Below are 115,343 nucleotides of genomic sequence, written 5' to 3'. Positions count from 1 at the left end.
GCGGTACCTATATGGGTCGGCGCAAGTGACGTTTCAACGACATGTGGTGGGCCACATCAACCACTCCATAGAGCCACACGCGCCAATTCCAACGTCATGGCCCTCGTTTCAGTTTTAGCGTGACAGCCATAATGGTTGGCAACTTTTTGCGCGATATGGCAGTTATCCGCCAGCCTCTGGACATGGCCGTGAAGGCTGAAGGCGTGATTGGTGTTTCGCCATTGGAAGGCTTGATGGGGTTCGGCGAGGGTGGCGCTAGACTTGGAATACATCGCCGGCCGTCCGGCATTGCATCGCTTTGTCCGAGCTCAATCGCAGGCACTGCTTCAGGCCTATGAATTGAACCCGCGGCTGGCTTCCGTATTCGCCACGCAGCAGCGCTGGCTGATGGCCCACATCGGTCTTGCTTTGCACTTCAGGCTGCACGCAAATGACCACCGTACGGGGCTGACGGCCGCCCGTTTCATCGACATGATAGGACGGCATTCGGTGGCCAGCCGCAACACCGCCGATGCCTTCATCAAGGAGATGTTGCACTATAAATTCGTCCAGCATCTGCCGAGCAGGGACGGGCGTAGCCGCCCCTTGTTGCCGACAGTGGCCACGCAGGAAGCCGTGGCTGGTTGGGTCATGGCCCATCTTGCGACGCTGGACAGTCTCGACGGCAGAAGTCGACTGACTACATTCGCCGCGAGGCCGGACGGGCTTGCCCAATTGCAGCCATTGGTGGCGGATGGCCTGCTTTCGTCCCACGCCGTGCGCGAGCCGAAACATACCTTTTCCTTGTTCACCTGGCTTAACAATGGTGGCGTCGTCATGGATTGGCTCATATCCGGCGTCGATCCCGACCATGCCGGCCTCGATCGAATTCCGACCGGCATCGTCTCGATCGGAGACTTCGCAAACTGGCTCAAGCTTTCCCGGACCCATCTTTCACGCAAATTGCGCGACGCCGAAAATCTCTGCAGCATCGGCTGGCTGGGTCAGCGAGGCCATTCGGTCATGTGGGTGTCGAACCATTTCTATCAGGAATACATGACCGCCCAGGCCGTGAAGCTCGCGATCATCGATGCGGCCTTCCAGAATTGCTTTCGCACTCCAGAAGCCCCTGAATAGAGAGCAGCATGGCGATCGTGGCGGCCATTGCGACCACCACGATCGGCGTTCTCAGTCGATGTCGAAGGACACGCCTTGGGCGAGCGGCAGCGCCTTCGAATAGTTCACCGTGTTTGTGGCGCGCCGCATGTAAGCCTTCCAGGCATCGGAGCCCGACTCACGGCCGCCGCCGGTTTCCTTCTCGCCACCAAAGGCGCCGCCGATCTCGGCCCCCGAGGTGCCGATGTTGACGTTGGCGATACCGCAGTCGGACCCGTCGACGCCGAGGAAGCGCTCGGATTCCTGCAGGTCACGGGTGAAGATCGACGACGACAGGCCCGCTCCGACCGCGTTGTGCTCGTCGAGCACGGCGTCGAAATCCGAGTACTTCATCACATAGAGGATCGGCGCGAAAGTCTCTTCCGTCACCGGCGAGACTTGGCTTTGCATTTCGACCAATGCAGGACGCACATAATAGGCGTCGGGATGGCCGTTCTCGACTCGCGTGCCGCCGGTCACCGTGCCGCCGTGCGAGGTCGCCTCTTGCAACGCCTTCTGCATATTGTCGAAGGCAGCCTTGTCGATCAACGGTCCGACCAGCGCTGATGTCTCGAGCGGATTGCCGACCGAGACGCTTTCATAGGCCTTCTTCAGGCGCGGAACCAAGGCATCATAGATGCTCTCATGCACGAACAGGCGCCGCAGCGTCGTGCAGCGCTGGCCGGCCGTGCCCATGGCACCGAAGGCGATGGCGCGCAAGGCCATGTCGAGATCTGCCGTCGGGCAGACGATGCCGGCATTGTTGCCGCCGAGTTCCAGCACGGCGCGGGCAAATCGCTTCGCCAGCCGCGGACCGACATCCCTGCCCATGCGGGTCGAGCCGGTGGCCGAAACCAGCGGCACCTTCGGATGGTCGACGAGGACCTCGCCGACGGCGCGGTCGCCGATCAACACCGACGTCAACCCTTCCGGAGCATCGCCGAAACGCTTTGCCGCGCGCCTGAAGATTGCCTCGCAGGCGAGCGCCGTCAGCGGCGTCTTTTCCGATGGCTTCCACACCACCGCGTCGCCGCAGACCAGCGCCAGTGCTACGTTCCACGACCACACCGCCACCGGGAAATTGAAGGCCGAGATGACGCCGACGACGCCCAGCGGATGCCAGGTTTCCATCATGCGGTGACCGGGACGCTCGGTGGCGATGGTCAGGCCGTACAATTGCCGGGAGAGGCCGACGGCGAAATCGCAGATGTCGATCATCTCCTGCACTTCGCCGAGCCCTTCGGACGGGATTTTGCCGACTTCGATCGACACCAGCCGGCCAAGTTCGGCCTTGTGTGCGCGCAATTCCTCGCCGAGCAGCCGTACCAGTTCGCCGCGTTTCGGCCCCGGCACCAGACGCCACGTCTGGAAGGCTGTGTGGGCCTTGTCGATGGTCTTCGCCGCATCGGTCGGCGAGATCGTCTTCAGCGCCGCGATCTGTTCGCCGGTCACCGGGCTGCGCACGATAAGATCGCCGCCCGAAAGCGCGTCCCCGGCGACGCCCAGTTTCTCCAGAAGCCCGGCCGTTTCCTTCGCAATCGTCATTTTTGTCCCTTTCAGATCCCGTCACCATGATATGGCGTCGGTCAAACCATGCGCCACGTCTGCCCGCGCCTACGGCACCTCAGGCATTGTCATGGCGTGGCATTACTCGTTTCGGGAAAAAATCGCCACCCCGGCATGGTCTAAGCCGAAGTCGGACCGTTGAACCAGTCGTTTAGTGCGCTGTCTGCGCGGTTCCCCGCGCGGCGCCTTCTTTCATCAACCGGTCGATATGCATGCGGATATGGGCGGCCTCGGCGGCCGTGTTGGCGAGAGCGATGGCGCGGTCGAAGGCGATGCGCGCCTCCTCGCTGCGACCAAGTTGCATCAGCAGGCCGCCCTTGAGGCCGAAAAAGTGGAAATAGCCGGAAAGCCTTTGCTCCAGCGGCTCGATCATGGCAAGCGCCGCTTCCGGACCGCGCACCTTGGCGACCGCAACCGCGCGATTGAGCGTTACCACCGGTGACGGCTGCATCTGCTCGAGCAGGCTGTAGAGCAGGTCGATCTCGTTCCAGTCCGTATCCTCGGGCTTTGCCGCCCGCGCATGCAGGGCGGCGATCGCCGCCTGCACCTGATAGGGACCGGGCTTCTGGTGGCGCAGCGCCTTATCGACCAGCGCCAGCCCCTCGTCGATCATCTTGCGGCTCCACAGGCTGCGATCCTGGTCTTCGAGCAGCACGATCTCGCCGTTCTCGTCGAAACGCGCCGGCGCACGCGCATGCTGGAGAAGCAAGAGCGCCGTCAGACCCATGATCTCCGGCTCGGTCTGGAACAGCCTGAGCAGCAGCCGGGCCAGCCGGATCGCCTCTTCGCAGAGCGGCGCGCGGGCCGGCGCCTCGCCACTGTTGGTCGAATAGCCTTCGTTGAAGATCAGATAGACTATGGCGGCGACCGCGGCGAGCCGTTCGGAGCGCTCGACCGCACCGGGCGTCTCGAATGGCACGCCGGCGTCGGCGATGCGCGCCTTGGCACGGGTGATGCGCTGCTCCATGGCGCTTTCGCCGACGAGAAAGGCGCGAGCGATCTGCTTGACGCTCAGGCCCGAGACAATGCGCAATGCGACCGCGATCTGCTGCGTCGCCGGCAGATCGGGATGGCAGCAGATGAACAGCAGCCGCAATATGTCGTCGCGGTAATGCGCGCCGTCCAGCCGCTCGGCGATATCGGTCTCGGCATCTTCAAGATCGGAGATCTGGTCCTCTTCCGGCAGCGGCGCCTGCTTGGCACGCTTGCGCACCGCGTCGATGCCGCTGTTGCGGCCGACGAAGATCAGCCAGGCTGCCGGATCGCGCGGCGGGCCGTTTGTCGGCCAGTTCTTCAGGGCTCGCAGGCAAGCGTCCTGGAAGGCTTCCTCCGCCGCATCGAGATCGCGGAAGTAGCGCAGCAGCGCGCCCATCGCCTGGGGGCGGGCGGTGCTGATCGCCGTGCTGATCCAGGTAAGGTCGGTCATGCGGAAGCCTTGGCGGGATTGAAGAGCGAAACCGGCCGTATTTCGTATGAGCCGCCGCTCGGATTGACGTCGGAAAGTTCGCGCGCAAAGTCGACGGCCTCGTCGAGATCGGCGCATTCAAGCGTATAGAACCCGAGGAACTGTTCCTTGGTTTCGGCAAATGGTCCGTCGATGACGACCGCTTCGCCTTTGACCTTCCTCAGCGTTGTCGCAGCGGTTGTCGGCAGCAGCCGCGCCACCGGGCCGAGCCGGCCCGCCTGAGCGTATTTTTCCTGCACACCCAGGAGTTTTTCCATAACAGCGTCATCTTGCTCCTTGCTCCAGGAGCAGACGACGTCTTCGGAGGCATAGCATAGGATCGCGTAGAGCATGGGTCGTCCTTTTTCTCTGTCAAAGGACGAAACACTAGGACCTATCCCGACATCGCGTCGACAAAAAATTACGTCCTGCACGGATGCCGCGGCTGCTCCGTTCGGTTCAGCTCTCCTGCGCCTTCAGCCATCTCAGTACGAGGGCCTCTTCGTCATCAAGGCCGGGTATCGATCGTTTCCGCCTGTTCGCATCCGTTATTTCGCTGAGCAGCCGTCCTTCGGACCAGGCATCGAAAACTTGCGGATGGATGTAGCATTTGCGGCAGATGGCGCGGGTGTTGCCCAGCCGCTCGGCGACCTTGTCAATGACGCCGTTCATCACCCGCTTCCGTTGTGCCCGGCTTTCGGGTCGTTCGGTTTGCGCAAACAATGACGCAGCATGGATGGTGCCGCCCCAGGTTCGGAAATGCTTGGAACTGAAATCGATCCCTGCCGTCTCCCTGATATAGCGGTTGACGTCGTCGGAGCGGATCGGCCGCCTGCTTCCGTCCTCGTCGAGATATTGGAACAGCTTCTGGCCCGGCAGGTCCTGCGCCCCGCGCACGATCCCGGCGATCCGGCGATCGACGAGCTTCAGCTTCCATTCCTTGCCGGACTTACCCTTGAAAGCGAAACGCAGGCTCGAGCCATTGATGTCGACATGGCGGTCGCGCAGCGTGGTCAGCCCAAAGCTGTTATTGTCGCGAGCGTAGGCGGCATTGCCGACGCGGATCATCGTGTTGTCGAGCAGCCAGACCACAGCGGCGACGACCCGCTCCAGCGGCAGGCCGTGACGGCGAAGATCGGCATCGATTTGGCGTCGCAGCTCAGGCAGGCTTTCTGCAAAGGCAACCAGGCTCGAATATTTGACGCCGTCACGCTCCTCCGCCCACAGTGGATGATACCGATATTGCTTGCGTCCGCGCTGGTCACGGCCTGTCGCCTGGATGTGACCGTCAGCATTCGGCGAGATCCACACATCCGTCCACGCCGGCGGAATGGCGAGCCCCTTGATGCGGGCCATGGTGTCCTCGTCGACGCCCTGCCCGCCAGGTCCTTTGTATGAAAATCCCCTGCCAGCCCTCAGACGACGAATACCGGGCTCGGTATCAGTGATGTAGGTAAGCGAGGCTCGATCGGCAGAGGCCTGCGACCCGTTTTTCGGCGCCCCGTTCTTTGGTAAGACCTTCCCGGCAGCCAATCGGCCGGACGGCGACCCGGATTTGTCCAGCATGTTCTCTCCACGAGGAAATTTTCCCGTAGATAAGCGCCGGACCCGCCGCTGGTTCCGCGAAGGCTTTCAGAATGATGCCGGGCTCACCGCGTGCGCGTTCGACGAGCCGTCTTCTGCCTACATTCGGCGCCTATAAATCGATTGCTGGCCGTCATGCCTTTTCCAGCGCGACCGGAATGACGTCGACTGCCTGCTCGCCGACCTGCCCGCCGGTCGTCTTCAGCACGCCGACGATCGGTGCTACATCGGAATAGTCACGACCGTGGCCGACGGTGATGTGGTCGTTGCTTGCCCGCATGCCGTTGGTCGGATCGAATTCCTGCCATCCGGTATCGCGCCCGCACCACACCTTGACCCAGGCATGCATGGCATCGGCCCCTTCCAGCCGCGGTTTTCCGCGCGGCGGAATGGTACGCAGGAACCCGCTGACATAGCCGGCGGGGATGCCTAGGCCGCGCAGGCCGGCGATCATGATGTGCGAAAAATCCTGGCAGACGCCCCGCCTCAGGCTGAAAGCGTCGCTCGCTCTGGTCCGAACAGTGGTCGCCTTGCCGTCATAGGTGAAATCGCGATGAATGCGGTTGCACAAGTCCATGGCCGTGCCGACTGTCGAACTGCCGGCACTGCCGCGCGCATAGGCGGAGATAGCGGCGTCAACACCTGCATGGTCGCTGTCGGACAGAAAGTGATGCGGTGTATCAGGCGACAACGACCGCACCGCGTCGAGCTCCTTCCTCAGCCGGTGAATGTCGGGCGATACGTCAAGCCCAGGCTCCGGCCGCGAGACCGCGACGCGCGCGCTCATCCTGATGTCGAGCCCATCATGGGCATCGCGAAAGGCAATCGACGTGACGCTGTTGCCAAAGAAATCGGAAAAATCCGAACGTTCGCCCGGCGCCGGCGCGAAGGACAGCGAAGCGGCGATCACGCGCTGCACGCCTGGTAGCGTCGGCGGCAGCACGCGCACCTGATGGCGGCCGCCGCCGGCTGCCGCATCGTAGTCGTAACTGAGATGAAGCCTGATGTCGTAGAGCATGCTCACCCGAAATAGGCCTTGGCGAGGCTGTTGTAGAGGCCGCCGATCTCGTTGGCGAGATCGTCGAGCGCCTTCGCCGTCATGTCGGAGGGTTCCTTGATGGCGATCGCAGTGTTGAGCTGCAGGATTTCCTTTGCCGCGGGCGACATATGTCCCTCGCCGCCAACCAAAGGCAACAGTGCGATTTCGGCCTTCAGCCTTTCGAGCTGGAACAGGATTGAGCGCGGATTGAGCGGATCGAGCACCAGGAGATCGATCACAGTGCGCCGGCCGGCCTGCACCGAATACTGCCGCCGGTGGGTCATGACGCTGTCGCCGATCTCCAGCATCATGTCGAGCGCGCCGTCCGGCGCCGCAGCCCCGGTCAACCGGGCGAGCGTGCGGGCGATCTGGATGCCACGTTCCAGCCGCCGACCGATCTCCAGGAAGCGCCAGCCGGTGAAGCGGTACATATTCTCATGCAGCAGGCCGGAAAACCCGGCGAGCTTGCGCAGGATGACCGTCATCGCCCGCGTCGCGTCATCGCCGGGCGCCACTGTCGTCGCGAATTGATGAACGGTCTTCGACAGATCCTTCAGCGCCAGCCAGCCATCGGGCGAGAAGCGGTCTCGGATCTGTCCGGCGCTGTAGACGGCGCTGTCCAGCGTGCCGATCAGCCCCGGCGGCATCGCCGCCGCGACGTCGATACCGAAGGGTTCGAGATAGTCCCTGACATCGGCAAGCAAGGGCATGTCCGGATCGGAAGTTTCCGCCAGCCGGACGTGATAGGCGCGCAGGATGCGCACGGTGTCTTCGGATCGCTCGATATAGCGGCCGAGCCATGTCAGGTTTTCGGCCGCGCGGCTAGGCAGGCTGCCCGGCAAGGTGCGGGTGAAGCTGTCATGCTCCTGCGGCAGCAGCGTCTCGCGCTCCACCGGTCTGTCGCTGACCACCCACACATCCGCTGCCTGGCCGCCGCGCTGCATGGCGATTGCCGTCGGGTCGAGTGAAAAGCCGACACGGGCAAAACCACCAGGCATCACCGTCCAGCCTTCCGGCGTTCGCGCCAGATAGACGCGCAGGCTTGCCGGCCGCGGCTCCAGCCAGCCGCCGACATAGACCGGCGTGGTCGAAAGCGTCACCGCTTCCTGTCCGACGAAGTCGCCGCCGTCTCGTTCGATCCGGGCTGTCAGTTCGGCCCGCTCCCCGGCCGCCAGCGCCGAGCCCAGCCTGGTGCAATCGTCATCCTCAAACGCAAGCCGCGTCGACAGCGCCGGACCGATCACCATGCGGTCGAGGTTAGCCAGCACATGGTCACGGTCCGTGCCCCGCCCGCACCACCATGTCGCGACGCTCGGCAGCAGAAGTTCCTCGTTGCGCAATTCGCGCGAAATCTTCGGCAAGAAGGCGGACATCGCCCGCGTTTCCATTAGCCCCGAGCCAAGTGCATTGACGGCCGAAACGGCTCCCTGGCGGATCGCTTCGACCAGCCCTGGTGTGCCGATCTGCGACTCCGGCCTGAGCTCGAGCGGGTCGGCGAAGGCGGCGTCGAGCCGTCGCCAGAGCACGCTGACGGGCATCAGCCCCGAAACGGTGCGCACCATGAGCCGGCCGCCGGAGACGGTCAGGTCCTCGCCTTCAAGCAGCATGATGCCGAGATAGCGCGCGATATAGGCGTGTTCGTAGTAGGTTTCGTTGAGCGGTCCAGGCGTCAGGATGGCGACGCGGCCGTCATTCTCCTTCGCCATGCCGATCAGCGCGTCGCGAAAGCGACGGAAGAAGCCGGCCAGACGATGGACGTGCATCTCACCATAGATGTCGGACAGCGCACGCGTGGTGGCGACACGGTTTTCCAGCGCGAAGCCGGCGCCCGACGGCGCCTGCGTGCGGTCGCCCAGCACCCACCAGCGGCCGTCCGGTCCACGGCCAAGCTCGAAAGCGCAGAAATGCAGGAAATGGCCGCTGGCCGGTCTGGTGCCGACGACCGGCCGCAAATATTCCGGGCTGGCCGCGATCAGCCCGGCCGGCAGGATGCCTTTCTCGACCAGACGGTTCGGCCCGTAGATATCGGCGATCGTCTCCTCGAACAGCTCGGCCCGCTGAACCAGGCCGGCACTGATCGCGGCCCATTCCTGCTCCTCGATCAGCAGCGGCACATGCGCCAGCGGCCATTCGCGCTCGTTGGCGCCGGCCTTGTCGTAGACGCGGTAGTAGACGCCGGCATCGCGCAGATACTGGTCGGCGCGGGCGAAGCGCTGGGCGAGCTTTTCAGGCCCAAGTTCTTCCAGTGCCTCGATGAAGTCCTTCCAGACTGGACGGGGATTGCCCGAGGCATCGACCATCTCGTCGACGATGCCGTCGATCGGCTGGTAGTGCTCCAGCAGACTATGAGTTTGCGGCTTGCCGCGAACTTGTTTTTGATTCCCCTTTGCCATAACTGATCAGAATCTTGCGGGCCGCCTGAGGTCAAGGGTCATAGGGAAATCTTCAGAGGGTTGTTCGTCGCGCAGCACGTAGCCGGCCGGCGTATGCCCGCGCGGCTCGAAACGCGCAAGCCGCCGCGCCTCCGCTTCGTTGCCGTTGACTGGGAAGGTGTCATAACTGCGCCCGCCGGGATGCGCGACATGGTAGACGCAGCCGCCGAGCGCCCGGCCCGACCAGCGATCGTAGATGTCGAAGACCAGCGGCGTGTTGACGGGCAGCGCCGGATGCAGGCCCGATGCCGGCTGCCAGGCCTTGAAGCGGACGCCGGCCACCGCGATCTCTCTGACGTCGGTCACTTTCATCGGCACGATACGGCCGTTGCAGACGATGGCATGACGCTCCGGATTGAGGGCTTGAGTCTTCACTTGCAGCCGCTCGACCGATGAATCGACAAAGCGCACGGTCCCGCCGATCGCGCCCTGCTCGCCCATGACATGCCACGGTTCCAGCGCTTGCCGCAGCTCCAGCTTGATGCCGGCATGCTGGACCTCGCCGCAGAACGGAAAGCGGAATTCGAGCTGGGCGTCGAACCATTCGGGGCGGAACTCGAAGCCGTTCAGTTTGAGATCGTCCAGCACGTCGAGAAAGTCGGCCCAGACATAATGCGGCAGCATGAAACGGTCATGCAGCGACGTACCCCAGCGCACGGAGCGGCCGTCGAGCGGGTTCTTCCAGGCGCGGGCGATGATGGCGCGCACCAGCAATTGCTGCGCCAGGCTCATGCGCGCATTGGGCGGCATCTCGAATCCGCGGAATTCGACCAGCCCCAGCCGGCCGGTCGGCCCGTCCGGCGAAAACAGCTTGTCGATGCAGATTTCCGAGCGGTGCGTGTTCCCTGTCACGTCGGTCAAAAGGTTGCGAAACAGCCGGTCGACCAGCCACGGCAACGGCGCGCTGCCGCTGTCCGGATGCGGCACCTGCGCCATCGCGATCTCGAGCTCGTAGAGCGAATCGTGGCGCGCCTCGTCGAAACGCGGCGCCTGGCTGGTCGGGCCGATGAACAGGCCCGAGAACAGATAGGACAGCGACGGACGGCGCTGCCATTGCAGCACAAGGCTCTTCAGCAGATCCGGGCGGCGCAGGAACGGGCTGTCGTTGGGCGTCGCGCCGCCAACGACGACATGGTTGCCGCCGCCGGTGCCGGTATGACGTCCGTCGATCATGAACTTGTCAGCGCCAAGCCGTGTCTGCCGCGCCTCTTCATAGATCGCAATGGTCGTCGCCACGCAGTCCTGCCAGTTCGCAGCCGGATGGATGTTCACCTCAATGACGCCGGGATCCGGAGCCACCCTGATGACGTTGAGGCGGGGATCGTGCGGCGGCCCGTAGCCTTCGATATGCACCGGCAGGCCGATAGCCTTTGCCGCGTTCTCCGCCGCTGCGACCAGTTCGAGATAGTCTTCCAGCGCCTCGACTGGCGGCATGAACACGCACAGTCGTCCGTCGCGCGGCTCGACCGACAGCGCGGTGCGCACCGCGCCGCCGATCTCGGTTATTTTCTGTTCGACACGATCCTGCTGGCCGGTCACGGCGGTGAAGGCCGCCGCCTGCTGCCGGCGTGCCATTTCGTCGGCGCCTTCCAATTCGGCCGGAGCAGGCTCCGGAGCGGCCTCAGGCAAAATAGCCTGGCGTACCGGCAGCGGACCGCGCGGCAGCGACGGGTCGACCGGCACGATGTAGGGGAACTGTGCCGGCGGCACATAGGGAAGCGTGCCGAGCGGCAGGCGGTAGCCGACCGGTGAATCGCCCGGCACCAGGAACAGCTTGCCGCGCCGCGTCTTCCATTTCTCCGAACGCCAGCGCTGCCCCGCGGCCTGGCTGTTCCAGCGCTGCACAGGCAGCACATAGCCCGACGGCTTGGTCAGGCCGCGCTCGAACACCCGCGCCATGCGGCTGCGCTCCTCGGCGTCCTCCAGCTTCGAATTCGACGGATCGACATTCTCCGGCAGCTTGCCTTCCTTGAGCAGCCACTCGGCCGGGTCCTCATAGGCTTCGCTGACCATGGTCTGGTCGATGCCGAGTTCATCGGCAATTGCCGCGAGCAGGCTTTCAGCCTGCTTCGGACCGACATCTGCTTCACTGTTTTCCCGTGCGATCAGCGATGGGTCGCTCCACACCGGCTCGCCGTCGGTGCGCCAGTAGAGCGAGAACGTCCAGCGCGGCAGGCTCTCGCCCGGATACCACTTGCCCTGACCATAATGCAGGAAGCCGCCCGGCGCGAAACGCTCACGCAACCGACGGATCAGCGCATCGGCCTTTTCGCGCTTTGTCGGTCCGACGGCTGCGGTATTCCATTCCTCCGCCTCGAAATCGTCGATCGACACGAAGGTCGGCTCGCCACCCATGGTCAGCCTGACATCGCCGGCTTCGAGCGCGGCATCGACCTGATTGCCCAGCGCATCGAGCGCCTGCCAGCTTTCGTCGGAGAATGGCTTGGTGATGCGCGGATGCTCGGCGATGCGGTCGACCCGCATGTCGAAGCCGAACTCGACATTGGCGAAGCTCGCCATGCCGGAAATGGGCGCTGCATTGCGAAAATGCGGCGTCGCCGCCAGCGGCACATGGCTTTCGCCGGTGAGCAGGCCGGAGGTCGGGTCGAAACCGATCCAGCCGGCCCCCGGCAGATAGACCTCGCACCAGGCATGCAGATCGGTGAAGTCGGTCGCCGTGCCGGGCGGTCCGTCAAGCGCGACAAGATCGGGCTTCAGCTGGATCAGGTAGCCAGAAACGAAGCGCGCGGCGATGCCAAGATTCCTCAGGATCTGCACCAGCAGCCAGCTCGTATCGCGGCATGAACCTTTCTTGGCAGCAAGCGTCTCCTCCGGCGAAAAGACGCCGGTTTCCATGCGCACGATATAGGCGATCTCGCGCTGCAGGCGCGCATTGAGATTGACGACGAAATTGACGGTATTGGTTGGGTGGCGATCGATGGTTTGCAGGAACGTCGCCAGCAGCGGTCCAGCCGGTTCCGGCGTCCGGTAGATGGCAAGATCGGCGCTGATCTCTTCCGGATATTCGAAGGGAAACGTTTCGGCCGACGGCTCGACGAAGAAATCGAACGGATTATAGACCGTCATGTCGGCGACGAGGTCGACCTCGATCTTCAGTTCCGTCACCGGCTCCGGAAAGACGAAGCGGGCGAGGAAATTGCCATAGGGATCCTGCTGCAGATTGACGAAATGGTTCGCCGGCTCGACCTTCAGCGAATGGCTCAAAACTTTGGTGCGGGAATGCGGCGCCGGCTGCAGCCTGATGACCTGAGGGCCAAGGACGACCGGCCGGTCGTATTTGTAATGGGTCAGGTGGTAGACGGCTGCCAGAATTGCCATGGGGCCCCGAAAGTCGGCGTTTCAAACGAATTCGCCGAACCCTGACACATCTGGCGGGCATTCTCCAAGCAGATGTTGCGGTGCACCTAATTTAAGCGACGGTCGCCGGCTCAGAAAAACGCCTGCAAGCCGGTCTGCGCCCGCCCGAGGATAAGTGCATGCACGTCATGCGTACCCTCGTAGGTATTCACAGTCTCCAGGTTCTGCGCGTGGCGCATCACGTGGTAGCCGATCTGGATGCCGTTGCCGCCATGCATGTCGCGGGCCTGGCGGGCAATGTCGAGCGCCTTGCCGCAATTGTTGCGCTTGACGATCGAGATCATCTCCGGCGCCATCTTGCCTTCATCCATCAGCCGCCCGACGCGTAAGCTGCCCTGTAGGCCAAGCGCGATCTCGGTCTGCATGTCGGCTAGCTTCTTCTGGAACAGCTGCGTGCCGGCCAGCGGCTTGCCGAACTGCTTGCGATCGAGGCCATATTGGCGAGCTCGGTGCCAGCAATCTTCCGCCGCGCCCATCGCGCCCCAGGAGATGCCGTAGCGGGCCCGGTTGAGGCAGCCGAACGGGCCCTTCAGGCCCGAGACATTGGGCAGAAGCGCTTCTTCGCCGACCTCGACGCCTTCCATCACCACTTCTCCGGTGATCGATGCTCGCAGCGACAGCTTGCCGCCGATCTTCGGCGCCGACAGCCCCTTCATGCCTTTTTCCAGCACGAAGCCGCGGATCTCATTGTCATGTGCAACCGATTTCGCCCAGACGACGAACACGTCTGCGATCGGCGCGTTGGAAATCCACATCTTCGAGCCGGAAATCTTATAGCCGTTTGCGGTCTTCTCCGCGCGCGTCTTCATGCCGCCCGGGTCGGAACCGGCATCCGGCTCGGTCAGGCCGAAGCAGCCGATCCATTCGCCGCTGGCGAGCTTCGGCAGATATTTCTTGCGCTGAGCTTCCGAGCCATAGGCATGGATCGGATACATCACCAGCGACGACTGCACGCTCATCATCGAGCGATACCCGGAATCAATGCGCTCGACTTCGCGCGCCACCAGCCCGTAGGTGACGTAGTTGGCGCCGAGCCCGCCATATTCCTCCGGAATGGTGATGCCGAGCAGCCCGGCCTCGCCCATCTCGCGAAAGATCCCGGCGTCGGTCTTTTCCTCGAGATAGGCTTCCTCGATCCTGGGAGCGAGCTTGTCGGCGGCAAACGCCGCCGCAGCATCGCGCACCATGCGCTCGTCCTCGGAAAGCTGGTCCTCGATCAGGAAAGGATCGTTCCAGACGAAAGCGTTCTTCTCGGCGGCCATGTCTCTCGGTCCTTACAAATCTTGAAGTGCCCGGCTTATCGGCCGCCGTCTCAAAAAAATCAAACGAAATTGCGTCGCCAATCAATGAGCGTTAGTAATGGATCATGAGTGTCCAGCGCCGCCTCTTACCTGGTATCAGCGCCCTTGCCGCCTTCGAGGCCGTGGCCCGGCTGGGCAGCTTTACCGCCGCCGCGCAGGAGCTCGATCTGACCCAAGGCGCCGTCAGCCGGCAGATCAGGCTTTTGGAAGACCAATTCGGGAGGCGGCTGCTCGACCGCGACAGCCGCAATGTCCGGCTGTCGACGGCTGGCGAAATCTATGCCGAAGCAGTGCGCGCCGCCCTTGGCCAGTTGCGTGACGCAGCACTCGGATTGATGAGTAATCGGCATATTGGCATCTTGAACCTGGCCATACTGCCAACCTTCGGCACGCGCTGGCTGATGCCGCTGATCCCAGATTTCGTCGAAAACAACCCTGATATCACGATCAACTTCGTCACTCGCATCGGCCGCTTCGACTTCACCCGCGAGAGGCTCGACGCGGCGATCCATTACGGCCTGCCAGACTGGCCGGATGCCGACTCGACACTGCTGGTCCGCGAGACGGTCGCGCCGGTGGTCTCGCCCGAATTCCTGGCCGGCCGCGCGATTGCCACGCCGGCCGATATCGGCCGCTTGCCGCTGCTGCATATGGCGACCCGCCCCGGCGCCTGGACCGAATGGTTCGAGCATCAGGGCCTGAGCGCGCCGACCGGGCCGGGCATGCAGTTCGAACAATTCGGCACCGCCGCCCAGGCCTGCATGGCCGGGCTCGGCGTGGCGCTATTGCCGCAGATCCTGATCGCAGGCGAGCTACAGCGCGGCCAGCTCGTGCCGGCTCCGGGTCGGCCGATGCAGAGCCGCAGCGCCTACTATCTCGTCGTGCCGCACGACAAGCGCGGCCATCCGCCGGTCGCCAGTTTTCGCGACTGGCTGCTGGGCCATGTACTGCCGGAGAAGTAGTTATTTCCGCTTCAACGCATCCGCCAACGCGGCGCCGAATGCACCCTGCCCTGCCGGGCGCTCCGGCTGACGCTGCGGCGCCGGCGCGCGCGGCACCGGTCTGCTGCCATTGTCGCGCGGTTTCGGTGTACCGCCGTCACCATCCCTACGCATCGACAGGCCGATGCGCTTGCGCTTGATGTCGACCTCGACGACACGCACCTTGACCACGTCGCCGGCTTTCACCACCTCATGCGCGTCCTTGACGAAACGGTCGGCCAGTTGAGAGACATGCACCAATCCGTCCTGGTGTACGCCGATGTCGACGAAGGCGCCGAACGCGGCGACATTGGTGACGGTGCCTTCCAGCAGCATGCCCGGCTTCAAATCCTTGATGTCGTCGACGCCATCGGCAAAGGTCGCTGTCTTGAAACCGGGCCGCGGATCGCGGCCGGGCTTTTCCAGCTCCGCCAGGATATCGCGCACCGTCGGCAGGCCGAACCGCTCATCGACGAAGACACGCGGATCGAGCGCCTTCAGCGCCGCACTGTCGCCCATCAGCGAGCGGAGGTCCCGCCCACAGGCGGCGACGATCTTCTTGGCCACACCATAGGCTTCCGGATGCACGGCCGAGGCATCGAGCGGTTCGCTGCCGTTCGGGATGCGCAGGAAGCCGGCGCATTGCTCGAACGCGCGGGGTCCGAGCCGAGCCACCTTCAGCAGGTCTCGACGGCTGGAGAAGGGACCGGTCGCATCGCGATGCGCAATGATCGCTTCGGCCAACGATGCGCCAAGGCCCGAAACCCGCGCCAGCAGCGGCGCCGAGGCGGTGTTGAGGTCAACGCCGACGGCATTGACCGCGTCCTCGACCACCGCTTCCAGCGAACGGCCGAGCCGGTATTGATCGACGTCATGCTGATACTGGCCGACGCCGATCGACTTCGGTTCGATCTTGACCAGTTCGGCCAGCGGATCCTGCAGCCGCCGCGCGATCGACACCGCACCTCGCAGCGACACGTCGAGGCCGGGAAATTCGGCCGCCGCGGTCGCTGAAGCCGAATAGACCGAGGCGCCCGCCTCGCTGACGATCACCTTGAGCGGCTTCGGCCCGGACTCGGCAGGCATGTCGGCCAGCATGTCGGCGACCAGCCTTTCGGTCTCGCGGCTGCCGGTACCGTTGCCGATCGAAATCAGCTCGACCTTGTGCAAGCGGATGAGCTTCGCCAGTTCGGCCTGCGTGCCACGCACATCGTTCCTCGGCGGAAACGGATAGACCGTCGTCGTCGCCAATAGCTTGCCGGTGCCGTCCACCACCGCCACCTTGACCCCGGTGCGGATGCCGGGATCGAGCCCCATGGTAGCCCGCGAGCCGGCCGGTGCTGCCAGCAGCAAATCCTTCAGATTACGGGCAAAGACATGAATCGCCTCTTCCTCGGCCCGCTCGCGTAGATCGCGCATCAAATCGAGTGTCAGATGCAGCGACAGCTTTATGCGCCAGGTCCAGCCCGCCACCTCCATCAACCAGCGGTCTCCCGGCAACTGGCGGCCGATTGCGTAGGCGTCGGCAATCATCCGTTCGACCGGCTTCACCGGCGACGCATCGTCGGCATCGACTTCGATGTCGAGCGACAGCACCTCTTCGTTGCGGCCGCGCAGCATCGCCAGCGCGCGATGGCTCGGCACGTTGGCCCAGCGCTCGACATGGTCGAAATAGTCCGAGAATTTCGCGCCTGCCTCCTGCTTGCCGTCGACGACGCGTGACCGCATGAAAGCACGTTCCTTCATGTAGGTCCGCAGTCTGCCGACCAGGTCAGCATTCTCGGCGAACTGTTCGGACAGAATGTCGCGCGCGCCTTCAAGCGCTGCCTTGGCATCGGCCACCTCTGCGCCGACATAGGCCAACGCTAGCTCGCCGGGCACCGCCGCCCGGTCGGCGAGGATGGCCTCGGCCAGCGATCCCAAGCCACGCTCCCGCGCGATCTCCGCCTTGGTCCGGCGCTTCGGCTTATAGGGCAGATAGATGTCTTCGAGTTCCGCCTTGGTGGCGGCCACCGCGATCTTGGTTTCGAGCTCTTCGGTCAGCTTACCCTGTTCACGGATCGAACCGAGGATGGTGTCGCGGCGTGCATCGAGTTCACGCAGATAGGCGAGCCGCTCGGCAAGCAGGCGCAACTGTGTGTCGTCCAGACCGCCGGTGACCTCCTTGCGATAGCGCGCAACAAACGGCACTGTCGCGCCTTCGTCCAGCAACCCGATCGCGGCCGCGGCCTGTTCGGGCCGGGCGGCGATCTCGGCTGCTATGATTGCTGCGATGCGCTTGATGTCGGATGCCATATCGTTCCTGTTGTCCTTATCGAAAAGAGCGGCGACCATAGGCGCAGAGCGTCGCTCCGCCAACCGCATCGTTTTCGATCACGCCGACAGGTCCACAGGAAAGCTGCAGTGCTGCGGGTTGCCTGGATCGGATCAGACCATCCGGCTCAGTGCTTCGAAGAAAGCGACCGTATCGACATCGAGCGGCTCGTCCACCGGCTCCGGCTGCGACGACATTTTTGCGATCACGACCTCGGCCGTCGGATTGACATAGAGCCACTGGCCGTGGATTCCGATGCCGCAGAAGGCGCCGCTTGCCGCTCCGGTCTGATACCATTTGTTTCGGTAGCGGCCTTGCGGGAAGAGGAAAGCCATCGTGCCACGCTGCCAGGCCTCAGTATCTCCGCCTGTGCTGACAGTGTCGCGCACCCAGGCTTCCGGCACGATGCGCCGGCCATTGGCCATGCCGCCCTGCCGCATCATCTCCCCGATCCGCGCCAGGTCGCGCGGCGTCACCGAAATGCCGCCGGCCGTACGCGCCGTGCCTTCCCTGTCGACCGTCACCGACGCTTCGCTCGTTGCACCAAGCGGCAGCCACAATTTCTCGCGCATCAGCTCGGCAAAACGCTGGCCGGATGCGCGTTCGAGCAGGATGCCGAGCAGGTCGGAATTGGGCGAGCGGTAGCGGAACGTCCGGCCATTCGGTTCAGCCAGGTGCTGCAGGGTCAGGATGAAGGCCGCCAGGCTCTCCGTACCGCCGCCCGGATTCCACAGCGTCGCGCGGCGATAGCGGGCAAAGGCGCTCTCCGGATCGAGATAGGCTTCTTCGAAGTCGAGGCTGACGGACATGTCGAGCACATGCCGCACGCTGGCATCGCCATACGCCGAGCCGGCGGCTTCCGGCAGATAGCGGGTCACCGGCGCCTGCAAATCGAAAACCCCCTCGCCTTCCAATATGCCGGCTAGAATGGCGGTCAGCGACTTGCTGATCGAGAAGATGATGTGGCGCGCGCCGTACTCCATATGCGGTGCGAACCAGTCGCCGACGATTTTGCCGCCTTTCATGATCGTCAGCCCGTCAGTATCGGAACGCGTGAGAAAGGCGGCCACGGTCTCCGAGCCGCCTGCCAGCGCGACCTTTTCGTCAAGCAGCCCACCGAAATCCTGAACCGCTGTTTCGCCACTGCCCGGCACGGCTGCGACACGTGCGCTTGGCACCAATTCTCCGACATTCTGGAACGACCACCGGCTGAACGGGCTTTGGCGCCAGTTGCCCAGCAGCACCTGGTTGCGGGCAAAACCATATCTGGTCTCGAATGCGGTCTTGCCGGCCATGGCTTTTCCTTCCGATTTTCTTGAAACTTAGGCCAGCGCGGCGGCGATGGCGTGGACGGCTTTCATCGTCGCCACCGAATAGGCGATGTCGGTGAAATCCGGGTAGCTCGAAAGCTTCACCACGACCATCCTCGTGTCCCAGTCGATATGGATCAGCTGCCCGAACACGCCCCGGCACATCAGCGCGCGTGAACGCGGGTCCTCGATCCAGAATTGGTTGCGGTAGCTGCCTTCCGGCAGGCTGGGATTGAAGTCCGGTCCATGCCTGCCGCTGCGCGTCGCCTCGATCCAGTCGGCCGGCATCACGCCGGCGCCATTGTCGAGGATCAGTTGGGCGAAACGGCCATAGTCGCGCAGCGTGGCATTGAAGCCGCCATCGGCGATGGCGTAGCCGGCGCTGTCGACTGTGAAGCAGGCACTTTCATCCGCGCCGAGCTTTTGCCAGAGTTCTTCCGAAACCAGTTGCGCCAGCCGCCTGCCGGTTACCCGCTCCATGATGAAGGCAAGCACGTCGGTCTCGATCGAGCGGTATTCGAACACGGTACCATGCGGCCGGCTTGTCTCCTTCAGCCCCAGGATCAATTCGAACATATGCGACGGCCACTCGAAGGTCGGATCGCTGCCCGGCGGCACCGGTTTCCAGCCGCTGGCGACATCGACCTGGCCGATATCGGAATAGCGGTCGGTATATTCCTCGGAAAAACGCACGCCTGTCGTCATATCCAGTACATGCTGCACGCTGGCGCCGGCCCAGGCGGTGGCGCCAAGCTCCGGCAGATAGGTCGTCACCGGCAAGGCCGGTTCGATCAGGCCGCGCCCGACCAGTATGCCGAACACCGAAGCCGTGACCGATTTCGCCATCGACTGCGATAGATGCAGCGTGCGGTCGGTCATGCCGTTGAAATAGCGCTCATAGGCGATCTTGCCGTCCTTGAGCACGAGGAACCCGTCCGTATAGGTTTCGTCAAGCAGCCCGGCCAGCGACGTCGGCTGACCTGTGCTGTCGCCCACCCGCAGCGCATCGAGATCAACGTCGGCCCGCTCGAGCCGGCGGCGATGACCATTGCCGCGCCAGACCTCGACGGTCGGCAGAATTTCGCGGATGTGCTGGAACGCCCACCGGTTCCAAGGGCCCCTGTCCCAGTCGAGCCTCGGCGGCACCATGTTGGGCGGCGAGCCCTGCATGATCGGCGGCACCGGTTCGCTGTTGCGGTAGGATGTCATTGCATGCTCCGGGAAGTGTCGTCCCGCGGTGTCCCGACGGCCTTTTGGTTTTCAGTGCCGTCCGTCATAGTTTCGGCCGGCGCGCCATTTCTCCGTACCAGCCACCAACTGCTTTTTCATAGGCCATACCGGCGCGGAACACATCTTCGTCGCTGTAGGTGCGGCCGATGATCTGGATGCCGGTCGGCACGCCGTTCTTCGGGTGGCCGGATGGAACCGACAGCACCGGACAGCGGCTCATCATGTTGAACGGCGTCGTCATCACCCAGCCCAGCGAGGGATTGACCAGCTTGCCGTTGATCCTGATCTCGTCCTTTGACTGGTCATGCTCGGCCGGAACCGACGGCAGCGCCGTGGTCGGGCAGATCAGCACATTGTACTTTTCGAGCAGCGGCCCGAGCGTCAAATACATGCGGCCGGCCACCTCCAAACTGCCGACGAAATCGGTCGCCTTGGAACCAGCCCCCTCCTCGGCGAATTTGCGGGCATAGGTCGTCATCTCGTCGGCATGGTCGGGCAGCAGCTTCGACAGGAACGCACCGAACAAATGGTTCAGATAAGCGAGCCCGGCCTCCAGGACCTCCGGTCCCCAGCCGAAATCGACCTCCTCGACCTCGGCACCGAGTGAGCGGAACGCATCGAGCGCTTTCTTCGTGTTCTTCACCACTTCCGGATCGACCTCGAAGCCGCCGAGATCCATCGAATAGCCGATCTTCCAGCCCTTGATCGGCTTGAATTTGGTCGGCAGCGTCAACTTCGGCCGGAGCGAGGCTATGTCAAGCGGGCTGGGGCCGGTCATGACATTTTGCAGCAGGATCGCGTCCTCGACCGTCCGCGCCAGCGGCCCAGTGTGGCAATAGAAATCGAGGTTGAACGGCGGGTCGTCGGGATTGCGGCCATAGGGCGGCTTGTAGCCGACGACGCCGCAGGCCGATGCCGGGATGCGGATCGAACCCCCTATATCGGAACCCGTGGCGATCGACGATGTGCCGGAGGCGAGCGAGGCGGCCGAGCCGCCCGACGAGCCGCCGGGTGTGAACTTGGGGTTCCACGGATTGCGGGTGACGCCCCACAGCCTCGACCAGGTATAGGCCGCACAGGAGAATTCCGGCGTCGCCGTGCGTGCATGGACGATGCCGCCAGCCTCGATAATACGTTCGTTCATGGTCGAGGTGGTATCGGCTACAAAGTTCTTCATGATCAGCGAGCCGCCGGTGGTCGGCCTGCCCTTGATATAGCTTTCATCCTTGATGCCTACGGGCAGCCCCTCCAGAGGGCCGGTCTTCTTGCCTTTGGCGTATTTCGCCTCGGCTTTCTTGGCCAGCGCCATCGCCTCGTCGAAATGCGTGTTGGTGAAAGCGTTGATCTTGTCCTTCGTCGCCTCCGCTTGGCCGATGACCGCTTCCATCAACTCGACCGGTGAGAGCTTCTTCGCCTTAAAGCGCTTGAGCGCCTCGCTTGCCGGCATGTAGCAAAGATCGAGATCGGTCATTCCAGGCGAACTCCAGCTGCGTCCAGCCACAGACCGGACGTCGGGTCTTGTCGAAGGTTTTTGCTTTGAAGACCCGGCGGCGCTTCCCGCCGGGTCCCACGATGCTGCGATTACTTCTGCAGCTCGGTCCATATCCTGGTGTAGAGCGCCTGGACGTCGGGTGCGCAGCTCAGCATGAATTTGCCCTTGTCAGCGAACTCGGCGGGGATGTTGACCTCCGGCGCCGTCTTCATGTCCTCAGGCATGAAGGCTTCCGATCCCTTGATGCCGTTGGCATAGCGCGCGAAAGACGAGATCAGCGCTGCGTTCTCGGGCTCCATGATGAAGTTCTGGAACAGCTTGGCGTTTTCTACGTTCTTGGCGTCCTTCAGCACTGCGACGTTGTCCATCCAGATCGGAAAACCCTCCTTTGGATAGCCATAGACGATGTCTTTGTTCTGCAAGCGGGCCCGGAAGGAGGCACCGTTCCAGTCGACGCCGGCCGCGAAGTCGCCCTTGGAGAACTTCTCGACAGAACCGTAGTCCATGGAAATCCATTTCGGCTTGGCTGCCATCAGTGCATCCCGCACCTTCTTCAGCACCTCCTTGTCGCCGGTGCAGGGCTCACCGCCGACATATCTGATGGCGAGATGCATGACATCGGCCATTTCGGGAACGACGTTGACCTTGCCGACCAGTTCCGGCGGCGGGTCCATGAAGATGGCGGAAGTGTTGGGATCGCCCTTGTAGACAGAAGTGTTGACCGTCACGCCGGTTGTACCCCATTGCCATGGCACGGTGTATTTGCGGCCTGGATCGAAGGGAACATCGACCCATTTCGGTTCCATGTTCTTGAAGTTCTCCATCTTGTTGGGCTCCGTTTCCAGGAGCAGCCCTTCCTCGATCCAGATCGGCACGAAGCTCGCCGAGGGCACCACGATGTCGAAGCCGCTGCCGCCCTGCCTGATCTTGGCGAGCGCCGTGTCGTTGGAATCGTAGTCGGTGACGGTCACCTTGACCTTGAATTTTTCCTCGAATTTCTTGATGAGATCGGGGCTGGTGTAATTGCCCCAATTGTAAATGTTGAGTTCGCCATCGGCGCGGGCAATACCCGCCGAGGCGAGGAGCGCGGCGCCGAGCGCCGTCGCGGCCAGTTTCCACTTCATCGTTTCTCTCCTGTTACAGCTGATATCATTCCTGATCCTTTTTCCTGCTGATGAAAAAGAAGACGGTGACGATCAAGATCGAGATCAGCAGGAACACCGTCGAAATCGCGTTGATTTCCGGTGTGATAACGCGCCGGAACTGGCCGAGCATGTAAGTCGGCAACGTATCTTGGCCGCCGGACTTGACGAACTCCGTGATGACGACATCATCCAGCGAGATGACGAAGGCCAGCATCAATCCGGCAAGGATGCCTGGCCAGAGCAGCGGAAAGGTGACGCGCCGAAAAGCCTTCCAGGGTGTCGCGTACAGGTCGGCCGCAGCGATCTCCAACGTGAGATCCATGTTCTCGAGCCGCGCCCGGATCGGCAGATAGGCAAAGGGGATGCAAAAGGCCGTATGCGCGGCCATCAGGTAGCCCAACCCCGAATAGCCGGTCCAGATCTTGATGCGCGAAAAGAAGATCAGCAGCGCCACCGCGGTGACGATTTCCGGCACCATCAGCGGCTGGTTGATGAAGGCGTATTTGAAGCCGAGGCCGGGATATGGCTTCGTCCGGGTCGTGGCAAGCGCGGCCATGGTGGCGACGATCGTCGCAATAGTCGCCGCGACCGAAGCAATCTGCAGCGACCGGATCGAGGCGTCGACAACCTGGTTGTTGTTCCAGGCCTGGTAGAACCAGCGCAGCGACACGCCTTCCCAGATCGCGATCGAACTGCCCGCGTTGAAGGCATAGACGACAACCGTGATGATCGGCAGGTAAAGCGCGAAGAAGCAGATCATCGCGATGGCCGTGAAGCCGGTCTGCCGGCGGATGTCGAAGCGGCTACCCATGCGTGCCGCCCTGACGCCCGGCGGAGCGGACATAAAAGAGCAGCGCCACCATCACGATTGCCATCAGCGAGATCGACAGCGCCGAGCCGAGCGGCCAGTTACGGCCTTGCCCGAACTGCAGCTCGATCAGATTGCCGAGCATCATATTCTTCGACCCGCCGAGCACGCGCGGGGTGACATAGGCGCCCAGCGCCGGGATGAAGACCAGGATCGATCCGGCGATGATGCCAGGCTTGACCAGCGGGATGATGACCCGCCTCAGCACCTGGAAGCGGTTGGCGTAGAGGTCGTAACCCGCCTCGACCAGCCGGAAGTCGATCTTTTCCATGCTGGCATAGAGCGGCAGCACCATCAGCGGCAGATAGACATAGGTCATGCCGACCATCAGCGCGAAATCGGTAAACATCATCTGGATCGGCTGGCTGATGATGCCGAGCTTGATGAGCACCGTATTGACGATGCCCTCGTTGCGGATCACCTCCTGGATGGCGAAGGTGCGGATCAGCAGATTGGTCCAGAAGGGGATGGTGATCAGGAACAGCCAGATCTCGCGCTGCCGCGCGGGCCGGGTGGCGATGAAATAGGCGGTCGGGAAGCCAAAGAGCAGCGTGAAGATCGTTGTCATAAACGACAGCTTGGCCGAGCGCCAGAAGATGGACAGATGCGCGTCGGCGAAGGCCAGCGTGTCGTCGAAGATGTCGCGCTGCATCACCACCGACAGCCAGCCGTCGGTGGAGAATTTCCACACCACGTCGCCATAAGGCCCCGGCGTCAGGAACGAGTAGATCACGACGATCAGCAGCGGGCCGGTTGCCGCCAGAAAGATGATGATCAGTGCCGGCGCTGACAGAAGCCAGCGATCGCGGATATCTCTGCGTTCGGCTTCCTTGGCGACTTCTTCCGCGCTCGCCATCAGTCCCTCAGCACTTGTGCGGCATCGTTGCCGATCGAAATGCCGACCTTGTCTCCCCGTTCGAAACCGCAGCCTGCGCTGCGCGTGTTCTGCTGGCGCACAGTGAAGGCCTCGCTGCTGTCCAGGCGAACATGGATATGCGTGTCGGTGCCGAAATAGACGATGTTTTCGACCGTGCCCGACAGGTCGGCCTTGCCGTTGGTCAGCTTGGCATGTTCCGGCCTGACCACAACGGTGGCGTTGTCCTTCGGCTGAAAGCCCTCAGCCACGGTTGCGTCGATCGTCGCGCCGGATTTGAGCGTTGCTCGTGCCTTGCCGTTGGCCATGCCTGTTATCGCCGCGGTCAGGAAATTGGTCTCGCCGATGAAGTCGGCGACGAAGCGCTCCGCCGGCTTGTCATAGATGTCCCAAGGCGTGCCGACCTGCAGGATCTTGCCCGACGACATCACCGCGATGCGGTCCGACATGGTCAGCGCTTCTTCCTGGTCGTGGGTGACGAAGATGAAGGTGATGCCGGTCTCGTGCTGCAGCCGCTTCAGCTCGATCTGCATCTCCTTGCGCAGCTTGAAGTCGAGCGCCGACAGCGGCTCATCGAGCAGCAGCACCTTCGGCTGCGGCGCCAGCGCCCGGGCCAGCGCCACGCGCTGCTGCTGGCCGCCCGATATCTGGCTGGTGCGGCGGCCGCTGAGTGCTTCCATCTTGACCAGCTTCAGCATCTCGGCGACCCGCGCCTTCACTTCGGCTTTGGGCTTGCCGAGCATTTCGAGGCCGAAGCCGATGTTCTCGGCCACCGTCATATGGGGGAACAACGCATAGTTCTGGAACACGGTGTTGACCGGCCGCTTGAATGGCGGCAGCGGGGCGATGTCCTGGCCATGCAGCAATATCTCGCCGGCGCTCGGAAAGTCGAAGCCGGCAATCAGCCGCAAAAGCGTCGTCTTCCCGCAGCCGGATGGACCAAGTAGCGTGAAGAACTCGTTTTCGCGGATCGACACCGAAACCGTGTCGAGAGCGGCGACCTGTGACCCCCCGGTACCGAATACCTTGCGGACGCCACGAATTTCAATTGCACTTTTACCCGGTTGTTCCGGCACGATTACCCCATTCTTGTGTCCGCTCTTATGGCGGATCCAGTTCCCACTCGATTGTCAGCACACGGTGCGCAGCTTGGCAAGCGTACATCTGAATGTCGATTCAGAACGCAATTACTGTGCCACCGTCATGCCTGATAAGTGATCTTGCCGCCGCAGATCGTCGTCACCGGCCGCACTGTATGCAGCGCTTCCGGTGCGGTCGCCTCGATATCGGCCGAGAGCACCACGAGATCGGCCATATAGCCTGGCTTCAGACGGCCTTTGCGATGCTCCATGAACTCTGCATAGGCGCCTTCCACCGTGTAGCCTGCGAGCGATTCGTGCAGCGAGAAGCTTTGGTCGGGATCGCCGTCTGCCCATGGTTTGCGCAGCACTGCCGCCTGAATGCCCAGGATCGGATCGATCGGCGATACCGGCCAGTCGGAAGCGAAGACAACGCGCGCGCCGGCATTCTTCAGCGTCCGCCACGCATAGCTCAACGGCCAGCGGGCGCGCCCGATGCGCGACACCGTCGGCTCCAGCGGCAAGCCCATACTGCCCGGCGGATGCGGCGGCTGCATCGAGGCGATGACGCCAAGTTTGGCGAAGCGCGGCACGTCGGCGGCGGTGACCACCTCGATGTGCTCGACCCGATGCCGGCTGTCGCGCTTGCCGTTTTGTTTCTGTGCCGCCTCGTAGCCGTCGAGCACGGCGCGCACGGCGCCGTCGCCGATCGAGTGCACCGCCATCTGCAGTCCGCGTCTGTCGACGGCCACGGCAAGATCGATGAATTGCTGGGGCGTAAAAAGCGGCTCGCCCACCCAATCCGGACGGTCTGCATAAGGCTCGACCATCACCGCCGTCCATGAATCGAGCACGCCGTCATAGAACACTTTGACCATGCCCGACGACAGCCATTCGCCCTTGTAGCGCTCTGACATCGCCGACGCCTTTTCGAGCATGTCGAGCGTCATGAAGTTCTTGTAATGGAACGGCACCTGCACGCGGCACAGCAAGCCACCTTCGGCCTCAATCTCGGACAGGAGTTCGAGTTGGTGCAAATTGCCGTCCATGTTCTGGATCGATGTGATGCCGTGCCTGGCACACCATTCCAGTCCGCGGCGCATGATCGCCCGGTCCGAAGCTTGCTCCGCCGGCGTCGGCTTTGGGTCCGGCTCACCGCCGGTGGCCAAACCGAGCCGCACGCGATCCTCGCCGGCCAACGCGATCAACGGCCCGAAAGCCTCGCCCTCGCGCAATTCGCCACTGGCCAGCCCGTCGTCGCCCATGACGATCTCGTTGCCCGGGCCAAGCTGCTTGCCTCTAAGCAGTCCGGCCGATTCCAGCGCCTTGGTGTTGGCCCACATTGTGTGGTGGTCCGGCGCCGCCATGACGAAGGGCCGGTCCGGCAGGATACGATCGAGGTGATGGCGGTTGACCCGCTCGGCTGCCGACAGGATGGTGTAGTCGGCGCCTTGCGCCTGCAGGATGGGCAGGTCCGGCCGCTTTGCGGCATAATGGCGCACAGCGTCGCAAAGCGCCTCGAAACCGTGGACGCCCATCAGCTGGAGATGATCGAGCTCGGCCGCGCCGCCGAAGAGATGCATATGCGCTTCGATAAAGCCTGGCACAACGGAGCCGCCGCCGGCATCGATGACGCGTGTGCCGGAGCCTTTGTGCTCCAGCACAGTGGCGCGATCTGCGATCGCAACGATCTCACCATCCTTGACGGCTATGGCTTCGGCACGGGGAGTATCGGGATCCATCGTCAATATGCTTGCGTTCTCGACGATCAGATCGGCCGATGGCGGCATAATTTTCTCCCGTTTGAGCCTAGGCTAGCAGAGTATTGGCGTCTGGCAAGCCGTCTGCTGCCACTTGCAACAACGGTCTGGAATACCTCTTGGCGGCGCTGAAACTCTCTGCCACAAAGCAGTCCGTCAATGACAAATACGCAACTCGAAGAGCGAACCAGGCCCGCAAGATGAAGACTGTTTTCTCACCTCTCCACGCTGGTCACGCCGGCAATTTCGAGCTCATTTCAGGCGCCATCGTGCCGGCCTTCGAGAAGCCCTCGCGCGCCGAGTTCATCAAGGCGAGGTTGGAGAGCGAAAAGCTCGGCCCGATCCTGCCACCCGACACTCACGATCTCGCTGCCGCCAGGAAGGTGCACACCAGCGACTACATCGATTTCCTGCCAACCGTGTGGCCGCTCTGGGAGGCGTCCGGCCGGGCGGGCTCGGCCATCCCCTTCACTTGGCCGACGCGTGGCCTACGAGGTGATGTGCGCCCCAGAACCATCGACGCGCTGCTTGGCTTTTACTCCTTCGACGGTGGCGCCACCTTCGTCGAAGGCACCTGGGATGCGATCAAGTCGTCCTATGACGTGGCGCTGACCGCGGCCGCGCTGGTCAAGGGCGGCGAGACCTCCGCCTTCGCGCTCTGCCGTCCGCCAGGCCATCACGCCGGTGCTTCCTTCATGGGTGGCTATTGCTACATCAACAACGCCGCCGTTGCCGCGCAATGGTTCCGCGACCAGGGCGCCAAGCGCGTCTCGATTCTCGATGTCGACTACCACCATGGCAACGGCACCCAGGAGATCTTCTACAGCCGCGACGACGTGCAGGTGCTGAACCTGCATGGCGACCCGATGACGGAGTATCCGTTCTTCCTTGGCCATGCCGACGAGCGCGGTGCCGGGCCCGGCGAGGGCTTCAATGTCAATTATCCGATGCCGTTCGGCACCTCATGGGACGCCTGGAATGCTTCGCTGGAAGACGCCTGCGCGAAACTTGCGGCTTACGCTCCCGATGTCGTCGTCGTTTCGCTCGGCGTCGACACGTTCGAGAAGGACCCGATCAGCAAGTTCAAGCTGAAAAGCACCGACTATCCCAAGATCGGCCGCCGCATCGCCAAGCTTGGCCTGCCGACGCTGTTCGTCATGGAAGGCGGCTATGCCGTCGAGGAAATCGGCATCAACGCCGTCGGCGTGCTGACCGGATTCGAAGACAAGCAGTAAGCCGGCACCAGGCCCACCAAACCGGCGCGCCAGTGCTCGGCGCAGCTTTGCCCAGAACGCAGACCGCAGCGTTGACGCCGCAGCGAGGCGTGATGACCGTCCAGGTTGTGGCTGATCGGCATGGAACTTTTCCTGCGTCCTCACGTCGGCGGGCCCAAAGTCGGCCACCTCACCGAAGCGCTTCACGCTGCCTGCAAGGATGGTCGCTGACTTGTTGCAGCGTCCGCTATCCTGTTGTTGGACCATGATCTTCTTTGAAAAGGCGTTCGCCCTTTGCCAAGTCATGCACTACTTTGAAAGAATGGAATGAGGGCATCGATTCTGGAAGAAGGCGGCATTTGAAGTCGGGGAAGCATCCATGATCGACGACGAGCCGGACAGCGAACGCGTCTCGGCGCTGGCGCCGTTCCGGCATGGCATTTTTCGCGCTGTATGGTCCGCCAGTCTGGTTTCGAATTTCGGTGGTCTGATCCAGGGCGTCGGCGCCGCCTGGATGATGACCACCATCGCCACCTCGCCCTACCAGGTTGCGCTGGTCCAGGCTTCGACCACCTTGCCGATCATGCTGTTTGCGCTGGTTGCCGGTGCGATCGCCGACAGCTTCAACCGGCGCAAGGTCATGCTGATTGCCCAGATCTTTATGCTGGTGGTCTCGGTTCTGCTGACAGTGTTCACCTACCTTGGCTTGATAACGCCGTGGACGCTGCTCGCCTTCACCTTCCTGATCGACAGCGGCACGGCGCTCAACAACCCGTCGTGGCAGGCCTCGGTCGGTGACATGGTGCCGCGCGCCAAGCTGCCTGCGGCCGTCGCGCTCAACTCCTTGGGCTTCAACCTGACGCGCAGCGTCGGCCCGGCGATCGGCGGCATCATCGTTGCCGCTGCGGGGGCCGCCGCGGCCTTCGCCGCCAACGCATTGAGCTATGTCGGGCTTATCATCGTGCTGGCCCGCTGGAAGCCCGACTTGCCGGCCTCGACACTGCCGCGCGAGACGCTGGGCGCGGCGATGGGCGCCGGCCTGCGCTACGTCGCCATGTCGCCCAATATCGGCAAGGTGCTGGTCAGGGGTGCGGCCTTCGGCTTCAGCGCCGGCGCGGTTCTGGCGCTGCTGCCGCTGGTGGCGCGCGATGTCGTCAAGGGCGACGCCTTGACCTACGGCATCATGCTCGGTGCTTTCGGTATCGGCGCGGTCGGCGGCGCGCTGATCAGCGTCCGGCTGAGGCAGATCCTGTCCAGCGAGACGATGGTGCGCATGGCATTCGGCGGCTTCGCGCTCTGCGCCTTCAATGCCGCCGTCAGCGACCAAGCCTGGCAGACCTCGCTCGGACTGCTCATCGGCGGCGCCTGCTGGGTGCTCGCGCTGTCGCATTTCAACGTCACGGTGCAGATGTCGACGCCGCGCTGGGTGGTCGGCCGGGTGCTCTCGGTCTATCAGACGGCAACCTTCGGCGGCATCGCGCTCGGCAGTTGGATCTGGGGCGTCGTGGCCGACGCGCATGGCGCCGAAACCGCGCTGATCGCGGCAAGCGTGGCGATGCTGGCGGGCGGCGCCATCGGCCTGCTTTTACCGCTGCCGCAGCATGCGGTGCTCAACCTCGATCCACTCAACCGCTTCAAGGAGCCGCATCTTGGGCTCGACCTCAAGCCGCGCAGCGGCCCTATCGCCATCATGATCGAGTACGTCATCCGCGAGGAGGACGTGCCGGAATTCCTAGCCACCATGGCCGAACGCGGCCGCATTCGCCGCCGTGACGGCGCCCGCAACTGGACGCTGGCGCGCGATCTTGAAAATCCCGCAATATGGATCGAGCACTATCACACGCCGACATGGCTCGAATACATCCGCCACAATAAGCGGGCCACCCATGCCGACGCGGTCATCGGCGAGCGCATACGGGCGCTCCATAGCGGCGACGAGCCGCCGCGCGTCCGCCGCATGATCGAGCGTCCGACAACCGCCGGCACGGCAATCGTCATGCCCAAAGGACCGATCGAGCACTGAGCAATTCCAGGAAAAATGTGAAACGGTTTTTCAGGGAAAAGCGCTTAGCGCTTTGCCCGGGGAATTACGTATAAACAAGAGATAGGCCGGTCCGGCGTTTCCGTGAGACGATGAACCGCTTTATGTGGCCACCCTGCGCGTCAGGATGCGGCGCGCAGGCTCGTGCGAACGCGTCGCCGGCTTGTGGCGCGGGCCTTCTCCGCCACGACGCCGGTGAGCTCGACCACGCTGTCTTCATGCGGTCTGGCGTTTGTGACCTTGTGGAGGCGCTCATAGGGCAACAGCTCCTTGACCCTGGCATCGAGCAACGCGACTTCGGCTCGCAGATCTTCGCACTCCTGCCTCTGGACATCGAACTGTATCTGTTCCGATGCCTGCTGCAGGGAAAGCTGCGAAAAATTCGCGCTCACCGTAGAAAGATTCATCTTGTCGTTTTCGTGCTCCTTTCTGAGAGCAGACAACCTTTCCTCCGCAATTTGCTTTTCGGTCACAGCGTCAGCCCATTGAGCCTTGAGCTTGGCGATCTCGCTGGCGGCTTGACTGTTCTCGTTCGAGGCAATCTCCAATCGCGATTGGAGATTGCGGATTTCAGAGCGCAGGCCGCCGATCTCGGCGAAACTACGTGCACGCTCCGCTTCCCTGTCACCCTCCACGAGGCGGGCCGTTTCCGCCATTTCCGACAGCTTCGCTTGCGCGACATCGAGCGATTTCTGCAACCGCATTTCCTCTTTCTCGCTCTTGCCGAGCGCAGCCAGCAGTTCCGAAAGTCGCGTGGCATCACTGGCATGAATCGCCGAGAGTTCATCCAGCCTGTGCCGCGCCTCAGCTTCCCGTTTCTGCGCCTTGTCGAGGTCGATAGAAAGGCTGACATGTTTTTCCCGCAGTATCTCGTTCTCGCGTGAGCATCTGTTGACCTCGGCCGTTCTGGCAGAAAGCGTCTTGACGAGATCGCCGAACTCCGCTTCGCGTTCTGCGCTCGCATTGCCTGCCACGACGAGTTCCAGCCTCGCTGCAGCCAGCGCGCCGCGAAGTGCCTCCTTGTCCTCGACCAGGCTCGTCTCGCGCTGCTGCAGGGTCTCGACGACGCTTTCGCGCTCGCGCTGCCTTTTGGTCGCATCATGGAGCTGCTCCGACAGCACTCTTTGCTGCGTGGTCAGGTTGACATTTGCCAGTTCCAGTTCGTTGGCGCGAAGAATGTCCCCGTGAAGCAGCTTCAGGAATTCGCCTGTCAGATGATGCGAGGTCGCGATCTCCGACAATTTCGTGTTGATCTCCTCCAGATACTCCCGGGCATCGTCGAAGAGCCCATCGACAGCGTTTAACGCAGCCAATCGGGTCTGTGCATGGGAAGTCAGCCGCCGTGCGGTCTCGTCCGTACCGTCAGACTGAGAGTTGTCATTTTTTGCCGCGAGATTCTCAAGCGGGCCGGCCTCGACCGACGACTGGTCGTCCAGGTTGAGACACTCATCGAACGCATCCGCCAAATCGGCTTCGAGCTCCTTGAACGCTCTATCGACCTTCTCGGCACGCTTGATCAGACTTTTAATTTTCATCACTGAACATCCCCGATTGTAGCGCCATCAGGGGGGTCTCGATCCTCGCCTCCCGAATACGGGCCATCCACCGTCCCCTGAACGTGCGGTCGCCGCGTGAGATGACCGCTCTTTGAAATCTGCCGTCATGGTCCCGTTTGCATCACTTCCGAGCGCATGAGGCCAGGCCCACGCTAGGGACAGGCTTGGCCAATGTCCTCGTCTGTTTAAATGACGCAAACCATAACTGCCCTGATTGGTGGCCATAGCTGCCCTGATTGCCGGCTTGGGCAAACAAGCCACCGGAGGAATGTCCGCTAGAGCTCCAGACTTTGGTACGACGGCTACCGACCGTCACATCTGCGATCATCATCGTGTTGTTCACGACGTGACAGCCCAGGCATGCCGCTCGGCCCGTCCTAGCCCTCGCCCGACAGATCCCGCCTTGCCTTGTCGAGCTCCTCGGCATAGCGCCGCATCAAATGGCCTTCGGTCAGCAGCCCGACGACGACGCGGTCGGTGAAATCCTCCACGACCGCCAGTTCCTCGGCGCCGGCGCGTTGGAAGGTCTCGGCGGCCGACTGCACGTTCATGGTTGGCACCAGCACGGCGTCTTTGAACCTGGCGAGCGACAGCACTAGCGTCTCGCCGTCGGACAGATCGCTGTGCAGTTCGGCGACGATCAGCACGCCCATATAGCGCTGGCCCGCATCCACCGCGATGACGCGCTGGGCCGAACCAAGCGGCACCTCCTTGCGGAATGTCGCAAGCGTCGCAGAGGCATTGATGGTACGGACATCCTTTCGCATCATGCTTCCGACCGTCAGGCTGCGCATCCAGCCGACATCATGCGCGCTGCGGATCGTCTCGCCGCGCAGGTGGAAACGCCACGTCGAGAAAGAATAGCCGAAGGTTTCGCGCACCAGGATCGCCGCCATGATCGAGGCAGCCAGCACCACTCCGGTGAGTGTCAGGTCGCGGGTCGATTCCAGCGCCAGGAACGTCATCGTCAACGGGCCGCCGACGACGCCGACGGCAAGCGACGTCATGCCGACGACAGCCGCGACCGCGGGATCGATACCGGTCGCCGGCGAGACGACGGCCATGACCTCGGCGAACATCTTGCCGAGCAGAGCACCAAGAAACAGCGATGCGAAGAACAATCCGCCGCGGAAGCCCGAGCCGAGCGAGACGGCCGACGCCGCCAGCTTGAGCAGGAAAACGCTGGTGACCACGGCCAGCCCGTAGTTCATCGCGAATTCGCGATGCAACGCGCCGTGGCCGCTGGACAGGACCTGCGGCGTGATCAACCCCAGGAGCCCGACGATGCAGCCGCCGATGAAGGGGCGCAGAGAGGCATCGATCGACAATCGCGCGAAGCCGCGTTCGACCAGTGTCACCAGATGCATGACCGCTATGGAAGCGCCGCCGCCCAGGAGTCCCAGCAGCAGGAACGGCAAATACTGACTGGCGGTGAGCTCCGGCAGACCGGAGAGCTCCAGCGGAAACGGAACGCCGCCAAAGACCTCGGCGGTCAGCGAAGCGGAGACTGCGGCGGTCATGACAGGCGCGACATTGGCGACCGAGTAGATGCCGATGACCAGCTCGAAGCCGTAGAACGCCCCGGTCAATGGCGCGTCGAAGGCAGCGGCGATCGCGCCGGCCGCACCACAGCCAACCAGGATGCGGACATCGTTGCGGCGGAGCCTGAAGAACCGCGCCAGCCGCGACGCCAGGCCGGAACCGACCTGCGTGTAGCCGGCCTCCAGCCCGACTGACGCTCCGAAGCCGCTCGAAATCATCGTCTGTCCGGCAATGATGAAGGTGTCGGTCAGCGACATGCGCCCGCCATAGAGCGCGTTGGCTTCGATCGGATCGACAGGGGTGCGGAACTTTCGCACTCGCAGCCAGATCACCGTCAGCCCGAGCAGGATACCGCCGATCGCCGGTATCAGCGCCTGTACCGGCTTCTGCAGCGAAAACATAGCAGAAAGCCGCCCGCCGGGCTGAACGCCGAACAGCAGTTCGTGCAGGTATAATACCAGCTGGCTCATTCCCGTGACCAACGCGCCAGCCATTACGCCGACCGAGCCGGCCAGAATGACGACGACGATGCCGCGCGCTTCGAGCAGCGGCAGCGATCTGATCAGCACTGCGCGAAGCCGGCGGGCATAGACTTTTGGATCGTTTCTGGAAAGCACCGGAGCGGCTCGCCGAAAAATCATGGGGAGTGGGCCTGATACGCTGGGCGACATCGCATGGCAACCGCAACACCGGCCGCCACAGGTAGCGTGGACGGCCGGCTACGCTGCGGCGATAAAACCCATCTCCCTCTCGGCGAACCGCGTTGACGTAAACGTCAACCCAAAGCTATATGCGCCAGCGACCGTGATCGCGAAATGCACAAGGCGGCGATTTCGGCCAGATCGATATGCCCCAGTACCAATGTGCGACAAACGCAACGAGACGAGGAGAACGGCTATGGGCGTTCAGGAAATTGCCGACAAGATCAGTGCGCGCGTGGCGAGTGCCGGGTTCGACCGTTCCGTGAAGTTCGATACCGGCGGTGACGGTGTCATCGTTATCGACGGCGCTGATGTGTCGACCACCGACGCGCCGGCCGACTGCACCATAAAACTTTCGCTTGATGATCTGGAGTCGCTGATCGCAGGCGATCTCAACCCGACTATGGCGTTCATGTCCGGCAAGATAAAGGTCGAAGGCGACATGAGCGTCGCCATGGCGTTGAGCCAACTGATCGGCTGATCCACTCCGACCCGGGCTAAAAAGAAGACGCCGCCCGTTGGGCGGCGGCTCGTTTCCGATCCGTCAGGCAGCGAGCGGCAGCCGCTGTGCCTTCAGCTTGCGCCCTGCCGCCTTCAGCGTGCCCTGCGCGCCGGCGAGCGCGCCTTCCGCCAGTTCGAGCGCCAGCAAGCGGTGCCGTTCATAAGGGCCCGGCATGGCCAGCGAGCCGGTCTTCTCCGCCGAGAACCCGAAGCGTTCATAATAGGGCGCGTCGCCGACCAGGAGGACCGCAGCGTGGCCGAGACGCGCGGCTTCGGCGATCGCATGGCGCATCAGCGCCGAGCCGATGCCGGCGTTCTTGATGGTCGGATCGACTGCGAGCGGGCCAAGCAGAAGGGCTGCCCGACCGCCCTCACCCAGCACGACATCCCACAGCCGCACGGTGCCGGTGACAGCGCCCGAAGCATCGCGCGCGACGAAGGCCAGGCCTTCCGAAGGCCGGCGGCCACGCCGCAGCTTCTCCGATGATTTTTTCCTGCGCTTCGGCCCCATGGCGCGATCGAGCAAAGCCTCGCGCGCCGGGACGTCGGCAGCGGTTTCGGCGACGATGGCAAAAGCGCCGGCAATCTCCCCCCTCGAGGGGGAGATGTCGCCAAGGGCGACAGAGGGGGTCGCCGCGCGTGAAGCGCCGACGTCATGCGGTCCAAGAGAGGTCGCGTCAGCCGGACCGACCCCCTCTGGCCTGCCGGCCATCTCCCCCTCGAGGGGGGAGATTTGCCAGCCCGCAGCGTCTTCAACAATGAAATCTACAACGTCCATTTCCGCGATCCTTCACGAGCGGATTGTTCCACAGGCGAACCCGGGTGGGCGACGGGCGCCCACCCGGGGGTGATCTGATCGGCTCTTTCGAACCGTCAGATCACGTAGGATCGGAGAGGCTCGAAGCCGTTGAACGCGACCGAGGCGTAGGTCGTGGTGTAGGCGCCGGTGCCCTCGATCAGCACCTCGTCACCGATGGTCAGCGACAGCGGCAGCGGATACGGCGTCTTCTCGTACATCACGTCGGCCGAATCGCAGGTCGGACCGGCGAGCACGCACGGCGCGGTCTCCGTGCCGTCATGCGCGGTGACGATCGGGTAACGGATCGCCTCGTCCATGGTCTCGGCGAGACCGCCGAACTTGCCGATGTCGAGGAACACCCAGCGCACATTGTCGTTGTCGGCCTTTTTCGAGATAAGCACGACTTCCGACTTGATGACGCCGGCATTGCCGACCATGCCGCGGCCCGGCTCGATGATGGTCTCGGGCAACGCGTTGCCGAAATGCTTGCGCAGCGCCGAGAAGATCGCCTGGCCGTAGGCCTGTGCCACCGGCACATCCCTGAGGTAACGGGTCGGGAAGCCGCCGCCCATATTGACCATCTTGAGCACGATGCCTTCCTCGGCGAGCGACGCGAACACCTTTTTTGCATCGCCGAGCGCGCGGTCCCAGGCGGTCAGGTCGGTCTGCTGCGAGCCGACATGAAACGACACGCCATAGGCGTCGAGCCCGAGCGTCCTCGCATGGCGCAGCACGTCGACCGCCATATCAGGCACGCAGCCGAACTTGCGCGACAGCGGCCATTCGGCGCCTTCGCCGTCGGTCAGCACGCGGCAGAACACCCGGGCGCCGGGTGCAACGCGAGCTATCTTCTCGACCTCCTCGACGCAGTCCACCGCGAACAGCCGGATTCCGAGCTGAAAGGCGCGCTGGATGTCGCGCTCCTTCTTGATGGTGTTGCCGAAGGAGATGCGGTCCGCCGGCGCACCGGCGTCCATCGCCATCTCGACTTCGGCAACGGAAGCGGTGTCGAAGGACGAGCCCATCGCAGCAAGGAGGCGCAGGATTTCCGGCGCCGGGTTTGCTTTCACCGCATAGTAGATTTTGGAATCGGGAAGCGCCTTCTCGAAGGCGCGGAAATTGTCGCGCACGACATCGAGATCGACGACGAGGCAAGGGCCGTTCGGACGTCGGGTGGCGAGGAAGTCAAGGATACGCTGGGTAGCCATCGGGGTCTCTCCATCAGCGCCTTTCGGCGCGCACAAAGGCTGCGGGACGCGGGCTCTCGGCCTCGCGAACACGCGGTGGACAAAGGCGGGACGAAAATCCATGGAACCAGCCGGTGGAGACCCCGGAACCATGAAGCGCCGTCTCGCGGCGGTGAACCTTGGCCTTGCCCGGCCTCGGTTCGCTTTGTCTGCCTTGGCTTGGATGGGAGACCCGTCCGCACTGCCGGCAATGAAGGTGTGCCTCTTCAGTAACCCCGGTCTTTGGACGACCGGCAGAACACCAGAAAGGCCCGCACCGTCGTTGCTTCAAGGTGTCCTCGGTTTGGTGGTTGGCCACTAAACCGACTGGAGGGGTTGGCTCCAGTTACCTTACCGATATCCCTCACCATTTTGAGGATCGGCGGACACCCACAGGCACGTGCGACTTTGGGCAAGCGCGATATAAGGTCGAAGGATTTCACAATCAATAAAAATCGACAGGCAAGGTTGTAAAATTTCCAACGGCGAACAATGTTGGACAGACTGTATCCGGATATTGAACGCATGACAGGCACTCGCGGCCCTTTGAACGCTTTTCTCGACCTCGACCAGATCCCAGGGCAGATACATGGTGCCAATAGGCAATCAGGCCCGCTTGCCGGCCTGCGGCTGGCCGTCAAGGACATCTTCGACGTGGCCGGCTACCGCACCGGCTGCGGCAATCCGCAGAGACAGCGTGAGGCCTCGCCCGCCACAGCAACCGCGCCTGCCGTCCAGGCACTGCTTGATTCGGGCGCGTGCTTCGTCGCCAAGACGCAAACCGACGAGTTCGCCTTTTCGCTGATGGGGCTGAACGCGCATTTCCCCTCGCCGGTCAATCCGGCCGCACCCGACCGCATCACCGGCGGTTCGTCGTCCGGATCCGCCTCGGCGGTCGCCGGTGGTCTTGCCGACATCGCCACCGGGTCCGACACCGGCGGCTCGATCCGCGCGCCGGCAAGTTTCTGCGGTCTGATCGGCCTCAGGATTACGCATGGCCGCATTTCGCTCGATGGCACCATGCCGCTGGCCCCTTCCCTCGACACGTTCGGGTGGTTTGCCAAGGATATGGCCACCTATGACAAGGTCGGCGCAGTACTGCTCGGCGACGATCTGCACCGTCGCGAACTACAACGCCCCCTCACGCTCGATGCGCTGGACGGGCTCCTGCTCGGCCCGCAGGAAGCCGATGCATACCGCGGCATGATCCGGCATGTCTCTTCGGTTATCGGCGCGCCGCAGACCACCGGCCCGCTCTCGCATTCCACCGACGATCTCTACTGGTGCTTCCGCAAGCTGCAGGGATACGAGGCCTGGCAAAATCATGGTGCCTGGATCTCGCAGGAAAACCGGATGCTGGGCCCCGGCGTCAAGGAACGCTTCGAGCATGGCGCGACCATCGACGCCGCGACGGCGCGACATGAAACGCAGCGCCGCGGCGCCTTCCGTCTCGAACTTGCCGAGCGTCTTGGCGAGGACGGCGTTCTTGTGCTGCCGACCGTGCCGGGCGCCGCCCCGCTCAAGGCCGACTCCTTCGATGATTTGCAGATCTACCGCGAACGCGCGCTGAGACTATTGTGTCTTTCCGGCCTGTCAGGCTTTCCGCAGATCACCCTGCCGCTCGGCAAAGTCGACGGCGCTCCATTCGGCCTGTCGCTACTCGGACCAAAGAACAGCGACCGGCAGTTGCTGACGCTTGCCGCACGCATCCTTTCAGCCAACCAAAAGAGCGCATGACATGGACACGCTGACCCGCATGCGCGCCTTCATCGACGTAGTCGAGGCCGAAGGTTTTTCGGCGGCGGCGCGCAAGATCGGCCGCTCCAAGGCGCTGCTGTCCAAATATGTGCGCGAGTTGGAGGACGAGCTCGGCGCGCTTCTGCTTAACCGCACCACACGGCAGTTTTCGATGACAGAGGCTGGGCACACCTATTATCGGCGCGCCTCCGAAATCGTGCGCGAGGTCGACAGCCTCGCCGATGCGGTGCGCGAATCCTCCGGCGACGTGCGCGGCAGGATCAAGCTTTCAGCGCCGCGCACATTTGCCGACGCACCGATCGGACAGTCGCTGATCGACTTCGCCAAGCAGCACCCCGACATCGTGCTCGACATTCATCTCGACGACCGCTTCGTCGATCTGGTCGAGGAGGGGTTCGATCTCGCCGTGCGCATTTCGCGGTTGGAAAACTCCTCACTGATCGCGAGGCGGCTGGCGCCGTTTTCGGTGCGGCTCTGCGCATCTCCCGAGCTGATTGCCAAGCACGGCATGCCGGTGCGGCCGCAGGACCTTGGCCGTATGCCCTGCATCATTGATACAAATGGCCGCTGGATGACCAACTGGCCGTTCAAGGGTGACAGCGGCGACACAGTGAGCGTTTCGGTCTCCGGCCCGATCGAGGTCAACAGTCCGATGGCCGCAAGGGCCGCTGCCGTGGCTGGGTTGGGATTTACCATCCTGCCGGATTTCATCGCCGCGCCAGATATCGAAAGCGGCCGGCTGGTGACTGTGCTGGACGACCGCATCCTTTCGGGTAGCGGCATCTTCGCCGTCTATCCGCACCGGCGCTATTTGCCTGCCAAGGTTCGCGTCTTTGTCGACTTCCTGGTGCAGTGGTTCAAGACGAATGACAGCGCATGAGCCTTTTAGCCGCCTCGCGGTCCCATTTTCGCCCCCTTTCTGATAACTCTCGATATTTACCGAAGTCGATGGAATCGCGACCGAGAATGCATCTGAAACGGCAAGCAATCATGATGGCTTCGGCCATGGCGGCGACATTTGCCATGGTCGTGCCGGCCGAAGTGCATCCCCACGTCTTCGCCGAGGCCCGCCTCGAAGTGGTTCTCAGCCCGGATCACCAAAGTGTGAAGGCGTTGCGCCATCTCTGGCGCTTCGACGATTTGTTTTCGAGCACGGTGATGATGGAATTCGACAAGAATTCCGACCTGAAACTCGACGACAAGGAGTTGAAGGAAGTCGCCGACACCGTCCATGCTTCGCTGGCGGAGTTCAATTACTTCCAGCTCGTCACCGTCGACGGCAAGGACGAGGCGATGAACCCACCGCCGCAGTTGATGGCCAATTTCGACAACGACCAACTCATCATCCTGTTCGAATCCGAACCGAAGGCGCCGATGAAGCTGGCCGGCAAGATCGATATCGGCGTCTACGACCCGACCTTCTACACGGCGATCGATTTCACCGAGGATGCCAATCTGCAGGTCGACGGCATGCCGCCGACATGCACGAGCAAGGTCGTTCGTCCGAACCCCGACGAGGCGATCGCCGAGAACCAGAAGACGCTGACGGACGCCTTCTTCAACGATCCGACGGGCACGGATATGAGCAAGATTTTTGCGACCAAGCTTGAAATGAACTGTCAGCGAGAAGGATAATCCGGTGACGAAACCGTCCCTGCGTTTGGCGTTCGGCCTTTTGGCCGTCGCCCTCGTGCTGACGCACTTACTCGGCGCCGCCCACGCCCAGAGCTCGCTGGGCATCGGCACCAATGACGGGATAGCTCCTACAACCGGCCCGTTCGCCCATGTCCTGATGTGGATCAATCTGCGCCAGCAGGAATTCTATCGCGCGCTTGCCGGCGCGATGAAGGCGATGCGCGAGGACGGCAGCAAGCTGTGGCTGCTTATCGGCCTGTCCTTCGCCTATGGCATCTTCCATGCCGCCGGCCCCGGTCACGGCAAGGCGGTGATCTCATCCTACATGGTGGCCAACGAAGTTGCGCTCAGGCGCGGCATCATGCTGTCCTTCGTCTCGGCCCTGCTGCAGGCGCTGACGGCCATCCTCGTGATGATGCTCGCCTATTTCGTCCTGCGCGGCACCGCCATATCGATGACCGACGCGGCATGGTTCCTCGAAATTGTAAGCTATGTCTTCGTCACGCTGTTCGGCGCCTGGCTTCTGTGGCGCAAGGCCGGTCCTGCTATCCTTCGCCTGTTCGGCGCCAACCCTGCCTACAGCCTCTCTGCCGCCCATGCCGGCCATTCGCACACAGGCCACGCACATTCTGCACATGCGCATTCAGCGCATTCCCATGCGCTTCACGCACATGGCCATGACGGCCACAACCATGATGACCACGATCACGGCGCACACGACCATGACCATGGCGGGCACGATCATCATCACCATGCGGCGGGCGAAATCTGCGAGACATGCGGGCATTCGCACGCGCCCGACCCGGCGCTGCTTTCCGGCGACCGCTTCGACTGGCGCACTGCCTGGTCGGCGGTGGCTGCGGTCGGCATCCGGCCCTGCTCGGGCGCGCTGATCGTGCTGAGTTTTGCCATGCTCAATGGGCTATGGTTCGGCGGCATCCTGTCGGTGCTGGCCATGGCGCTCGGCACCGCAATCACCGTCTCGGTCCTGGCGACGCTGGCGGTGACGGCCAAGAACTGGGCGGTCTATTTCGCCGGCGATGGCCGCATGGGCAACCGCATCCATTCGATCATCGAGATCGGCGGCGCGGCCTTCGTCTTCCTGTTCGGACTGCTGCTGCTTTCGGCGAGCCTGACCGCTGGCGGCTGACGCTTGGGCGCGTCCGACTGGACGCACTCTAGCTCGCGACTTTTCCGTCCAGCTCGTCCTCGATATGCGCGCGGATGATGTCGTCGAAGCTGGTTTCGGCGGCAAAGCCAAGCTCCCTCGACCGCCGCGCCTCGAACCGTGTCGGCCAGCCCTTGACGATGGCCCAGATGGTATCGTCGGGCTCCTCGCGGATCAGCTTCACCGCGCTGGCGCCGGCAATGCGTTCCAGTGCCTCGATCTGCTCGCCGACCGTGACGGCGACGCCGGGCATCGTCAGATTGCGGCGCGGGCCGACGGCGCTGCCGTCGATCCCTGCTGCGTGGATCAGAAAATTCACCGCCGAGCGCGGGCTGGCATGGGTGTGCAAGACAGAGCGCGGCACCGGCAATATCGCTTCCTGGCCGCTCAACGGCTCGCGGATGATACCGGAGAAGAAGCCCGAGGCGGCCTTGTTCGGTTTTCCGGGCCTGACGCAGATGGTCGGCAGCCTGATGCCAATGCCGTCGAAGAAGCCGCGCCGCGTATAGTCGGCCAAGAACGCTTCGCCCATCAGCTTCTGCGTGCCGTAGGAGGTCAATGGTGTCGGGTGGAATTCGTCTGGTATAACGTCCGGAAATGGCGCGCCAAACACGGCGATCGACGAGGTGAAGACGATGCGCGGTGCAAACCCGGTCAGCCTTATGGCATCGAACAGCGCCCTGGTGCCGTCGAGATTGACGCGGTAGCCGAGATCGAAATTGGCTTCCGCCTCGCCTGATACCACACCTGCTAAGTGGAAAATCACGTCGGGGCGCGATGCGACCAACCTTTCTGTCGCGCTCGGCGCAGCAAGATCGCCGGTGTGGATGGCAACATCGACGCCTTCCAGGACCGGCGCCTGCGGCGGCACGATGTCGTGAAGGTCGAGCGCGGCGATCTTCCGGCCGTTGAGCGTCCCGTCCTTCGCCAGCCGGGCGATGAGCTTGCGGCCGACCATACCTGCCGCGCCGGTTATCAAAACACGCATATCAATGATCCCTTTTGCGCTGGCTGCGGCCACGCAACCAGAACACGACGAAAATGGCCCCCATGAAAATGGCGGCAACAACAGCGGCAAGAATGGTCGAGACGCGGCCGACTGCCAGCATCACGGTTGGCAAATAGTAGGCGGCGATGCCGAACAGCAGCAGCACCCAGAGGGCGCCTATCGCCGCGTTGCGCGTGTCGCGGTCCATCAAGTCGTCCCGACTCGGCGGGAATTCATCAAGTTCGTTACCAATGCCATGGAACTCCCGGTGTCAGTGATAATGGCCATGATGCGGAGCCGCATCGTGCGCATGGTCGTGCTCGCCATCATGCTCCTGATGGCCATCGGCACACTGGCCGAATTCCGGTTCTACGGTGGCGTGGGCAATGCCATGCTCGGCGGCAAGCCGTTTCTTGATGGCGCTGACCGCTTTGTGGGCATCGACGCCATCATTGAGGCAGGCATGCAAGGTCGCCATGTTGCTTGACCCGTCGAGCGACCAGACATGCATGTGATGCACCTCGCGCACGCCCTTGACCGTCTTCTCTATGTCCCTGGCGATCAGGTCGCGATCGAGGCTCGCCGGCACGCCTTCGAGCAGGACATGGGCTGCTTCGCGCATCAGCGACCAGGCCGTGGACAGGATCAGCAGCGAGACAAGGACGGACAGGATCGGATCGATAGGCGTCCAGCCCGTCGCCAGGATGATCAGCGCAGCTATGATCGCTGCCGCCGAGCCAAGCAGATCGCCGAGCACGTGCAGGATGGCGCCCCGCATGTTCAGGCTGTCGCGGTCGCCGCCGTGCAGCACGAGGAAAGAGGCGATATTCACTAGCAGGCCGGCGATCGCAACGACCAGCATCGGCCCGCCGAGCACGGGCGCGGGCGTCAGCAAACGTTCCCAGGCCTCATAGATGATCCACAGCGCAATGGCGAAAATCGCGATGCCGTTGGTATAGGCGACCAGCGTCTTGACCCGGCCGAAACCATAGGTGAGGCGAACGGTGGCCGGCCGGCCGGCCAGATGAAAAGCATACCAGGCAAGGCCGAGCGCGATACAATCGGCGAGCATGTGGCCGGCATCCGCCAGCAGTGCCAGCGATCCAGTGAAGAGACCGCCAAGCGCTTCCGCGACCATGAAGCCGGCGGTCAGGCAGGCCGCGACCAGCACCCGCTTCTTATCGGTTGAGCCGTGCGCATGGCCGGCGCCGTGGCTGTGGGCATGCCCCTGCGGACCGTGATCATGGGTATGCGCCATTCATGAACTCCCGCTACGCGCCGAACTCGGCGCGGAAATCCTCCAGCCGTCGCTTCTGCCGGCCGTCACCATCGAAATTGGCCGGATCGAGCCATGCTTCATAGGCTCTGCGCAATGCCGGCCACTCCTTGTCGATGATCGAATACCAAGCGGTATCGCGGTTTTCGCCCTTGACCACAAGATGCTGGCGGAAAATGCCCTCGAACTTGAAGCCGAAACGTTCCGCCGCGCGCTTCGACGGCTCGTTGCGGTTGTTGCATTTCCATTCGTAGCGGCGATAGCCAAGCTCATCGAAGATGTATTTCATGAACAGGAACTGCGCTTCCGTCGCCGCCGGCTTGCGCGAGATCAGCGGCCCCCAATAGATGTTGCCGATCTCGATCACGCCATAGGCCGGATCGATGCGCATCAGCGTCTGGCGTCCGGCAATTTTCCCGCTGGCCTTGTCGATGACGGTGAAGAACAGCGGATCTTCGCTGGCTTCGGCCTTGTCCAGCCAAGGCTGGAAGGCGGCACGGGTCTGCGGTGGGTAGTCAGGCAGCCAAGCGAAGCGGCCGTCTATGTCGGGCACCGAAGATGCTTCAAACAAGCCGTCGCCGTGCTTTTCAGCGCTGAGCGGTTCAAGCCTGACAGTGCGACCCTCCAGGACTTTACGTTCGGGCCGCGGGCGCGGTTGCCAATTCTCAAGGTTTTCCGACACCAAAAACTCCAATCCGTTTGACTTTTGTGAGCGGACGCTCACAAAAACGCTCGCTCGATGAAAGAACCACACGGACGGGAAAAATGCTCCACACGATTTCGGCCTTCGATCGTCTTGGCGAGGAAAATGCCTTCGCGGTGCTGGCGCGTGCCACCGCGCTCGCCCATCAGGGCCGCGATATCGTCAATCTCGGCATCGGCCAGCCCGACTTCAAGACGCCGCAGCACATTGTCGAGGCAGCGATCAAGGCGCTGCGCGACGGCCATCACGGCTACACGCCGGCCAACGGCCTGCTGGCGACGCGCGAAGCGGTGGTGCGCCGCACGCTGACCACCACCGGCATCGAGGTGTCGCCCGAGGCCGTGATGATCCTGCCCGGCGGCAAGCCGACCATGTTTGCCGCGATCCTGATGTTCGGCGAACCGGGCGCTGAAATCCTCTATCCCGATCCCGGCTTTCCCATCTATCGCTCGATGATCGAGTTCACCGGCGCCGAACCGGTACCGGTGCCGATGCGCGAGGAGAACGGCTTTGCCTTCTCGGCGCAGGAGACGCTGGCGCTGATCACGCCGAAGACCAGGCTGCTCATCCTCAACTCGCCGGCCAACCCGACCGGCGGAGTCACCCCCCGCGCCGAGATCGAGAAGCTGGTCAAGGGGCTGGAAGCGCACCCTGATGTCGCCATCCTCTCCGACGAGATTTACGACGTGATGACCTATGACGGCGAGACGCACTGTTCGCTGCTCAATTTCCCTGAAATCCGTGACCGGCTGATCGTGCTCAACGGCTGGTCGAAGACCTGGGCGATGACCGGCTGGCGCATGGGCTGGTCGATCTGGCCGAACGGTGACAAGGGCGCCCACCTCTACGACAAGGTGCGCAAACTGGCGGTCAATTGCTGGTCCTGCGTCAACGCGCCGAGCCAGTATGCCGGCATCGCCGCCATCGACGGCCCGCAGGACGACGTCGACAAGATGATGCGCGCCTTCGACCGCCGCCGGAAAGTCGTGGTCGAGGGGTTGAACGCTTTGCCTGGCGTTTCCTGCATCACGCCGAAGGGCGCGTTCTATGCCTTCCCCAATGTCTCAAAAACCGGCTGGAAGGCCAAGAAACTCGCCTCGGCTTTGCTCGAGGATGCCGGCGTGGCGCTGATCGGCGGGCCTGATTTCGGCATTCTCGGCGAGGGCTATATCAGGCTGTCCTACGCCAACTCCGAAGAGAACATCCTGCGCGCGCTGGAGCGGATCGAGACATTTCTGGGCAAGTGGGCAACCGCGATCCCGAAATCGATTTCGGGGGATCATGCGACCGACGAAAGGTGACGTCAGATGTTCTACGCAATCCTCGCCTATCACGTGGAAGAAGCGATCACGGCGCTGACGCCGGAGGAGGACGCGGCGCTGATGGCCGACCTGCTCCAGATCAACGATCGGCTCCACCGGGAAGGCGTTCTTGGGCCGGCTGCGCGGCTTGGGGCGACACAAGACGCCTTTACCTTGCGCGGGCCGGGTGCCGGAATGGTCATTGATGGCCCCTTCGCCGAGACCAAGGAGCAATTGTTGGGGCTCTACGTTGTCGACTGCGCCACGCGTGATGCCGCGATCGCGGTTGCACGCGACCTTCGTCGCGTCAATCCGACCGCCGTCTACGAAATCCGCCCGATTTCGCTGTATCTTCCCGGCGTGCCGCTTTCGGTCACGCCATCCTAGACCGGCTGCTTACCCTCGCCCGACGAATGGCATCTTCGTCGCCATCACGGTCATGAACAGCACATTGGCGTCGAGCGGCAGGCTGGCCATGTGAACGACGGCATCGGCGACGCGCTCGACGTCCATCACCGCTTCGGCGGCGATGGAGCCATTGGCCTGCGGCACCCCGACCGTCATCGCTTGCGCCATCTCGGTCAAGGCGTTGCCGATGTCGATCTGGCCGCAGGCGATGTCATAAGGCCGGCCGTCCAACGCCAGCGTCTTGGTCAGCCCGGTAATGGCGTGCTTGGTTGCGGTATAGGGCACCGAGCCCGGTCGGGGGGCGTAGGCCGACACCGAGCCGTTGTTAATGATGCGGCCGCCCATCGGTCGCTGCCTGCGCATGGCGCCAAAGGCGGCGCGGGCACATAGGAACGAGCCGGTCAGATTGACCCCGACGATGTCGTTCCACACCTCGACCGGGATCTCGTCGATCAACGTCGACTTGTAGCCCATGCCGGCATTGTTGAAGAGCAGGTCGACACGACCGAAAGCCGCCGCCACCGTCTCGAACAGATCGTCGACCTGGTCGGCCTTGCTGATGTCGCAGGCAACCGCCAGCGCCTTGGCTTGTGTCGATCCTGCCTCGGCGATTGCCTCTTTCAGCACCTGCTTGCGGCGTCCACAGAACACCGTATTCCAGCCGGACTTGAGCAGCGCCGTAGCGACGCTTTTGCCGATGCCCGTGCCGGCGCCAGTGACGATGGCTGTTTTGTAGTTTGCCATAGCTTCCTCCGATGAAAGCGAGCCATCGCAAATGATGGGAATGATGGCAAGACCGATGACGTCAACAAAAGGGCGGCCATTGGCGGCCGCCCTGATCTGAACCGAGCTTGGGAGGAGGAAAGCCGATCCGACTGCCTAAAATCATGCGCTTGCCGGGTTAACGAAACGTTAGCGCGAAATCTTGCCGGTCAGCCCTCTATGGTTGCAGCTTACCAGCGCGAATTGGGCGCGGTCTTGCTGGCAGCCTTTGCTGACTTGCTGGCGCCCGATGCCGGCACCTTTGCCGCCGACACCGTCGCCTCGACGTGGTCGACCAGCGCGTCCGGCAGGCCGAGGCGGCCGGCGAGCAGATCGAGATAGCCGCGTTCGGCACGCGTATCCGGATCGATGGTGAGGCGCGAGGCGGTGTAGAGTTCGAGCTTCTGCGCGTCGGTTTGGGCGCCAGCGACCAGCGTATCCAGATCGAGCGGCGTTTCCAGCTCCGACATCAGGAATTTCTCGGCGTCGGAGTCGATGCCCGCGAGGCTGAGCTTGCCGGCAATCTTTTGCCGCTCGCCGTCATCGATATGGCCGTCGGCCTTCGCCGCCGAAATCATCGCCCGCACCAGCGTCAGCGTGAATTCGTTCTCGCCTTGCGGCGCCTGCGAGGGGTGGAAGGGGGTATCGGCGGGCGGCGGCAGCAATTCCGGTTCGCCAGCTGCCTGCGTCTCAGCTGGCGCGCTGCCGCTCTTGTAGTTCTGGTAGGCTTTGTAAGCGAGGCCGCCGATCGCAGCCAGGCCGCCGAGCTTCACCGCAGTGCCGGTGACCTGACGGCCGGCGCCGGTTCCAAGCAGCACCGCAGCGAGCGCACCGGCCGCCAGCGGATTGTCCTTGGCCATCTGCACCGCCTGACCCGCCTTGTCGCGGACGGTCGACCCCGTTCCGGGAATTTGCGAGCCGAGCAGATCGTCGAGAAGCTTCTTGGGATCGAACATCAATGCCTCCAGAATTGGCCCGGCCGTACGTGCACGGGCAGGTTTTCGGACGTTGAAGAGGTAGGCCCCGCATATTGACATTACAATGACGGATGAGCGCTTTACTACCGACGGCGGAAGCAAGGTGATGCCAGGATTTACCTTGTCCTGACGTAACGGCCCGCAATTTTTGGAAAGCACGATGCGCAGTTCAGATGTGTTAGGGCGTACTTTGGATGTTCAAGTGGACGCGCGAAATACGCTCTAACGTCCGATATGGCTGCGCCCCCCGCGCGCTTGCGCCAGTTCGACCTGGCGCTGGCGCTCGGCATAGCGTGCACGATCCTCGTCTGAACGAGTGTCGAAGCAGTGCGGGCACGAGGTGCCGGCGGCGTATTTCGGCGATAACAGGTCCTGCCCGGTCAGCGGATGCCGGCAGGCGCGGCACAGTTCGGCCTCTCCCTCGACCAGGCCGTGCGACACCGAGACACGCTCGTCGAAGACGAAACACTCGCCCTGCCAGAGGCTCTGTTCGGCGGGCACTTCTTCGAGATATTTCAGAATACCGCCCTTGAGATGGAACACGTCCTCGAACCCGAGCGACTTCACATAGGCTGTCGCCTTCTCGCAGCGTATGCCGCCGGTGCAGAACATGGCTACCTTCCGGCCGACGAGCTCGGCCCGATGCTGCTCGACCCAGGCCGGAAATTCGCGAAAGCTCGCCGTGGCGGGATCGACCGCCCCCTTGAAGGTGCCAATCGACACCTCATAGGAATTGCGCGTGTCGATGACGATCGTGTCCGCATCCGAGATCAACGCGTTCCAGTCGGCCGCCGCGACATAAGTGCCGGCGCTTGCCGCCGGATCGATATCCCTAACGCCCATGGTGACGATCTCGCGCTTCAGCCGCACCTTCATGCGGTGGAACGGCATTGCAGCGGCACTGCTGTATTTGACCTCGAGACCGGCGAGGCCTTCGATGGATTCGAGATGAGCGATGAGCCCGGCGATATCAGCTTCGCTGCCGGCGACCGTGCCGTTGATGCCCTCATGCGCCAGAAGCAGCGTGCCTTTGATACCGCGTCCGCAGCAGAAGGCGGCGAGCGGCGCGCGTAACGCCTCGAAGTCGTTGAGCCGGGCAAACCGGTAGAGCGCGGCGACGCGAAAAGGTTGATTGGCCATCGCCGAAGCCACTAAACGCTGATGAGAGCCGTTTCAAGGCTGATGCGTGGATCAGCCTCTCCCTGGCGGCTTTGATGGCTGGCAGTGCGTGACACTGCGACACGCGTCGTTTCGTGGACAGAAAAACAGCCTTCTGCTAACCGGTTGAACGGATCAATACGGAGAGACGACAATGCCCAGCAGGACCGAAAAGCTACTGTCGCTCCTTAACGGCCAGCCGGTCATCCCGGTGCTGAAGATCGCCAATGTCGCCGACGCCGTGCCGCTGGCGCGTGCCCTGGCGCGCGGCGGCCTGCCGGCGATCGAGATCACGCTGCGGACCGCCGATGCGCTGGAGGCGATCCGGCTCGTGGCAAGCGAAGTCGAGGGCGCCGTCGTTGGCGCAGGCACCATTCTGGACGCGCGCCAGTTCGGCGAGGCGGCAGCTGCCGGTTCGAAGTTCATCGTCAGCCCCGGCATCACCCGCGAGCTTCTGGCAGCCGCGAAGGACAGCGACGTGCCGTTGCTGCCCGGCGCCATCACGCCGGGTGAGATCATGGCCGCCCGCGAGGCAGGCTTGCGTTTCCTGAAATTCTTCCCGGCGGAACAGTCGGGCGGCATCGCATCGCTCAAGGCATTCGCCTCGCCGCTCGCGGATGTCAAATTCTGCCCGACCGGCGGCATCACCGGCAAGAACGCCGCCGACTATCTGAGCCTGCCCAACGTCATCTGCGTCGGCGGCTCCTGGGTAGCACCGGACGATTTGGTCAAGGCCGGCAGGTGGGACGAAATCGAAGCCTTAGCGCGCGCGGCGAGCAAGCTCGGGCGCTAGTCTAGAGACACTTTCAGTCCAATTGGATTGGCTGCATCGCCGGCGGCATTCTTGTTTGCGAACAGCAAAAAAAGCCGCCCGGGTTGCCCGGCGCGGCTTTTTTATTGCTTGATCGATCCGCTACTTGGTCTGGAAGCGGGCAACCGACAGGAACTTGACGGCATTGCCGGTGAACCGATTGGCGTCGGCCATCTGGTCGTTCGACTGGAAGCCTGCGGTGTAGACCTCGCTCGGCGGCGTGTGCACGATGTTGTAGGCATAGCGCGGTGCTGTCGTGGCGCTGGAGACGGTGGCGACATTCTCGCCGCTGTTGAGCGCCCAACGTGCGGTCTTCGGCTCGGCGGCGACCACCACGGACTTCGGACCAGGCTTCAGGTCACGGACGGTCGCCCTGGCTGCCTTGCGGGTGGTTTTCACACCCGCTCCGATCGCCGCAGCCGGATCGGAGCCGGCCGGGCGGGCAAAAACAGCCTGGCGCGGCGATGCGGCATTGACGTTCGCCGGATCGACCAGGACCGAGCTCGGCTGGGAGAGCGAGGCGACCTGGTATTCGTCGGTTGCGCTGACCCGCTCGAGGACGGCCTTGACGGCATCGGGCTGGACTTGGTCGGCCTGGTTTTGATCGGGCTTGATTTGGTCGGGCTTGATTTGGTCGAGTTCGGCCAGGTTGGGCCGCGCCGACGGCAGCACCGAGAATGCATCGGTAGCGGTCTTGCCGCGCCCGGCCGTATCCGCCAGCGCCAAAAGCACATCCTTGTCCTGCGGCGCAAGATCGGTCGCAGCAAGGTCGGTCGGCAGCGAGTGATCGGGACGCCAGGTCGGCAGCGGAATGTTGTTGGCCACAGCCTGCATCGAACCGGCGGCGGCGGACGGATCGGCCATGCCGAAGGGGCTGCTTGCCGGCGCTTGCGCGGTTGCCACCGCCTGTTCGGTGGTGGCAGTGGCATCCGCCACGCCGAACGGAACGTTTTCGGGCGGCTGGGCGCCGACATCGGTCTTCGGACGCGGGGCGAAATCAGGCAGCGGAACGCTGCGCGCCGGCAGCGCCGCGATGATCGTTTCGGGCGTGTCCTCTTCCGGTTCCGGAGCAGGCGCATCGGCGATTTGCGGAATCTCGGCGCGCTGCGCATCCTGAGGCGACACGATGGCAATGCCCGGAAGGTTGCCGCTCTTGGCTACCGGCGCCGGCTTCGCGTTCGCCAGCTTCACGGTCTTCTGCTTCGGCGCCGGCACGGCTGCTACATCGGCGCTGTCGTCCGCCTCGTCTTCACCACCGCCGAAGAAAGCCGCCAGCAGGCCACCGGATCTTTTGGAACCGCCACCTGCGCTGGCCAGTTCGATGGCGGGGCTGCCGGCGCCCTTGCGCGCCTTGTAGGAGGCGAGCGCCTGCGAATAGCCGGGCAGCGGCTTGCCGTCGCTTGGCACGTGCAGCGTCTTGCCATTGGGGAACACGCGCGCCAGTTCCTGGCGGCTGATGCCTGGCCAGTGGCGCACATTGCCGACATCCATATGAACGAAGGGCGAGCCGGACGACGGATAATAGCCGACGCCGCCGCCCTGCATCTTGAGGCCGATATCGCGCAGTTTCTTCAGCGGCACGCCGGGAATGTAGAAGTCCATCGCTTTGCCAAGCGTATGCTGGCTTTTCTTGGCAACACCCCTGCTGCGGCTGCGCAGCATCGAGTTCGTAGACGACGAGCGATAACCGCAAACGACCTGGATGTAGCCGGAGGCGCCGCTTTGCCGATATGCCTCCCAGACCAGGTCCAGCAAGCGCGGATCCATCTTGGTCGGCTCGTTGCGGCGCCAGTCGCGCAGGATGATATTGATTTTTTTCAGACCCGACTGGTCGTAGCGGCCGCCGCGCTTGAAGACGATCTCCGCCTTCTCTTTGGTGTGGAGGTTATAGAGTTTCAGCGAACGCGTCTGCGCGCTGGCGCCGGTCTCAGCCGCTACAAGGAAGCCAAAGGCGAAAATCACGGCTGCCAGCCATCTCGGCCAGACGCTCATGTGATAGTGCCGCCCGTTTGTGTGTCGTTCGACTTTGTTCAAATCAAAAGGCCTTGCAGGCTGCCGTTTGTCCCCGGATTTGACCAACGGATGCGGTGATGTTCGCATCCGAATATCGATCCTAATGGTTAATCATCGCTTATTGAAGCCGAAATGCGGTAACACCGTGGCGATATCCCGTCAAAAATATTGCGCAGGGTTTCTTGGTAAACTGCTGGTTTAGATCAGGTTTCGGCCTTTGCCTTGAACACGATCTGTTACCGGCCGCCTCAATGCGTGAACACAGGCGCAGGCCGCCGGCCGATGTACCTCACGCCTCATCGACGATTGTCCTGATTGCCTGGTTGGCAAAGCATCGGACTTGTTTTGTTACGAAGCGAGCTGGTCGATACGGCCTGTTTCCGGATCGATGCCGTATTCCTTGAGCTTCCTGTAGAGCGTGGAGCGGCCAATGCCGAGGCGACGGGCAACTTCGCTCATCTGGCCGTTGTAATGGTTGATGGCGAGCTTGATCATTTCGAGTTCGACGTCGGCCAGTGCGCGCACATTGCCGCGTTCATCGAGCGCCCGCAGCGTGCCGAAGCGGGGCAGCGGCATGACTGGCGGATCGAGCTCGGTAGCAGCGTTGCCGTTGATGGCCGGCGCGGGATATGGCAACGCGACATGCGCATCGAGGTTGATGGTTCCCTCGACCTGCGCCCGGATCTGAGGAAACTCTTCCTCGGTCAGCACATTGCCTTCGCAAAGCACCGAGGCCCGGAAGACGGCATTTTCCAACTGCCGGATGTTTCCCGGCCAGTCATAGGCCTGCAGCATGGCAAGCGCAGCAGCCGAAATGCCGTGCAGACGGTGACGTGGATCGGTGGGCGCAATCTTCTCCAAAAAGTGCTCGACCAAGTAGGGTATGTCGTCGCGACGGTCGCGCAGCGGCGGCACGAAGATCGGATAGACGTTCAGCCGGTAGAACAGATCCTCGCGAAACTTGCCGTCCTTGACCTGCTGCAGAAGGTTGCGGTGTGTCGCCGAGATCAGCCTGATGTCGACCCTGACTGTCGAACGCCCGCCGACCGGATCGACCTCACCGTCCTGCACGGCGCGCAGCAGCTTGACCTGCACGTCGAGCGGCAGGTCGCCGATCTCGTCGAGAAAGAGCGTGCCCGAATGCGCCTCGACGAATTTGCCGGTGTGTTTTTCGGTGGCGCCGGTGAACGACCCCTTCTCGTGGCCGAACAGGATCGATTCGACCAAATTGTCGGGGATGGCGCCGCAATTGACAGTAACGAAGGGTTTTGAGCGGCGATCGCCGCTGCCCTGGATGGCGCGCGCCACCAGCTCCTTGCCGACGCCGGATTCGCCCTCGATAAGGATCGGGATGTTGGACGCGGCCGCCTTCTGGCCGAGACGGATCACCCGATCCATCGCCGGGCTGTGCGTGATCATGTCCTTGAAGGTCAGATGGCCACCGCGCCGCCGCGACGAGCGCTTCACTTCGCCCTCGACCGCCTCGACCTTGAGCGCATTGCCGATCGATGCCTGCAGCCTGTCGGGAGAGGCCGGCTTGACGACGAAATCGAAAGCACCGTGACGCATCGCCGAAACGACGGTTTCGATGCCGCCCTGGGCGGTCTGCACGATGACCGGAACATGGATGCCGCGCTCACGCATCGCCTTTAGCACGCCGATGCCGTCGAGGCCCGGCATGACGAGGTCGAGGATAACCACCGAGACGTCCCGCGCATGAGGCCCGTCGAGAGCGTCGAGACCGGCCTCGCCGCCATCCGTGATGATCGCACTGTGGCCGAATTTCGTCACGGCCGCCTCGAGCAGCCGGCGCTGCACGGGATCGTCGTCGACTATGAGTATGGAACCTGTCATGACTGGTTCAACGATGCTCGCCCACTATGCCCACCCTATGGATCATCTTGGCACAGGGTTCTAAATAAGCTTTCAAAAAACCCGGTGAACGAATTCCTTAGGATTTGACTGGCTTCTCATTTCCCCTTGAATTTTCGAGTCTGGCCGCTCGAGTCTTGCAATCTGGAAAGTATCGGCAATGCGCATGGTTCTAGGTCGACAGCTTGCGGCGGCTTCGTCGTCCGGTCAGGGCGCGGCGGAGGCTGGCAGCCTGCCGGAGTGGAATCTCGCCGATCTCTATTCGGGCATGGACGCCCCTAAGCTGAAGCGCGACATTGCCAAGGCGGCGGCCGATGCCACCAGCTTCGAACGCCGTTGGAAGGGCACGCTCGCGGCAGAGGCGGAACGCGGCGCAGAAGGGCGTCTTGGTGAAGCGCTCGCGGCTTACGAAGCTCTGAGCGAGTTGATAGGGCGGATCGATTCATTTGCCAGCCTGACTTATGCGGGCGACACCGCTGACCCGAAGAAAGCGAAATTCTACGGCGACATTCAACAGAAGATGACCGACGCCAGCGCGCATCTTCTATTTTTCGCGCTCGAACTGAACCTCATCGACGATGCCGCGATCGAAACCGCGCTTGCCGCCGATCCTGCGTTTGCCCACTACCGGCCGTGGGTGCTCGATCTGCGCATGGACAAACCCTACCAGCTCGAGGACCGGGTCGAACAGCTTTTCCACGAGAAGTCGGTCACTGGACGCGGCGCCTGGAACCGGCTGTTCGACGAGACGATGACCGATCTGCGCTTCGACATCGATGGCGAGCAACTGACCCTGGAGCCGGCGCTCAACCGCCTCCAGCACGCCGATAGCGAGGTGCGCCGCCGGGCCTCTGAAGCGCTGGCCGCGACCTTCCGCAAGAATCTGCGCACGTTCACGCTGGTCACCAACACGCTGGCCAAGGACAAGGAGATTTCCGACCGCTGGCGCGGCTTCGAGGACATCGCCGATTCGCGCCACCTCGCCAATCGCGTCGAACGCAGCGTGGTGGACGCGCTGGCCTCAGCCGTTCGCGACGCCTACCCGCGCCTGTCGCACCGCTACTACGCGATGAAGGCGCGCTGGCTCGGCATGGATGTGATGAACCACTGGGACCGCAACGCACCATTGCCCGAGACGCCGCAAGCGGTCATCGGCTGGGACGAGGCCAAGAACACGGTGCTGTCCGCCTACCAGCGCTTCTCCCCCGACATGGCGGAAATCGCCAGGACATTCTTCGACCGCAACTGGATCGATGCGCCGGTCAGGCCGGGCAAGTCGCCGGGCGCCTTCGCGCATCCGACCGTGCCGTCGGCGCATCCCTATGTGCTGCTCAACTATATGGGCAAACCGCGCGACGTGATGACGCTGGCGCATGAACTTGGCCATGGCGTGCACCAGGTGCTGGCGGGCGGCCAGGGCGCGCTGATGGCTTCGACACCGCTGACGCTGGCCGAAACGGCATCCGTCTTCGGCGAGATGCTGACCTTCCGCTCACTGCTCGACCAGACCACCGACAAGCGCGAGCGCAAGGCCATGGTCGCCCAGAAGGTCGAGGACATGATCAACACGGTCGTGCGCCAGATCGCCTTCTACGAATTCGAGCGCAAGGTGCATGCCGAGCGCAAGAACGGCGAATTGACATCCGACAGGCTTGGCCAGTTCTGGCTGGAAGTACAGGCGGAAAGCCTCGGGCCGGCGATCAAGCTGCGCGAGGGTTACGAGGTGTTCTGGACCTACATCCCGCACTTCATCCACTCACCCTTCTACGTCTACGCGTATGCTTTCGGCGACTGCCTGGTGAATTCGCTCTATGCGGTCTACCAGAATGCCGAGAGAGGCTTCCAGGAGAAGTACTTTGCCATGCTGCGCGCCGGCGGCACCAAGCACCATTCCGAGCTCCTGGCGCCCTTTGGCCTGGACGCCACTGACCCTGCCTTCTGGCAGATCGGACTTGGCGTGATCGGCGGCCTGATCGACGAGCTCGAAGCTTTGGACAATTGAGACACGGCGCTGAATATCAGGAGCCGACAGAACAGTTTAGCCGCAATGCATGTTCGGGCCGTTCTATTCTTGCCCTAAATATCTGTTCTTAAATAACTCTCCGTGGAATTTTTCCGTTAGCTTTCCGGAAGCTGTATGATAGCGTCCCGCCTCAAGCTCAGTCGGGCGCGGGGCTCAGGCCAGGAAAATATCTCCGGCAGATCACGGCGCTTCGGCGAATGCGACAGCGGCCGTCGGCCATGGCAGGAAAAGCCGGTCGCCGACAGCTCGATTTGAGCCGGCTGTTCCGCGAGTGGCGGAGCCACCATCGAATGGTCCTTGTGCCAAGGTCACCACTCCAGGCCACGGCAGATGGATCGGACTGGAGAGAGAGACAATGGGCACTTTTTTCTACATGCTCCTGGCGTTCCTGGTAGGTGTGTTGGTTGGCTGGTTCCTGTGGGGGCGCCTGCGTGGCGAGCTCGACAGCCTGCGCGGTGACATGGACCGCACGCGCAGTGAGCGCGACAGGCTGCGCGCCGACGCCGACCGCCTGACCGGTGAGCTGGATGTATGCCGCGGCGCCCGCGCCGACCTGGAGCGCCAGCTGGGCGAGGCGCAAGGCGCCAAGACTGGCGCAACAAAGGCAGCAATCCCGGCACCGTCGGCATTGATGTCGACATCCGCGCCGGCCAAAACTTCGACAGCCAAGACTTCGACAGCCAAGACCTCGACGGCCAAGACTGCATCGGCCAAGCCGACGCCAGCAAAGACCGCGTCCAACAAACCGGCGGCCGCCAAGGCATCAGCCGCCGCCCCAAAGGCCAGTACATCCAATGCGGCCGCGTCGAAAACGAGCGCCGCAGCCAAGGCTGCGCCAGCGGCAAAGAAAGCGACCCCAGGCAAGGCAGCGGGCAGGCCCGACAGTCTGCGTCGCCTGATCGGCATCGGACCGGTCAACGAGCGGAAGCTGCACGGCCTTGGGGTCAGAACCTACGCTCAGATCGCCGCCTGGTCGGCGGCGGATATCAAGCGGATCGAAGACGTTCTCCAGTTCGACGGCCGCATCGAGCGTGAGCGCTGGATCGAGCAGGCGAAACTGCTTGCCGCCGGCGACGAGACGGAATTTGCGCGCCGCTTCCCGAGCGCGGGGACCGCGAGCAACACCTGAATTTGCCTGCCGGCATCGAGCACATACAGGACTGGCGGCGCCCTCGAGGCGTCGCCAGTCTGCTTTTGTACCAAGGCTGCCTTTGCGTCTTGAGACGCCGCTCCCTCGATTGCGTGCGATCGAGCCCCCATATAGAGCGATAGCTGGCGTCATCGACCGCAGCATCCGAGCCCCATGTCCCTGCCCTCTGCAATTTTCCGGAATGACGAGCGCGCGCACCAGCTCGTTTTCGACCGTCCGTCCGACATCATTGTTGCGCATGAGGCGAAGGATTTCCTGCCGGCGCTGGAAATTGCGCAGGCTGCGCATGACGCCGGCAAATGGCTGGCCGGATATTTCTCCTACGAGGCCGGCTACCTGCTCGAGCCGAAGCTCGTTCCACTGCTGCCGGGCGGACGCCGCGCTCCGCTTGTCTGCCTGGGGATCTTCGACGCGCCTGTCGAACAGGGGGTCGTGCGCAGCACTGCGCCGGCAACCAACGGCCCGATCTTCGATGCAAGGGCTGCCTGGTCTTCAGAAGACTACACAAAACGCTTTGCGCAGCTCCACAATCACATTCGCAAAGGTGATTGCTATCAGGGCAATCTGACCTTTCCGGTTCATGCGCAGTGGTCGGGCGATCCGCTGGCGGCCTTCGACGCGCTGACGGAACGCCAGCCGGTGAAATACGGCGCGCTGATCGCGCTCGGCGATCCGATCGTTTTGTCGCGTTCGCCGGAACTGTTTTTCGAGATCGACGCCGAAGGCATGATCGAGACCCATCCGATGAAGGGCACGGCCCCGCGCGGCGCGACCAAGGCGGAGGACAAGCGGCTGAAGACGTTCTTGCTCAATGACGAGAAGAACCAGGCTGAGAACCGGATGATCGTCGATCTGCTGCGCAACGACATCTCGCTGATCAGCGAGGTCGGCACGCTGGAGGTGCCGGAGCTTTTCCGCATCGAGAGCTACCCGACCGTTCACCAGATGGTGAGTCGCGTACGGGCCAAGCTCTTGCCCGACCTCACCATCCGCCAGATCTTCGCTGCGCTGTTTCCATGCGGATCGATCACCGGGGCGCCAAAAATCCGTGCCATGGAAATCCTGCACGATCTGGAAGCCACGCCGCGCGACGTCTATTGCGGCGCAATCGGCTGGATCGCGCCCGGCGGCACCATGCGCTTTTCGGTGGCGATCCGGACGATATCGCTCTTTTCCAGTGGCGAGGCTATCTACAATGTTGGTGGCGGCGTCGTCTTCGATTCGACGGCCGAGGAGGAGTATCAGGAGTGCCTGCTGAAAGCGCGCTACGCGACGGGAACACTGCCGATTTCGAGCTGATCGAAACCATGCGCTGGCAGCCGGGCCAGGGCTTCCTCCGTTTCGACCGCCATTTGGCACGCCTTTATGGCTCGGCAGCCGAGCTGGGTTTCATCTGCGATCCGCAGAAAGTCGGCGAGGTGCTCAGGAACGCCGTCGACCGGCCGGACATTGCCTTGCGCACACGGCTCGTCCTGTCGCGCAGCGGCAAAGTGACGGTCTCGGCGCTGCCTTATGAGCCGCATGCGGTTGACAAGGTATGGAGGCTGCAACTAGCGCGGGTGCGGCTCGATTCCAGCGACACGCTGCTGCGCCACAAGACGAGCCGCCGGGACATTTATCAGCGGGCGCGAGCCGAATATCTGATCAGCCGCGCCGACGAGGTGCTGCTGGCCAACGAGCGTGGCGAAATCTGCGAGGGCACGATCACCAATCTCTTCGCCGATTTCGGCGACGACGTATTGGCAACGCCGCGGCTCGATTGCGGCCTGCTGCCTGGCGTACTGCGCGGCGAATTGCTGGATGAAGGCCGCGCACGCGAAGCAATCTACACCTTGGATGATCTGAAGTCGGCCAAGGCGCTGTTCGTCGGCAATTCACTGCGCGGATTGATCCCGGCACGACTGGGCTGAAGCGCAACCGAAGAGGCGCCTGACGAGCATGCCTTGCGCGTTGGGGAAGACGCGCCCGGCCCGGGAAAGAATGGGCCGGACGCGCGACAGCCGCTTGGGAGGAGCGACTATTCGGCTTCGTGGGTCTGACCGGAGCCGCCGACGGAAACAATGTTGAAGGGTTTGCCTTCGACAGCAATGTCGCCGGTTTTCTCGAACGACGTCGCGTCAACGAGATGCAGCACACCGTGCAAAGGATCCGTGACCACGATCCTGTCGCCGGCGACCGCGACACGCGGCCTCGGGTCGCTCCAGTGACCGTCCATCGAATAGGGATCGGTCAGCTTGAGCGAGTTTGCGATCTCCCCTTTCACCACGTCGAGTTGGTGAAGCTGGCCGTCCTCGGTGAAGACGTAGGCGAACTTGGCACGAACGGGATCGACCGCGAAATGCACGCGACGTGTCGGAAGGCTGATCAGCCGGAACGCATCGCTCTCGACCGTTGGATCGATCAGCACCACCTTGTCGGCGCCGTAATTGCCGAGGAAATATTGCAGGCCTCTGCCGCCGATCAGCGTCGTCGTTTTGCCGTGCGGCAGGTTCTCGTCATAGGGCAGATGACGGATCGCCGGGGTGCCGTCGCCATGGGTGACGACAAGCAGGCCGGTTGCGCAGGCGAAAGCCAGGACATTGCCGGAAGACGCCTCCCCGTGGAGGTCAGGGCAGGCGTGGACGCCGCCGACCTGCGCACCGGCCTCGTCAGTGACCCTGATGCCGACCGGGAGTTCGTCCGGCTTTTCCTTGTTCGGCTCCGACAGGAGGACATGGGAGCCATAGGCGACTGCGACGCCGTGCTGCGGCGCGTCCGTCTTCAGTTCCCTGAAATCCGATTTGCCTTCCAGGACCGCCTTCTCGGAAATGATGCGGGCGACACCTTCGCCGTCGAAAAAAGCGGCGAAGTCTCCTTCATGCTCGACGAAATGCGACGGCTTCGCGCCGGCGATCTCGACGCCGGCAAGCTTTGCCGCTTCGACGTCGATGTCACCATGTTGGCCGTGGTCCTCAAAGGAAATGCCGCTTGCGATCCCGGTAACGACGCCGGCCGCGCCCTGCACGGCGAACACGGTCCGGCCGCTTTCGCTGCGATGCAGCGACGCCGGCCCTTTGATCTGAAACATGTCGAGCTTTTGGCCAGCGACCGCATCGATTACGGTCACCTTCGGATCCGTGTGATCCGAGATGAAGAGGCGCCAGGCGGTCACCTCCTCGGCATGGGCAGCACTTGTTGATAGAGACAGAAGCAGCGCGATGGCCGTGGCTGACGCCCAATTTGTCCTCACGGTATTCTCCTTAATGTTATTATATGACGGGATGAAAAGGCGGATTGCTCCGCCTTCCATCGTGGGATGGCGATCAGCTTGCGAGGATCGCGCCTTTGATCACCATGATGTTGTGCCGCATCATCTCGAGATAAGTCGGGGCCGGGCCGTTCTCGTCCGACAGGGCGTCGGAATAGAGTTCACCACCGACTTTCAGGCCCGTCTCGCTGGCTATCTGCTCGATCAGCCGCGGATTGGTGACGTTTTCCACGAAAATCGCCGAAGCCATGTCTTGCCTGATCTGTTTGATGAGGGCCGCGACATCGGCGGCTGAAGCTTCAGATTCGGTCGAGACGCCCTCCGGCGCGAGGAATCTCATGCCGTATTCGTGCTCGAAATATCCAAAGGCGTCGTGGGAGGTGATGATCGTGCGCTTTTCCTCGGGGATCTCAGCTACAGCAGCCTTGATCTCCTCTTCCAGTGCCTCGAGCCGCTCACCATACAATTCGGCATTGGCCCGGTAGGTGTCGCAGCCGGCTGCATCGGCGGCACAGAAGGCATCGGCGATGTTCTTCACATAGACCTCGGCATTATGCACCGACTGCCATGCGTGGGGATCAAATTCGCCGTGATGGTGGTGCCCTTCCTCATGGCCCTCTTCCGCCTCCCCGGCGTGCCTTTCCCCGCCCTCGGCGGCTTTATCCTGATCGTGGTGATGTTCTTCCTCGGCGTTGCGCAACACCTCGCCGCCTTTGGTCAATTCCACGACCGGTGCCTTGGTGGCGCTCGCCTCGACGAGACGCTGGAGGAAGCCTTCGAACTGGAGGCCGTTTACCAGCACCACATCGGCCGCACCGACTGCGGCCGCATCCGCCGGCTTCGGTTCGTAGACATGAGCGTCCCCATTCGGGCCGACCAGCGTGATGACGTCGACACGGTCGCCGCCGACATTCCTGGCGAAATCGGCGATGATCGAGAAACTGGCGACAACCTTGAGATTCTCGGCCGATGCCAGCGACGGGGTGAATGGCAACGATGTCATGGCGCCAATCACGGCGGCAAGCTTCAGCGTCCTGGACATTCGATCAACTCCTTCTGTTCAAGCAGTTCTGTGGGAGATGCGTCGGACGCAGGTGGCGGGCACGTCGCGCACGCCGGCAAGATGGCAAGAATGTGCGCCCGCCGACAGGATGACCGCCGGACCGGGCAATCCCGTCGGGGATGCACAACGGGTGGCTGGTGTAGTCCAGCGCCAGTTCTTGAAAGGTCACACAGTGCGCCGTTCGATCCATCTCAGCTCCGCCCTTGGCGAACTGTTATGTTATGTCATTACAATCGTCAATCGGAAAGTGCTCCGTTATAACCTATGGCCACCGTTGAACTCAGAACTGCGATCACGAAGGAGCTGCGATGCTTGGACGTAACCAGCGGCGGGCTCTCAACGCGCTGACGCGCTCCGAGGCCGATGGGCGCCTGACGGCCGTAATCGGCCGGGCGCCCTCCTTAACCACGTAGGGAATGCGGCATAGCCCGTGGTTTTTCACTGGTTTATGACAATGATCTGTGGTTGTAGCGCTTGGCCGCTCGGCAGTAACGCCCCGGCTTTTCAGCCTGTTTGAGGGAGTAATCGATAAAATGGCGAATGAAAACTGGCCCGTTTACGGTGAGATCACCGGCCCTGTCGTGATGATCGGCTTCGGCTCGATCGGACGGGGAACGCTGCCGCTGATCGAGCGCCATTTCAAGTTCGACAAGTCGCGCATGACGGTCATCGACCCGCGCGATACCGACCGTAAGCTGCTCGACGAGCGCGGCATCACCTTCATGCAGGATGCGGTGACCAAGAAGAACTACAAGAAGCTGCTGACGCCGCTTTTGACCAAAGATGGCGGCCAGGGTTTTTGCGTCAACCTGTCGGTCGACACCGGTTCGGTGGATTTGATGCGGCTCTGTCGCAAGCTGGGCGTGCTTTACATCGATACCGTCGTCGAACCATGGCTCGGCTTCTATTTTGACACCAAGGCCGACAATGCCAGCCGCACCAATTACGCGTTACGTGAATCGATGGTCGAAGAAAAGCACGCGCACCCAGGCGGGGCGACCGCAATCTCTACCTGCGGCGCCAATCCGGGCATGGTCTCGTGGTTCGTCAAGCAGGCGCTGGTCAACCTCGCCACCGACCTTGGCCTCGAGTTCTCGGAGCCCGCGCAGCACGATCGCGAAGGCTGGGCGAGGCTGATGAAGAAGGCCGGCGTCAAAGGCATCCACATCGCCGAGCGCGACACCCAGCGCACCAAGAAGCCGAAGCCGATGGACGTGTTCTGGAATACCTGGTCGGTCGAAGGCTTCATCTCGGAAGGCCTGCAGCCGGCAGAGCTCGGCTGGGGCACGCATGAGACCTGGATGCCCAAGAATGCCAAGAAACACAAGCATGGCTCGAAGGCCGCGATTTATCTGGAGCAGCCGGGCGCCAACACGCGCGTGCGCAGCTGGTGCCCGACGCCCGGTCCGCAATACGGCTTCCTGGTGACGCACAACGAGTCGATTTCGATCGCCGACTTCTTCACCTTGCGCGGCAAGAAGGGCAAGGTTCAATACCGCCCGACCTGTCACTACGCTTACCATCCCTGCAACGACGCCGTGCTGTCGCTTCACGAGATGTTTGGTGCCGCCGGCAAGGCGCAATCCGTACATAACGTGCTCGATGAAAACGAACTGGTCGACGGTGTCGACGAGCTCGGCGTGCTCCTCTACGGCCACGATAAGAACGCCTATTGGTACGGCTCGCAACTGTCGTTGGCGGAAGCGCGCAAGCTGGCGCCTTATCAGAACGCCACGGGCATGCAGGTCACGTCTGCCGTGCTGGCGGGCATGGTCTGGGCACTGGAAAATCCCGAGGCTGGCATCGTCGAGGCCGACGAGATGGACTACAGACGCTGCCTTGAAGTGCAGTCCCCCTATCTCGGGCCGATCAAGGGCTACTACACCGACTGGACGCCGCTCGATAACCGCCCTGGTCTGTTTCCGGAAGACCTCGACAAAAACGACCCATGGCAATTCCGCAACATCCTCGTTCGATAGTGCAACATCCTCGTTCGATAGCGATGCCTCACTACCTTGCAATCGCCTGGAAATCGGGCGATTGAAGGAAGGCGACCTAGCGCGACATGCGTCCATTTGGGCGCAAAAAGTATGCTCTAGTGCTTTGAATGTGCGCATCGTGCGTTTCCGAAAACCGGATCGATTTTCGGGCCGATGCGAGAGGAGAGGATGTTGATGATGACGATTGCGCGCAAATTGCTTTCGGCCGGCATTGTCGCGGCCGCTGCCGCCTTGGCGGCGTGCACCACCGCCGGCCCGGGCGGGCCGCCGTTGGCCGCGCGGAGCCCGGTCGAAGGCTCATGGATCGATGCGCAAGGCACGGGCCTGTCGACCTTCGCCGCCGGCAGCTTCAACACCGTCGCGACCGACACCGGCCAGAAACTTGCCGACGGCAGCTACACCATGACCGGCGGCACTTCGGTCGAGATCAAAGGCACTTCGCTGATCCGCCAGACGCCGATCAGCTTCAACTGCTTGCTGATCTCCACCTCCCAGCTTAACTGCACCAGCGCGAGCGGGCAGAATTTTGTGCTGACGCGGCGCACCTGAGCCCATACGAAACTGGCTTTGCAAAGGACGGTGGCCTCAGGCCGCCGTCTCTTTTGCGCCGGCAAAGCTGACCCCGATTCCGCTTGCATCGGCCGAAACGCGATGTGAACATGGCAAAAAGCTGGCTGTTATGTTCCAGTCAAGCAAGGGCGTTAAACAGGTCATCGGGGAGACGAAAATGAGGAAGATCGCCGCCATTGCCGCCCTTTCGGCCTCCGCGCTTGGTCTGTCGGCCGGCGTGTCCTTTGCCGACTACACACTGAACATCCTGCACATCAACGACTGGCACAGCCGCATCGAAAGCAACAATAAATATGAATCGACCTGCTCGGCCGAAGAGGAGACCAAGGGCGAGTGCATCGGCGGCGCAGCACGGCTGATCACGGCGATCGCCCAGGAGCGCAAGAAGCTGGAAGGCCAGAACGTGCTGCTGCTCAGCGCCGGCGACAATTTCCAGGGATCGCTCTTCTACATAACTTACAAGGGCAAGACCGAAGGCGAATTCCTCAACCAGATGAAATTCGACGCCATGGAGGTCGGCAATCACGAGTTCGACGACGGCGAGGCGGCGCTAGCTCCGTTCCTCGACATGATCCAGTTTCCGGTACTCGGCGCCAATGTGAAGGCGAACGCGCAATCCAAGCTCGGTGACCGCGTAAAGCCGTCGGTCGTCATCGAGGTCGGCGGCCAGAAGATCGGCATTGTCGGCGCAGTCACCAACGACACGGCGGAGCTCGCCTCGCCAGGCCCCAACGTCACGATCGAGGACGATGTCAAGTCAATCACATCGGAAGTCGAGAAACTGAAGGGAGAAGGCGTCAACAAGATCATCGCGGTCACTCATATCGGCTACAAGCGCGAACGCGACGTCATCGCCAAGATCCCGGGTGTCGACGTGGTGGTCGGCGGCCACAGCCATTCGCTGCTGTCCAACACCGATCCCAAGGCTGAAGGCCCCTACCCGACGATGGTCGACAATCCGGACGGCTACAAGGTGCCGGTCGTCCAGGCGGCGTCCTATTCCAAATATCTCGGCGAGTTCAAGGTGGTGTTCGACGACAATGGCGTCGTCAAGCAAGCCAGCGGAGACCCGATCTACCTCGACAAGTCGATCACGCCAGATCCCGCGGTGCTTGCCCGCATCAAGGAGCTCGGCGCGCCGATCGAGGCGTTGAAGAACAAGGAGGTCGCCGAAACCACCAAGGCGATCGACGGCAGCCGTGAGAACTGCCGCACCCGCGAGTGCGAGATGGGCAATCTTGTCTCGGACGCCGTACTCGACCGCGTCAAGGACCAGGGCGTCGAGATCGTCATCTCGAATGGCGGCGGCCTTCGCGCCTCTATCGACCAGGGCACCGTCACCATGGGCGAAGTGCTGAACGTGCTGCCGTTCCAGAACACGTTGGCGACCTTCCAGATTTCCGGCAAGGATCTGGTTGCCGGGCTCGAGAACGGTCTCAGCCAGATCGAGGACGGCGCCGGACGCTTCCCGCAGGTTGCCGGCTTGAAATATTCATTCGACAAATCGGCTGCCCCGAATGCCGGGCGCGTCAAGTCGGTCGAAGTCATGGAAGGCGGCGCGTGGACCCCGCTCAATCCGGACAAGGATTACCTAGTTGCCACCAACAACTATGTGCGCCAGGGCGGCGACGGCTACAAGGTCTTCGCCGACAAGGCCAAGAACGCCTATGATTACGGTCCCGGCCTAGAACAGGTGGTCGCCGATTATCTCAGCGCGCATCGGCCCTATACGCCAAAGCTCGATGGCCGCATCACCGAGATCGCGGCAGAACCGGCCCAAGAACCGGCCAAGCCGGCCGAAGCGGCACCCGCTCCGGCCGAGCCCGCAAAACCGGCAGAAACGGCTCCAACCGCAGAGCCGGCAATGCCCGAACCGCCGGCGGGTTCGGCCGACATCGCCACGACGCCGCCAGCCGTGCCGGCGGAACCCGGCCCCGCGACGGCAGCACCTGCCGAGCCCGCGGAACCAGCCCAGCCTGCGGCACCGGCTCCTGCAGCCGAACCGGCCAAGCCAGCCGAGGCGGCACCCACCGAGCCGACCAAGCCGGCCGTGGCCGCAGCGGTCGAAAGCAGCCATGTGATCGTTGCCGGCGACACCTATTGGGATCTGGCTGAGAAGGCCTATGGCGATGGCTCCAAGTGGAAAACGATCTCCGGCGCCAACAAGAACTACGAGCCGCGCCGCCTTCCGGTCGGCGCAACCCTGACCATCCCGGCCGCAAACTAAGTTCTTCCGTCATTGTTGAAAACCCGTCCGGGTAACCGGGCGGGTTTTCTGCTTTCCGCCTGAGGTAATATCCAAGGTAGGATAAGGTGCGGCCAGACGCTGCATTGAAAACCGGCGCGGCATCGCTACTTTCGCGCGGTGTTCGGAGATCCTTTATGACGCTTTCCAATCCTGTCGATCCCAAGGCTGCGAAGGCCCTCGGCCCGCTGCCGCCGGTCGGGGTGGGCAGGATCGGCGTCATGCTGGTCAATCTCGGCACGCCAGACGGCACCGAATTCAAGCCGATGTGGCGTTATCTCAGGGAATTCCTGTCCGATCCGCGCGTCATCGAGCTCAACAGGGCTATTTGGTATCCGATCCTTTATGGGCTGGTTCTCACCACGCGGCCGAAGAAGTCGGGCGCCAACTACGCCAGGATCTGGAATCGGCAGCGCAACGAGTCGCCGCTACGCACCTACACCCGCGCCCAAAGCGAAAAACTAAGCGAGGCGCTGCGCGACCTGCCCGATGTTACCGTCGACTGGGCAATGCGTTACGGCAATCCTTCGACCGAGAGCGTGGCCAAAGGGCTGGTTGCACAAGGCTGCGACCGCATTCTCTCTTTTCCGCTCTATCCGCAATATTCCGCGACCACGACCGCGACCGCCAACGATCAATTGTTTCGCGCATTGATGAAGATGCGCCGCGCGCCGGCGATCCGGAGCGTGCCGCCCTACTATGCCGAACCGGTTTATATCGAGGCGCTTGCCCGTTCGATCGAGCGCCATTTGGCGACCCTCGATTTCGAACCCGAGGTCATCATCGCCTCCTATCACGGCATTCCGAAACCCTATTCCGACAAGGGCGACCCCTATCAGGCCCATTGCCTCGAGACGACCCGGCTGCTGCGTGAAAAGCTCGGCTGGGATGAGAAGAGGCTGATCACCACGTTCCAGTCGCGCTTCGGTGCGCAGGAATGGCTGCAGCCCTACACTGACAAGACAGTCGAGAAATTAGCCGGAGAAGGCGTGAGATCGATCGCCATCGTCAATCCGGGCTTTTCCGTCGACTGCATCGAGACACTGGACGAGATCGGCAGGGAGGCAGCGGAGACTTTCCATCATGCCGGTGGCGAGAAGTTCGCGCACATCCCTTGCCTCAACGACGGTGCCGAGGGCATGGCGGTGATCGAGGCGCTGGTGCGGCGCGAACTGTCGGGCTGGATCTGAAGCGGGCGTCATCGAGCGCGGCTAGCCTGGTTGTCACCGACAATCTGCGATCACCTGATTGTAACATTTCTGAAACACACTTAAGTGCTTGGTGAAGTCGGCTGCGTTGAAACGTCTACCGCATCGGCACCAACGATCGGAGTCGATTTTGGGAAGAGCGATGCGCAGGTATAAAAGCTAGAGCGTAATTGCGTGTCCAGCGACGCATGTCGCTTTAGTGTGCTCGGCATCTGAGGGAGAGCCAAATGGACTTCAGTGGTTTCGATATCGCGCTTCTTGTTCTTGTCGCTCTTGTCGTGCTCGTGCTTTTCAAAGGCATCCGGACAATCCCGCAAGGCTACAATTATACCGTCGAACGCTTTGGTCGTTATACCAAGACATTGAGCCCCGGCCTCAACCTCATCGTGCCGTTCGTCGATCGCATCGGTGCCAAGTTGAACATGATGGAGCAGGTGCTCGACGTCCCGACCCAGGAGATCATCACCCGCGACAACGCTACCGTCGCCGTCGACGGCGTCGCCTTCTACCAGGTGCTCAACGCCGCACAGGCCGCCTATCAGGTCGCTGGGCTGCAGAACGCCATCCTCAATTTGACGATGACCAACATCCGCACCGTCATGGGCTCGATGGATCTCGACGAGCTTTTGTCGAACCGCGACGCCATCAACGAACGCCTGCTGCGCGTCGTCGATGAGGCGGCGCATCCCTGGGGCATCAAAATCACCCGGGTCGAGATCAAGGACATCAATCCACCGGCCAATCTCGTCGAATCGATGGGTCGCCAGATGATGGCCGAACGCAACAAGCGCGCGCAGATCCTCGACGCCGAAGGCCTCAAGCAGTCGCAGATCCTGGAAGCCGAGGGCCGCAAGGAAGCTGCCTTCCGCGACGCCGAGGCGCGCGAACGCTCGGCCGAGGCCGAGGCCCGCGCCACGCAAGTGGTGTCGGAGGCGATCTCCAAGGGCGACGTGCAGGCGCTCAACTACTTCGTCGCCCTGAAATACACCGAAGCGCTGACCAAGATCGGCTCTGCCACGAACAGCAAGGTCGTGCTGATGCCTATGGAGGCTTCGTCGCTGATCGGCACGCTCGGCGGCATCGGCGCAATCGCCAAGGAAGTCTTCGGGAGCGAAGCCACTGCCGGCACCGCTCGGCAAGCGTCACGCCCGCCAGTGGTTCGCCCCAGCGAGACCTGAGGCCGATCCTATGTTTGACCGTATCATTTCCGAACTCGGCCCTTGGAGTTGGATGGTTCTCGGCTTCGTCCTCCTCGTAATGGAGGTCATCGCGCCCGGCATCTTCATGCTATGGATCGGCATCGCCGCGCTGCTGATCGGTGCAGTCTCTCTGCTCATCTGGGACGCAGGTTTCTGGACTTGGCAGGTCCAGGTTCTCGCCTTCCTCGTGATGTCGCTGGTTTCAACCTATGTCGGCAAGAAACTGATGGGCGGGCGCCATGACACGACTGACCAGCCCTTGCTCAACCGCCGCGGCGCACAAATGATCGGCAGAATGGCGACGCTTGCCGAACCGATCAAGGATGGGCGTGGCCGCATAAAGCTGGGCGACACGCTATGGCGCGTCTCCGGCCCCGATCTGCCGGCCGGCACGCAGGTGCGCGTGACAGGCGCGGCCGATACCGATCTGGAATTGACGGTCGAGGCTGTCTGATCCTACGACGTTTCGGGGTGTGTTGAGATTCAGGTCAGGCCGCGCCGATGCGCAGCAGGTCGTGCAGATGGACAAGTCCGATCGGCTGCCTGCCCTCGACCACCATCAGGCTGGTGATGGCCGAAGTGTTGATCGTCTGCAGCGCCGTCGCCACCAGCGTGTCCGGCCCGGCCGTCTTCGGCTCCTTGGTCATGACCTGATCGACACTCATCGCCAAAAGATTGCTGCCGATATGGCGCCTGATGTCGCCGTCGGTGATGATGCCGATCAGCGCACCGTCTGAGGCGGTGATCGCCACGCAGCCAAACCCCTTGCGCGACAATTCGATAATCGCTTCACGCATTCCGGTGCCGGAAGGCACCAGCGGCAGCCTGTCACCGACATGCATGATGTCGCGGATCTGCGTCAGATTGGCGCCAAGTTGCCCGCCGGGATGGAAGGTGCGGAAATGATCCGGCGTGAAGCCGCGCGCTTCGAGCAACGCAATAGCCAATGCATCGCCGATCACCAGTTGCAGCAGCGTCGATGTCGTCGGCGCCAGGCCGTGCGGACAGGCCTCCGACGCGCGCGGCAGCAAAAGCACCACGTCGGCCTCGCGCGCCAGCGCCGATCTCTCTCCGGCGGTGACCGCGATCAGCGGGATCGAGAAGCGCCTGGAATAGGCGATGATGCCCTTGAGCTCCAGGCTCTCGCCCGACCACGACATGGCGATGATGGCATCGTCCCTGGCGATCATGCCGAGGTCGCCGTGATTGGCTTCGGCAGGATGGACGAAGAACGCCGGTGTGCCGGTCGAGGCGAGTGTCGCGGCCAGCTTCGAGCCGATATGGCCGCTCTTGCCGACGCCGGTGACGATGACGCGGCCCTCGATCTGCGACACCATGTCGACGGCCCGCGCGAAAGGTTCGGCCAATCCGTTTTCGAGCGCAGCCGCCAGCGCCGCGACGCCGGCCTGCTCGGTCGCCACCGTTCTGAGCGCCGAGGCGATCGAAGCTTGCCCGTCGAGCCGCTTCTTGTCTGGGGATATCGCATGCATGGTTGATGCGATTAGCGCTTTGCCGCGCGCCTGTCCAACGGAATTGCCATCCACCAAGGGTTGATGAGCGGCCGCCTCAACGCTCCGTTAACCATCCCCATTTACGGTCCGGTAAGTATGGCGCGCTTGCGCCGCGCGAGCAGTGGTGGCGATGTCCGGGGCCCAGCCTGAAAAGAAAAGAAGGCGAAACGGCAAGGCGGTCTGCGTCTTGCTGATGGCGACCAGCGTGTTCGCCTTGCTGCGACCAGCGCAGCCCTATGCCCAGGAAACGGAGCTGCGCGGCGAGGTTTCGGAACCGACGATTCTGGCCGGCGCTGCGAATCAGACGGCACAGGACAACGCAGCCACCTATCAGCCGGCCAGCCCAGGCGCCGTACCGGACGACGACACCGCGCCAGCGACCGGCAGCATTTTCGATCCGCCGGAGGCCACCGACGATCCGTTTGCGGAAACGCCCGCTCCCGTCCCGCCGCGCCGGCCATCGAGCGCGACGCAACGGGCGGCGGACCAAGACGAGGCCGAGGCCGCCGAGGCGGAAGCCGCCGCCGCGACTGCAGTCACGACGGATGACACGGACGCCGCCGAGACGGACCAGGACGCGACCAATCGCCGTGCGGTGACCATTGATTCCGCCGACAGGCAGAGGCTCGATCCGGGCGCCGAGCGCGCCGAAGCCATCGAGGGTCGGGATAGGCGGGCCGAGGACGACCCGTTCGCCGCCACAGGCATCAAACTCGGCTCGTTCGTGATCAGGCCGACACTCGAGCAAGGTCTGACGGCATCGTCGAATGCCGATTCGAGCGCCGGAGGCGAGCCGGCGCTGCTGTCGGAAACGACGCTGCGCTTCAATGCCATCTCCGACTGGCGAGAGAATTCAGCTGTCATCGACGGCTACGGCACCTTTCTCAAGACCATATCGGGGGACGAGATTCAGGAATTGCGGGGACGTGTCGACGGCACGCTCAATGTCGACCTCGACAACGAACTGCGCGCTATGGCCAAGCTCGGTTACGAGGCGGCGCCGGAATCGGCTTCGTCGCCGGTCGTCATCGAAGGCACCATCGAGCAGCCGGTGCGCCAGACCATTGACGGCAGCCTCGCGGTCGAGAAGGATGCGGGCAAGATGCGCTTTGCTTTGACCGGCGCTGTCGAGCGCGACATCTATGGCGACGCCAAGCTTTCGACGGGCGGAACGGTGTCGCAGAAAGCCCGCAACTCGACGCTTTATACCGCCACCTTGCGTACCGGCTATGAGATTTCTCCCGCCATCACGCCTTTCACCGAGGTCGAAATCGGCCGCCGGGTCTACGATCAGCGCGTCGACCCCAATGGGTTCGAACGATCCTCGACACGGCTTGGCGTACGCGCCGGTGCCGAACTGGACCTCGGCGAGAAGCTTGCCGGCGAATTCTCGGCCGGCTGGCTGCGGGAGGCGATCGACGACGACCAACTGTCGGCGATTTCAGGTGCCACGGTGAACGCCGACCTCAAATGGTCGCCGGAACGCGGCACCACGATCGGCCTCACCGGACAAACGACCGTCGAGGGCACGACAACCCCCAACGAAAGCGGCGACATCCTTTATTCCGGCCGCCTTACCGGCGAGCGGGAAATCCGTGCCAACCTGACCGGGAACGCAGCTCTCGGCGTGGACTGGCGCGACTACATCGGGTCCGACGGCCATGATCTGACGCTGAGCGCCGAGGCCGGGCTGACGTGGTGGCTGAACCGGTATGCCGGGCTGACCACCCGCGCCAGAACCGAAAAACAGACCAGCAACCTGGAGGGCCGTGATTATACGGCCCACAGCATCTTCGTCGGGGTGACGCTGCAGCCTTAAAGCAAGCCGTGAAGGCTTGGGATAGGTCGATCAGGCCGTGGTGAGAACTGTGGTTTCGGGTAAGCGCACCCTTGGTTCAAGACCCAGGGCATGCTTTGCGCGACATAGCTAGAACGCCGCGCCGCGCTGCTCTGACGGTTTCAACTCCTCGAGAAGCTTGCGGATCGTGCCCGCCATGTTCCCGTTCACGTCGCTGCGCCACAGCGCAAAGGCGACATTGGCCTCGACGAAACCTTCAGGCGATCCGCAATCGAAGGTGCGCCCCTGGTAGTGGCAGCCATAGAAGGGCTGCTGCTTCTCCAGTTTCAGCATCGCATCAGTGAGCTGGATCTCATTGCCGGCGCCCTTTTCCTGGCTTTCGAGAATCCCGAATATTTCCGGCTGCAGAATGTAACGCCCGTTGATGTAGAGATTGGAGGGTGCCGTGCCGGCCTTCGGCTTCTCCACCATGCCGGTGATGCGGAAACCGTGATGCGTATCCTCGCCGCGGCCGACGATGCCGTATTTATGGGCCTCGGCGGGGTCGCATTCCTGGACCGCCACGATGTTGTTGCCGGTCTCGGCATAGAGCTCGACCATCTCCTTCATGCAGCTTTTTTCCGACTGCATGATCATATCAGGCAAGAGCAGGGCGAAGGGCTCGTCGCCCACCAGTTCGCGGGCGCACCAGACGGCATGGCCAAGGCCGAGCGGTACCTGCTGGCGCGTGAAGCTGGTCTGCCCCGGCAAGGGTTGCAGCCGCTGCAGGCGAGCGAGCTCGTCGTTCTTGCCGCGCTGGGCGAGCGTGTCGTAGAGTTCGAACTGGACGTCGAAATGGTCCTCGATGACCGCCTTGTTGCGGCCGGTCACGAAGATGAAATGCTCGATGCCGGCTTCGCGTGCCTCATCGACCACATATTGGATGACCGGCCTGTCGACGACCGTCAGCATTTCCTTGGGTATGGCCTTGGTGGCCGGGAGAAACCGCGTGCCGAGGCCGGCGACCGGGAAAACTGCCTTGCGAACTCTCTTCATGCTGTCAATTATCCGCTTGTAGGCCTGTTCGGCAATCCCGCTTCGAGACATTTTCGTGCCGGAATCGAGGATTATGGAACGGCCGGTCAGAAAAAACCTGCAGTCCGTAAAGCACCAAAGCGCTTTTTCGTTCCCAACGGCACCTATGGTAAACCAAATGCTAACCGGGTTCGGCGATGAATGATCTTCCTGTGATGAAGAAGGAGGAAAAGATGTCCGTTTGCAATGCCGCAAAGCGCTTCGCAAGCATTGTTGCGGCCGCCAGCCTATCGCTCGCGTTGCTGATGCCCACCGGATCTGCTTTTGCCGACGCTGGGTTCCGGCAATGGGTGGCGAGTTTTCGCGCCACCGCAGTGCAGAGCGGTGTTTCCGGCGCCGTTTACGACCAGGCGTTCGAGGGCATCAGCGATGCCGATCCCATCGTGCTGGAAAAAGCCCGCTATCAACCCGAATTTACCGCACCCGCCTGGGATTATTTCGACAACCGGGTCCATGACCAGTCGGTCGCCGTCGGCAAGCAAATGGCCAGGAAATGGAAGCCTTGGCTGGACAGGATCGAGGCAAAATACGGCGTCGACCGCTACGTCCTGCTGGCCATCTGGTCGATGGAATCGAATTACGGCGAAATCCTCAAGCGCGACGAGGTCATGCGGAACGTGGTGCGTTCGCTGGCAACGCTCGGCTATGCCGACCGCAGACGATCGAAGTTTGCCCGCACCCAGCTGATCGCAGCGCTGAAGATCCTGCAAAGGGGCGACATCGACAAAAGCCACCTCAGCGGCTCATGGGCCGGCGCCATGGGTCATACTCAATTCATTCCCACCAGCTACCAGGCCTATGCGGTCGATATGGACGGCGACGGCAGGCGCGACATCTGGAATTCGATTCCCGATGCATTGGCAACGGCCGCCAATCTGCTCAGGAAGAACGGCTGGCAGGCCGGCAAGACCTGGGGCTATGAAGTCAGCCTTCCCGAGGGGAAGAAGTTCCCGGCCGGATCGAAGTCGCTGTCGCAATGGCAAGCGCTGGGTGTTACGCGTGTCAACGGAAAGCCCTTCAAGAGTGGTGCGGAGAAGGCTACGCTGAAGGTGCCGGGCGGCCGCGGCGGCCCGGCCTTCTTGATGATCAAGAATTTTTCGGTCATCAAACGCTATAACAATGCCGACAAATACGCGGTTGCCGTTGGCCTTCTTGCCGACGAAATCGCCGGCCATGGTGGCCTTGTGCAGGACTGGAAGCGGCCTTTCACGAAGCTCTCCTTCGAGGAGAGGCAAGAGCTACAGCAGCGGCTTTCGCAGTACGGCTACTATGACGGCAAGTTCGACGGCAAGATCGGCGAGGGATCGAAAGCCGCCATCATGGCCTTCCAGGCTAAGGCCGGCTTGACCCAGGACGGACATCCGAGCATGGAAGTGCTCAAATCGCTCAGGCAGAACTAGCCTCGCATAGAGAGACGACCTGGGGCATCGGAACCCAAACCGGTTTGGGGGAAATCCGATGCTCGAACCAAAAGATAGAGCGGCGGCACGATTGGGCTTGAGGCCGGCGCTTTTAAGGGATGGAGAGGGTGATTGGTTTCGGCTGCGCGTATCCGGGTGATTTTTCGTCGCGCGCCGATCCTGCTTCTGGCGATTGCCGTTCTGGCTGTCAGTACTGCCGCCGCCTTTCACACGCCGGCCATCGCGCAGGAAGAACAAAGGCGTGGCTGGTCGCTGCGCGACTTGTTGTTTCCGCGTCGCAGCGAGCGGTTGGAACCGCCGCCGCGCCTAATTCAAAGAGCCAGGCCGCCGAAGCCGAGGGCAAAAAAGCCCCGTGCCGCGCCGCGCCGGCCGGCCGAGCCGACAACCCCCATCGTCGAGAAGGCGCCGGATGCCCGCACCGTTCTGGTGGTCGGCGATTTCATGGCGAGCGGCCTCGCCGAAGGCCTGGATACCGCCTTTGCCGAAAACAACAAAATCAGGATCGTCGTTCGCAGCAACGGTTCGTCCGGTTTCGTGCGTGACGATTTCTACAACTGGCCCGAACAGATCAAGTCGCTGATCGAAACTGAAAAGCCCGCGGCCGTGATCGTCATGCTGGGCTCCAACGATCGGCAGCAAATGCGCGTGAACGACGAGCGCGAACAGCCGCAATCCGAAGGCTGGATCAAGGAATACGAACGCCGGACCGAAGCGTTCGGCAAGGCCATTGCATCGGCCAAGGTGCCGTATCTGTGGGTCGGCATGCCGGCATTCAAGGCGCCGAAGATGACCTCCGACATGCTGGCTTTCAACGAGATCTACCGCTCGACCGCCGAAACTCATGGCGGCGAATTCGTCGACATCTGGGACGGCTTCGTCGACGAGGATGGCGCCTTTGTCACCAGCGGGCCCGACATCAACGGGCAGCCGGTGCGTCTGCGAACCGACGACGGCATCTATGTGTCGAAAGCCGGCAAACGCAAGCTCGCCTTCTATGCCGAAAAACCTTTGATGAAGATCCTTGGAATGACCGCGCCCACGGGCACACCGTCAACTTATGCGCCAGCAGGCGCTCCCGTCGAAGCCCCGGCACCGGCCGCGGCCCCGATGGCCGTCAATCGCACCGTGCCGATGCTGCTCAACGATCCAGCGCTCGACGGCGGTTCGGAACTTCTTGGCGCCGCGCCGCCGGCAAAGGCGGATGGGCTTGGCGAGAAACTCGTCGTCGAGGGCAAGGCATCAGATGCTTCGCCCGGCCGCGCCGACGATTTTTCCTGGCCGCCCAGGGCACAGCCCGCGGCGGCAGCCGCTGGAAGCGACACGACGACGGCGATCAATCCTTGATACGAGGTTCGGAGACCATTTCGAAACTCGCTTCTGTGAGTCATATGAGGGTGTTTTCGAAAACCGGAGCGGAGCATACATTCGAGTACGTGAGCGCCGGCCTACGCCGGTCGTAGCCTTAACTGCCACGACCGCTCATGAGTGATTTGGCCGGCGAAGGCCAAACGCCCTCAGATGGCCGCAGGAGTAGAGTCCAAACGGTCTCAGCGCGGCAACACGCTCGATCCCATCAGCGCCTCGTCGATCGAACGCGCCGCCTGCCGACCCTCGCGGATCGCCCAGACGACCAGCGACTGGCCGCGACGGACATCGCCTGCCGCATAGAGCTTTTCGACGCTGGTCTTGTAGTCGCGATCATTGGCTTCGACGTTGTTCGAGCGGCGGCTGTCGACAGCGATCTTCATCTGGCCGCCCAGTTCCGATACCGGTCCGACGGCGGCGGGCCCGGCAAAGCCGATGGCGATGAAGGCAAGATCCGCGCGGATGACGAATTCCGTGCCGGCGATCGGCTTGCGCTTTTCATCGACCTCGCAGCATTTGACGCCGGTCAACGCGCCGTCCTCGCCGATGAATTCGAGCGTCGCCACCTGGAACTCGCGCTCGGCGCCTTCGGCCTGCGAGGACGAGGTGCGCATCTTCGTCGCCCAGTACGGCCAGACCGAAAGCTTGTCTTCCTTTTCCGGCGGCTGCGGCCGGATGTCGAGCTGGGTGACGCGCACTGCGCCCTGTCGGAACGCCGTGCCGACACAGTCGGATGCGGTGTCGCCGCCGCCGACGACGACGACATGCTGGCCCCCGGCGACGATCGGCTGTGAGGGCCACGCCACCGACTGGATCGGCTCGCCGCCGACGCGTTTGTTCTGCTGCACCAGATAGGGCATCGCGTCATGCACGCCGGCGAGATCGTCGCCGGGAATGTTGGCCGGGCGCGGTGTTTCCGAACCGCCGCAATAAAGCACAGCATCGTATTCGGCGAGCAGCTCCGCCACCGGCTTGTCGACGCCGACATTGACGCCGCAATGGAAGCTCACGCCCTCGCCCTGCATCTGCTCGATGCGCCGGTCGATATAGTGCTTCTCGATCTTGAAGTCGGGAATGCCGTAGCGCATCAGCCCGCCCGGCCGACTCTCGCGCTCATAAACATGGACGTCGTGGCCGGCGCGGCCAAGCTGCTGGGCTGCCGCCATGCCGGCCGGCCCCGAGCCAATGACGGCGACGCGCTTGCCGGTCTTCTTTTCCGGCGGATAGGGGCGGATATGACCGGTTTCGTAAGCCTTGTCAGCGATCGCCTGCTCGATCGTCTTGATGGCAACCGGAATGTCTTCGAGGTTCAGCGTACAGGCTTCCTCGCAAGGTGCCGGACAGATGCGGCCGGTGAACTCCGGGAAATTGTTGGTCGAATGCAGGTTGCGGATCGCATTGTCCCAGTCGCCATTGTAGACAAGGTCGTTCCAGTCCGGGATCTGGTTGTGGACCGGGCATCCGGTCGGCCCATGGCAATACGGAATGCCGCAATCCATACAGCGCGCAGCCTGTTTCTCGACCTCCTTATCCGACATCGGCAGCGTGAATTCGCGAAAATGCCGGATGCGGTCGGAAGCCGGCTGATACTTGTGCACCTGCCGGTCGATCTCGAGAAAGCCTGTTACCTTGCCCATAGTCCAGTTCCTGCTGTCCAGAAGGCGCGCTCGACGACGCACCCGTTAACCTCATAAGGCAGCCGTGGCAACCTTCAGTCCGAGGCCAGGATTGTTGATGAAGGCGTCGACCGGGAAGCTTGGCTTTCCGGCAACTCCAAAACCTATTCCGCCGCAACGCCCATGCGCATGCGTTCCATCTCGATCAAGGCGCGGCGATATTCGACCGGCATGATCTTCCGGAATTTCGGCCGGAAAGTCGCCCAATTGTCGAGGATCTCGCGGCCGCGCACCGAACCCGTGTAATGGACGTGGTTCGAGATCAACTGGTAGAGCCGCTCTTCGTCATGGCTGGTCATGTCGCCGGATACGTCGACACGGCCCTTATGATCGAGGTCACCACCATGGTGGAGCAATTTTTCCATCAGGTCGTCTTCTTCAGGAACGGGTTCCAGTTCGACCATCGCCATGTTGCAGCGCTCGGCGAAATCACCTTCCTCGTCGAGAACATAGGCGACGCCGCCCGACATGCCGGCGGCGAAGTTGCGGCCGGTCTGGCCTATGACGACGACGATGCCACCGGTCATATACTCGCAGCCATGATCGCCGACGCCTTCAACGACGGCAGCGACGCCCGAATTGCGCACGGCAAAACGCTCGCCGGCGACGCCGCTGAAATAGGCTTCGCCCTCGGTCGCGCCGTAAAGCACCGTATTGCCGACTATGATGGACTCCGCGGCGACAATATTCGCGTTCTCTGGCGGTCGGATAACGATGCGGCCGCCGGACAAGCCTTTGCCGACATAGTCATTGGCAGCGCCGACGAGTTCGAACGAGACGCCCCGCGCCAGGAAGGCGCCGAACGACTGGCCGGCCGTGCCGGTGAGCTTCACCGAGATCGTGTCCTCGCGCAGCCCCTTGTGCTTGAAGCGCTTTGCCACTTCGCCAGACAGCATGGCGCCCGTCGAACGGTCGACATTGCGGATCGGCAGCTCGATGCTGACCGGCTGCCTGGCTTCCAGCGCCGGCTTGGCCAGCTCGATCAACTTGCGGTCGAGCACGTCTTCGATCGGATGTTTCTGGCGCTCGGTCCAGTGCACCGCCTCGTGCGGGGCATCTGGCTTGAAGAACATCTTGCTGAAATCGAGCCCGCGCGCCTTCCAGTGCTGGATCAGCGCCCGCTTTTCCAAGAGATCGGTGTCGCCGATGATCTGGTCGAGATGGGTGTAACCCATGTCGGCGAGCAGCGCCCGCACCTCTTCGGCCACATAGAAGAAGAAGTTGATGACATGTTCCGGCGTGCCCTTGAAGCGCTTGCGCAACACCGGATCCTGCGTCGCGACGCCGACCGGGCAGGTGTTGAGATGGCACTTGCGCATCATGATGCAGCCGGCCGCGATCAGCGGCGCGGTCGAGAAGCCGAATTCGTCGGCGCCGAGCAACGCGCCGATGACGACGTCGCGGCCGGTGCGCAGGCCGCCATCGACCTGCAGCGCGACGCGCGACCTGAGGCCGTTGAGCACCAGCGTCTGGTGCGTCTCGGCAAGGCCCATTTCCCATGGGCTGCCGGCATGCTTGAGCGAGGTCAGCGGCGATGCACCGGTGCCGCCGTCATAGCCCGATATGGTGATGTGGTCGGCACGCGCTTTGGCGACGCCGGCCGCAACCGTGCCGACGCCGACTTCGGAGACCAGCTTGACCGAGACATCCGCCGCCGGATTGACGTTCTTCAAATCGTAGATGAGCTGCGCCAGGTCCTCGATCGAGTAGATGTCATGATGCGGCGGCGGCGAAATCAGGCCGACGCCCGGTGTCGAGTGCCTGACTTTGGCGATGGTGGCATCGACCTTGTGGCCCGGCAACTGACCGCCCTCGCCGGGCTTTGCGCCTTGCGCGACCTTGATCTGCATCACATCGGAGTTGACCAGATATTCCGCCGTCACGCCGAACCGTCCGGAGGCGACCTGCTTGATCGCCGAGCGCTCGGGGTTCTTGCCGCCACCCGGCAGCGGCAGGTAACGGTCGGCCTCTTCACCGCCCTCGCCGGTATTCGACTTGCCGCCGATGGTGTTCATGGCGCGTGCCAGCGTGGTGTGCGCTTCCCTGGAGATCGAGCCGAAAGACATCGCACCGGTCGAGAACCGCTTGACGATGTCGGCCGCCGGCATGACCTCGTCGAGCGCGACCTTCTTGCGCCCGGTTTCCTTGGCGAGCTTGATCTTGAACAGGCCGCGAATGCTCTGCGCCCGCGCGGTCTCGCTGTCGATCTGAGCGGAATAGTCCTTGAACGTCTCCCACGAGCCCTGGCGCACGGCGTGCTGCAAGGTGGCCACCGCATCGGGCGACCATATATGCGCCTCGCCGCGCATGCGGAACATGTATTCGCCCCCGACCTCGAGACTGTTGCGCAGCACCGGGTCGTTGCCAAAGCCGTCGGTGTGACGGCTGACCGTCTCGGCCGCGATCTCGTCCAGCCCGACGCCTTCGATCAGCGTCGCGGTGCCGGTGAAATATTTCTGCACGAAATCCGACTTCAACCCGATCGCGTCGAAGATCTGCGCGCCGCAATAGGACTGGTAGGTCGAGATGCCCATCTTGGACATCACCTTGAGGATGCCCTTGCCGATCGACTTGATGTAGCGGGTGACGACTTCGTAGGCGTCGACCTCCGCCGGCAGCTCGCCACGCTTGTGCATGTCGAGCAACGTGTCGAAAGCCAGGTAAGGATTGATCGCCTCGGCGCCGTAGCCGGCAAGGCAGCAGAAATGATGCACCTCGCGCGGCTCCCCGGACTCGACCACGAGCCCGACCGAGGTGCGCAGCCCCTTTCTGATCAGGTGGTGGTGCACCGCGGCCGTCGCCAGCAGCGCCGGTATGGCGATGCGGTCCGGTCCGAGCTGGCGATCGGACAGGATGATGATGTTGTAGCCACCGGCGACCGCCGCCTCGGCGCGCTCGCACAGCCGGTCGATGGCGCCCTGCATGCCGGCCGCGCCCTCGTTCGAGCCATAGGTGATGTCGATCGTCTTGGTGTCGAAACGGTCCTCGGTGTGGCCGATGGAGCGGATCTTTTCGAGATCGCCATTGGTCAGGATCGGCTGGCGCACTTCGAGCCGCTTGCGGCGCGAGTTTCCGACGAGGTCGAAGATGTTAGGCCGCGGTCCAATGAATGAAACCAGGCTCATCACCAGCTCCTCGCGGATCGGGTCGATCGGCGGGTTGGTGACCTGGGCGAAGTTCTGCTTGAAATAGGTGTAGAGCAGCTTCGATCTGTCCGACATCGCCGAAATCGGCGTGTCGGTGCCCATCGACCCGACGGCTTCCTGGCCGGTCGTTGCCATCGGCGACATCAACAGCTTGGTGTCTTCCTGGGTGTAGCCGAACGCCTGCTGGCGGTCGAGCAGGCTGACATCCCTGCGCAGCGCGCGTGGCTCGACCGGCTTCAGATCCTCGAGGATGAGCTGGGTGTTGGCGAGCCAGCTCTTATAGGGATGCTTGGTCGCGATCTCCGACTTGATCTCCTCATCGGAAACGATGCGGCCCTTTTCGAGGTCGATCAACAGCATGCGGCCGGGCTGCAGCCGCCACTTCTTGACGATCCGCTCCTCCGGCACCGGCAGCACGCCGGCTTCCGAGGCCATGATGACGCGATCGTCGTCGGTGACGATGTAGCGCGCCGGGCGCAGCCCGTTGCGGTCGAGTGTGGCGCCGATCTGGCGTCCGTCGGTGAAGGCGACCGCCGCTGGCCCGTCCCACGGCTCCATCAGGGCCGCGTGATACTCGTAAAAGGCTTTGCGATCGGCATCCATCAACTTGTTGCCGGCCCAGGCTTCCGGGATCAGCATCATCATCGCATGGGCGAGCGAGTAGCCGCCCTGCGTCAGGAATTCGAGCGCATTGTCGAAACAGGCGGTATCCGACTGCCCCTCGTAGGAGATCGGCCAAAGCTTTGAGATGTCGTTGCCGAACAGTTCGGAATCGACCGAGGCCTGGCGTGCCGCCATCCAGTTGACGTTGCCGCGCAACGTGTTGATCTCGCCATTGTGGGCGACCATGCGATAGGGATGCGCCAGCTTCCACGACGGGAAGGTGTTGGTCGAGAACCGCTGGTGAACCAGGATCAGCGCCGTCTCGAAACGCGGGTCGGTCAAATCCTTGTAATAGGCGCCGACCTGATAGGCCAGGAACATGCCCTTATAGACGATGGTCCGCGACGACATCGACACGACGTAGAAACCGTTGTCGACGCCCTTGGTCTCCTCATGGATGCGGCCGGAAATGACCTTGCGCAGGATGTAGAGCCGCCGCTCGTAGTCGTCGTCGCTCTCGATCTCGGCGCCGCGGCCGAGGAACACCTGCCGCTGGGCCGGTTCGGAAGCAGCGATATCCGGCGCCTTGGACAGCGATGAATTGTCGACCGGCACATCGCGAAAGCCGAGCAGCGGCTGGCCTTCGAGCTGCGCCACCTCGGCGATTATGCCTTCGATATGCGCCTGAAGCTCGGGGTCGCGCGGCATGAACACATGGCCGACGGCGTAATGGCCGGGCTTGGGCAATTCGACGCCTTGGCTGGCCATTTCCTCGCGGAAGAAACGGTCGGGGAGCTGCACTAGCACGCCGGCGCCGTCGCCCATCAGCGGGTCGGCGCCGACGGCGCCGCGATGTGTCAAGTTCTCGAGCACGGCAAGGCCGTCCTTGACGATCTGATGCGACTTCACGCCCTTCATGTTGACGATGAAGCCGACGCCGCAAGCATCGTGCTCGTTGCGTGGATCATAAAGGCCTTGCGCAGCGAAGCCCGTATGGGTTCGCCCGATCTTGGTCAGAGACGGATTTTTGACGGCTGGCGCTTTCGTCTGCGCGGCCGGGCCGTTCATCGCAGATGGCGTCATTTCCGTCATCATCCTGTCCTCCATTCCCGCCCTTTAGGGCGCTGGTTTGCGTCGGGAAGCGCTTGGCTCCCCTTCATCCTTACGGCACGTCTTGCGAAATCCTTGCGAACAGGCGGCCTGGTTCGCATCCGGTAATCGTACAGGCCAGAGCCGGGCTGTCTACCTGTCGCTCACGGCAACGGCCGGAGAGGCCTAATGATACGCCAATCCAGCCTTATGTGTGCGACAAAATAAGACAGCACTACTGTCCTAAATTTTTATGACAGATATTCCCGACAGGCACAAGACCGATTCATGAAAATCTTCGGCATTCCACGACAGAAAATTACGCATGGCCGCGGCTGCACGCAACCTTCGGTCGTTTATCTACACCATCGTCTCTCCCTGGCTTTACCGGTTTTCGGGCACTTGGCACTTGCGGGCGGGATGCGAAAGCGGCCAAGGTTGCATGGATTTTCCCAGCACAGGCAAACGCATGAATTTCGCTTCCGACAATTGGGCAGGCGCCCATCCCAGTATCGCCGCAGGCCTGTCGGCCCATGCCGGCGGTTTTTCCACCGCCTATGGCGACGGTGCCCTCGACCAGACCGTCTATCAGCACTTCAACGACATCTTCGAGCGCGAGGTCGCGGTGTTTTTCGTGGCGACCGGCACCGCCGCCAATTCGCTGTCGCTGACCGCCTACAACAAATCGGGCGGCATTTCCTTCTGCCATCGCGAATCGCATGTCATCGAGGATGAATGCGGCGCGCCGGAATACTTTACCGGCGGCTCGCGGCTCTATGCCGTCGACGGCGCGCTGGGCAAGATCGATCCGAACAGGCTGGAAAGAGCGGTTGGCCGGTTCGCGTCTGAAATCGTCCACTCCGGACGCCCGATGGCGGTATCGATCACCCAGTCGACCGAGGTCGGCACCATCTACACCTTGAATGAGATCGCCAGGATTTCGGAGATCGCCAAGCATCACAAATTACCGCTGCACATGGACGGCGCCCGTTTTGCCAATGCTCTGGTCGCACTCGAGACGACGCCGGCGGAAATGACATGGAAGCGCGGCGTCGACATTCTCTCCTTCGGCGGCACCAAAAATGGTTGTTGGTGCGCCGAGGCTATCGTTCTGTTCGATCTGGATCGTGCCAGGGAATTAGCCTTCCTGCGTAAGCGCGCGGCGCAATTGTTCTCGAAATCGCGCTTCGTCGCTGCGCAGTTCGAAGCCTATTTCAAGGACGCCCTGTGGCTCGATACGGCCCGGCATGCCAACGCCATGGCAGCGCGCCTTGCGGCAGTGATCGAGGATTCGCCATCGGCGCGTCTGGCCTGGCTGCCGCAAGCGAACGAAGTTTTCGCGGTGATGAAAAAGGCCGAGGCTGAAAGCGTGCAATCGGCCGGTGCCGCTTTCTATGACTGGCACAAGCCGCATGACTTCGACGGCCATATCGGCGAGGACGAGACGCTCTACCGTTTCGTCACCAGCTTTGCGACCGCGGCCGAAGAGGTCGACCGCTTTGGTCAGCTCATTGCTGGATAGCTGCGTTCATGCCAACGAAAAAAGGCCGGCGAAAACGCCGGCCTTCGTCGCTGACGGTCGTTTTTGCGACGCAGCTTATGCGGCAGTCTTGGCTTCGATCTGCTTGGCCTTGGCCGAAGACGCGCTAATCGCGATCTTGCGGGGCTTCAGCTCTTCGGGAATGTTGCGCTTGAGGTCGACGAAGAGCAGACCGTTCTTGAGCGAGGCGCCGACGACTTCAACGTGGTCGGCAAGCTGGAAACGGCGCTCGAAGGCCCTGCTGGCAATGCCGCGATAGAGCAGTTCGGAACCCTCGCCATTGCCGTCTTCCTTGCGCTCACCCTTGACGGTCAGCACATTGCGGTGAGCTTCGATCGAGAGCTCGTCGTCCGAGAAGCCGGCGACCGCCATCGAGATGCGATAGGAATCCTCGCCGGTGCGCTCGATGTTGTAGGGCGGATAGGTCTGCGCGCCTTCGGGCTGCGCAAGCGAATCGAGCATGGTGAACAACCGATCGAAACCGACGGTCGAACGATAGAGCGGGGAAAAATCAACGTGACGCATAGTGTGTTCTCCTGTTGAGCAACAAGGTTTGCGTATGGCCGGTGCGAAACCCATGATGGCGTTCCGGATAAGGCCAGCGGCCCCGACATTGGCGACCGCAACAGACATTTGGGGAGCACATGAAGCCATTTCAAGATTCTGCCAGCTCGATGAACGGCAGATGAACCGCGGCTTCGGCGAACGTTCAGCAATGCGGCCCTAGACTGCTTCCAGGATCAAGGAACAGGCGGTGGTCACGGCGCCGCGCATCCGATCGGACGCGCAAGAGAGCTGTGATTTTGGTCGCGCATGATCCCCAGCGAAAATCGAGCCCGATTTTCGAGGTCATGCACGAGATGCCGCAACGAGGCCGACCGGGTGTAACGTCCCTTCCTCCCGGATCGACAGAGGCCGGAAGCACGCCGCAAGCTGCTTCCGGCCTTACTCGCTGATTGCCTCGTTCAGCCTTTCCACGCGTCCGGAATTCCTTTGCATTTGGTGCATGGGCGTCTATGCCTACCCAAAGCTTGCGCCATGCAGGCAGCGACACACAAACGCAGCGCCGAATGGACCTCCTCAACGAAATTCCACTCTTCCGCGAAATTCCGGGCAATCCGCCACCGGCAAATGCGGCCGGTGGTTTCTTTACGACGCGCGATGGCAAGAAGATCCGCTACGGCCTCTTCCCTGCCGTTGCCCGCCCGATGAAGGGCACAGTGGTCGTTCTGACCGGCCGCAACGAGTGCATCGAAAAATATTTCGAGACCATCCGTAATCTTGCCGACCGCGGCCTCGGTGTTGCGACCCTCGACTGGCGCGGCCAGGGCGGTTCCGACCGGCTGATCGGCGACCGCGAGCGCGGCCACGTCCGGAGTTTCTTCGATTACACCAGCGACCTGGAACAGTTCTTCGAGGAGATCGTGCTGCCTGACTGCCGGGGGCCGTACTACATATTGGCCCATTCGGCTGGGGCGGTGATCACGCTGCTTGCTGCGCCGTCGATGGTGAATCGCGTACGGCGAATGGTGCTGATCGCACCGTTCCTGGCCGTGCCCGACCTGCCGGTCTCGACAACCACCGTTCGCCGCATCTGTTCGCTGTTCTGCTTGCTGGGCCTTGGCAAGCTTTATGCCGCCTGGGGCCCCCGGCCGCGGAAAACCTTACCCTTTGCCAACAACAAGGTGACGTCAGATCCGGAGCGATATCGGCGCAACACGCTGATCTATGAGACCTACCCGCAACTGGCGCTCGGTGGTCCCACGATCCGCTGGCTGAAAGCGGCGGCGGAGGCGTCCGAGGCCATCAACGATCCCGATTTCATGGCCAGGATCCAGGTTCCCTTGCTGATGGTCGCCGCCGGCGCCGACCAGGTCGTCTCGACCAAGGCGGTGGAAACCTACACCAGACGTCTGCGTCTCGGTTCGCTGCTGGTGATCGACGGCGCACGCCACGAAATATTGCAGGAAGCCGACTTCTATCGCGAGCAGTTCCTCGCCGCCTTCGATGCCTTCATCCCGGGAAGCGACGACGAAGCCTGATTGAATGCCGCGTCCCTTGGCTCTACGCCTGCCGGGCGAAGTCCATGATCCAATTGGTCTCCCATGTCCTGCCGCCATCCGGTGAAAAAGCCTGCTCCCAGCGCGCCGACTTTTCACTCATCCGCGTCCAGAGGAAGCGAACCTGGATCTTGCGTCCGTCGAAGACGTCTTCGCACAGGAACGTGCCGACGCCTGCTTCAAAAGTGCCGCGCATCGGGACATCGATGGTCGAGGGATTGCGGCCGTCGATCCACCAGATCGACCATTGTCTTGTCGCCGGATCGAACGTCCGCAGCGTGGCGGCGCGATAAGCAGCGCCGGGCAAGTCAATGGCGTTGTCGTCGAAATTGCCGAGGCCGCCAAGGATCGAGTGCACTTCGCATGTGCCGCCAAACACGTCCCAGTTCGCGGCGCCTTGCAGGCGCTTCTGCAACCTTCGATGGCTGACGTTCCAGCGGCCGAAGAAGAAATCGAAGTCGGCCCGACCGTCTGCCGGAGCATCTTCGGAACGACCGGCTGTTGACTGCGTCGGCATGTGAACCCCTCCCGTGACATTATCTCCATAGCAGAGAGCTCCTGACATCCTCCTGTCAGGAGCATGGGGCTATCATTCGCCTGTGGGCACCTTGGTAGTTGCCCAGCTGGTTCAGCCACGCAGCGCCGCCATCGCCGCGGCATGAAGCTCCGGCGTTGCCGCAGCCAGGATGTCGCCGCCCCTCTCCGCCGGTCCGCCTTCGAAGGTGGTGACGACGCCGCCGGCCTTCTCGATGATCGGGATCAGCGCGACGATATCGTAGGGTTTCAACCCGGGGTCAGCAACGATGTCGACGCTTCCCGCCGCGACCATGGCGAAGGCGTAGCAGTCGGTGCCGTAACGGGCGAGCTGAACCTGTTTCTCGAACAGGTCGTAGCGCAGGCGCGCGTCTCCCTTGAATAGCGCCGGCGTCGTCGTGAACAGCGTCGCCTCGGCGAGATCGGTCGTCTTGCGTGTCGTCAGCCTTCGCGGCCCGCCCGGACCTTCATAATGGGCGCCGGAGGCGTTGGCGTAGAAAAGCTCGCCGGTGAAGGGCTGCGACATCATGCCGGCAACGGCGTCGCCGTCGACCGTCAGCCCGACCAGTGTTCCCCACACCGGCAGGCCGGAGATGAAGGCGCGCGTGCCGTCGATCGGATCGATGACCCAGACATGTCTGCTGGAAATGTTCTCGCTGCCATGCTCCTCGCCGAGGATGCCATGATCGGGATACTCCGCTGATATAAGCGCCCGGATGACTCGCTCCGCCTCGCGATCGGCCTCGGTGACCGGATCGAAGCTGCCTTGCTCCTTGTTGGTGACCGCGCCGCGGCTGCGAAAGCGCGGTAAGGTCTCGGCTGCGGCGGCAAGTGCAATGTGCCGCATGAAATCGATGCTGATGTCCAACTGAGTCTCCCGCGTAGCCGAGCTGAACCGTCGTTTGCCTGCGGTTTTCCGCCAAAACAAGGGCGTGCGAGAGCTTTTGCGCATCGACAACTGTTGCTCGGATGCAACGCTGGCGCCCTCGAAATACAATTTCCACATCACAGTGAGTTAAAAACGCCGGTCGGCGGCTTGACATTTGTGCAACGCACAATAGGTTTGTTCTCGGACAGGTTTTCCTGTCCATGCCCTCCTTGGGCGTTTCCTCCCTAGACTTCGACCGTGTCGTGCAAACGATGCGGTCTTTTTTTAGCGAGGCATCCGGCGGATCGCGCGTCGTTGATCGATTTCCGATTTGGCATCATTCGGCGGCAAGCGGCAGATCGATAAAATCGTGATCGGGCATTGCCATCAGGTCCGCCGAGAACTGTGCCAGATCGTCGGCGAGCGCATCGAAGCCGGCGGATTTCTGGAACGTCCGCTCGTTCATGTAGAGCCCGCGATTGACCTCGATCTGCAATGCATGGAGATGGCGCACCGGGCGGCCATAGTGCTCGGTGATGAAGCCTCCGGCATAAGGTTTGTTATGGGCCACGGTATAGCCCATGCCGATCAATAGGCCGATCGCCGTCTCGGTCAACGCTGCCGAGGCGGACATGCCGAAACGGTCGCCAATGATAAAATCCGGCCTGAGACCGCTGTCGCCGACCCTGATGCTCGCCGGCATCGAGTGGCAATCGATCAGCACGGCAAAGCCGAACCGCGCATGGGTCGTAGTCAAAAGCCGTTTCAGCGTCTCGTGGTAAGGTTTGTAGACAGCTTCGATGCGCGCCACGGCTTCCGCCAGCGGCAAGCGGCCGGCATAGATGTCGAGCCCCTCTCCCACCAGCTTGGGCACGGTGCCAAGCCCGCCGGCCACGCGCGCCGAGCGGATGTTGCAGAAGGATGGCACGGGCTCGGCGAACATGCGCGGATCGAGTTCCCAGGGCTCCCGATTGACGTCCAGATAGGCACGCGGAAAGTTTGCCGCCAGCATCGGCGCGCCGAGCGCGACGGCGCCACCGAACAATTCGTCGACATAGCAATCCTCGGACCGGCGGATGGCATTTCTGTCCAGCCTTGCCATGGCCAGGAACCGGTCCGGATAGTGGCGGCCGCTATGCGGCGAGTTGAAGAGGAAGGGGACGCGCTGTTCGGCGCCCGATCGGATTTCGAAGGCTGGAACGACCGAAAAATCTTCGGCTGCCGTTTTCAATTTGAACGAACCCAAAAAAACCAATGCATCATGATTGGAAAGTGCCACCTCGCCGGCCCCATGTCCAGCATTTCGGCGTCCGGACCGCTTTGTTGAATGCGGATCTGGCCTTTCGTCGTTCACTTGATGTTTACCGTCACCTCCTCATATACAGGATGGTTAACGAGCTGCCCCACGGCAGTTTCGGACGGGTGATTCGGACGGGATAAAATGGCACGCATTCTACTGGCGGAAGACGACGACGACATGCGCCGGTTTCTCGTCAAGGCGCTGGAGCGTGCCGGCTACCAGGTCAGCGATTTCGACAATGGCGCCAGCGCCTATGAGCGGCTGCGCGAAGAGCCTTTCTCGCTGCTGCTGACCGACATCGTCATGCCGGAGATGGATGGCATAGAACTCGCCCGCCGCGCCACCGAGATCGATCCCGACCTCAAGGTCATGTTCATCACCGGCTTCGCCGCCGTGGCGCTCAATCCGGATTCCAAGGCGCCGAAAGACGCCAAGGTGCTGTCGAAGCCGTTCCATCTGCGCGACCTCGTCAACGAGGTCGAAAAGACGCTGCAGGCAGCTTGACGGGCTTTCCGCCGCCGGCATCCGACGCGCGTTCAACGGCGCGACGAGGCGAGCCTCTCTTTCCCTTTTCCTCCTATTGACGCGCCGGAGCAAAAATGGTGTATGCGCGGCTTCGGATGGGCGTGTAGCTCAGCGGGAGAGCACTGCATTGACATTGCAGGGGTCACAGGTTCAATCCCTGTCACGCCCACCATCCGGACAATCCGCCGTCTCCTGAATTCATCCGCATCGGATCGGCTTCGGTTTATCGAATCCGGCCGGCCCTATCGGCATTGCCTGGTGAAGACCAGGCAACATCGGGTAGGATCATTCTGGCGTTGAGTCTGGCGTATTTCCCGGCTTGCCGCCGCCATCCTTACCCTCTCGGCTGGTATCGCCTACGCCACAGCATTTGCCGTTGTAGACGTTTTTCCCTCTCCGCGATTGAGCGCGCTTTTCAAACGCAGTGCTTGGTCGGGGAACGTCTGTGAGGCTCGTTCGCTTTCAGGCGCCGGATGAGCCTCGCTAGGTGCTTCAGGGCCGCCCAGGGCTGCGATCTCAGGTGGCAATCAGCGTCAATTGAGGGTCAGGCGGCGCCGAGGCGGAGATCGCCCTTCTCAATATGCTGGAGAAACCACGCATAGGTCTGTTCCAGTCCGCTCTGAAGCGAGTACCGCGGACGCCAGCCCGTGGCGAACAGGCGCGATACGTCCATCAGCTTGCGCGGCGTGCCGTCCGGCTTGGTCGAGTCGAATGTCAGCACGGCATCAGCGCCGACGACGGAGAGCATGGTGCAGGCAAGCTCGGCAATGGTGATGTCTTCGCCCGAGCCGACATTGACATGGCTGTCGCCGGCATAGTTTTTCAGTAGCCAGACCAGAGCGTCGGCGGCGTCGTCGACATGCAGGAATTCGCGCATCGGCGTGCCCGATCCCCAGACCTCCAGGGTTCTGTCGCCGGCGCGCTTGGCCTTGTGCGCCTTGCGCATGAGGGCCGGCACGACATGGCTGGTGGAGAGGTCGAAATTGTCACCGGGACCATAGAGATTGGTCGGCATCGCCGAGATATACTCGACACCATATTGGCGCCGATACGCCTGGCACAGTTTCAGTCCAGCGATCTTGGCGATCGCATACCATTCGTTGGTCGGCTCGAGCGGACCCGTGAGCAAAGCGTCCTCGGAGATCGGCTGTGCGGCAAACTTCGGGTAGATGCAGGAAGAACCGAGAAACAGCAATTTCTGCACCTCGTTGCGAAACGCGCTCTCGATGACATTGGTCTGCATGATGAGATTGTCCTGCAGAAAATCGACCGGCAACCTGTTGTTTGCCAGGATGCCGCCGACCTTGGCCGCCGCCATCACCACCGCGTCCGGCCTGTGGACCGCCATCCAGCGCCGCACGCCGGCCTGATCCATGAGATCGAGTTCATCGCGAGATGCGGTCAGGACCTCGCAGTCCTCGTCCGCCAGCCTGCGCAACATGGCCGAGCCGACCATGCCGCGATGCCCGGCTATGAAAACGCGCTTGCCCCGAAGGTCGAAGTTCATTGGCGTATCCCTATGCAGAACGGCCGCTATGGCCATGTGGCGTCGGCGCGCCGGATGGGCCTGCGTCGGACGCATACCGCATACAGATTTGCCCGGACAAGGCAAATCGGAGAATTGACGAGCTCTTCTTGTGGTATGGCGGTCGGACACCCGCTACCGCGCATAGGCGCGCCCGCCGACTATCGAAGAATGGTCCTAGTGGCCGTTCAGCATGCCAGTGCGCATGCCTATCTGGTGCATGCGGCTCATCAGCGGCCCGGCGCCCGTCTGGTCGCGGTGCTTGATGGTGATAACCTCGAGATAGGCGCTTAGCCTATCCAAGTCTCAGCGCGACAACACCGGCAACGATGCTGAGCACGGCGGCACCTCGCCAGCCCGTCATCTTCTCGCCGAGCGCAAACACCGAGATCATCATGGCGAACAGGATCGAGGTTTCGCGCAGCGCCGCGACCGAGGCGATCGGCGCCTTGGTCATCGCCCACATGACGATCCAATAGGCGGCGCCGCTGAGCACGCCGGTGTAGACGCCCGCCTTCCAGTCGCGCGCCAGCACCGGCAGCGCCTTTGGTCCGCGAAAGATCAGGCACAGCACCAGCGCCCACAGCGCATCGCAGACGAACAACCACGCGGCATAGCTCGAGGCCGTGGCGGCCAACCGCGCACCGCTGCCATCGGACAGCGTGTAGCTGGCGATGAAGATCGAGGTGCCCAGCGCGAAGCCAACTGCGCGTAGGTTCAGCCTTTCCAGATGCGCGCCGCCGCGAAACGACAGCACCAGCGTGCCGGCCGACAGCAGGACGATGCCAAGAATGGCGAGCGGCGCCGGCACCTCGGCGACGATCACTATGCCGCCAAGTGCTGCAAGCAGCGGCGCCGTGCCGCGCGCCAGCGGATAGGTCTGGGCGAAATCGCCGGCCTTGTAGGCGCCGATCAGAAACGTCCTGTAGCCCATGTGGAAGATCACCGAGGCGATGATGTAGGGCCACACTTCCGCTTTCGGCACCTCCACGAAAGGCAGAGCCAGAAGCGCCACGGCGCCCATGCCGAGCGTCATCAGCGTGATCGACAGGAAGCGGTCGAGATGGACCTTGACCAGCGCGTTCCAGATCGCGTGCATGGCGGCGGCGGCAAGCACCGCGAAGAAGACGAACAAGGTCATCGGTGGCTCATGCGCCTTCGGTCCCCACCGTAAATGGCGTTTCCAGGTCGATGTCGACCCGCAGTGGAAAATGATCCGAGGCGATTTCGCCGATATCGGCACTGACCGAGCGCACACGGCCGGCAAACATGCCGCCGACGAAACAATGGTCTAACCGGCGCTTTGTCAGCCTGCCGTCGATGGTCTTCACATGGGTGTGGAAATCCGGCGTCGGTTCGCAGGCGACGGCGGCGGCATCGACGAAACCGTCGAGATAGGCAGCACCACGATGATAGGGCGTGCTGCCGATGATGCGATGGTACTCGGCGCTGCCCGGCTCCATGTTGAAATCGCCCATCCAGATCGCCGCCAGCGGGTTCTCCGGCGCCGGCTCGCCATTGCTCCAATTGCGCGACGGTTCATCGTCGGCGCCGCTCCAAGGGCCGCCCTCGGACGGCGCCCGGCGATGCTCGGCGAGCAAGTAATCGATCTGCTCCAGCCGCTCCTCGGCCGCAATATGCGCGAGATGCAGCGACAGCACCCGCACTGGTCCGGCAGGGGTGCGGATCATGCATTCGAGCGCTGCGTTGCGGGTGTTGAGGGGACGCATCGTGCGGCGCAGCGGCAGCGTATGCAGGCGCGACCAGACGATCGGCAGTTTGGACAGCACCATGGTGCCGAATTGCCGCCGCCGGTTGACGATGCGGCCGTCACGCCGCTCGCTGGCGTCCATGTCGAAAGCCGGACCGTAGACCCAATGGTATTCGGGCAGCAGCCGCGAAAGGACTTCCGGTTGGTCGTCCTCGTTGGTGCGCTGCCAGTGCCGTTCCACTTCCTGCAAGGCGATAATGTCGGCGCCGCCGACGACCTTGGCACAGCGCGCGAGATCGTAGCGGCGGTCGCCGCCGAAACCGTACTGAATGTTGTAGCTGACCAGCTTCATTGCTTAACCGGCTCAATTTCCTGCAGTCAGTAGCCGTTGGGCTGATCGGCTGCAATGTGCAGCCGGATGGAGAGAACTTGGGCCAGAAAAATCTTGCTCCTGCTCGGGAGCAGGATCACGCAAATCTAGAGCGTTGAAGCGTTCTTTGCTCGTCGAAAAACGACACGCGCGGCGGCGCTCGACCGGGTCGAGGCGATCAGGACACGGATCCCGTTGGAGGCCGGCACGCCTGCCGGCCAGATTGATAGTGACTATTGCAGTCTACGCCACCCGGGCTCAGAGGATCTTGGTGTCGGTCTGCCGGTAGCGGAATTTTGTGTCGGTGAGGCCCGCCGCATCCGAAAGCTCTGCTGCAAGCAACTGCGCCGCCATAATGTCGAGGATTCCGCGAGCGATCCGGTTTTCTTCGGCCGGCACGCGCAGCACTGTCAACCTGCCTTTATCGTCGATCTCGCCATTCGCGGTGATCAGCACGACCGGGCAGCCGAGTTCATCGAGCTGTTCGGCAAGGCGCACCTCGCGGCCGTCGCCAAAGACAAGGACGCCGGTGGTGGCGTCCATCGATTCCATCGGGCCATGCAGATAGTGACGCGTATCGGTGGCGCCAGCCGGAATGCGCGAGGCTTCACGGATCAGCAGAGAGGCGCCGTCGGCGGTGCCGAGCGACGAAACGGCGCCGACACAGTCGATTGCACGGCGGGCGGCGAACAGTTCGCCGATGTGCTTCATCTTGGTCGCGGCCCGGCCCAGCAGATCGGCTACTTTGCCTGGCAGCGCGTCCCAGTCGGTTGCAGTCGCGCCGCAAAGGCTTTCGCTGAGTAGCCCGGCAGCAACAAGCGACCCGGTATAGCCGGTACTGGACGGCGTCGCATCATTGCCATTGTCGAGGCTGATATGGCGACCTGCGGCCAGCGCCAGCGGGCTTGTCTCGTCCTTTGTGATAGCCAGCGCCGGCACGCCCGCTTGCGCCTTCAGCGCATCGACGGTCTCCACGCTGCGGCCGCGGTGCGACATCGCGATGATGGCATCGGCGACATCAGTGCCGTCGATCATGTCAACGGCACGCATGGCGACCGCGCGACGGCCGCGCCTTGCCAGTTCGCCCGCCACGACCACGGATGCGGCGTAGCTCGCGCCGATGCCGGTCACCGCAATAAGGCCGGAGCTGAACGGAGACAGATCGACGCTTTGCAATCCCTGACGAGCCGACTTGATGCAGGCGGCGATGGATTCCGGCTGGCGTGCGACTTCGGACCGATAGCTCATTATGGTGCCTTCCTTGATTTGTGCGTGTGGCTTGTCGTCAAACTATTGCGGGGCGGCGAGCCATTCCTCGGCCATCGCCTTCGCCATGCGGCAGGCGCCTTCGACCGGCGGTCCGTAAAATATGCTGGCAGCCAGAGTTCCCTCCGACTGCGCCTCGATCTCGGCCAGGAAAGCCGCGGCAAGCGACTGCTGCGAGACAATCACGCCGCCGCCGGCCACCACGATGTCGGCCGCCGCGCCATTGTGCTTCAGGCGCATCGCCAGTTCAGCGAGGTGACGGGCGCCGTCGCGGATCACCTTGCCTGCCAGTTCGGAGCCTTGCTCGTGCGCCGCGAAGACGAGCGGCGCGTGCAATCCGAGGGCCGCTGCCCCGCCCTGACGCGCGACGGCGCTGCCGATGCGGGCGGCGCTCCTGATCTCGAAGGCTTCGAAGAAGAGACGCACCAGCGGTTCGTCGAGCGAACCGCCGCGATCGAGATGCAGGCTGATCGAGCGGCCCGCCTCGCGCACCAACCCCGCGGCGCTGCCTTCGTCGCCGATGACCCAGCCCCAGCCGCCGGCAACCATCATACCGAGCGAAGGATCACGGCAGACCGCGATCGAACCGGTTCCGGCGACCAGCCCGATCTGCCGCTCATAACCGAGTGCCGCGGGCAGTAGCTCGGCGTCATTGACGACCTTGACGCAACAGGTCGCACGACGTGCGAGGGCTGTCTCGAAGGCTTCGCATTCCGAGGCATCGTCGCAGCCATGCGCCCCGACGGCGAGCGCCACCACTTGTCCGCCATCGACCAGCTGCCTGACGTTTTCGAGCAGTGCCGCGGCGTCCCTGTCCCAGTCACGCACCCGCCAATCGGCTGTCGGCATGACAAGGTCGCGAGCCATACCGGCAGAATCGCAGGCGCGCAGATGCGTCTTGGTGCCGCCAATATCGATCCCAACTGTGATCAACGGATCCTCCAGGCAATAGCCGCACGCGAACTGCTCGGCATGCTACAGTTTCCCATAGCGGGGGGCGCATTGTGAGGCAGATCGGTCAAGCGCTTCTGATCCGCTCGCCGTTCGTGCCGAACAGCAGCACGCCGGCCGGGTCGAGCTTCACGAAGCACTCCGGACTGCCCTTGTGGCGAGCCTTGCTGCTGCGCACGACAAGCCGCTCGCCAGTGGGCAGGTCGGTGTGAATGAAGGTGACGTCGCCGAGTTCTTCGACGAATGCGACCCTGGCAGCTAGGATGTCAGTCGCTCTGGCGTCTTGCGCGATGTCTATGTGTTCGGTGCGAACGCCGATCTCGACTTCTCGAACGCCGGCGTCGAAATTGCGAAACGGCAATTCCAGCTTCGAACGGCCGCCGAGATCCGACAGGACGATGGCGTCCGCTCGTACCGCTTCCACCTTGGCCTTGATGAAGTTCATCTTCGGCGAGCCGATAAAGCCGGCTACGAACTTGTTATCCGGATCATCGTAAAGACCAAGCGGCGTGCCATGTTGCTGGATGATGCCGCCGTTCATCACCACCATTTTGTCGGCAAGCGTCATTGCCTCGACCTGGTCGTGAGTGACGTAGATCATCGTCGTGCCGAGCTTGGCATGCAGCTGGATCAATTCCGCGCGCATCTGGACGCGCAACTCGGTGTCGAGGTTCGACAACGGCTCGTCGAACAGGAACACTTTCGGTTCGCGCACAATGGCGCGGCCGATCGCCACCCGCTGTTTCTGACCGCCGGACAATTCGCCAGGCCGGCGCTCGAGCAGCTTTTCCAGCCGCAGGATGCCGGCGGCGCGGCCGACCTTCTCCTTGATCACGGCTTTCGGCTCGCGCGCCATGGTCAGGCTGAAGGCCATGTTCTGGAACGCCGTCATATGCGGATAGAGCGCGTAGGACTGGAACACCATGGCAACGCCGCGCTTGGCCGGATCGACGCGATTGACCACTTTGCCATCGAGCCTGATCTCGCCGACAGGGGCTTCCTCGAGGCCGGAAATCATCCGCAGCAAGGTCGACTTGCCGCAGCCGGACGGGCCAACGAAGACCACGAACTCGCCCGACGCGATCGATAGGTTGATATCGCGCAGCACTTCCACGGCGCCGTAGGATTTCGAGACGTTGATGATTTGGAGATCAGCCATGCCAATGCCTTTGTTGATGTTCGGATTGGAGCTTCGCGGGACGGTGCCGCTCAGCCCTTGGAGCCGGACATCGCGATGCCTTCGACGATCTTGCGCTGGAAGAGCAGGAAGAAGATGAGCGGCGGAAGTGCCGCGAGCAGGTTCGCCGCCATGACGATGTCCACGGTCACGTGTGAGAATGGCGCGTTGAACAGGCCGACAACCTGCCCGACCGTGTACATTTGCGGACTGGGCGCCACGATGAGCGGCCAGATGAAGTTACCCCAGGTCTGCATGAAGGTGAGAATGGCGAGCGTCACCAGCGCATTCCTCGACATCGGCAACGCGATGTGACGATAGATCTGAAAGTGGCTGGCGCCATCGAGCCGGGCCGCTTCGATCATTTCGCGCGGGATTGTCCGCATGAACTGGATCAGCATGAACAGGCCGAATGCGGAGGCGAGCCCCGGAACCACCAGTCCCTGCATGGTGTTCAGCCAGCCTAAGTTCGCCGTCAGGAGGTAGGTCGGGATGAGCGTGACCGCCGTCGGCACCATCAGCGAAAGCATGACGATCGCAAACATCGACCGCTTGCCGGGGAACTCGAACAACGCGAACTCAAACGCTGCCATCGAGCCAAACAGGAGCACGCCGGCGATCGTCAAAAGGCTGTAGGTGATCGAAATGTAATAGGCATGCAGATAGCCGGTTTCGCTGAGGATGGTGTTGATCTTGGCAATGCCGGCGCTAAGTGACGTCGGCAGCAGGCGCGGATTGATCGACACCGGAACGCCTGGCTCGGCGAACACCACATTGATCATCCAGACGATCGGGAAGACGGCGACGATCGCAACGCAGATGGCGACGGTCCACTTCAGGACCGTCCAGATCGACAGGTCCAGCGCATAATTTGGCGCGGCGGTTCGGATGAGCCCGACGTCGGTCGTCATGGCTGGTGGCCTTTCTTGCGCAGCGCGAACATCACCGCTGTCACGCTGACAATGACGGTGGTCAGGATGAAACCGTAGGCCGCCGCCTGGCCGAACTTCAGTTCGCCGAAGCCGCGGCCCATCATGTCCATGACCGGAAACAGCAGCGCATTCTGGCGTCCGCCATATTGGGAGAAGGACGACCCGGTCAGCAGCCACGGTGTGTCGAAGACCTGAAGAGCGGAGATCACGCCATAGGTCGTGACGAAGAACAGCACCGGGTAGAGCATCGGGATGGTGATGTAGAAAATCTCCTGCAGCTTGCTTGCGCCGTCGAGGCGGGCCGCCTCGTAATAGTGCCTGGGGATGTTCTTCATGCCGGCGAGGATGATGACCATGTTGAAGCCGGCCGACACCCAGACATCGACTGCGATAAGCGAATAGAGCATCGTCGAGGTGTCGTTGAGGAATTGCACCGAGGGCAGGCCGAACAGGCCGCGGATGGTGTTCAGGAGGCCGATATTAGGCGTGTAGATCCAGCGCCAGATTGTCGCCGCCAGGAACATCGGCAGGACCACCGGCATGAAGAAGATGCTGCGGAAGAAGTTCTGCCAAAAGCCCTTGAAGCTGTCGACCAGCAGCGCGAGGCAGAAGGCGACGGCGATGCCGACCGGTACGGTGATGGCGATGTAGGAACCGAGATTCCACATCGCCTTGGAGAAGTCGCGCGAATGAATGATGCGCTGGTAGTTGGCCAGGCCAACGAAGCGGGACGTTGTCGTCGCGTTCCAGTCGTAGAAGGAATAAACGAAGCCGCTGACGATCGGGTAGAGGAAGAACACCGCAAAGAGGGCCAGGAACGGAAACACCATCAAAAGGTGGGGGATATGTTTCTTGTCGAGCATGGTTATCCTCGATGCGGTCTCCGGCCAGGTGGGAGGTCCTGGCCGGAAAATCGGGAGGCTGAGCGTCAGCCGCCGGCCAGGCACTCGTTGAGCTCTTCGACAAGCTCCTTGGCGCCGTCCTGCGGAGAGACCCCGCCGTCGGCGACCGTCTGGGCATTATCGGTCAGGATGGAGCGGTAGCAGTTTGGATAGGCGCCCTTGAAATAGGGCGGCATGCCGTCGATCGCGTTTGCCGCCGCCTTGTTGGTGATGGCGATCAGCGGATCGCTGGCGACCGAAGGATCGGCCATTGCCGCTGCGCTCGCATTGTATCGCGACAAGAGTTTCGCCCAGCGCAGCATCTGCTCCTTGGCGGTGACATAGGCCGCAAATTCGAACGCGACCTGTGCATTCTTGTTTGGCGCAACGCCGATGAACTCATAGCCCTTGATGCCGCCATAGTCGCCTTCGGTCTTGCCGGGCACCAGCACGTAGTCATATTTCAAACCGGATGCCTTGGCCGCTTCCGCATAGGTCGGGTTGACCCACGGGCCGACCAGGTGGAAGGCGAGCTGGTTCGAGATGAACAGATCCTTGGTCGCCTGGTCGTTGCGGCTGGTGCCGCTGGTGTATGGCTGCATGTCGACGAACATCTGCAACGTTTGCGCATATTTCGCTTCATTGACCTTGGTCTTCTTGGTCTCGAAATCCGCACCCCACTCGTCAGGTGTCGCAACGCCCGAATAAGTGTCGACGATTGACTGCCAGGCCTGAGTCTGGTCCGGCACGGCGTATTTGCCGGAGGCCTTGACCTTTTCCATCTGCGACAGCCAGTCCGCCCAGTCCTTGATCGGTGCCGCTGTGTCGACCCCGGCATCCTTAAGGACGGTCAGATTGCGGAACATGAACGAGCCGTAGCCGGTATAAGGCAGGCAATACATCGTTTCGGGCTTGGGCGAACACATGGCGACAAGGGCCGGATCGAACGATTGGCGATACTCCTCGGGCATCGCCATGAACTCGGCATAGATGTTCTTGAGCGCGCCGGCCTCGACCAGCGTGGCGCCGACATTGACGCCGTTCATGAACACATCAGGAAGGTTCCCGGACGCAGCACCCGTGACCTGGCCGGTCGTCAGATCGTCGTCGCCCTTGCCGGAGATGTTGATGGTGACGTTCGGGTGGGTCTTGCGGAATTCCTCGATGAAGGTCTGCTGAAGCTTGAGCGCCTCACCCTGGGCGAAATCCGAATAGACCCAGTATTCCAGGGTGACGGGCTCCTGAGCGCGAGCGCCGCTGATCGTTGCGGCCGTGGCAAGCGCGACAGCGCAGGCCGCATGCATGTAACGTGTCGAAATCATTCAGACCTCCATTGTGGTTTACGGGTTCCCGATCGAGACGTGGCCCGGATCGACCCAAGGCGTTTCTGCTTCTTATTATGTTACGCACCTTAACAAACAAATTCAGACCCGCAAGTGGAAGCCGAACAAAATTGTTGTCGGAGCGACTGGAGGATAGCGATAAGGATCGAGTGGCACGGATCACTTGCCGACAAGCAACTCGCACGCATGGTCCGCGGCGATCTTCTCGATGCCGAGCACGGTTGCGTCGGCGCCGAGGCTGCTGGCATGGATTTCCGTCGGATAGCTCAGCCTGTCGACGGTCTCGCGGACATAGGGCAGCATGATCGCGTTGTCGCCGATGCCGCCGCCGAGCACGACAATTCCGGGGTCGACGACGCCGACGCAGGCCGAGACGATGGCGCCGATATCCTCGGCGTGACGCTTCACCTGGGCAAGGGCGGCGGCATGCCCCTCGCCGGCCAACGCAAAGAGCGCCGCCGTGTCGGCCGGTGCCGCCCCGGCATCCTGCGGCCAGGCTGCGCGGGTTCGCTGCATCAGCGCCTCTGCTCCGACATAGTCTTCCAGTCCGGCATTTTGCGGCCGCAGGCCAGGGCCCCACGGGAACGGCAGATGACCGATTTCGCCGGCGGCGCCGCTGCGACCGCGGATCAGGCGGCCGCCAAGCACCAAGCCCATGCCGATCTTCAGGCCGATCTGGATGTAGGCAAAATCATTCAGGCCTTGCGCGACGCCGTGGCTCTGCTCAGCCAGCGCCGCGCAGTTGACATTATTCTCGAGCAGCAGCGGAACGCCATCGGGCGGCGTAAAATGCGAGAACAGGTTCTCCTGGCCGGTCGCCGCCCGGGCCGCATTGTCGGCAACGACGCGGGAAGGCAGAGCGATGCCGAGAGCGCGCAACTTCCCCCAACCCGGCTCCGTCAGCGCCAACGTCGCCTCGACCTCCTCGGCAACTGCATGGCTGATCTCGGCGCCGAGATGACGCTGGTTGGACGACAGCCGGTAGACACGATGATGGAGAAGCCGCCTGTCGAGCGTGGTGACGCGCGTGCGTACATGGGTCGAGCCGGCGTCGATGGCGATCACATGGCCGGCACCGGCGCCTAACCGGTACATCGCTGCCTTGCGGCCAAGCGGACCCTGCACCTCGCCGATCTTCTCGACATAGCCGGCAGCGAAGAGCTCGGCGATCGAGGAAGACAATGTCGGCCGCGACAAACCAAGCGTCGAACCGAGTTGAGGTCGCGTCGCCGGGCCTGACTGGAAAAGCGTGCGGAACACGGAACGCGCGCTGGACGTGAAGGCAGCCCGAATGTCAGCCTCGCTCAACTGTTTCTGCTCCACACCGTCTTCCTAAAGTTAGGCCACTTGACAAAATCTATAGATGAGGCAATCCAGAACATCAAATCGATTGCCTTCGCGCAGACTGCCTGAAACCTGGCCAACTGAAAATCTTTGGGTAACCGGCAGCGCAAACCAACGGTGGAAAGAACCTGCATGACCGGCAGTCGCAACGATCTGGAAATTGGCTATGCCGTCCCCGCGGCGATAGGCGACGCGCTCGAGAATATTCAGACGCCGGCGCTGGTCATCGATCTCGACGCCTTTGAGCGGAATGTCGAGCGCATGCGGTGCCATGTCGAAAGCATGAATGTTCGGCTGCGCGCTCACGCCAAGACCCACAAATCCGCCGACATCGCTCTCTTCCAGATCGCCAAGGGCGGCGCCTGTGGCGTCTGCTGCCAGAAAGTGTCGGAAGCTGAGGCCCTGGTGCGCGAAGGCGTCGTGGACATCCTCGTCTCCAATCAGGTCACCGGCCCGCTCAAGATCGAGCGGCTGGCGCTACTTGCCGGCAGGGCGCGCGTTATTGTCTGCGTCGATGACGCCGCCAATGTCGCCGCACTGTCGAAGGCGGCACAGAGCGCAGGCTCAACAATCGAAGTCCTTGTAGAGATCGATTGCGGCGCCCGCCGCTGCGGTGTCCGGCCGGGCGCGCCGGCGGCCGACCTTGCGCGATCCATCGCCGCTTCGCCCAATCTGGTGTTTTCCGGTCTGCAAGCCTACCACGGCAGTGCACAGCACATCGTCGATCCGGCCGAGCGCCGGGCGGCGATCGCCGCTGCAATTGAAATGACGCGCGACACGGTGCGCTTGCTGGCGGAGTTGGGTCTCGAATGCCCGATCGTCGGCGGAGCTGGCACCGGCAGCTTCGACATGGAAGGCGGCTCCGGCGTCTACAACGAGCTGCAGTGCGGTTCCTACATCTTCATGGATGCCGATTATAGCCGGATCCGCGGCGATGACGGCGGCGTGGTCGGTGGCTTCGAACACGCACTCTTCGTGCTGAGTTCGGTCATGAGCAAGACGGTGCCGACACGTGCGGTGTGCGACGGCGGCCTCAAGGCATTGGCCGTCGACAGCGGTCTTCCACTGATCTTCGACCGGCCCGGCATTACCTACGTCGCCGCCAATGACGAGCATGGCAAGATCGACGATCCAGGCAACCTGCTCGCCATCGACGACCGGCTGCTCCTGGTGCCCGGGCACTGCGATCCGACCTGCAATTTGTATGACTGGTTTGTCGGCGTTCGCGACGGCAAGGTCGAGGCATTGTGGCCGGTAACGGCACGCGGAAAGCTCTATTGATGTCCATTGCCGACATTATGGGCTTCGGTCGCGCTGCGGCCACTTGGCATCGTACAAATGCGGCTAGAATCCCGCTCTAAGTCGTCAGCGGCTGGAATCGGCCGGGCGGGGAAGCAGCCAGTTCCGACCAGTCGAGTTCCTCCTCCAGCCGATGATATGCTTCGTCGCCAATCGTGCCGTCGATACGCAGCCGTTCCAACGCATCACGCTGGCTCTTGACGGCATAGAGGCGCAGCCTGTCGTACTCGGTTGCAGCCTGGGCATCGTCAGGGTTTTCGGCGATTACGCGCTGGGCGGTAAACTGCTCGCGGACTACGGCCGCTGCATCCGATGTCTTGCCGCTCAACACGTCGAGCGCAGCCTGCATGATGGCGACGCGCGCCTGTGCAACTTCGCGGTCGACCGTTTCGTCCGGATCGAGGCGGAGCAAACGGAGCAGCGGCTTCAGGCTCATGCCTTGCAGCACCAATGTGCCGAGAACGACCGAGAAAGCGGCGAGCACGATCGGATCGCGGCCGGGAAAGTCGGCCGGCAGGGCAAACGCTGCCGCAAGGGTGACTAGGCCGCGCATGCCGCACCAGCCGATCAGCACGCCGCCGCGAAACGACGGGGCTTCGGCCTGCCGGTTCGCGTCACCGAAGCTGGCAAGCCACCTCATGATGGCGCCGCATCCAAGCACCCAGACGAGCCGCGAAACAATGACGACTGCCAGCACGGCTGCGGCGAAGACGAACGCTTCGACCTGCCCCTGCTCGGCAAGCCGGCCGACGATCGATCGTGCCTGAAGTCCCATCAGGACGAAGGCCAGCACGTTGAGCACGAAGACCGCCGTCTCCCAGACCGAGTAGGAGCTGACGCGATTTCTGGCCGGCATGCGGCGCGGCGCAGTGCGCGCGATGGTCATGGCGTAAACGACGATCGTAATAATGGCGGAGAGCCCGATCCGGTCGGCCAGGATCCAGACGCCGAACGTCCCGGCAAATTGCACCACGGTGCCGCTCGCCGGGTCCTCGATGCGGGTGAGCGTGAGGAGAGACAATCGGCCGAGCACGTAACCGGCGGCAAGGCTGCCGACCGTCGACAGCAAGATCATCGGAACCGCGCTGCTCAGCAGGATGGAGCCGGCAGCTGCGGAAACCGCCATGCGATAGATCAGGAGTGCCGTGGCGTCGTTGAGCAGGCTTTCACCTTGCAGGATCGCCGTGATGCGGTGTGGCACCTTGAACTGCCCCAGCACGGCCGATGCCGCCACGGCATCGGGGGGCGCCACGATCGCACCAAGGGCGATGGCCGCGGCGACGGGTAGGCCCGCCATTGTCCATCCGACCAGCGCCACCGCCGCGGTTGTGAAGATGACGGCGCCAAGCGCCAGTAAGACAAGCGGCAGCCTATAGCGATTGAGGTCGCGCAGCGACGTGTCGTAGGCTGCGTCAAGAAGCACCGGCGCAATAAACAAAGCGAGCGCAAGTTCGGGATCGATCTCTATGGTCGGCGCAAACGGCAGGAAGGCGATGCCTACACCTGCCAAAGCCAGCAAGGAGGGATACGGAACCTGAAGACGTCGCGACAGCGCCGTCAGCGCGACGGCGGTCAGCAGGAGAACAAGGGTCAGCTCGAAAAGCGCCATGCCTCACCGTAGCGGCGAAGCCAGGCTAATGGCACTGCAAAAAAACGGCGACGGCTTCGGGTGCTGCTGAATGGTGGTTACATAGAATTTCGGCGCGTAAAGTGCATTCCTTGCCATTCACCATTCACTCTTCTCCTAGTGCAGCACCAGCATGTCGCTCGATGAAAAGGAAATCTCGGCCTTCTCGCCGACAGCGGGCGGCGGGGTGGCCGGGCTGTTGAACGTGTCGAGCGACACCGTGCTGCCGCCAATGCCGACGCGAACCCGGATAACCGAGCCGAGGAAATGCACTTCGGAGATTTCACCGGTAAGGCTTGCGTCGCGACCGGGCTGGCGGCCGAGCGAAATTGCTTCTGGCCGCAACGCCAGCGACAGCGTGTCCCCGGACTTGGAGCCGTTGAGCTTGCCCTTGAGCGCGAGCTCTTGGGCGTTGACGCGCACCTTGCCCGACGCCGCATCGGTGACGGTGCCTTCGAGCACGTTCAGCGTGCCGACGAAATTGGCGACAAACTTGCTTGCCGGCCGGTTGTAGATCTCGAACGGCGTGCCGACCTGCTCGGCCTTGCCGCCATACATGACGGCAATGCGATCCGAGATCGACAACGCCTCTTCCTGGTCGTGGGTGACGAAGATCGTGGTGATGCCGAGCCGCTTCTGGATCGAGCGGATTTCCTCGCGCAGCGACACGCGGACCTTGGCGTCGAGCGCCGACAACGGCTCGTCGAGCAGCAGGAGCTTCGGTTTCGGCGCAATCGCCCGCGCCAGCGCGATACGCTGCTGTTGGCCGCCGGAGAGCTGGTAGGGATAGCGGTCGCCCATCTGCGGCAGCTTGATGAGGTCGAGCATTTCGGCAACGCGCCTGTCGGCATCGGCCTTTGGCATGCCCGCAACCTTCAGTCCGAAGGCGATGTTCTGCGCCACGGTCAGATTCGGAAACAGCGCATAGGCCTGGAACACCATGCCGACATTGCGCTGGTTAGGCTTCAGCCTTGTGATGTCCTTGCCGGCGACGACGATCTTGCCGGCGCTCGGCTCCTCGAAGCCGGCAACCATGCGCAGCACCGTCGTCTTGCCGCAGCCCGATGGTCCGAGGAAGGAGACGAATTCGCCCGGCTCGACGTCGAGGTTGAAATCCTGGACCACGGTGGTGGGGCCGAAAGATTTTCGGACATGCTGGATGGAGAGGAATGGCTCGGCCATGGCTTTTCTTTCGATCAGTTCGGGCGGTTCGCCGACTTCGGCGCGAAGCGGGACAGGATCTGGATCAGCGACATGCAGCCCCAGGTGATGGCGAAGGCAATGATGGCAAGGGCCGCCGGCTCGTAGGCACGATTGGCGCCGATATTCTGCAAATAAGGACCAAAGGCTGGTCGGTTGAGCAGGCTGGCCATGGTGAATTCGCCGATGACGATGGCAAAGGTAAGAAAGGCGCCTGACAGCACTGCGATCAGCACATTGGGCAGGATGACGCGGGTGATGATCGTGCCCCAGCCGGCGCCGAGGATCTGCGCCGCCTCCGTCAGCGTTCTGACGTCGATGGTGCGCAGCCCGGTATCGACGGCGCGGTACATATAGGGCAGCGCCAGCGTCGCATAGCCGATGACCAGCAGGGCGTTGGTGCCCGTATCGCTCGCCAGGAATGGCAGCGGCGAGTTCGATCCGTACATTCTGATGTAGCCAAAGACGATGACGATGGCCGGGATGACCAGCGGCAGCAGCGTGATAAACTCTACGATCGGTCTCAGTTGCGGCAGCCGCAGCCGGATCCAGTAAGCGGTGGGCACGACGATCAGCACGCCGAGGATGATGGTAAAGACAGCGGCAAGCACCGAATAGCCGAAAGTCGCCTGGAAGCGGGGGTCGCCAAGCACGACCTTATAGGCATCGAAGGAATAGACGCCGCGCCGCATGCGCATCGAAAATTCCACGGTCGCGATCAGCGGAATGAAGAAATAGGCCGCGCCCAGCGCGAAGACGACCCAGGCCCAGAAACGTCCGCTCTTCATTTGAGCCACCTCTCGCTTCGCGTCCGGAACCAGATGTAAAAGACGTTGGCAAGGCCGGTGATGACGATCATGCCGAAGGCAATGGCATAGCCGAGATGCGGGTTGTGCAGCACGTCACCGCGGATCTGCGCATAAAGCACGATGGGAATGATGTTGAGCGACGAGCCTGTCAGCGCGTAGGCGGTGGCGATAGCGCCGAAGGCGTTGGCGAACAGCAGGATGACGGTGCCGAGAAAACTCGGCCAGATCACCGGGATGACGACCATGCGCCAGTATTGCGCGGTGGTGGCGCCAAGCGTCGCGGCCGCCTCGCCCCATTCCTTCTTCAGTCCGTCGATCGCCGGTGTGATGATGACCACCATCAGCGGGATCTGGAAATAGACATAGGTCAACGTCAGGCCCCAGAACGACAGGATGTTGAAGCCGTGGGCGTAGATGTTGAAGCCGAACACGGTGTTCAGGATCACTGTCGCGAGGCCGAGGCGGCCGAGCGTGGCAAGGAAGGCGAAGGCCAGCGGCACGCCGGCGAAATTCGAAGCCACGCCGGAAAAGGTCAGCGTCGCCGACCGTATCCAGTTCGGCAGGCCGCCGCGCACGATGGCAATGGCAATGGCCAGACCGGCAAATGCGCCGATGAGCGACGAAGCAAGGCTGATCTTGATCGAGATCCAGTAGGCGGCAAGGATGCTGGGCAGCCTGCAGTTTCCATCGACCCAGGAGATCCAGGAATCGTACTGGCACCGCATGTATTTCGACAGGTTGGGCGGGTCGAAGATACCGACGATATTGTCGAAGGTGAATGCGCCGGCATCGTTCTGGAACGCGCCGAGCACCAGATAGAGCGTGGGCAGGACCAGGAACATGATGGCGAAGATGAAGAACGGCGCCACGCCCAACCATTGCGTCGGTAGCCGAAACGCGCGCGCCTCGCTGGGCGGCGCCGTCTTCCCGGCAATCGCGTGATCGGAAAGCGAGAGATCGGTCATGCGCCGGCTACCGTCTTATCGCAGCGGCCCAAAAATCGAACTCGATTTTCGGAAAGTACGATGCGAAAATTTGAGTGCTAGAACGTACTTTGTGCGTCGCTCTAGTGGAATACCGGGCGGCAATGAAGCCGCCCGGCGGTTTTCAATCTTACTGAACGTTGGCGCCGACGACGGCGTCCCAGTTCTTGGTAATGGCTTCCTTGGCCTTGCCCTGCTCCTCGAGCGTCGGGAACACCGCGGCCTCATACGATGCGGCCGGCGGCAGCTTGGCCAGCACGTCCTCCGGGATCTTGCCGTTCTTGGCGAGATCGTTGAAGCGGATCGGATGGCAATAGCCCTTCAGCCAGCCGATCTGGCCTTCGTCGGAATAGAGATATTCCATCCAGAGCTTGGCTGCGTTCGGATGCGGCGCATAGGCGCTGATCGCCTGCACGTAGACACCGGCGACGACGCCGGTCTTCGGCACGACGACGTCGACCGGCGGGTTGCCGTTCAGCGTGTCGCGGCCGGCAAGCGCATTGTAGTCCCAGTTGATCAGGATCGGCGTCTGACCCTGCGCAAGCGTCGCCGGCTTACCGATGACCGGCACGAAATTGCCGGCGGCATTGAGCTTCTTGAAGAAGTCGAGGCCGGCAGTACCTGCGGCTTCACCGGCCGCAGCGCCGCTTGAAAGACCGGCGGCATACACCGCCTGGATCGCCTGGTTCGAGGCGCGCGGATCCCCGGCGAGTGCGACGGCGTTGGCGTATTCCGGCTTAAGAAGATCGGCCCAATCGGCCGGCACTTCCTTGACCAGATCCTTATTCACCATCATCGACAGAACGCCGTAATAGTCACCGTACCAGGCGCCATCGGCATCCTTGGCGCTGTCGGGGATCGAGTCCCAAGTCGACACCTTGTAGGGCATCAACAGGCCGTCGGCCTTGGCAGTCGGGCCGAAGGACAGGCCGACGTCGATCACGTCGGGCGCCTGCGGGCCCTTATTGTCCTTGTTGGCCTTGATCGCCTCGATCTCATCGCCGGAGCCGGCATCGGGGTTGAGCTCGTTGACGGTGATTTCCGGATATTTCGCCTTGAAGCCGGCGATCACGGCGCCATAGCCGCACCAGTCATGTGGCAGCGCGATGGTGGTGAGCTGGCCTTCCGCCTTGGCAGCGGCAACCAGTTCATCCATGGACTGGGCCGACGATATGGCAGAGGTCGCCATCAGGGCGACGGCCGTAAGGGAAAGCACTTTTCCCGTGAATTTGAACATGTGTTCTCTCCGTTGAACTGACGCCGTTGAGCGCCTGCGATGGGCTATCGTTTTCGTGTGACAGCCAGATGAAAGCTTTGTGAAGCGATGCCCTGCAGTACGAAAAAGTAAACGCTTTTTAACCTGTTGTAGCAATCGCTCCGCGATTCTTTTTCCGGCTAACTAGTTTCGGCCTTGCCTTCATCCTTTCCCCTTTCTTTGCCCTCAATTCCCAGATCGATTTCTCGGCGTAAAAACCGTCTCAGACGGTGCCCGCAATCGCGTTTTCGAGCAGCGTCAGCGCGGCCTTCTTGGTCAACTTGACCGGGTTGCCGCCGGCGGTCGGATCGACCACCGCCATGTCGGCGATCAGGCCCCTGCGCTTCTTGTCCATGTCGAGCCCCTTGATCAGGCCCGGCAGCGCGTGCGGCACCTTCAGTTCCTTGCGCAGCTTGATGACCGCCTTGGCGAAACCATCGAAACCACCCTTGATGCCGCAATAAGCGGCGAGCCGGGCGATGCGCACCTCAATGGCCTCGCGGTTGAAGGCGAGCACATAAGGCATGAACACGGCGTTGGTCATGCCGTGATGGGTGTCGTAGAGCGCACCGATCGGATGCGACAGCGAGTGGATGGCGCCTAGCCCTTTCTGGAAGGCGGCGGCACCCATGGCGGCCGCACTCATCATATGCGCGCGGGCGACGAGATCCTTGCCGTTGGCGTAGGCTTTCGGCAGGTTCTCGAAGACGAGCCGCACGCCTTCGACAGCGATGCCGTCGGCCATCGGATGATAGCCCGGCGCGCAGTAGGCTTCGAGGCAGTGAGCGAGCGCATCCATGCCGGTACCGGCGGTGATGAAGCTAGGCATGCCCACCGACAATTCCGGATCGGCGATGACGATCGCCGGCAAAAGTTTTGGATGGAAGATGACCTTCTTCGTGTGAGTCGCTTCATTGGTGATGACGGCAGCGCGGCCGACCTCCGAACCGGTGCCAGCCGTCGTCGGCACGGCGATGATCGGTGCGATCGCATCGGAATTGGCGCGCGTCCACCAGTCGCCGATATCCTCGAAATCCCAGACCGGCCGCGTTTGGCCCGCCTGGAAGGCGATCAGCTTGCCGAGGTCGAGTGCCGACCCGCCGCCGAAGGCGATGATGCCGTCATGCTTGCCCTTCTTGAACACGGAAATGCCAGCGGTCAGGTTGGACTCGACCGGGTTCGGCTTGACCTCGGAGAACACCCCATAGGGAACCTTGGCATCGTCGAGCATCTTCAGTGTCGAGGCGACGACCGGCAGCTTGGCCAGCCCCGGATCGGTGACGAAGAGCGGCCGCTTGATGCCGGCGGCATCAAGCACATCAGGCAACTCCTTGATGCGCCCCGCACCGAAGCGCACGGTCGTCGGGTAATTCCATTTGGAAATGAGTTTTGACATTTTGTTCTTTCAGAAAATCAGATGGCTTCACGCAGATGATATGATTTCGGCCTCGTCAGATTGTCGTAGCCGATGGCCGACAGGGCCGCGCCCTTGCCGGTGTCCTTGACGCCGGTCCAGACCAGCGCCGGATCAAGATAGTCGCAGCGGTTCATGAACACGGTGCCGGTCTCGACGCGGTCTCCGATCGCCACCGCATGCTCGGTGTCGCGGGTCCAGATCGACGCCGTCAGCCCGTAGGGGCTGTCGTTCATCAGCGCGATCGCTTCCTCGTCGTTGCGCACCTTCATGATGCCGACGATCGGCCCAAAGCTTTCCTCGCGCATCACGCTCATCTGATGATCGACTTCGGTCAGCACTTCCGGCGCCAGATACGGCGAGCCCGGCTCGTCGTTGCCAACCTTCATGTTGATGAGCGCCTTGGCACCCTTGCGCAGCGCCTCGGCCTTCTGTTCGCGGATCAGGTCGGCGAAGCGCGCCTGTGCCATCGGCCCCATCGTCGTCGCCTGGTCGAGCGGGTTGCCGACGACGTAGGTCCTGGTTTCGGCGATGAAGCCTTCGACGAATTCGTCATAGACCTTCTCGTGGACATAGACGCGCTCGATGCCGCAGCAGCACTGGCCGGAATTGTAGAACGCGCCGTCGACCAAATTGGCGACGGCATGATCCATCTTGGCATCGGCCAGGACATAGGCCGGGTCCTTGCCGCCGAGTTCGAGGCCGAGCGTCATGAAGGTGCCTGCCGCAGCCTTTTCGATCGCGCGGCCGCCGGCAACCGACCCGGTGAAGTTGACATGGTCGATCTTGCCCGAACCGAGCAGCCTTTCGGTCTGGGCGTGGTTCATGACGATGTTCTGGAACAGGCCCTTCGGGAGGCCGGCTTTGTCGAAGGCCTGTTGAAAGCGTTCGCCGACCAGCAGCGTCTGTGCCGCGTGCTTGAGGATGACGGCGCTGCCGGCCATCAGCGCCGGCACGATGGTGTTGACGGCGGTGAGATAGGGATAGTTCCACGGCGCGATCACCATGACGACGCCGAGCGGCACCTTCTTCACATAGCGGCGAAACCCGTCCTTCGGATTGGAGGCCAGGACCGGCTTGAGTGCCGCCTCGGCGATTTCGACCATGTAGTGGGTGCGCTCCCTGACGCCGCCGAACTCGCCGCCATAACGCACCGGGCGGCCCATCTGCCAGGCGATCTCCGGGACGATCTCGTCGGTCATGGCGACTAGCGCTTCCAGCATGGCCAACATGTACTTGCCGCGCTCGACGACCGGCGTCTCAGCCCATTTCTCCTGCGCCGCCTTGGCACGTTCGACCGCGGCATTGATTGCCTGATCCGTGGCGATTGGCCGCTCGGCATAGATCGAGCCATCGACGGGAGATTTGAGTTTCACGGTTTCCACTTACGCACTCCTGGGTCTCATTCTTCTAAGACGGCTACCGTGCCGAACCATACGTCTCCAACGTCTGGATCATGCATCCCTTTCGACAGCCATTTCTTCACGACATTCTCGATTATCTCATCGGATATTGTTCCGTACTGGTAATCAGCGGCCCAGGTTTGACCCTGGCCGGTTATCGGGACCGCTCCCCTTGCTAGCAGGCCTTTCAGGGCCTGCCTTGTGAACTCCTTAAGATCCTCGCCTTCGAATTCAAATTCATGCCGCCCAACTGGGATGATTTGCCATAGGCCTACCGCATCGATGTCCAGTTCGTTTGGAACAAGCGTAATCCATTCTGCTGCGGACATGCCGTGGCCGCGATGGCGCTTGTTCCAATCCATTGCCTAGTACCGCTCGAACCCCCTGTGCAGCTCCCAGTCCGTAATGCGGCGATCGTATTCGAACTGCTCCCAGCGCGCCGTATGGACATAATGTTCGAGCACGCCGTCACCGAACGCCTGCTTCAGCATCTCCGATTTCGCCAGCGTCTCGGTCGCGTCGCGCAGGGTCTTCGGAATTTCCGGCAGCTGCGAGGCCTGATAGGCATCGCCAACGAAGGGCTTTTGCAATTCTAGCTTTTCGTCGATGCCGGCAAGCCCGGCCGCAATCAGCGCGGCGAAGGCAAGGTAAGGGTTGAGGTCGGCGCCACCGATACGGCATTCCATGCGGATGCCCTTGGTGCCCTCGCCGCACAGGCGGAAGCCGGCGGTTCGATTGTCCTCGCTCCACATGATTTTGGTCGGCGCGAAGGTGCCGGCCTGGAAACGCTTGTAGGAATTGATGTAGGGCGCCAGGAACCAGGTGAATTCCTTCGCGTATTTGAGTTGGCCGGCCGCCCATTGCTGACCGAGCGTCGACAGAGTCCATTCAGCATTCTTGTCGTAGAAAAGCGGCGTCTTGCCGTCAGCGCTCCACAGCGAATTGTGGATGTGGCTGGAATTGCCGGCCAGCCCGTAATTGTACTTGGCCATGAACGAGATCGCCTTGCCTTCGGACTCGGCGATTTCCTTGGCGCCGTTCTTCAGGATGACGTGGCGGTCGGCCATGTCGAGCGCCTCGGCATAGCGCACATTGATCTCTTCCTGGCCCGGTCCCCACTCGCCCTTGGAGTTCTCGATCGGGATGCCGGCAGCCTCCATCTCGTTGCGCAGCCGGCGCATGACGCCTTCTTCCTTGGTCGTGATGCCGATCTGGTAGTCGCCGATATAGGGCGAGGCTGTGTCGAGGCCCTGCCAGTGCTTCTTGCGGGCGGAATCATAGGTCTCGCTGAACAGATAGAATTCGAGTTCGGAGGCGAAATAACCGATATAACCGCGCTCGCTCAGCCGCTTGATCTGCTTCTTCAGGATGCCGCGCGGCGAATGCGGCAGGTCATCATGGGTGTGGTGGTCGAGCACGTCGCAGATCACCAGCGCCGTCTTTTCCAACCATGGAATGCGCCGCAGCGTCGACAGATCCGGCTTCATGACGAAGTCGCCGTAACCCTTGGACCAGCTCGCCGCCTTGTAGCCGGGCACCGGTTCCATATCGATGTCGGCGGCCAAGAGATAGTTGCAGCCATGCGTCTCGTCATGGGCGGAGTCAACGAAATACTGGGCCAGGAACCGCTTTCCCGCCAGCCGGCCCTGCATGTCGACGATGCAGGCCAGCACCGTGTCGACCTCGCCGCTGGAGACCGCCTTCTTCAACTGATCGAACGAAAAATTTCCGGCCATTCTTTCACGCTCCGCCGCCTTTATGGCGCTTCGAGAGTTCAAATCTGGACCCGGCCGCGGGAAGCGGCCGGGTGTTTTAGTTCCGACAGATCAGGCTTTCTGCGCGTGCTCCAGCGCGAACTCTTCTTCCGGCGACAGGATCAGCTTATGACGGCCGACCAGCCCGAAATAGACGATCGCGATGGCGAACCACAACGCGACCCACACCACGCCCTTGGTGAAGTTCGCATCCTGAATCTGGTAAAGCAGAGTGACCACGCCGATGACGATCGTCAGCACGGCGCCTGGGACGCCGAGCGGGCTGCGATAGGGACGTTCCATGTTCGGCTGGTTCCGGCGCAGCAGGATGAAGGACACCGCCTGCAGGATATAAGAGAACATGGCGCCGAACACCGCCATGTTCAGCAGCACCGAGCCGATGAGCGAACCGGCTGTAGCGCCGCCAAGCGCGAACCACATGATCAGCATGATGCCGAAACCGACGATCGCGCCCGCAAACATCGCCACATATGGCGTCTTGTAGGATTTGTGGGTGACCGACAGCGCGGACGGGAAATAGCCCGCGCGGCTCAGCGAATAGACCTGGCGGCCCATGGCGAAGATGATGGTGTGGAAGCTTGCGATCAATCCAATCAGCGCGATGACGCCAAGCAACACTGCGCCCGAGTCGCCATAAATCGCCCTGAACCCATCAAGCAAAGGCTCGCCGGAAGTGGCGAGCTTGAAGGAACCGACTCCGATGACCGACGGGTTGAGCAGCACGATCATGAAGGCCGAGACGATCAGCGTCAGCATGCCGGCGATAATGCCACGCGGCATGTCGCGCTTGGGGTCGACCGATTCTTCCGCCGCCAGCGGAAGCTGCTCGATCGCCAGGAACAGCCACACCGCGAAGGGCAACGTCGCCAGCACGCCCGACAAGCCGAACGGGAACATCGAGCCATTGCCTTCGGGAAGTTCCATCGCCGCTCCGTCCGGACCGACGCCGATGTTCAGCGCCCAGCGCGAAAAGTCCATGCTCGGGATAGCGCTGATCCAGAAGACGATCAGCACGGCAAGCGATAGCAGCGTCACGATCAGGGTGACGCGGAAGGACAGCGCGACGCCGAAAATGTTCAACGCCAGGAACACGGCATAGGTCACCAGCCACCAGAGTGGTGGCCAAACGCTGGAGTCGGGAAAGGCGACCGACCAGATGCCCCCCATGTAAGAGCCAATGAAGAAGGCGATCACGGCCGGCGTCACGACATACTCGACGTTTTCGCAAAGCCCGGTGATGAAGCCGCCCCACGGCCCCATCGCCGTCCGGGCGAAGGAGTAGGCAGCGCCGGTGTGCGGCAGGGCCGGGCTCATCTCGGCGATCGAGAAGACGAGGCCGATATACATGATGGCAATGATGATGCCGGCCACCAGCATGCCGCCCCAGCCGCCGGTCCCGAATCCGAAATTCCAGCCCGAGAAATGTCCTGAGATGACGGCACCGACGCCGAGTGCCCACAGATGCCAGACATTGGCATGACGCACCAGTTGCCGGTCCTCGAAATAAGATTTGTCGCGCTTCGCATATGCGACGCTGCCGACTTGCTTCGTATTACCGCCTGCCATTTGAAAGTCCCCTTCTTCTTGTCAGTTGACCGGTTCCACTGGATGACCGAGCCCGCGCCGGCCAGATCCCTGGGGTCCGGATGACGGCTCGATATCGGAAAAAATGCCCGTGAGCAGATCCGCCCATTTTCGCTGCCCGGCTTCGTCGGATACTTGGTCGTTGCGGATTTCGATCATCGCGCAGGGTAGCCCCCGCGGGCGCGCGTGGCGTTCCAGCGTGAAATATACGCGGTCGGCCGGCGAATAGGGTTCGTTGACGCCGACCGTGACGCCGGCGAGCCGCTGCAGCGCAGCGATAAGCGGTGCTGCCAGCCGCCGATCCTCGTCATGGATAATGCCGATGTGCCAGGGCCGGCTCGTGCCGTTGTAGACCGGGGTGAAGGAATGGATTGAAACCAGTCGCGTCTCGAGCCCGTGCGCCAGCCTGTTGTCGATGATGCTCGCAACCTCATCATGGAAGGGTTGCCAGGCTAGGGCGATGCGCACGGCGCGCTGCTTTTCCGACAGGCCGGCATTGCCCGGAATGGCCGTGGTCTCGCTGACCGGCGGCACCAGGTCGGGCGCATCCAGTGGCCGGTTGCAGTCGATGACAAGCCGCGAAACGCAGGTTTCGACCAGCGTCGCGTCGAGCGCCTCGGCCATGCGGCGAGCGACCGGCAGCGCGCCGGGGTCCCAGGCGATGTGGCGGGAAAGCTGCTCGGCAGCAAGGCCGAGCGTTCCGAATTCCGGCGGCAGGAAGTTGGAGGCGTGGTCGCAGGTCAGCACGAAAGGGCTCGAACCGCCAGGGTTGGTCACCCTCACGGTTTCAGGCGATGCAAGGCTGGCGGGCCGTGCTGTCTCCATTGTCCTGTCGTCCCCAGGGAGCGCTGTATCGTATGTTACGTATTTTGCCTCATTGCGTCCCTGTGGATGATTTCATACAGTTTGTCGGGCTTTGTCAAACGCGATTTCGGCAAAGCGGCCAAGGGTGGGGAAAAGATGATTTCGAGTATTGCCGAACTGATCTCGGACCGCATCGGCGCGATGCCGGCGGGCGAGCGCCGCGCAGCGCAAACGCTGATCGCCAGCTACCCGCTGATTGGCCTGAAAACGGTCGCCGAGTTCTCAGCTGCCGCCGGCGTCTCCTCACCGACGATCCTGCGTTTCGTCGCCCGGCTCGGCTTCCAGAATTATCCGGAGTTCCAGTCGGCGCTGCAGGACGAACTGGCGGCGCAACTGCAGTCGCCAGCGTCACGGACACTCAACCAGCCATCGCCGAACGGCGGCGCGGTGTCGCCGATGCTGGAGGCGACGCTCGACAACATGCGCGAGACGTTCAGGCATCTGTCCGACAAACAGCTTGCCGATATCGTCGCAAAGCTTGCCGACCGACGCGGCAAGACGTTCCTGATCGGCGGCCGCTTCACCGATCCGCTGGCGCGCTACATGGCCGCCCACCTCGCCATCGTCCAGCCCAACGTCTTTCACCTCGCCGGACAGGAAAGCGTCTGGCGCGATCGGCTCATCGACATGGGCAAGCGCGACGTGCTGGTGATCTTCGACATCAGGCGCTACCAGGATAGCCTGGTCCGTTTCGCTGAGACGGCGCACCAGCGCGGCGTGCAGATCGTGTTGTTCACCGACCAGTGGCTGTCGCCGATCGCCCGCTTTGCCCGCCATGTCATCGCCGGACGAACCGCTGTGCCCTCGGCCTGGGATTCCTCCGCGGCTCTTTTCGTCGTGGCCGAAACGCTGATTGGCGCCGTCACCCGGCAGCTCGAGGCCGACGGCGCCAAACGCATCCGCGAGCTGGAAGGCCTAAGGTAGGGCCGACGCGGCCCGAATTCGACGACATGGTCGCTTCCGCGCCGGAGAAGGCGACCGGCGCGCCCAAACGCAAACGGCCCGCTTGAAGCGGGCCGTTTTTGTGTTTGGTTGCGGGGACAGGATTTGAACCTGTGACCTTCAGGTTATGAGC

At 62.5% G+C, this 115,343-nt stretch carries 92 protein-coding genes and 1 tRNA gene; 31 read left to right on the top strand and 62 right to left on the bottom strand.

The window, feature by feature from the left end:
- Window positions 1-249 precede the first annotated feature (249 nt).
- A complete protein-coding gene (locus NKH73_RS16115) occupies window positions 250-1,116 on the top strand; it encodes a hypothetical protein (protein ID WP_352933216.1) in 867 nt (288 codons plus the stop codon).
- Window positions 1,117-1,167: 51 nt separating this feature from the next.
- Here the strand turns inward: NKH73_RS16115 and amaB are convergent, their stop codons facing one another.
- The 8 genes from amaB to NKH73_RS16075 all read right to left on the bottom strand — a co-directional run bounded on the left by amaB (window position 1,168) and on the right by NKH73_RS16075 (window position 13,839).
- A complete protein-coding gene (amaB, locus tag NKH73_RS16110) occupies window positions 1,168-2,679 on the bottom strand; it encodes an L-piperidine-6-carboxylate dehydrogenase (protein WP_352933214.1) in 1,512 nt (503 codons plus the stop codon).
- Between the two features lie 172 nt (window positions 2,680-2,851).
- On the bottom strand, window positions 2,852-4,126 hold the full coding sequence (locus NKH73_RS16105; RefSeq protein ID WP_352933211.1) for an RNA polymerase sigma factor: 1,275 nt from the start codon (window positions 4,124-4,126) through the stop codon (window positions 2,852-2,854).
- Window positions 4,123-4,497, bottom strand: coding sequence for a YciI family protein (locus NKH73_RS16100; protein ID WP_352933210.1), 375 nt, complete (start codon window positions 4,495-4,497; stop codon window positions 4,123-4,125). Before NKH73_RS16100 ends, NKH73_RS16105 begins: the two co-directional genes overlap by 4 nt.
- 106 nt (window positions 4,498-4,603) lie before the next feature.
- Window positions 4,604-5,710 carry a DNA topoisomerase IB gene (locus NKH73_RS16095; RefSeq protein WP_352933208.1) on the bottom strand — a complete coding sequence of 369 codons (1,107 nt, stop codon included), beginning with the start codon at window positions 5,708-5,710 and terminating at the stop codon, window positions 4,604-4,606.
- 151 nt (window positions 5,711-5,861) lie between these two features.
- Window positions 5,862-6,746, bottom strand: a complete 885-nt coding sequence (locus NKH73_RS16090) for a transglutaminase family protein (RefSeq protein ID WP_352933206.1) — start codon at window positions 6,744-6,746, stop codon at window positions 5,862-5,864.
- 2 nt (window positions 6,747-6,748) lie between these two features.
- Window positions 6,749-9,160, bottom strand: a complete 2,412-nt coding sequence (locus tag NKH73_RS16085; RefSeq protein WP_352933204.1) for a circularly permuted type 2 ATP-grasp protein — start codon at window positions 9,158-9,160, stop codon at window positions 6,749-6,751.
- Between the two features lie 6 nt (window positions 9,161-9,166).
- A complete protein-coding gene (locus NKH73_RS16080; protein ID WP_352933202.1) occupies window positions 9,167-12,538 on the bottom strand; it encodes a transglutaminase family protein in 3,372 nt (1,123 codons plus the stop codon).
- A 110-nt stretch (window positions 12,539-12,648) separates the two neighbouring features.
- A complete protein-coding gene (locus tag NKH73_RS16075; RefSeq protein WP_352933201.1) occupies window positions 12,649-13,839 on the bottom strand; it encodes an acyl-CoA dehydrogenase in 1,191 nt (396 codons plus the stop codon).
- 104 nt (window positions 13,840-13,943) lie between these two features.
- Here NKH73_RS16075 and NKH73_RS16070 point away from each other — a divergent pair, with 104 nt between their 5' ends.
- Window positions 13,944-14,840 carry a LysR family transcriptional regulator gene (locus tag NKH73_RS16070; protein ID WP_352933199.1) on the top strand — a complete coding sequence of 299 codons (897 nt, stop codon included), beginning with the start codon at window positions 13,944-13,946 and terminating at the stop codon, window positions 14,838-14,840.
- On the opposite strand, the gene NKH73_RS16065 is transcribed toward NKH73_RS16070, so the two are convergent.
- The 9 genes from NKH73_RS16065 to NKH73_RS16025 form a co-directional block, all read right to left on the bottom strand.
- Window positions 14,841-17,153 (bottom strand): Tex family protein, encoded by a 2,313-nt coding sequence (locus NKH73_RS16065; protein ID WP_352933197.1) that lies wholly within the window; start codon window positions 17,151-17,153, stop codon window positions 14,841-14,843. It abuts the gene before it with no gap.
- A 132-nt stretch (window positions 17,154-17,285) separates the two neighbouring features.
- Complete coding sequence (locus tag NKH73_RS16060; protein ID WP_352933195.1) at window positions 17,286-18,467, bottom strand: serine hydrolase domain-containing protein; 1,182 nt, start codon at window positions 18,465-18,467, stop codon at window positions 17,286-17,288.
- Between the two features lie 27 nt (window positions 18,468-18,494).
- Window positions 18,495-19,691, bottom strand: a complete 1,197-nt coding sequence (locus tag NKH73_RS16055) for a serine hydrolase domain-containing protein (protein WP_352933194.1) — start codon at window positions 19,689-19,691, stop codon at window positions 18,495-18,497.
- A gap of 64 nt (window positions 19,692-19,755) precedes the next feature.
- Window positions 19,756-21,183 (bottom strand): amidase, encoded by a 1,428-nt coding sequence (locus NKH73_RS16050; protein ID WP_352933193.1) that lies wholly within the window; start codon window positions 21,181-21,183, stop codon window positions 19,756-19,758.
- Between the two features lie 110 nt (window positions 21,184-21,293).
- Window positions 21,294-22,328, bottom strand: a complete 1,035-nt coding sequence (locus NKH73_RS16045) for an extracellular solute-binding protein (RefSeq protein ID WP_352933191.1) — start codon at window positions 22,326-22,328, stop codon at window positions 21,294-21,296.
- 25 nt (window positions 22,329-22,353) lie between these two features.
- The gene (locus NKH73_RS16040; RefSeq protein ID WP_352933189.1) at window positions 22,354-23,160 is read right to left on the bottom strand and encodes an ABC transporter permease; all 807 of its coding nucleotides are present in this window, start codon (window positions 23,158-23,160) and stop codon (window positions 22,354-22,356) included.
- The gene (locus tag NKH73_RS16035) at window positions 23,153-24,073 is read right to left on the bottom strand and encodes an ABC transporter permease (protein ID WP_126105157.1); all 921 of its coding nucleotides are present in this window, start codon (window positions 24,071-24,073) and stop codon (window positions 23,153-23,155) included. The genes NKH73_RS16040 and NKH73_RS16035 overlap by 8 nt, the downstream gene beginning before the upstream one ends.
- Window positions 24,073-25,167, bottom strand: coding sequence for an ABC transporter ATP-binding protein (locus NKH73_RS16030; RefSeq protein ID WP_352933185.1), 1,095 nt, complete (start codon window positions 25,165-25,167; stop codon window positions 24,073-24,075). Before NKH73_RS16030 ends, NKH73_RS16035 begins: the two co-directional genes overlap by 1 nt.
- Window positions 25,168-25,292: 125 nt before the next feature.
- Entirely contained in the window at window positions 25,293-26,960 is a 1,668-nt protein-coding gene (locus tag NKH73_RS16025) for an amidohydrolase (protein WP_352933182.1), read from the bottom strand.
- 170 nt (window positions 26,961-27,130) lie between these two features.
- On the opposite strand from NKH73_RS16025, the gene NKH73_RS16020 reads away from it, so the two are divergent.
- Together NKH73_RS16020 and NKH73_RS16015 are read left to right on the top strand one after the other, a co-directional pair.
- Window positions 27,131-28,165, top strand: coding sequence for a histone deacetylase family protein (locus NKH73_RS16020; RefSeq protein WP_352933180.1), 1,035 nt, complete (start codon window positions 27,131-27,133; stop codon window positions 28,163-28,165).
- Window positions 28,166-28,523: 358 nt separating this feature from the next.
- Window positions 28,524-30,167, top strand: a complete 1,644-nt coding sequence (locus NKH73_RS16015) for an MFS transporter (protein WP_352933178.1) — start codon at window positions 28,524-28,526, stop codon at window positions 30,165-30,167.
- 140 nt (window positions 30,168-30,307) lie between these two features.
- Here NKH73_RS16015 and NKH73_RS16010 read toward each other — a convergent pair whose 3' ends face one another.
- Both NKH73_RS16010 and NKH73_RS16005 read right to left on the bottom strand, forming a co-directional pair.
- Complete coding sequence (locus NKH73_RS16010; protein WP_352933176.1) at window positions 30,308-31,720, bottom strand: coiled-coil domain-containing protein; 1,413 nt, start codon at window positions 31,718-31,720, stop codon at window positions 30,308-30,310.
- Window positions 31,721-32,118: 398 nt separating this feature from the next.
- A complete protein-coding gene (locus tag NKH73_RS16005) occupies window positions 32,119-33,900 on the bottom strand; it encodes a chloride channel protein (RefSeq protein ID WP_352933174.1) in 1,782 nt (593 codons plus the stop codon).
- 280 nt (window positions 33,901-34,180) lie between these two features.
- Here NKH73_RS16005 and NKH73_RS16000 point away from each other — a divergent pair, with 280 nt between their 5' ends.
- Window positions 34,181-34,465 carry an SCP2 sterol-binding domain-containing protein gene (locus NKH73_RS16000; RefSeq protein WP_127293338.1) on the top strand — a complete coding sequence of 95 codons (285 nt, stop codon included), beginning with the start codon at window positions 34,181-34,183 and terminating at the stop codon, window positions 34,463-34,465.
- Window positions 34,466-34,528: 63 nt separating this feature from the next.
- Here NKH73_RS16000 and NKH73_RS15995 read toward each other — a convergent pair whose 3' ends face one another.
- Both NKH73_RS15995 and odc2 read right to left on the bottom strand, forming a co-directional pair.
- On the bottom strand, window positions 34,529-35,197 hold the full coding sequence (locus NKH73_RS15995; RefSeq protein WP_502893945.1) for a GNAT family N-acetyltransferase: 669 nt from the start codon (window positions 35,195-35,197) through the stop codon (window positions 34,529-34,531).
- 161 nt (window positions 35,198-35,358) lie between these two features.
- Window positions 35,359-36,492: an ornithine/lysine decarboxylase gene (gene odc2, locus NKH73_RS15990; RefSeq protein WP_352933171.1), complete on the bottom strand. Its 1,134-nt coding sequence runs from the start codon at window positions 36,490-36,492 to the stop codon at window positions 35,359-35,361.
- A 543-nt stretch (window positions 36,493-37,035) separates the two neighbouring features.
- On the opposite strand from odc2, the gene NKH73_RS15985 reads away from it, so the two are divergent.
- The 4 genes from NKH73_RS15985 to NKH73_RS15970 all read left to right on the top strand — a co-directional run bounded on the left by NKH73_RS15985 (window position 37,036) and on the right by NKH73_RS15970 (window position 41,053).
- Window positions 37,036-38,247 (top strand): amidase, encoded by a 1,212-nt coding sequence (locus tag NKH73_RS15985; RefSeq protein ID WP_352933169.1) that lies wholly within the window; start codon window positions 37,036-37,038, stop codon window positions 38,245-38,247.
- A 1-nt stretch (window position 38,248) separates the two neighbouring features.
- On the top strand, window positions 38,249-39,148 hold the full coding sequence (locus NKH73_RS15980) for a LysR family transcriptional regulator (protein ID WP_352933167.1): 900 nt from the start codon (window positions 38,249-38,251) through the stop codon (window positions 39,146-39,148).
- 86 nt (window positions 39,149-39,234) lie between these two features.
- Window positions 39,235-39,903, top strand: a complete 669-nt coding sequence (locus NKH73_RS15975) for a DUF1007 family protein (RefSeq protein WP_352933164.1) — start codon at window positions 39,235-39,237, stop codon at window positions 39,901-39,903.
- Between the two features lie 4 nt (window positions 39,904-39,907).
- Entirely contained in the window at window positions 39,908-41,053 is a 1,146-nt protein-coding gene (locus NKH73_RS15970; protein ID WP_352933162.1) for a nickel/cobalt transporter, read from the top strand.
- A gap of 28 nt (window positions 41,054-41,081) precedes the next feature.
- Here NKH73_RS15970 and denD read toward each other — a convergent pair whose 3' ends face one another.
- From denD to NKH73_RS15950, 4 genes are all read right to left on the bottom strand, one after another.
- Window positions 41,082-42,059 carry a D-erythronate dehydrogenase gene (gene denD / locus NKH73_RS15965; protein ID WP_352933160.1) on the bottom strand — a complete coding sequence of 326 codons (978 nt, stop codon included), beginning with the start codon at window positions 42,057-42,059 and terminating at the stop codon, window positions 41,082-41,084.
- A 1-nt stretch (window position 42,060) separates the two neighbouring features.
- Complete coding sequence (locus NKH73_RS15960) at window positions 42,061-42,267, bottom strand: hypothetical protein (protein ID WP_352933158.1); 207 nt, start codon at window positions 42,265-42,267, stop codon at window positions 42,061-42,063.
- A gap of 63 nt (window positions 42,268-42,330) precedes the next feature.
- Window positions 42,331-43,317, bottom strand: coding sequence for a cation diffusion facilitator family transporter (locus tag NKH73_RS15955; RefSeq protein WP_352933155.1), 987 nt, complete (start codon window positions 43,315-43,317; stop codon window positions 42,331-42,333).
- Between the two features lie 13 nt (window positions 43,318-43,330).
- Complete coding sequence (locus NKH73_RS15950; protein ID WP_352933153.1) at window positions 43,331-44,017, bottom strand: GNAT family N-acetyltransferase; 687 nt, start codon at window positions 44,015-44,017, stop codon at window positions 43,331-43,333.
- Window positions 44,018-44,100: 83 nt separating this feature from the next.
- Between NKH73_RS15950 and NKH73_RS15945 the strand changes: the two genes are divergently transcribed.
- Both NKH73_RS15945 and NKH73_RS15940 read left to right on the top strand, forming a co-directional pair.
- Window positions 44,101-45,339, top strand: coding sequence for a pyridoxal phosphate-dependent aminotransferase (locus tag NKH73_RS15945; RefSeq protein WP_352933151.1), 1,239 nt, complete (start codon window positions 44,101-44,103; stop codon window positions 45,337-45,339).
- 6 nt (window positions 45,340-45,345) lie between these two features.
- Window positions 45,346-45,726, top strand: a complete 381-nt coding sequence (locus tag NKH73_RS15940; RefSeq protein WP_352933148.1) for a YciI family protein — start codon at window positions 45,346-45,348, stop codon at window positions 45,724-45,726.
- A 9-nt stretch (window positions 45,727-45,735) separates the two neighbouring features.
- Here NKH73_RS15940 and NKH73_RS15935 read toward each other — a convergent pair whose 3' ends face one another.
- The 3 genes from NKH73_RS15935 to trhO form a co-directional block, all read right to left on the bottom strand.
- On the bottom strand, window positions 45,736-46,491 hold the full coding sequence (locus NKH73_RS15935) for an SDR family oxidoreductase (protein ID WP_352933146.1): 756 nt from the start codon (window positions 46,489-46,491) through the stop codon (window positions 45,736-45,738).
- A 209-nt stretch (window positions 46,492-46,700) separates the two neighbouring features.
- Window positions 46,701-47,465 (bottom strand): tellurite resistance TerB family protein, encoded by a 765-nt coding sequence (locus tag NKH73_RS15930; RefSeq protein WP_352933144.1) that lies wholly within the window; start codon window positions 47,463-47,465, stop codon window positions 46,701-46,703.
- Between the two features lie 243 nt (window positions 47,466-47,708).
- Entirely contained in the window at window positions 47,709-48,626 is a 918-nt protein-coding gene (gene trhO, locus NKH73_RS15925; protein ID WP_352933143.1) for an oxygen-dependent tRNA uridine(34) hydroxylase TrhO, read from the bottom strand.
- Window positions 48,627-48,798: 172 nt separating this feature from the next.
- On the opposite strand from trhO, the gene NKH73_RS15920 reads away from it, so the two are divergent.
- Complete coding sequence (locus NKH73_RS15920; protein ID WP_352933142.1) at window positions 48,799-49,437, top strand: 2-dehydro-3-deoxy-phosphogluconate aldolase; 639 nt, start codon at window positions 48,799-48,801, stop codon at window positions 49,435-49,437.
- A 120-nt stretch (window positions 49,438-49,557) separates the two neighbouring features.
- Here the strand turns inward: NKH73_RS15920 and mepK are convergent, their stop codons facing one another.
- Window positions 49,558-51,447, bottom strand: coding sequence for a peptidoglycan L,D-endopeptidase MepK (gene mepK, locus NKH73_RS15915; RefSeq protein WP_352933140.1), 1,890 nt, complete (start codon window positions 51,445-51,447; stop codon window positions 49,558-49,560).
- Between the two features lie 369 nt (window positions 51,448-51,816).
- Window positions 51,817-53,322, bottom strand: a complete 1,506-nt coding sequence (locus NKH73_RS15910; RefSeq protein WP_352933138.1) for a sigma-54-dependent transcriptional regulator — start codon at window positions 53,320-53,322, stop codon at window positions 51,817-51,819.
- A gap of 178 nt (window positions 53,323-53,500) precedes the next feature.
- On the opposite strand from NKH73_RS15910, the gene NKH73_RS15905 reads away from it, so the two are divergent.
- The 4 genes from NKH73_RS15905 to NKH73_RS15890 all read left to right on the top strand — a co-directional run bounded on the left by NKH73_RS15905 (window position 53,501) and on the right by NKH73_RS15890 (window position 58,423).
- Window positions 53,501-55,342: a M3 family oligoendopeptidase gene (locus NKH73_RS15905; RefSeq protein WP_352933136.1), complete on the top strand. Its 1,842-nt coding sequence runs from the start codon at window positions 53,501-53,503 to the stop codon at window positions 55,340-55,342.
- Between the two features lie 376 nt (window positions 55,343-55,718).
- Window positions 55,719-56,492 (top strand): helix-hairpin-helix domain-containing protein, encoded by a 774-nt coding sequence (locus NKH73_RS15900; RefSeq protein ID WP_352933135.1) that lies wholly within the window; start codon window positions 55,719-55,721, stop codon window positions 56,490-56,492.
- Between the two features lie 174 nt (window positions 56,493-56,666).
- Window positions 56,667-57,812 (top strand): aminodeoxychorismate synthase component I, encoded by a 1,146-nt coding sequence (locus NKH73_RS15895; protein ID WP_352933133.1) that lies wholly within the window; start codon window positions 56,667-56,669, stop codon window positions 57,810-57,812.
- Window positions 57,761-58,423: an aminotransferase class IV family protein gene (locus NKH73_RS15890; protein WP_352933131.1), complete on the top strand. Its 663-nt coding sequence runs from the start codon at window positions 57,761-57,763 to the stop codon at window positions 58,421-58,423. The genes NKH73_RS15895 and NKH73_RS15890 overlap by 52 nt, the downstream gene beginning before the upstream one ends.
- Window positions 58,424-58,530: 107 nt before the next feature.
- Here NKH73_RS15890 and aztD read toward each other — a convergent pair whose 3' ends face one another.
- Together aztD and aztC are read right to left on the bottom strand one after the other, a co-directional pair.
- Window positions 58,531-59,742, bottom strand: coding sequence for a zinc metallochaperone AztD (gene aztD / locus NKH73_RS15885; RefSeq protein ID WP_352933129.1), 1,212 nt, complete (start codon window positions 59,740-59,742; stop codon window positions 58,531-58,533).
- Between the two features lie 73 nt (window positions 59,743-59,815).
- Window positions 59,816-60,802 (bottom strand): zinc ABC transporter substrate-binding protein AztC, encoded by a 987-nt coding sequence (gene aztC / locus NKH73_RS15880; RefSeq protein WP_352933126.1) that lies wholly within the window; start codon window positions 60,800-60,802, stop codon window positions 59,816-59,818.
- Between the two features lie 554 nt (window positions 60,803-61,356).
- Here aztC and NKH73_RS15875 point away from each other — a divergent pair.
- The 6 genes from NKH73_RS15875 (at window position 61,357) to NKH73_RS15850 (ending at window position 68,499) form a co-directional block, all read left to right on the top strand.
- Complete coding sequence (locus NKH73_RS15875; RefSeq protein ID WP_352933124.1) at window positions 61,357-62,802, top strand: homospermidine synthase; 1,446 nt, start codon at window positions 61,357-61,359, stop codon at window positions 62,800-62,802.
- Window positions 62,803-63,000: 198 nt separating this feature from the next.
- Window positions 63,001-63,372: an outer membrane lipoprotein Omp10 gene (gene omp10 / locus NKH73_RS15870; RefSeq protein ID WP_352933791.1), complete on the top strand. Its 372-nt coding sequence runs from the start codon at window positions 63,001-63,003 to the stop codon at window positions 63,370-63,372.
- A gap of 178 nt (window positions 63,373-63,550) precedes the next feature.
- On the top strand, window positions 63,551-65,620 hold the full coding sequence (locus tag NKH73_RS15865) for a 5'-nucleotidase C-terminal domain-containing protein (protein ID WP_352933122.1): 2,070 nt from the start codon (window positions 63,551-63,553) through the stop codon (window positions 65,618-65,620).
- Window positions 65,621-65,775: 155 nt separating this feature from the next.
- Window positions 65,776-66,828: a ferrochelatase gene (hemH, locus tag NKH73_RS15860; protein WP_352933119.1), complete on the top strand. Its 1,053-nt coding sequence runs from the start codon at window positions 65,776-65,778 to the stop codon at window positions 66,826-66,828.
- Between the two features lie 245 nt (window positions 66,829-67,073).
- A complete protein-coding gene (locus NKH73_RS15855; protein WP_352933117.1) occupies window positions 67,074-68,024 on the top strand; it encodes an SPFH domain-containing protein in 951 nt (316 codons plus the stop codon).
- Window positions 68,025-68,034: 10 nt separating this feature from the next.
- On the top strand, window positions 68,035-68,499 hold the full coding sequence (locus NKH73_RS15850) for an NfeD family protein (RefSeq protein ID WP_352933116.1): 465 nt from the start codon (window positions 68,035-68,037) through the stop codon (window positions 68,497-68,499).
- Window positions 68,500-68,533: 34 nt separating this feature from the next.
- Here NKH73_RS15850 and NKH73_RS15845 read toward each other — a convergent pair whose 3' ends face one another.
- Entirely contained in the window at window positions 68,534-69,535 is a 1,002-nt protein-coding gene (locus tag NKH73_RS15845) for a KpsF/GutQ family sugar-phosphate isomerase (RefSeq protein WP_352933113.1), read from the bottom strand.
- A 151-nt stretch (window positions 69,536-69,686) separates the two neighbouring features.
- Here NKH73_RS15845 and NKH73_RS15840 point away from each other — a divergent pair, with 151 nt between their 5' ends.
- Window positions 69,687-71,375: an outer membrane beta-barrel protein gene (locus NKH73_RS15840; protein WP_352933110.1), complete on the top strand. Its 1,689-nt coding sequence runs from the start codon at window positions 69,687-69,689 to the stop codon at window positions 71,373-71,375.
- A 108-nt stretch (window positions 71,376-71,483) separates the two neighbouring features.
- Here NKH73_RS15840 and galU read toward each other — a convergent pair whose 3' ends face one another.
- Entirely contained in the window at window positions 71,484-72,389 is a 906-nt protein-coding gene (gene galU, locus NKH73_RS15835; protein WP_435528764.1) for a UTP--glucose-1-phosphate uridylyltransferase GalU, read from the bottom strand.
- Between the two features lie 212 nt (window positions 72,390-72,601).
- Between galU and NKH73_RS15830 the strand changes: the two genes are divergently transcribed.
- Window positions 72,602-73,828 carry a lytic murein transglycosylase gene (locus NKH73_RS15830; protein WP_352933108.1) on the top strand — a complete coding sequence of 409 codons (1,227 nt, stop codon included), beginning with the start codon at window positions 72,602-72,604 and terminating at the stop codon, window positions 73,826-73,828.
- A 132-nt stretch (window positions 73,829-73,960) separates the two neighbouring features.
- Window positions 73,961-75,193, top strand: a complete 1,233-nt coding sequence (locus NKH73_RS15825) for an SGNH/GDSL hydrolase family protein (protein WP_352933106.1) — start codon at window positions 73,961-73,963, stop codon at window positions 75,191-75,193.
- 203 nt (window positions 75,194-75,396) lie between these two features.
- On the opposite strand, the gene NKH73_RS15820 is transcribed toward NKH73_RS15825, so the two are convergent.
- Both NKH73_RS15820 and gltB read right to left on the bottom strand, forming a co-directional pair.
- The gene (locus NKH73_RS15820; RefSeq protein ID WP_352933104.1) at window positions 75,397-76,851 is read right to left on the bottom strand and encodes a glutamate synthase subunit beta; all 1,455 of its coding nucleotides are present in this window, start codon (window positions 76,849-76,851) and stop codon (window positions 75,397-75,399) included.
- Window positions 76,852-76,994: 143 nt separating this feature from the next.
- Window positions 76,995-81,731: a glutamate synthase large subunit gene (gltB, locus tag NKH73_RS15815; RefSeq protein WP_352933787.1), complete on the bottom strand. Its 4,737-nt coding sequence runs from the start codon at window positions 81,729-81,731 to the stop codon at window positions 76,995-76,997.
- A gap of 466 nt (window positions 81,732-82,197) precedes the next feature.
- Here gltB and NKH73_RS15810 point away from each other — a divergent pair, with 466 nt between their 5' ends.
- Window positions 82,198-83,250 carry a threonine aldolase family protein gene (locus NKH73_RS15810; RefSeq protein ID WP_352933102.1) on the top strand — a complete coding sequence of 351 codons (1,053 nt, stop codon included), beginning with the start codon at window positions 82,198-82,200 and terminating at the stop codon, window positions 83,248-83,250.
- A 75-nt stretch (window positions 83,251-83,325) separates the two neighbouring features.
- Here NKH73_RS15810 and NKH73_RS15805 read toward each other — a convergent pair whose 3' ends face one another.
- Window positions 83,326-83,793 carry an Hsp20 family protein gene (locus NKH73_RS15805; protein ID WP_352933100.1) on the bottom strand — a complete coding sequence of 156 codons (468 nt, stop codon included), beginning with the start codon at window positions 83,791-83,793 and terminating at the stop codon, window positions 83,326-83,328.
- A 545-nt stretch (window positions 83,794-84,338) separates the two neighbouring features.
- On the opposite strand from NKH73_RS15805, the gene NKH73_RS15800 reads away from it, so the two are divergent.
- On the top strand, window positions 84,339-85,310 hold the full coding sequence (locus NKH73_RS15800; RefSeq protein ID WP_352933098.1) for an alpha/beta fold hydrolase: 972 nt from the start codon (window positions 84,339-84,341) through the stop codon (window positions 85,308-85,310).
- A gap of 22 nt (window positions 85,311-85,332) precedes the next feature.
- Here the strand turns inward: NKH73_RS15800 and NKH73_RS15795 are convergent, their stop codons facing one another.
- From NKH73_RS15795 to NKH73_RS15785, 3 genes are all read right to left on the bottom strand, one after another.
- Entirely contained in the window at window positions 85,333-85,845 is a 513-nt protein-coding gene (locus tag NKH73_RS15795; RefSeq protein WP_352933096.1) for a DUF1579 domain-containing protein, read from the bottom strand.
- 111 nt (window positions 85,846-85,956) lie between these two features.
- On the bottom strand, window positions 85,957-86,730 hold the full coding sequence (hisN, locus tag NKH73_RS15790) for a histidinol-phosphatase (protein WP_352933094.1): 774 nt from the start codon (window positions 86,728-86,730) through the stop codon (window positions 85,957-85,959).
- Window positions 86,731-87,067: 337 nt separating this feature from the next.
- Complete coding sequence (locus NKH73_RS15785) at window positions 87,068-88,009, bottom strand: N-formylglutamate amidohydrolase (protein ID WP_352933092.1); 942 nt, start codon at window positions 88,007-88,009, stop codon at window positions 87,068-87,070.
- Window positions 88,010-88,171: 162 nt separating this feature from the next.
- On the opposite strand from NKH73_RS15785, the gene cpdR reads away from it, so the two are divergent.
- Both cpdR and NKH73_RS15775 read left to right on the top strand, forming a co-directional pair.
- A complete protein-coding gene (gene cpdR / locus NKH73_RS15780) occupies window positions 88,172-88,534 on the top strand; it encodes a cell cycle two-component system response regulator CpdR (RefSeq protein ID WP_352933089.1) in 363 nt (120 codons plus the stop codon).
- Window positions 88,535-88,652: 118 nt separating this feature from the next.
- Window positions 88,653-88,727 (top strand) — tRNA-Val (locus NKH73_RS15775).
- 372 nt (window positions 88,728-89,099) lie between these two features.
- On the opposite strand, the gene fcl is transcribed toward NKH73_RS15775, so the two are convergent.
- The 11 genes from fcl to NKH73_RS15720 all read right to left on the bottom strand — a co-directional run bounded on the left by fcl (window position 89,100) and on the right by NKH73_RS15720 (window position 100,034).
- Entirely contained in the window at window positions 89,100-90,062 is a 963-nt protein-coding gene (fcl, locus tag NKH73_RS15770) for a GDP-L-fucose synthase (protein ID WP_352933087.1), read from the bottom strand.
- 195 nt (window positions 90,063-90,257) lie between these two features.
- Window positions 90,258-90,383: a hypothetical protein gene (locus tag NKH73_RS15765; RefSeq protein ID WP_352933085.1), complete on the bottom strand. Its 126-nt coding sequence runs from the start codon at window positions 90,381-90,383 to the stop codon at window positions 90,258-90,260.
- Complete coding sequence (locus tag NKH73_RS15760) at window positions 90,376-91,221, bottom strand: EamA family transporter (RefSeq protein ID WP_352933083.1); 846 nt, start codon at window positions 91,219-91,221, stop codon at window positions 90,376-90,378. Before NKH73_RS15760 ends, NKH73_RS15765 begins: the two co-directional genes overlap by 8 nt.
- Window positions 91,222-91,228: 7 nt before the next feature.
- Window positions 91,229-92,143 carry an endonuclease/exonuclease/phosphatase family protein gene (locus NKH73_RS15755; protein WP_352933081.1) on the bottom strand — a complete coding sequence of 305 codons (915 nt, stop codon included), beginning with the start codon at window positions 92,141-92,143 and terminating at the stop codon, window positions 91,229-91,231.
- A gap of 276 nt (window positions 92,144-92,419) precedes the next feature.
- A complete protein-coding gene (locus NKH73_RS15750; RefSeq protein WP_352933079.1) occupies window positions 92,420-93,409 on the bottom strand; it encodes an SIS domain-containing protein in 990 nt (329 codons plus the stop codon).
- A 42-nt stretch (window positions 93,410-93,451) separates the two neighbouring features.
- On the bottom strand, window positions 93,452-94,360 hold the full coding sequence (locus NKH73_RS15745) for an N-acetylglucosamine kinase (RefSeq protein ID WP_352933077.1): 909 nt from the start codon (window positions 94,358-94,360) through the stop codon (window positions 93,452-93,454).
- 85 nt (window positions 94,361-94,445) lie between these two features.
- Window positions 94,446-95,537 (bottom strand): ABC transporter ATP-binding protein, encoded by a 1,092-nt coding sequence (locus tag NKH73_RS15740; protein ID WP_352933075.1) that lies wholly within the window; start codon window positions 95,535-95,537, stop codon window positions 94,446-94,448.
- Between the two features lie 50 nt (window positions 95,538-95,587).
- On the bottom strand, window positions 95,588-96,466 hold the full coding sequence (locus NKH73_RS15735) for a carbohydrate ABC transporter permease (protein ID WP_352933074.1): 879 nt from the start codon (window positions 96,464-96,466) through the stop codon (window positions 95,588-95,590).
- Window positions 96,463-97,350, bottom strand: a complete 888-nt coding sequence (locus NKH73_RS15730; protein WP_352933072.1) for a carbohydrate ABC transporter permease — start codon at window positions 97,348-97,350, stop codon at window positions 96,463-96,465. Before NKH73_RS15730 ends, NKH73_RS15735 begins: the two co-directional genes overlap by 4 nt.
- A 65-nt stretch (window positions 97,351-97,415) precedes the next feature.
- Window positions 97,416-98,690 carry an extracellular solute-binding protein gene (locus NKH73_RS15725; RefSeq protein WP_352933070.1) on the bottom strand — a complete coding sequence of 425 codons (1,275 nt, stop codon included), beginning with the start codon at window positions 98,688-98,690 and terminating at the stop codon, window positions 97,416-97,418.
- Between the two features lie 180 nt (window positions 98,691-98,870).
- Complete coding sequence (locus NKH73_RS15720; RefSeq protein WP_352933068.1) at window positions 98,871-100,034, bottom strand: ROK family transcriptional regulator; 1,164 nt, start codon at window positions 100,032-100,034, stop codon at window positions 98,871-98,873.
- A gap of 153 nt (window positions 100,035-100,187) precedes the next feature.
- Here NKH73_RS15720 and NKH73_RS15715 point away from each other — a divergent pair, with 153 nt between their 5' ends.
- Complete coding sequence (locus tag NKH73_RS15715) at window positions 100,188-101,336, top strand: DSD1 family PLP-dependent enzyme (RefSeq protein WP_352933066.1); 1,149 nt, start codon at window positions 100,188-100,190, stop codon at window positions 101,334-101,336.
- A gap of 76 nt (window positions 101,337-101,412) precedes the next feature.
- Here NKH73_RS15715 and NKH73_RS15710 read toward each other — a convergent pair whose 3' ends face one another.
- From NKH73_RS15710 to NKH73_RS15660, 11 genes are all read right to left on the bottom strand, one after another.
- Entirely contained in the window at window positions 101,413-102,963 is a 1,551-nt protein-coding gene (locus tag NKH73_RS15710; RefSeq protein ID WP_352933063.1) for a cation:proton antiporter, read from the bottom strand.
- Between the two features lie 135 nt (window positions 102,964-103,098).
- Window positions 103,099-104,163, bottom strand: a complete 1,065-nt coding sequence (locus NKH73_RS15705; protein ID WP_352933061.1) for an ABC transporter ATP-binding protein — start codon at window positions 104,161-104,163, stop codon at window positions 103,099-103,101.
- A 14-nt stretch (window positions 104,164-104,177) separates the two neighbouring features.
- On the bottom strand, window positions 104,178-104,969 hold the full coding sequence (locus NKH73_RS15700) for an ABC transporter permease (RefSeq protein WP_352933059.1): 792 nt from the start codon (window positions 104,967-104,969) through the stop codon (window positions 104,178-104,180).
- Window positions 104,966-105,955 (bottom strand): ABC transporter permease, encoded by a 990-nt coding sequence (locus NKH73_RS15695; protein ID WP_352933057.1) that lies wholly within the window; start codon window positions 105,953-105,955, stop codon window positions 104,966-104,968. The genes NKH73_RS15700 and NKH73_RS15695 overlap by 4 nt, the downstream gene beginning before the upstream one ends.
- Window positions 105,956-106,103: 148 nt before the next feature.
- The gene (locus tag NKH73_RS15690; RefSeq protein WP_352933055.1) at window positions 106,104-107,210 is read right to left on the bottom strand and encodes an ABC transporter substrate-binding protein; all 1,107 of its coding nucleotides are present in this window, start codon (window positions 107,208-107,210) and stop codon (window positions 106,104-106,106) included.
- Between the two features lie 241 nt (window positions 107,211-107,451).
- Entirely contained in the window at window positions 107,452-108,624 is a 1,173-nt protein-coding gene (locus tag NKH73_RS15685) for an iron-containing alcohol dehydrogenase (RefSeq protein WP_352933053.1), read from the bottom strand.
- A gap of 17 nt (window positions 108,625-108,641) precedes the next feature.
- Window positions 108,642-110,027, bottom strand: a complete 1,386-nt coding sequence (locus NKH73_RS15680; protein ID WP_352933051.1) for an aldehyde dehydrogenase family protein — start codon at window positions 110,025-110,027, stop codon at window positions 108,642-108,644.
- A gap of 17 nt (window positions 110,028-110,044) precedes the next feature.
- The gene (locus NKH73_RS15675) at window positions 110,045-110,407 is read right to left on the bottom strand and encodes a hypothetical protein (protein WP_352933049.1); all 363 of its coding nucleotides are present in this window, start codon (window positions 110,405-110,407) and stop codon (window positions 110,045-110,047) included.
- Window positions 110,408-110,410: 3 nt separating this feature from the next.
- On the bottom strand, window positions 110,411-111,781 hold the full coding sequence (locus NKH73_RS15670) for a glutamine synthetase family protein (protein WP_352933046.1): 1,371 nt from the start codon (window positions 111,779-111,781) through the stop codon (window positions 110,411-110,413).
- A gap of 90 nt (window positions 111,782-111,871) precedes the next feature.
- Window positions 111,872-113,386 carry an amino acid permease gene (locus NKH73_RS15665; protein ID WP_352933044.1) on the bottom strand — a complete coding sequence of 505 codons (1,515 nt, stop codon included), beginning with the start codon at window positions 113,384-113,386 and terminating at the stop codon, window positions 111,872-111,874.
- Window positions 113,387-113,407: 21 nt separating this feature from the next.
- A complete protein-coding gene (locus tag NKH73_RS15660) occupies window positions 113,408-114,229 on the bottom strand; it encodes an N-formylglutamate amidohydrolase (RefSeq protein WP_352933042.1) in 822 nt (273 codons plus the stop codon).
- A 135-nt stretch (window positions 114,230-114,364) separates the two neighbouring features.
- Between NKH73_RS15660 and NKH73_RS15655 the strand changes: the two genes are divergently transcribed.
- On the top strand, window positions 114,365-115,192 hold the full coding sequence (locus NKH73_RS15655) for a MurR/RpiR family transcriptional regulator (protein ID WP_352933040.1): 828 nt from the start codon (window positions 114,365-114,367) through the stop codon (window positions 115,190-115,192).
- Window positions 115,193-115,343 lie beyond the last annotated feature (151 nt).

It is taken from the genome of Mesorhizobium sp. M0938 (genome assembly GCF_040319125.1).
In the GTDB taxonomy this organism is placed as follows: domain Bacteria; phylum Pseudomonadota; class Alphaproteobacteria; order Rhizobiales; family Rhizobiaceae; genus Mesorhizobium; species Mesorhizobium robiniae.
The sequence above is the reverse complement of the archived record's forward strand: the minus strand, read 5'-3'. Positions and strand labels throughout refer to the sequence as shown.

What these genes read in the sequence shown, in the direction of transcription:
- amaB (WP_352933214.1), bottom strand. Translation starts at nt 2,679, where the DNA reads ATGACGATTGCGAAGGAAACGGCCGGGCTTCTGGAGAAACTGGGCGTC.
- NKH73_RS16105 (WP_352933211.1), bottom strand. Translation starts at nt 4,126, where the DNA reads ATGACCGACCTTACCTGGATCAGCACGGCGATCAGCACCGCCCGCCCC.
- NKH73_RS16100 (WP_352933210.1), bottom strand. Translation starts at nt 4,497, where the DNA reads ATGCTCTACGCGATCCTATGCTATGCCTCCGAAGACGTCGTCTGCTCC.
- NKH73_RS16095 (WP_352933208.1), bottom strand. Translation starts at nt 5,710, where the DNA reads ATGCTGGACAAATCCGGGTCGCCGTCCGGCCGATTGGCTGCCGGGAAG.
- NKH73_RS16090 (WP_352933206.1), bottom strand. Translation starts at nt 6,746, where the DNA reads ATGCTCTACGACATCAGGCTTCATCTCAGTTACGACTACGATGCGGCA.
- NKH73_RS16085 (WP_352933204.1), bottom strand. Translation starts at nt 9,160, where the DNA reads ATGGCAAAGGGGAATCAAAAACAAGTTCGCGGCAAGCCGCAAACTCAT.
- NKH73_RS16080 (WP_352933202.1), bottom strand. Translation starts at nt 12,538, where the DNA reads ATGGCAATTCTGGCAGCCGTCTACCACCTGACCCATTACAAATACGAC.
- NKH73_RS16075 (WP_352933201.1), bottom strand. Translation starts at nt 13,839, where the DNA reads ATGGCCGCCGAGAAGAACGCTTTCGTCTGGAACGATCCTTTCCTGATC.
- NKH73_RS16070 (WP_352933199.1), top strand. Translation starts at nt 13,944, where the DNA reads ATGAGTGTCCAGCGCCGCCTCTTACCTGGTATCAGCGCCCTTGCCGCC.
- NKH73_RS16065 (WP_352933197.1), bottom strand. Translation starts at nt 17,153, where the DNA reads ATGGCATCCGACATCAAGCGCATCGCAGCAATCATAGCAGCCGAGATC.
- NKH73_RS16060 (WP_352933195.1), bottom strand. Translation starts at nt 18,467, where the DNA reads ATGGCCGGCAAGACCGCATTCGAGACCAGATATGGTTTTGCCCGCAAC.
- NKH73_RS16055 (WP_352933194.1), bottom strand. Translation starts at nt 19,691, where the DNA reads ATGACATCCTACCGCAACAGCGAACCGGTGCCGCCGATCATGCAGGGC.
- NKH73_RS16050 (WP_352933193.1), bottom strand. Translation starts at nt 21,183, where the DNA reads ATGACCGATCTCGATCTTTGCTACATGCCGGCAAGCGAGGCGCTCAAG.
- NKH73_RS16045 (WP_352933191.1), bottom strand. Translation starts at nt 22,328, where the DNA reads ATGAAGTGGAAACTGGCCGCGACGGCGCTCGGCGCCGCGCTCCTCGCC.
- NKH73_RS16040 (WP_352933189.1), bottom strand. Translation starts at nt 23,160, where the DNA reads ATGGGTAGCCGCTTCGACATCCGCCGGCAGACCGGCTTCACGGCCATC.
- NKH73_RS16035 (WP_126105157.1), bottom strand. Translation starts at nt 24,073, where the DNA reads ATGGCGAGCGCGGAAGAAGTCGCCAAGGAAGCCGAACGCAGAGATATC.
- NKH73_RS16025 (WP_352933182.1), bottom strand. Translation starts at nt 26,960, where the DNA reads ATGCCGCCATCGGCCGATCTGATCGTCGAGAACGCAAGCATATTGACG.
- NKH73_RS16020 (WP_352933180.1), top strand. Translation starts at nt 27,131, where the DNA reads ATGAAGACTGTTTTCTCACCTCTCCACGCTGGTCACGCCGGCAATTTC.
- NKH73_RS16015 (WP_352933178.1), top strand. Translation starts at nt 28,524, where the DNA reads ATGATCGACGACGAGCCGGACAGCGAACGCGTCTCGGCGCTGGCGCCG.
- NKH73_RS16010 (WP_352933176.1), bottom strand. Translation starts at nt 31,720, where the DNA reads ATGAAAATTAAAAGTCTGATCAAGCGTGCCGAGAAGGTCGATAGAGCG.
- NKH73_RS16000 (WP_127293338.1), top strand. Translation starts at nt 34,181, where the DNA reads ATGGGCGTTCAGGAAATTGCCGACAAGATCAGTGCGCGCGTGGCGAGT.
- NKH73_RS15995 (WP_502893945.1), bottom strand. Translation starts at nt 35,197, where the DNA reads ATGGCCGGCAGGCCAGAGGGGGTCGGTCCGGCTGACGCGACCTCTCTT.
- odc2 (WP_352933171.1), bottom strand. Translation starts at nt 36,492, where the DNA reads ATGGCTACCCAGCGTATCCTTGACTTCCTCGCCACCCGACGTCCGAAC.
- NKH73_RS15985 (WP_352933169.1), top strand. Translation starts at nt 37,036, where the DNA reads ATGACAGGCACTCGCGGCCCTTTGAACGCTTTTCTCGACCTCGACCAG.
- NKH73_RS15980 (WP_352933167.1), top strand. Translation starts at nt 38,249, where the DNA reads ATGGACACGCTGACCCGCATGCGCGCCTTCATCGACGTAGTCGAGGCC.
- NKH73_RS15975 (WP_352933164.1), top strand. Translation starts at nt 39,235, where the DNA reads ATGCATCTGAAACGGCAAGCAATCATGATGGCTTCGGCCATGGCGGCG.
- denD (WP_352933160.1), bottom strand. Translation starts at nt 42,059, where the DNA reads ATGCGTGTTTTGATAACCGGCGCGGCAGGTATGGTCGGCCGCAAGCTC.
- NKH73_RS15960 (WP_352933158.1), bottom strand. Translation starts at nt 42,267, where the DNA reads ATGGACCGCGACACGCGCAACGCGGCGATAGGCGCCCTCTGGGTGCTG.
- NKH73_RS15955 (WP_352933155.1), bottom strand. Translation starts at nt 43,317, where the DNA reads ATGGCGCATACCCATGATCACGGTCCGCAGGGGCATGCCCACAGCCAC.
- NKH73_RS15945 (WP_352933151.1), top strand. Translation starts at nt 44,101, where the DNA reads ATGCTCCACACGATTTCGGCCTTCGATCGTCTTGGCGAGGAAAATGCC.
- NKH73_RS15940 (WP_352933148.1), top strand. Translation starts at nt 45,346, where the DNA reads ATGTTCTACGCAATCCTCGCCTATCACGTGGAAGAAGCGATCACGGCG.
- NKH73_RS15935 (WP_352933146.1), bottom strand. Translation starts at nt 46,491, where the DNA reads ATGGCAAACTACAAAACAGCCATCGTCACTGGCGCCGGCACGGGCATC.
- NKH73_RS15930 (WP_352933144.1), bottom strand. Translation starts at nt 47,465, where the DNA reads ATGTTCGATCCCAAGAAGCTTCTCGACGATCTGCTCGGCTCGCAAATT.
- trhO (WP_352933143.1), bottom strand. Translation starts at nt 48,626, where the DNA reads ATGGCCAATCAACCTTTTCGCGTCGCCGCGCTCTACCGGTTTGCCCGG.
- NKH73_RS15920 (WP_352933142.1), top strand. Translation starts at nt 48,799, where the DNA reads ATGCCCAGCAGGACCGAAAAGCTACTGTCGCTCCTTAACGGCCAGCCG.
- mepK (WP_352933140.1), bottom strand. Translation starts at nt 51,447, where the DNA reads ATGAGCGTCTGGCCGAGATGGCTGGCAGCCGTGATTTTCGCCTTTGGC.
- NKH73_RS15910 (WP_352933138.1), bottom strand. Translation starts at nt 53,322, where the DNA reads ATGACAGGTTCCATACTCATAGTCGACGACGATCCCGTGCAGCGCCGG.
- NKH73_RS15905 (WP_352933136.1), top strand. Translation starts at nt 53,501, where the DNA reads ATGCGCATGGTTCTAGGTCGACAGCTTGCGGCGGCTTCGTCGTCCGGT.
- NKH73_RS15900 (WP_352933135.1), top strand. Translation starts at nt 55,719, where the DNA reads ATGGGCACTTTTTTCTACATGCTCCTGGCGTTCCTGGTAGGTGTGTTG.
- NKH73_RS15895 (WP_352933133.1), top strand. Translation starts at nt 56,667, where the DNA reads ATGTCCCTGCCCTCTGCAATTTTCCGGAATGACGAGCGCGCGCACCAG.
- aztC (WP_352933126.1), bottom strand. Translation starts at nt 60,802, where the DNA reads ATGTCCAGGACGCTGAAGCTTGCCGCCGTGATTGGCGCCATGACATCG.
- NKH73_RS15875 (WP_352933124.1), top strand. Translation starts at nt 61,357, where the DNA reads ATGGCGAATGAAAACTGGCCCGTTTACGGTGAGATCACCGGCCCTGTC.
- omp10 (WP_352933791.1), top strand. Translation starts at nt 63,001, where the DNA reads ATGACGATTGCGCGCAAATTGCTTTCGGCCGGCATTGTCGCGGCCGCT.
- NKH73_RS15865 (WP_352933122.1), top strand. Translation starts at nt 63,551, where the DNA reads ATGAGGAAGATCGCCGCCATTGCCGCCCTTTCGGCCTCCGCGCTTGGT.
- hemH (WP_352933119.1), top strand. Translation starts at nt 65,776, where the DNA reads ATGACGCTTTCCAATCCTGTCGATCCCAAGGCTGCGAAGGCCCTCGGC.
- NKH73_RS15855 (WP_352933117.1), top strand. Translation starts at nt 67,074, where the DNA reads ATGGACTTCAGTGGTTTCGATATCGCGCTTCTTGTTCTTGTCGCTCTT.
- NKH73_RS15850 (WP_352933116.1), top strand. Translation starts at nt 68,035, where the DNA reads ATGTTTGACCGTATCATTTCCGAACTCGGCCCTTGGAGTTGGATGGTT.
- NKH73_RS15845 (WP_352933113.1), bottom strand. Translation starts at nt 69,535, where the DNA reads ATGCATGCGATATCCCCAGACAAGAAGCGGCTCGACGGGCAAGCTTCG.
- NKH73_RS15840 (WP_352933110.1), top strand. Translation starts at nt 69,687, where the DNA reads ATGTCCGGGGCCCAGCCTGAAAAGAAAAGAAGGCGAAACGGCAAGGCG.
- galU (WP_435528764.1), bottom strand. Translation starts at nt 72,389, where the DNA reads ATGAAGAGAGTTCGCAAGGCAGTTTTCCCGGTCGCCGGCCTCGGCACG.
- NKH73_RS15830 (WP_352933108.1), top strand. Translation starts at nt 72,602, where the DNA reads ATGTCCGTTTGCAATGCCGCAAAGCGCTTCGCAAGCATTGTTGCGGCC.
- NKH73_RS15820 (WP_352933104.1), bottom strand. Translation starts at nt 76,851, where the DNA reads ATGGGCAAGGTAACAGGCTTTCTCGAGATCGACCGGCAGGTGCACAAG.
- gltB (WP_352933787.1), bottom strand. Translation starts at nt 81,731, where the DNA reads ATGACGGAAATGACGCCATCTGCGATGAACGGCCCGGCCGCGCAGACG.
- NKH73_RS15810 (WP_352933102.1), top strand. Translation starts at nt 82,198, where the DNA reads ATGAATTTCGCTTCCGACAATTGGGCAGGCGCCCATCCCAGTATCGCC.
- NKH73_RS15805 (WP_352933100.1), bottom strand. Translation starts at nt 83,793, where the DNA reads ATGCGTCACGTTGATTTTTCCCCGCTCTATCGTTCGACCGTCGGTTTC.
- NKH73_RS15800 (WP_352933098.1), top strand. Translation starts at nt 84,339, where the DNA reads ATGGACCTCCTCAACGAAATTCCACTCTTCCGCGAAATTCCGGGCAAT.
- NKH73_RS15795 (WP_352933096.1), bottom strand. Translation starts at nt 85,845, where the DNA reads ATGCCGACGCAGTCAACAGCCGGTCGTTCCGAAGATGCTCCGGCAGAC.
- cpdR (WP_352933089.1), top strand. Translation starts at nt 88,172, where the DNA reads ATGGCACGCATTCTACTGGCGGAAGACGACGACGACATGCGCCGGTTT.
- fcl (WP_352933087.1), bottom strand. Translation starts at nt 90,062, where the DNA reads ATGAACTTCGACCTTCGGGGCAAGCGCGTTTTCATAGCCGGGCATCGC.
- NKH73_RS15760 (WP_352933083.1), bottom strand. Translation starts at nt 91,221, where the DNA reads ATGACCTTGTTCGTCTTCTTCGCGGTGCTTGCCGCCGCCGCCATGCAC.
- NKH73_RS15755 (WP_352933081.1), bottom strand. Translation starts at nt 92,143, where the DNA reads ATGAAGCTGGTCAGCTACAACATTCAGTACGGTTTCGGCGGCGACCGC.
- NKH73_RS15750 (WP_352933079.1), bottom strand. Translation starts at nt 93,409, where the DNA reads ATGAGCTATCGGTCCGAAGTCGCACGCCAGCCGGAATCCATCGCCGCC.
- NKH73_RS15740 (WP_352933075.1), bottom strand. Translation starts at nt 95,537, where the DNA reads ATGGCTGATCTCCAAATCATCAACGTCTCGAAATCCTACGGCGCCGTG.
- NKH73_RS15735 (WP_352933074.1), bottom strand. Translation starts at nt 96,466, where the DNA reads ATGACGACCGACGTCGGGCTCATCCGAACCGCCGCGCCAAATTATGCG.
- NKH73_RS15730 (WP_352933072.1), bottom strand. Translation starts at nt 97,350, where the DNA reads ATGCTCGACAAGAAACATATCCCCCACCTTTTGATGGTGTTTCCGTTC.
- NKH73_RS15725 (WP_352933070.1), bottom strand. Translation starts at nt 98,690, where the DNA reads ATGATTTCGACACGTTACATGCATGCGGCCTGCGCTGTCGCGCTTGCC.
- NKH73_RS15715 (WP_352933066.1), top strand. Translation starts at nt 100,188, where the DNA reads ATGACCGGCAGTCGCAACGATCTGGAAATTGGCTATGCCGTCCCCGCG.
- NKH73_RS15710 (WP_352933063.1), bottom strand. Translation starts at nt 102,963, where the DNA reads ATGGCGCTTTTCGAGCTGACCCTTGTTCTCCTGCTGACCGCCGTCGCG.
- NKH73_RS15705 (WP_352933061.1), bottom strand. Translation starts at nt 104,163, where the DNA reads ATGGCCGAGCCATTCCTCTCCATCCAGCATGTCCGAAAATCTTTCGGC.
- NKH73_RS15700 (WP_352933059.1), bottom strand. Translation starts at nt 104,969, where the DNA reads ATGAAGAGCGGACGTTTCTGGGCCTGGGTCGTCTTCGCGCTGGGCGCG.
- NKH73_RS15695 (WP_352933057.1), bottom strand. Translation starts at nt 105,955, where the DNA reads ATGACCGATCTCTCGCTTTCCGATCACGCGATTGCCGGGAAGACGGCG.
- NKH73_RS15690 (WP_352933055.1), bottom strand. Translation starts at nt 107,210, where the DNA reads ATGTTCAAATTCACGGGAAAAGTGCTTTCCCTTACGGCCGTCGCCCTG.
- NKH73_RS15685 (WP_352933053.1), bottom strand. Translation starts at nt 108,624, where the DNA reads ATGTCAAAACTCATTTCCAAATGGAATTACCCGACGACCGTGCGCTTC.
- NKH73_RS15675 (WP_352933049.1), bottom strand. Translation starts at nt 110,407, where the DNA reads ATGGATTGGAACAAGCGCCATCGCGGCCACGGCATGTCCGCAGCAGAA.
- NKH73_RS15670 (WP_352933046.1), bottom strand. Translation starts at nt 111,781, where the DNA reads ATGGCCGGAAATTTTTCGTTCGATCAGTTGAAGAAGGCGGTCTCCAGC.
- NKH73_RS15665 (WP_352933044.1), bottom strand. Translation starts at nt 113,386, where the DNA reads ATGGCAGGCGGTAATACGAAGCAAGTCGGCAGCGTCGCATATGCGAAG.
- NKH73_RS15660 (WP_352933042.1), bottom strand. Translation starts at nt 114,229, where the DNA reads ATGGAGACAGCACGGCCCGCCAGCCTTGCATCGCCTGAAACCGTGAGG.
- NKH73_RS15655 (WP_352933040.1), top strand. Translation starts at nt 114,365, where the DNA reads ATGATTTCGAGTATTGCCGAACTGATCTCGGACCGCATCGGCGCGATG.